This window comes from Helicobacter pylori SA37A, from assembly GCF_000476015.1.
Classification (GTDB): Bacteria; Campylobacterota; Campylobacteria; order Campylobacterales; family Helicobacteraceae; genus Helicobacter; species Helicobacter pylori_DB.
Genome location: NZ_CBOO010000001.1, coordinates 114,772 through 214,990 on the forward strand (window position 1 = coordinate 114,772; position 100,219 = coordinate 214,990).

General features: G+C 39.0%; 92 protein-coding genes, 1 tRNA gene and 5 pseudogenes (1 of these 98 cut by a window edge). 42 read left to right on the forward strand and 56 right to left on the reverse strand.

What is annotated here, in order from left to right; all coding sequences use genetic code 11:
* The 3 genes in view from fabX to QT76_RS00580 are tightly spaced (at most 18 nt apart) and all read left to right on the forward strand, a layout consistent with a single transcriptional unit that may run on beyond the window.
* Window positions 1–453, forward strand: the 3' end of a protein-coding gene (gene fabX / locus QT76_RS00570) for a decanoate oxidase/trans-2-decenoyl-[acyl-carrier protein] isomerase FabX (RefSeq protein WP_000255243.1). Its footprint begins 639 nt before the window's first position; only the last 453 of its 1,092 coding nucleotides appear in the window; its start codon lies off the left edge, out of view; its stop codon occupies window positions 451–453.
* A 6-nt stretch (window positions 454–459) separates the two neighbouring features.
* Window positions 460–1,776 carry an N-acetylmuramoyl-L-alanine amidase family protein gene (locus QT76_RS00575; protein ID WP_033616125.1) on the forward strand — a complete coding sequence of 439 codons (1,317 nt, stop codon included), beginning with the start codon at window positions 460–462 and terminating at the stop codon, window positions 1,774–1,776.
* 18 nt (window positions 1,777–1,794) lie between these two features.
* Window positions 1,795–2,532 (forward strand): hypothetical protein, encoded by a 738-nt coding sequence (locus QT76_RS00580; protein ID WP_033616126.1) that lies wholly within the window; start codon window positions 1,795–1,797, stop codon window positions 2,530–2,532.
* 86 nt (window positions 2,533–2,618) lie between these two features.
* Here QT76_RS00580 and flhB read toward each other — a convergent pair whose 3' ends face one another.
* The gene (gene flhB, locus QT76_RS00585) at window positions 2,619–3,695 is read right to left on the reverse strand and encodes a flagellar biosynthesis protein FlhB (RefSeq protein ID WP_033616127.1); all 1,077 of its coding nucleotides are present in this window, start codon (window positions 3,693–3,695) and stop codon (window positions 2,619–2,621) included.
* Complete coding sequence (gene mobA / locus QT76_RS00590) at window positions 3,688–4,293, reverse strand: molybdenum cofactor guanylyltransferase MobA (protein WP_033616128.1); 606 nt, start codon at window positions 4,291–4,293, stop codon at window positions 3,688–3,690. Before mobA ends, flhB begins: the two co-directional genes overlap by 8 nt.
* Window positions 4,294–4,380: 87 nt before the next feature.
* Here mobA and moaA point away from each other — a divergent pair, with 87 nt between their 5' ends.
* The 5 genes and pseudogenes from moaA to QT76_RS00620 all read left to right on the forward strand — a co-directional run bounded on the left by moaA (window position 4,381) and on the right by QT76_RS00620 (window position 7,729).
* Complete coding sequence (gene moaA / locus QT76_RS00595) at window positions 4,381–5,346, forward strand: GTP 3',8-cyclase MoaA (RefSeq protein ID WP_033616129.1); 966 nt, start codon at window positions 4,381–4,383, stop codon at window positions 5,344–5,346.
* A 466-nt stretch (window positions 5,347–5,812) separates the two neighbouring features.
* Window positions 5,813–6,058 (forward strand): annotated as a pseudogene (locus tag QT76_RS08695) (hypothetical protein); the annotation flags it as partial.
* Between the two features lie 10 nt (window positions 6,059–6,068).
* Entirely contained in the window at window positions 6,069–6,377 is a 309-nt protein-coding gene (locus QT76_RS00605) for a hypothetical protein (RefSeq protein ID WP_033616131.1), read from the forward strand.
* Window positions 6,378–6,521: 144 nt separating this feature from the next.
* Window positions 6,522–7,348 (forward strand): annotated as a pseudogene (locus QT76_RS07870) (sortase).
* A gap of 60 nt (window positions 7,349–7,408) precedes the next feature.
* Window positions 7,409–7,729: a YkgJ family cysteine cluster protein gene (locus QT76_RS00620; RefSeq protein ID WP_033616134.1), complete on the forward strand. Its 321-nt coding sequence runs from the start codon at window positions 7,409–7,411 to the stop codon at window positions 7,727–7,729.
* 8 nt (window positions 7,730–7,737) lie between these two features.
* On the opposite strand, the gene ftsY is transcribed toward QT76_RS00620, so the two are convergent.
* The gene (gene ftsY, locus QT76_RS00625) at window positions 7,738–8,619 is read right to left on the reverse strand and encodes a signal recognition particle-docking protein FtsY (protein ID WP_033616135.1); all 882 of its coding nucleotides are present in this window, start codon (window positions 8,617–8,619) and stop codon (window positions 7,738–7,740) included.
* 5 nt (window positions 8,620–8,624) lie between these two features.
* Window positions 8,625–9,182: a hypothetical protein gene (locus QT76_RS00630; protein WP_033616136.1), complete on the reverse strand. Its 558-nt coding sequence runs from the start codon at window positions 9,180–9,182 to the stop codon at window positions 8,625–8,627.
* Between the two features lie 97 nt (window positions 9,183–9,279).
* On the opposite strand from QT76_RS00630, the gene QT76_RS00635 reads away from it, so the two are divergent.
* Window positions 9,280–9,948, forward strand: coding sequence for a 5-formyltetrahydrofolate cyclo-ligase (locus QT76_RS00635; RefSeq protein WP_080242429.1), 669 nt, complete (start codon window positions 9,280–9,282; stop codon window positions 9,946–9,948).
* Window positions 9,926–11,437, forward strand: a complete 1,512-nt coding sequence (gene rny, locus QT76_RS00640) for a ribonuclease Y (protein WP_033616220.1) — start codon at window positions 9,926–9,928, stop codon at window positions 11,435–11,437. Before QT76_RS00635 ends, rny begins: the two co-directional genes overlap by 23 nt.
* Here rny and QT76_RS00645 read toward each other — a convergent pair whose 3' ends face one another.
* From QT76_RS00645 to QT76_RS00715, 15 genes are all read right to left on the reverse strand, one after another.
* Window positions 11,438–12,754 carry an MATE family efflux transporter gene (locus QT76_RS00645; protein ID WP_267864696.1) on the reverse strand — a complete coding sequence of 439 codons (1,317 nt, stop codon included), beginning with the start codon at window positions 12,752–12,754 and terminating at the stop codon, window positions 11,438–11,440.
* A complete protein-coding gene (locus tag QT76_RS00650) occupies window positions 12,754–14,067 on the reverse strand; it encodes a Na+/H+ antiporter family protein (protein WP_033616139.1) in 1,314 nt (437 codons plus the stop codon). The genes QT76_RS00645 and QT76_RS00650 overlap by 1 nt, the downstream gene beginning before the upstream one ends.
* Window positions 14,068–14,193: 126 nt before the next feature.
* On the reverse strand, window positions 14,194–15,072 hold the full coding sequence (locus QT76_RS00655) for a carbon-nitrogen hydrolase (protein WP_033616140.1): 879 nt from the start codon (window positions 15,070–15,072) through the stop codon (window positions 14,194–14,196).
* 3 nt (window positions 15,073–15,075) lie between these two features.
* Window positions 15,076–15,222, reverse strand: a complete 147-nt coding sequence (locus QT76_RS00660) for a hypothetical protein (RefSeq protein ID WP_033616142.1) — start codon at window positions 15,220–15,222, stop codon at window positions 15,076–15,078.
* Between the two features lies 1 nt (window position 15,223).
* Window positions 15,224–15,895, reverse strand: coding sequence for a tRNA threonylcarbamoyladenosine dehydratase (locus QT76_RS00665; RefSeq protein WP_001294054.1), 672 nt, complete (start codon window positions 15,893–15,895; stop codon window positions 15,224–15,226).
* Between the two features lie 52 nt (window positions 15,896–15,947).
* Complete coding sequence (locus tag QT76_RS00670; RefSeq protein WP_033616144.1) at window positions 15,948–16,187, reverse strand: hypothetical protein; 240 nt, start codon at window positions 16,185–16,187, stop codon at window positions 15,948–15,950.
* Window positions 16,174–16,554, reverse strand: a complete 381-nt coding sequence (fliS, locus tag QT76_RS00675; protein WP_001199081.1) for a flagellar export chaperone FliS — start codon at window positions 16,552–16,554, stop codon at window positions 16,174–16,176. The genes QT76_RS00670 and fliS overlap by 14 nt, the downstream gene beginning before the upstream one ends.
* Window positions 16,555–16,595: 41 nt before the next feature.
* Window positions 16,596–18,653, reverse strand: coding sequence for a flagellar filament capping protein FliD (fliD, locus tag QT76_RS00680; protein WP_033616145.1), 2,058 nt, complete (start codon window positions 18,651–18,653; stop codon window positions 16,596–16,598).
* A 16-nt stretch (window positions 18,654–18,669) separates the two neighbouring features.
* On the reverse strand, window positions 18,670–19,029 hold the full coding sequence (locus QT76_RS00685; protein WP_000245925.1) for a FlaG family protein: 360 nt from the start codon (window positions 19,027–19,029) through the stop codon (window positions 18,670–18,672).
* A 96-nt stretch (window positions 19,030–19,125) separates the two neighbouring features.
* Window positions 19,126–20,328, reverse strand: a complete 1,203-nt coding sequence (locus QT76_RS00690; RefSeq protein WP_033616147.1) for a murein hydrolase activator EnvC family protein — start codon at window positions 20,326–20,328, stop codon at window positions 19,126–19,128.
* Window positions 20,321–21,127 (reverse strand): cell division FtsX domain-containing protein, encoded by an 807-nt coding sequence (locus tag QT76_RS00695; RefSeq protein ID WP_033616148.1) that lies wholly within the window; start codon window positions 21,125–21,127, stop codon window positions 20,321–20,323. Before QT76_RS00695 ends, QT76_RS00690 begins: the two co-directional genes overlap by 8 nt.
* Window positions 21,114–21,785, reverse strand: coding sequence for an ABC transporter ATP-binding protein (locus tag QT76_RS00700; protein WP_000111096.1), 672 nt, complete (start codon window positions 21,783–21,785; stop codon window positions 21,114–21,116). The genes QT76_RS00695 and QT76_RS00700 overlap by 14 nt, the downstream gene beginning before the upstream one ends.
* Entirely contained in the window at window positions 21,785–22,963 is a 1,179-nt protein-coding gene (gene trmB, locus QT76_RS00705; protein ID WP_033616149.1) for a tRNA (guanosine(46)-N7)-methyltransferase TrmB, read from the reverse strand. Before trmB ends, QT76_RS00700 begins: the two co-directional genes overlap by 1 nt.
* A gap of 10 nt (window positions 22,964–22,973) precedes the next feature.
* Window positions 22,974–24,221, reverse strand: a complete 1,248-nt coding sequence (locus QT76_RS00710) for a fibronectin type III domain-containing protein (protein WP_033616151.1) — start codon at window positions 24,219–24,221, stop codon at window positions 22,974–22,976.
* Entirely contained in the window at window positions 24,184–25,167 is a 984-nt protein-coding gene (locus QT76_RS00715) for an RluA family pseudouridine synthase (protein WP_033616152.1), read from the reverse strand. Before QT76_RS00715 ends, QT76_RS00710 begins: the two co-directional genes overlap by 38 nt.
* Before the next feature lie 133 nt (window positions 25,168–25,300).
* Between QT76_RS00715 and QT76_RS00720 the strand changes: the two genes are divergently transcribed.
* From QT76_RS00720 to QT76_RS00730, 4 genes and pseudogenes are all read left to right on the forward strand, one after another.
* Window positions 25,301–25,717 carry a GTPase gene (locus QT76_RS00720; RefSeq protein WP_050578736.1) on the forward strand — a complete coding sequence of 139 codons (417 nt, stop codon included), beginning with the start codon at window positions 25,301–25,303 and terminating at the stop codon, window positions 25,715–25,717.
* Window positions 25,692–26,509, forward strand: a pseudogene (locus tag QT76_RS00725) (hypothetical protein). Before QT76_RS00720 ends, QT76_RS00725 begins: the two are co-directional and overlap by 26 nt.
* 22 nt (window positions 26,510–26,531) lie before the next feature.
* Window positions 26,532–27,677: an FtsW/RodA/SpoVE family cell cycle protein gene (locus QT76_RS07875; RefSeq protein ID WP_080242434.1), complete on the forward strand. Its 1,146-nt coding sequence runs from the start codon at window positions 26,532–26,534 to the stop codon at window positions 27,675–27,677.
* Window positions 27,639–27,715: transfer RNA gene (locus QT76_RS00730), tRNA-Ile, on the forward strand. The genes QT76_RS07875 and QT76_RS00730 overlap by 39 nt, the downstream gene beginning before the upstream one ends.
* Before the next feature lie 26 nt (window positions 27,716–27,741).
* On the opposite strand, the gene QT76_RS00735 is transcribed toward QT76_RS00730, so the two are convergent.
* From QT76_RS00735 to QT76_RS00760, 6 genes are all read right to left on the reverse strand, one after another.
* Window positions 27,742–28,698, reverse strand: coding sequence for a ribose-phosphate pyrophosphokinase (locus QT76_RS00735; protein WP_000647424.1), 957 nt, complete (start codon window positions 28,696–28,698; stop codon window positions 27,742–27,744).
* A gap of 64 nt (window positions 28,699–28,762) precedes the next feature.
* Window positions 28,763–29,248: an HIT family protein gene (locus QT76_RS00740; protein ID WP_033616154.1), complete on the reverse strand. Its 486-nt coding sequence runs from the start codon at window positions 29,246–29,248 to the stop codon at window positions 28,763–28,765.
* Window positions 29,249–29,257: 9 nt separating this feature from the next.
* Window positions 29,258–30,739: a Mur ligase family protein gene (locus QT76_RS00745; RefSeq protein ID WP_033616155.1), complete on the reverse strand. Its 1,482-nt coding sequence runs from the start codon at window positions 30,737–30,739 to the stop codon at window positions 29,258–29,260.
* On the reverse strand, window positions 30,726–31,451 hold the full coding sequence (gene estV / locus QT76_RS00750) for a lipase EstV (protein WP_033616156.1): 726 nt from the start codon (window positions 31,449–31,451) through the stop codon (window positions 30,726–30,728). The genes QT76_RS00745 and estV overlap by 14 nt, the downstream gene beginning before the upstream one ends.
* A complete protein-coding gene (locus QT76_RS00755) occupies window positions 31,451–32,494 on the reverse strand; it encodes a D-alanine--D-alanine ligase (RefSeq protein WP_033616157.1) in 1,044 nt (347 codons plus the stop codon). Before QT76_RS00755 ends, estV begins: the two co-directional genes overlap by 1 nt.
* Before the next feature lie 77 nt (window positions 32,495–32,571).
* Complete coding sequence (locus tag QT76_RS00760; RefSeq protein ID WP_033612966.1) at window positions 32,572–33,048, reverse strand: phosphatidylglycerophosphatase A family protein; 477 nt, start codon at window positions 33,046–33,048, stop codon at window positions 32,572–32,574.
* 146 nt (window positions 33,049–33,194) lie between these two features.
* Between QT76_RS00760 and QT76_RS00765 the strand changes: the two genes are divergently transcribed.
* The 11 genes and pseudogenes from QT76_RS00765 to sabA all read left to right on the forward strand — a co-directional run bounded on the left by QT76_RS00765 (window position 33,195) and on the right by sabA (window position 46,470).
* On the forward strand, window positions 33,195–34,304 hold the full coding sequence (locus tag QT76_RS00765) for a pyridoxal-phosphate-dependent aminotransferase family protein (protein WP_033616158.1): 1,110 nt from the start codon (window positions 33,195–33,197) through the stop codon (window positions 34,302–34,304).
* Between the two features lie 8 nt (window positions 34,305–34,312).
* Window positions 34,313–34,774, forward strand: coding sequence for a phosphoribosyltransferase (locus tag QT76_RS00770; RefSeq protein ID WP_033616160.1), 462 nt, complete (start codon window positions 34,313–34,315; stop codon window positions 34,772–34,774).
* Window position 34,775: 1 nt separating this feature from the next.
* The gene (rimO, locus tag QT76_RS00775) at window positions 34,776–36,095 is read left to right on the forward strand and encodes a 30S ribosomal protein S12 methylthiotransferase RimO (RefSeq protein ID WP_033616161.1); all 1,320 of its coding nucleotides are present in this window, start codon (window positions 34,776–34,778) and stop codon (window positions 36,093–36,095) included.
* Window positions 36,096–36,202: 107 nt separating this feature from the next.
* A complete protein-coding gene (locus QT76_RS00780) occupies window positions 36,203–38,074 on the forward strand; it encodes a GTPase (RefSeq protein ID WP_033616222.1) in 1,872 nt (623 codons plus the stop codon).
* Window positions 38,064–39,784: pseudogene (locus QT76_RS00785) on the forward strand (LeoA/HP0731 family dynamin-like GTPase). Before QT76_RS00780 ends, QT76_RS00785 begins: the two are co-directional and overlap by 11 nt.
* 104 nt (window positions 39,785–39,888) lie before the next feature.
* On the forward strand, window positions 39,889–40,194 hold the full coding sequence (locus QT76_RS00790; protein ID WP_000491660.1) for a hypothetical protein: 306 nt from the start codon (window positions 39,889–39,891) through the stop codon (window positions 40,192–40,194).
* A gap of 8 nt (window positions 40,195–40,202) precedes the next feature.
* A complete protein-coding gene (locus QT76_RS00795) occupies window positions 40,203–41,270 on the forward strand; it encodes an HP0729 family protein (RefSeq protein ID WP_033616162.1) in 1,068 nt (355 codons plus the stop codon).
* A 35-nt stretch (window positions 41,271–41,305) separates the two neighbouring features.
* Window positions 41,306–42,322 (forward strand): tRNA lysidine(34) synthetase TilS, encoded by a 1,017-nt coding sequence (gene tilS, locus QT76_RS00800; RefSeq protein ID WP_033616164.1) that lies wholly within the window; start codon window positions 41,306–41,308, stop codon window positions 42,320–42,322.
* Between the two features lie 90 nt (window positions 42,323–42,412).
* Window positions 42,413–43,399, forward strand: coding sequence for a tRNA dihydrouridine synthase (locus tag QT76_RS00805; RefSeq protein ID WP_033616166.1), 987 nt, complete (start codon window positions 42,413–42,415; stop codon window positions 43,397–43,399).
* Window positions 43,369–44,286: an outer membrane beta-barrel protein gene (locus QT76_RS00810; protein WP_033616167.1), complete on the forward strand. Its 918-nt coding sequence runs from the start codon at window positions 43,369–43,371 to the stop codon at window positions 44,284–44,286. Before QT76_RS00805 ends, QT76_RS00810 begins: the two co-directional genes overlap by 31 nt.
* Before the next feature lie 222 nt (window positions 44,287–44,508).
* The gene (gene sabA, locus QT76_RS00815) at window positions 44,509–46,470 is read left to right on the forward strand and encodes a Hop family adhesin SabA/HopD (RefSeq protein WP_033616168.1); all 1,962 of its coding nucleotides are present in this window, start codon (window positions 44,509–44,511) and stop codon (window positions 46,468–46,470) included.
* A 74-nt stretch (window positions 46,471–46,544) separates the two neighbouring features.
* On the opposite strand, the gene QT76_RS00820 is transcribed toward sabA, so the two are convergent.
* Window positions 46,545–47,876, reverse strand: a complete 1,332-nt coding sequence (locus QT76_RS00820) for an anaerobic C4-dicarboxylate transporter (protein ID WP_080242393.1) — start codon at window positions 47,874–47,876, stop codon at window positions 46,545–46,547.
* A gap of 74 nt (window positions 47,877–47,950) precedes the next feature.
* Between QT76_RS00820 and QT76_RS00825 the strand changes: the two genes are divergently transcribed.
* The gene (locus QT76_RS00825; RefSeq protein WP_033616170.1) at window positions 47,951–49,003 is read left to right on the forward strand and encodes a type II asparaginase; all 1,053 of its coding nucleotides are present in this window, start codon (window positions 47,951–47,953) and stop codon (window positions 49,001–49,003) included.
* A 64-nt stretch (window positions 49,004–49,067) separates the two neighbouring features.
* On the opposite strand, the gene QT76_RS00830 is transcribed toward QT76_RS00825, so the two are convergent.
* The 3 genes from QT76_RS00830 to QT76_RS00840 form a co-directional block, all read right to left on the reverse strand.
* Window positions 49,068–49,499, reverse strand: a complete 432-nt coding sequence (locus QT76_RS00830; RefSeq protein WP_033616172.1) for a hypothetical protein — start codon at window positions 49,497–49,499, stop codon at window positions 49,068–49,070.
* Window positions 49,500–49,690: 191 nt separating this feature from the next.
* Window positions 49,691–50,149, reverse strand: coding sequence for a sialic acid-binding protein (locus QT76_RS00835; protein WP_033616173.1), 459 nt, complete (start codon window positions 50,147–50,149; stop codon window positions 49,691–49,693).
* A 28-nt stretch (window positions 50,150–50,177) separates the two neighbouring features.
* A complete protein-coding gene (locus QT76_RS00840; RefSeq protein ID WP_033616174.1) occupies window positions 50,178–50,600 on the reverse strand; it encodes a DUF1104 domain-containing protein in 423 nt (140 codons plus the stop codon).
* Window positions 50,601–50,849: 249 nt separating this feature from the next.
* On the opposite strand from QT76_RS00840, the gene QT76_RS00845 reads away from it, so the two are divergent.
* The 5 genes from QT76_RS00845 to QT76_RS00865 all read left to right on the forward strand — a co-directional run bounded on the left by QT76_RS00845 (window position 50,850) and on the right by QT76_RS00865 (window position 55,688).
* Window positions 50,850–51,482 (forward strand): LysE family transporter, encoded by a 633-nt coding sequence (locus QT76_RS00845; protein ID WP_033616175.1) that lies wholly within the window; start codon window positions 50,850–50,852, stop codon window positions 51,480–51,482.
* 68 nt (window positions 51,483–51,550) lie between these two features.
* Window positions 51,551–53,308: a DNA polymerase III subunit gamma/tau gene (locus QT76_RS00850; protein WP_033616176.1), complete on the forward strand. Its 1,758-nt coding sequence runs from the start codon at window positions 51,551–51,553 to the stop codon at window positions 53,306–53,308.
* Entirely contained in the window at window positions 53,305–53,706 is a 402-nt protein-coding gene (tsaE, locus tag QT76_RS00855) for a tRNA (adenosine(37)-N6)-threonylcarbamoyltransferase complex ATPase subunit type 1 TsaE (RefSeq protein ID WP_033616177.1), read from the forward strand. Before QT76_RS00850 ends, tsaE begins: the two co-directional genes overlap by 4 nt.
* A gap of 12 nt (window positions 53,707–53,718) precedes the next feature.
* The gene (lptB, locus tag QT76_RS00860) at window positions 53,719–54,441 is read left to right on the forward strand and encodes an LPS export ABC transporter ATP-binding protein (protein ID WP_000353238.1); all 723 of its coding nucleotides are present in this window, start codon (window positions 53,719–53,721) and stop codon (window positions 54,439–54,441) included.
* A 2-nt stretch (window positions 54,442–54,443) separates the two neighbouring features.
* Window positions 54,444–55,688: an RNA polymerase factor sigma-54 gene (locus QT76_RS00865; RefSeq protein ID WP_033616179.1), complete on the forward strand. Its 1,245-nt coding sequence runs from the start codon at window positions 54,444–54,446 to the stop codon at window positions 55,686–55,688.
* 111 nt (window positions 55,689–55,799) lie between these two features.
* Here the strand turns inward: QT76_RS00865 and QT76_RS00870 are convergent, their stop codons facing one another.
* The 6 genes from QT76_RS00870 to hopE all read right to left on the reverse strand — a co-directional run bounded on the left by QT76_RS00870 (window position 55,800) and on the right by hopE (window position 62,866).
* Window positions 55,800–57,020, reverse strand: a complete 1,221-nt coding sequence (locus QT76_RS00870; RefSeq protein ID WP_033616180.1) for an HD domain-containing protein — start codon at window positions 57,018–57,020, stop codon at window positions 55,800–55,802.
* 204 nt (window positions 57,021–57,224) lie between these two features.
* Entirely contained in the window at window positions 57,225–59,210 is a 1,986-nt protein-coding gene (locus QT76_RS00875) for a porin family protein (protein ID WP_033616181.1), read from the reverse strand.
* A gap of 271 nt (window positions 59,211–59,481) precedes the next feature.
* A complete protein-coding gene (locus tag QT76_RS00880) occupies window positions 59,482–60,384 on the reverse strand; it encodes an SAM hydrolase/SAM-dependent halogenase family protein (RefSeq protein ID WP_033616182.1) in 903 nt (300 codons plus the stop codon).
* Between the two features lie 203 nt (window positions 60,385–60,587).
* Entirely contained in the window at window positions 60,588–60,932 is a 345-nt protein-coding gene (locus tag QT76_RS00885) for a hypothetical protein (protein ID WP_033616183.1), read from the reverse strand.
* A 7-nt stretch (window positions 60,933–60,939) separates the two neighbouring features.
* Window positions 60,940–61,866, reverse strand: a complete 927-nt coding sequence (rsmH, locus tag QT76_RS00890; protein ID WP_033616185.1) for a 16S rRNA (cytosine(1402)-N(4))-methyltransferase RsmH — start codon at window positions 61,864–61,866, stop codon at window positions 60,940–60,942.
* A 178-nt stretch (window positions 61,867–62,044) separates the two neighbouring features.
* A complete protein-coding gene (gene hopE, locus QT76_RS00895; RefSeq protein WP_033616187.1) occupies window positions 62,045–62,866 on the reverse strand; it encodes a Hop family outer membrane protein HopE in 822 nt (273 codons plus the stop codon).
* A gap of 164 nt (window positions 62,867–63,030) precedes the next feature.
* Between hopE and uvrA the strand changes: the two genes are divergently transcribed.
* Together uvrA and QT76_RS08480 are read left to right on the forward strand one after the other, a co-directional pair.
* Window positions 63,031–65,856, forward strand: a complete 2,826-nt coding sequence (gene uvrA / locus QT76_RS00900) for an excinuclease ABC subunit UvrA (RefSeq protein WP_195741855.1) — start codon at window positions 63,031–63,033, stop codon at window positions 65,854–65,856.
* A gap of 130 nt (window positions 65,857–65,986) precedes the next feature.
* Window positions 65,987–66,214: a hypothetical protein gene (locus QT76_RS08480; protein ID WP_033616188.1), complete on the forward strand. Its 228-nt coding sequence runs from the start codon at window positions 65,987–65,989 to the stop codon at window positions 66,212–66,214.
* A 333-nt stretch (window positions 66,215–66,547) separates the two neighbouring features.
* Here the strand turns inward: QT76_RS08480 and QT76_RS08485 are convergent, their stop codons facing one another.
* The 18 genes and pseudogenes from QT76_RS08485 to QT76_RS00990 all read right to left on the reverse strand — a co-directional run bounded on the left by QT76_RS08485 (window position 66,548) and on the right by QT76_RS00990 (window position 84,728).
* Window positions 66,548–66,700, reverse strand: coding sequence for a hypothetical protein (locus QT76_RS08485; RefSeq protein WP_229306560.1), 153 nt, complete (start codon window positions 66,698–66,700; stop codon window positions 66,548–66,550).
* Window positions 66,701–66,745: 45 nt separating this feature from the next.
* Window positions 66,746–67,177, reverse strand: coding sequence for a hypothetical protein (locus QT76_RS08490; RefSeq protein ID WP_033616189.1), 432 nt, complete (start codon window positions 67,175–67,177; stop codon window positions 66,746–66,748).
* Between the two features lie 11 nt (window positions 67,178–67,188).
* Window positions 67,189–67,341, reverse strand: a complete 153-nt coding sequence (locus QT76_RS08315) for a hypothetical protein (protein WP_001891480.1) — start codon at window positions 67,339–67,341, stop codon at window positions 67,189–67,191.
* Between the two features lie 125 nt (window positions 67,342–67,466).
* Window positions 67,467–68,610: pseudogene (flgR, locus tag QT76_RS00920) on the reverse strand (transcriptional activator FlgR).
* Complete coding sequence (locus tag QT76_RS00925; protein WP_033616190.1) at window positions 68,607–69,080, reverse strand: hypothetical protein; 474 nt, start codon at window positions 69,078–69,080, stop codon at window positions 68,607–68,609. Before QT76_RS00925 ends, flgR begins: the two are co-directional and overlap by 4 nt.
* The gene (gene gyrA, locus QT76_RS00930) at window positions 69,080–71,575 is read right to left on the reverse strand and encodes a DNA topoisomerase (ATP-hydrolyzing) subunit A (protein WP_033616192.1); all 2,496 of its coding nucleotides are present in this window, start codon (window positions 71,573–71,575) and stop codon (window positions 69,080–69,082) included. Before gyrA ends, QT76_RS00925 begins: the two co-directional genes overlap by 1 nt.
* Window positions 71,576–71,590: 15 nt before the next feature.
* Window positions 71,591–71,977, reverse strand: a complete 387-nt coding sequence (locus QT76_RS00935; protein ID WP_033616193.1) for a diacylglycerol kinase — start codon at window positions 71,975–71,977, stop codon at window positions 71,591–71,593.
* Window positions 71,970–72,983, reverse strand: a complete 1,014-nt coding sequence (locus QT76_RS00940) for a hypothetical protein (RefSeq protein ID WP_050578738.1) — start codon at window positions 72,981–72,983, stop codon at window positions 71,970–71,972. Before QT76_RS00940 ends, QT76_RS00935 begins: the two co-directional genes overlap by 8 nt.
* A gap of 24 nt (window positions 72,984–73,007) precedes the next feature.
* A complete protein-coding gene (locus QT76_RS00945; protein ID WP_033616195.1) occupies window positions 73,008–73,199 on the reverse strand; it encodes a hypothetical protein in 192 nt (63 codons plus the stop codon).
* Between the two features lie 202 nt (window positions 73,200–73,401).
* Window positions 73,402–73,902 carry an acetone carboxylase subunit gamma gene (locus tag QT76_RS00950; RefSeq protein WP_033593078.1) on the reverse strand — a complete coding sequence of 167 codons (501 nt, stop codon included), beginning with the start codon at window positions 73,900–73,902 and terminating at the stop codon, window positions 73,402–73,404.
* A 16-nt stretch (window positions 73,903–73,918) separates the two neighbouring features.
* Window positions 73,919–76,216, reverse strand: a complete 2,298-nt coding sequence (locus QT76_RS00955; RefSeq protein ID WP_033616196.1) for a hydantoinase B/oxoprolinase family protein — start codon at window positions 76,214–76,216, stop codon at window positions 73,919–73,921.
* 11 nt (window positions 76,217–76,227) lie between these two features.
* Window positions 76,228–78,369 (reverse strand): hydantoinase/oxoprolinase family protein, encoded by a 2,142-nt coding sequence (locus QT76_RS00960; protein WP_033616197.1) that lies wholly within the window; start codon window positions 78,367–78,369, stop codon window positions 76,228–76,230.
* Between the two features lie 246 nt (window positions 78,370–78,615).
* Entirely contained in the window at window positions 78,616–79,617 is a 1,002-nt protein-coding gene (locus tag QT76_RS00965; RefSeq protein ID WP_033616198.1) for a lipid A deacylase LpxR family protein, read from the reverse strand.
* A 128-nt stretch (window positions 79,618–79,745) separates the two neighbouring features.
* Window positions 79,746–81,110, reverse strand: a complete 1,365-nt coding sequence (locus tag QT76_RS00970; RefSeq protein WP_033616199.1) for a TIGR00366 family protein — start codon at window positions 81,108–81,110, stop codon at window positions 79,746–79,748.
* 19 nt (window positions 81,111–81,129) lie between these two features.
* The gene (locus tag QT76_RS00975; protein WP_001206265.1) at window positions 81,130–81,753 is read right to left on the reverse strand and encodes a 3-oxoacid CoA-transferase subunit B; all 624 of its coding nucleotides are present in this window, start codon (window positions 81,751–81,753) and stop codon (window positions 81,130–81,132) included.
* Window positions 81,750–82,448: a CoA transferase subunit A gene (locus QT76_RS00980; RefSeq protein WP_033616200.1), complete on the reverse strand. Its 699-nt coding sequence runs from the start codon at window positions 82,446–82,448 to the stop codon at window positions 81,750–81,752. Before QT76_RS00980 ends, QT76_RS00975 begins: the two co-directional genes overlap by 4 nt.
* A 10-nt stretch (window positions 82,449–82,458) precedes the next feature.
* Window positions 82,459–83,634, reverse strand: coding sequence for an acetyl-CoA C-acetyltransferase (locus QT76_RS00985; protein ID WP_033616202.1), 1,176 nt, complete (start codon window positions 83,632–83,634; stop codon window positions 82,459–82,461).
* A gap of 281 nt (window positions 83,635–83,915) precedes the next feature.
* Window positions 83,916–84,728: a 3'-5' exonuclease gene (locus QT76_RS00990; RefSeq protein ID WP_033616203.1), complete on the reverse strand. Its 813-nt coding sequence runs from the start codon at window positions 84,726–84,728 to the stop codon at window positions 83,916–83,918.
* 137 nt (window positions 84,729–84,865) lie between these two features.
* On the opposite strand from QT76_RS00990, the gene feoB reads away from it, so the two are divergent.
* Window positions 84,866–86,794 carry a ferrous iron transport protein B gene (gene feoB, locus QT76_RS00995; protein ID WP_033616224.1) on the forward strand — a complete coding sequence of 643 codons (1,929 nt, stop codon included), beginning with the start codon at window positions 84,866–84,868 and terminating at the stop codon, window positions 86,792–86,794.
* Window positions 86,795–87,048: 254 nt separating this feature from the next.
* Window positions 87,049–89,352, forward strand: coding sequence for a TonB-dependent receptor family protein (locus tag QT76_RS01000; protein ID WP_033616204.1), 2,304 nt, complete (start codon window positions 87,049–87,051; stop codon window positions 89,350–89,352).
* 38 nt (window positions 89,353–89,390) lie between these two features.
* On the opposite strand, the gene fliP is transcribed toward QT76_RS01000, so the two are convergent.
* Window positions 89,391–90,137, reverse strand: a complete 747-nt coding sequence (fliP, locus tag QT76_RS01005; protein WP_001210289.1) for a flagellar type III secretion system pore protein FliP — start codon at window positions 90,135–90,137, stop codon at window positions 89,391–89,393.
* A gap of 96 nt (window positions 90,138–90,233) precedes the next feature.
* Here fliP and glmU point away from each other — a divergent pair, with 96 nt between their 5' ends.
* From glmU to QT76_RS01040, 7 genes are all read left to right on the forward strand, one after another.
* Window positions 90,234–91,535 carry a bifunctional UDP-N-acetylglucosamine diphosphorylase/glucosamine-1-phosphate N-acetyltransferase GlmU gene (glmU, locus tag QT76_RS01010; protein WP_033616205.1) on the forward strand — a complete coding sequence of 434 codons (1,302 nt, stop codon included), beginning with the start codon at window positions 90,234–90,236 and terminating at the stop codon, window positions 91,533–91,535.
* 215 nt (window positions 91,536–91,750) lie between these two features.
* Window positions 91,751–92,086 (forward strand): hypothetical protein, encoded by a 336-nt coding sequence (locus tag QT76_RS01015; RefSeq protein WP_033616206.1) that lies wholly within the window; start codon window positions 91,751–91,753, stop codon window positions 92,084–92,086.
* Between the two features lie 39 nt (window positions 92,087–92,125).
* Window positions 92,126–92,632, forward strand: coding sequence for a hypothetical protein (locus QT76_RS01020; RefSeq protein WP_033616207.1), 507 nt, complete (start codon window positions 92,126–92,128; stop codon window positions 92,630–92,632).
* A gap of 170 nt (window positions 92,633–92,802) precedes the next feature.
* Complete coding sequence (locus QT76_RS01025) at window positions 92,803–95,169, forward strand: ribonucleoside-diphosphate reductase subunit alpha (protein ID WP_033616208.1); 2,367 nt, start codon at window positions 92,803–92,805, stop codon at window positions 95,167–95,169.
* Window positions 95,170–95,230: 61 nt separating this feature from the next.
* Entirely contained in the window at window positions 95,231–96,178 is a 948-nt protein-coding gene (locus QT76_RS01030; RefSeq protein ID WP_033616209.1) for a Gfo/Idh/MocA family protein, read from the forward strand.
* 111 nt (window positions 96,179–96,289) lie between these two features.
* A complete protein-coding gene (locus QT76_RS01035) occupies window positions 96,290–97,057 on the forward strand; it encodes a sulfite exporter TauE/SafE family protein (protein WP_033616210.1) in 768 nt (255 codons plus the stop codon).
* A gap of 3 nt (window positions 97,058–97,060) precedes the next feature.
* Window positions 97,061–97,558, forward strand: coding sequence for a methylated-DNA--[protein]-cysteine S-methyltransferase (locus QT76_RS01040; RefSeq protein ID WP_033616225.1), 498 nt, complete (start codon window positions 97,061–97,063; stop codon window positions 97,556–97,558).
* Window positions 97,559–97,625: 67 nt separating this feature from the next.
* Here QT76_RS01040 and xerH read toward each other — a convergent pair whose 3' ends face one another.
* Window positions 97,626–98,693, reverse strand: a complete 1,068-nt coding sequence (gene xerH / locus QT76_RS01045; protein WP_033616211.1) for a tyrosine recombinase XerH — start codon at window positions 98,691–98,693, stop codon at window positions 97,626–97,628.
* A 14-nt stretch (window positions 98,694–98,707) separates the two neighbouring features.
* The gene (locus tag QT76_RS01050; RefSeq protein ID WP_033616212.1) at window positions 98,708–99,985 is read right to left on the reverse strand and encodes a hypothetical protein; all 1,278 of its coding nucleotides are present in this window, start codon (window positions 99,983–99,985) and stop codon (window positions 98,708–98,710) included.
* Between the last annotated feature and the right edge of the window lie 234 nt (window positions 99,986–100,219).

Genomic DNA, 100,219 nt, shown 5'->3' on the forward strand with positions numbered 1-100,219 from the left:
ATCCCTATCATCGCCGCTGGGGGGATTTGGGACAGGAAAGATATAGACACCATGTTAAGCCTTGGAGCGAGTGGGGTGCAAATGGCGACTCGTTTTTTAGGCACGAAAGAATGCGACGCTAAAGCGTATGCCGATCTTTTGCCCACGCTCAAAAAAGAAGATATTTTACTCATTAAATCGCCTGTAGGCTATCCGGCTAGGGCTATTAACACGGGGGTGATCAAGCGCATTGAAGAGGGTAACGCGCCTAAAATCGCATGCGTGAGCAATTGTGTAGCGCCTTGTAACAGGGGTGAAGAGGCTAAAAAAGTGGGCTATTGTATCGCTGATGGCTTGGGGCGCAGTTATTTAGGAAACAGAGAAGAGGGGCTTTATTTTACCGGGGCTAATGGCTATAGAGTGGATAAGATTATCAGCGTGCATGAATTGATCAAAGAGCTTACAGAGGGTTAATTTGTAGTGCTTGTGAGGTTAGGGGTTGTTGCATGTCTTTTTTGGTTGCATTTTGCTTGTGCTACAACCCTTAAAATTACCAACATTGTGCCTTTTGGCTCTAGCAGTGTTAAAATTGTGTTCAATCAAGAAGTTAAAAAATTCAAAGAAGTTTCGCTCAAAAATTTTAAGAGTTATTTGGAATTAGAAGCGATTCTAACCATTCCTAAAAAGCATTACCAATTTTCCAAGCAATCTTTTATCACGATCGCGCAATTCAGCCCTAAATTGGCGCGAGTGGTTATCGGCTACGCTCCTAAGATGACTTATGAAGTCAAAATCCTTAAAGACAAGCTCTATGTTTCTATCGTGGAGAAAAAGCCCTTAATTAGGCATCAAATGGTGTTAAAACCACCCAAACACCATGCACTCAAACACACAACGCCAAAACCCGCCCCTAAGCCCATTAAAAAAGAGGCTAAAAAGTCTAAAGATACTAAAGAGAAAACGCCAACTAAGCATGCGCGCTCAAAACACGCACATTTTCCATTGAACGAAAGGAGCGCTAAAAAAGAAATTCTTAAAAAAGAAGCAGAAAATGAGAGCAAGAACCAAGTTTTTATAGCAGAAAAAAATGATGCTTTCATCAAAACCAAGCGCAAAAAACACAAAAAGATCGTTTTAGACGCCGGGCATGGGGGGAAAGATTGCGGGGCGATGAGCGCGAATTTAGTGTGTGAAAAAGACATTGTTTTAGAAGTGGTGAAGTTTTTATACAAAGAGCTTAAAAAAAGAGGCTATAGCGTTTTATTGACAAGGGATAAGGACGTTTATATTGATTTAGTGGGGCGCACGGAATTAGCCAATAGAAAAAGCGCGGATTTATTCATCTCAGTGCATGCCAATTCCGTCCCCAAGCGCTCCACTTCTAACGCCCATGGCATAGAGACTTATTTTTTATCCACCGCAAGGAGTGAAAGGGCTAGGAAAGTGGCTGAGCAAGAAAATAAAGACGATGTGAATTTGATGGATTATTTTTCTAAAAGTTTATTTTTAAATTCATTGAACACGCAGCGATTGATTGTCTCTAACAAACTGGCGATTGATGTGCAATACGGCATGCTCCAAAGTGTTCGCAAAAATTACCCTGATGTGGTGGATGGGGGTGTTAGGGAGGGGCCTTTTTGGGTGTTAGCCGGGGCTTTAATGCCTTCAATTTTAATAGAAATTGGTTATAATTCCCATGCGATAGAATCTAAACGCATCCAAAGCAAACCGTATCAAAAGATCTTGGCTAAGGGCATTGCTGATGGCATTGATAGTTTCTTCAGCAAGAATGATTAGGCAATGATTAGGTTGTAGATGAATTTTTATCAAAAAATATACACGCATAAAGTCGTTTTTTCTTCATTATTTTTTTTGTTGTTTTTGTTCAATGTGGAAACTTTGTTGTTTTCGCATTTTAGCAATGATTTTTCGCAATTGTTTTTTTTGTTTGAAAACCATGTTTATGATTTCATTGTCAAATTAGATTACTTGGGGTTAATAGGCGTTTCTTTAATTTATCTGCTTGTGCTTATTCTAAAGCCTTTCACCCTCACGCGCCAAAAATGCGCTTGCGTAGGGATATTATGCCTTTCTTTCTACGCTTGGAATTTTCCTGTTAAACATTCTTTAATCGTGCTTTATCTTTTCTATTTTGCGCTGTTAGCGACTTTATTGTGGCGTTTTTTAGGGGCTAGCATGAAGCAATCTTTCTTGCCCTCTATGAATATTTGCATCGTGTGGATTTTTGCTTCTTCTTTACAGAGTTTTAGGTTTTTAAGTGTGTCTGATTGCGTGGATTTTTCCCTTTTTACACTCGCTCTTATTTTATTGATACTGGTTTTAATCTATCATAAACGCCTTTTTGGGTTGTATGAATACGCTAACACGCTTATTTTGATTGTGGGGCTTAGCGTGGTGGTGCTATGCTCTAGCATGTTCATTCAAACTAAAGAATACTATGGCATGCGATTGGGTTTTTACTTTTTAGGCTTGTTAGGGTGGCTTTTAGAATACATCCATAACACTTTAAGGCGTTTGGAGCATCAAATTTAAAGCTCAAGTAGGGATAGCTAAAGTTTTTTGGTTGAGTGTCTTTGATTGAGTGTCTTTTTGGGGCTTAAAAGCGGGTTTAAAAAATCTTAAAGAGGTTTAATGATCTTTTGTTTTTGGCGTTCTTGCTCTAATTTAGCCACTTGAGCAAAGACTATCGCCACCGCTTCAAACAATTCTTCTGGTATGGCAGCGTTTAATTTCACATCCCTATAAAGCTCTCTAGCGAGCGTTTTATTTTCTATAATTTCTATATCATGCTCTCTGGCGATGCCCTTAATCCTAATAGCTAAATAATCCGTGCCTTTAGCCACCACCACAGGCACAGGGTGTTCTTCATCAAATTTGAGAGCGACGGCATAATGGGTGGGGTTAGTAACCACGACATTGGCTTTAGGGATTTCTTGCATCATTTTATTCGTGGCGTTTTTTACCATCATTTGGCGGATTTTGGCTTTGATTTCTGGGTTCCCTTCTTGCTGTTTGTATTCGTCTTTAACTTCTTGTTTAGTCATTTTTAAAGAGTTAGTGTATTGGCGGCGCTTGATCACTAAATCCACAAAAGCCAAGACAAAAAATAAAAATAAAAGCGAAGAAATGAGCCATAACGCCTTGCTTTTAAACCACAACAACTGGCCTTGCAGATTCAAAAGAGCCGCATGGTTTAATTCCCCTAAAAATAAGGAAAAAATGAAAAACCCCAGGAAAAAAGCTAAAAAAACTTTTAAAGTGATCAAGCTCCCATCAAGGAGCTTTTTTAAAGAAAAAAGGTTTTTGACGCCATTGATAGGGTTGATTTTAGAAAATTTAGGCTCAATGACTTTAGGGGCAAAGAGCCAGCCAAATTGCAAGACATTAGATAAAAACGCCACCACCATTAGAATGATTAAAATCGGTAAAAGCAATAAAAAAGTGTCTTTAGCCAGTTGGTTAAACAGCTCTTGAACGCTTTCTTTGCTAAAATCTAGGGAAAAATCTTTCAACACATGGCGATACATCTCGCTAAAGCCATCCACCCACCAGATAAAAAAAACAAAAATACTCATTAGCCCGGCTAATAACCCCAAAACCCCCACCACTTCCATGCTCTTAGGCACATTGCCTTCTTCTCTGGCTTTTTGGATTTTTTTCGCGCTAGGGAGTTCGGTTTTTTCTTCTTCAGCCATTTGATTTCTCTTTTAAAATTTGAACGGCTAATTCATAGTCTTTTAAGGTGTTGAGGTTTAAAAATTCTTCTTCTTTATCAAAATGGATAGCGGTTGAAGAGGTATTTTTCACAAGATCGCTCAAGCGATAATTTTGCGTTTTAAGAGCGTAAAAAAGAGCGTTAAGGGTATTTTGATGCCACAAAGAAATCAAATAATGTTCTTTTGTGGGGCTTTTAGCATAGACTACGCTAAAGTTTTGAATCCCACAAAGGGTTTTAATGCTTTCAAAGGACACTAAAGGTGCATCTATAGGGATAAAAAAAATATAAGGGGTTTGTAGCGTTAAAAAAGCGTTATAAATGCCAAAAAGGGGTGAAAAAAGACCGCTCTCTTTTTCTAAAAGATAGGGAGCGTTTAATTCATACGATTTCTTAGCGCTGATAATGACTTTTTTGAAAAGTTTTAAAAGGCGCGAGTATTGGTATTCTAAAAGGCTAGAATACGATTTTAAAGGCATGAGAGCCTTATTGATTGGAACGTTATTGATGATGAAACGAGAGCTTTTGCCCCCAGCCAGTAAAACGCAAGGAATGTTATCAATGATAGGGTTTTTCAAAAGATTTGTCCTTGTTTAATGTTGTTAAGTTATGGTTTATTATGTTACACTAAAAGCTTAAATAAAAGGGCATAAGGGATAAAGGGAGTGTTAGTAGATAGTTTTAATAGGGTTATTGACTATATTAGGGTTTCTGTAACCAAACAATGCAATTTCAGGTGTCAGTATTGCATGCCTGCTACGCCATTAGATTTTTTTGATGATGAAGAATTATTGCCTTTGGATAATGTTTTAGAATTTCTTAAAATCGCCATTGATGAGGGCGTTAAAAAAATTAGAATCACGGGTGGGGAGCCGCTATTACGCAAGGGTTTAGACGAATTTATCGCTAAACTGCACGCCTACAATAAGGAAGTAGCGTTAGTTTTAAGCACTAATGGTTTTTTACTCAAAAAAATGGCTAAGGATTTAAAGAATGCCGGGTTATCCCGAGTGAATGTTTCATTGGATTCTTTAAAAAGCGATAGGGTTTTAAAAATCTCTCAAAAAGACGCTCTTAAAAACACGCTAGAAGGGATTGAAGAGTCCTTAAAAGTGGGTTTAAAACTCAAATTAAACACGGTTGTGATAAAAAGCGTTAATGATGATGAAATCTTAGAACTTTTAGAATACGCAAAAAACAAGCATATACAAATCCGCTACATTGAATTTATGGAAAATACGCATGCTAAAAGTTTGGTTAAAGGCTTGAAAGAGGAAGAAATTTTAGATTTGATCGCTCAAAAATACAAAATCATTGAAACAGAAAAACCCAAACAAGGGTCTTCTAAAATCTACACGCTAGAAAATGGCTATCAATTTGGCATTATCGCTCCGCATAGCGATGATTTTTGCCAATCTTGCAATCGTATCCGCTTGGCTTCTGATGGCAAGATCTGCCCATGCTTATACTATCAAGACGCCATAAACGCTAAAGAGGCGATCATCAATAAAGATACAAAAATGATGAAAAGGCTTTTAAAACAATCCATCATCAATAAACCAGAAAAAAACATGTGGAATGATAAAAACAGCGAAACTCCCACAAGGGCGTTTTACTACACAGGGGGGTAGGGGCGTAAAATATTTATTATTTTAAACCTTTTTATAAAAATAAGGCGGTTTGTTTAGGATTTTTGGTTATAGTGGCTAGGATCAAACAATAAGGAGTGCCTTATGGAAAAAGTCCTAGCGTTTTTTATCCCTAGCATTTTTAGTCCTAGTCTTTTTATTTCTAGCTTTTCTGGGGGGGGGGGGGGTTACTTATAAGCCTACCCTAAACCTTTTAAAATCCCCCAAATTTCTCGCTTTTTTTAAATCTCACCTATTAACACCGCTAAAGAGAGGGTAATTCATGTTAGAAAACATGCAAAATATTTCGTTACAAAGCTCTCATGAAGCAGGGGTGGATATTACAGAGAGCAAAATGCTTATAAAATTTGCACCATTATTATTGATGAATTTATATGAATATGTTGGAAATGGCAAGGATTCCAAAGAAGCGTTCGATCAAGCCATGAAGGATGCAAAGGATGTGGTGCTTATCAAGCTGTTAGAGGTGTATCAAAATCAATTTAAGGAGGTGTTTGAGCGATATTTTCATGAAACTACCAAGTTTTTCAATCAGAGTTTTGACGAGCTTTGGAGAGCAAGTTATACAGGGGATGCGGATTTGGCCATAGGAGTCAATAATAAGATTCAAGAAAGACTAGGTCAAAAGCCCTTGTTTAATAATACCCAAGAATTTTTGGAACTCATGAATAATGGTGGAAAAATAGAAATTTAAAGGAGAAATCATGGAAGAACAAAAAGATATGGGTCAAAGTGTGATCTTAACCAAAGTGCTGAAGTCGTTAGAAAGTGGTGGTTCTTTCAGTCAAAGAGATCGTGAGAAATTCGCACAAGCCGCTAGAACGCATGGGATTGAAGATGGCGTTATTGAAGAAATTATTGATATTGGTCAAACGCTCAGCCTTATCTACCGCCATGAAGATCTTATTGATGCAAGCGATTTATCAAGAGAACAAAAGAAAGCCGTGTTATCTGAGCTTCAAAAAAGCATTGATGAAAATCTAGAAGCTTTAAGAAATATCATAAACACATAAAGGATAAAACATGCCATTGCCATTTATTATAGCAGCTGGAGTGGCCCTAGCGGCAGCAGGATACGGAGTTAAAAAAAAGTTGATGCAGACATTCTCAGCGAAGAGACCAATGAATATATTAAGTATATCAATGAAGGCAATGATTTGCTAGAGGAAGCAGAAGAAGTTATTAAAGCTGTGGCTTCTGATTGCGAGTTTGCTCTTGCGAGATTTGAAGAGAAAAAGTGCTATATTAGAAATCAAGTAATTTCAGAATTTTCGCATCATTTTAATCAATTAAAAGGATTTGAACTTAGCAACAAAAAAGATAGCATGGAAAATATCCAACTCTCTGTGTGTCAGATACACTAAAAATTATTGATAAAAATCTCAAGATGAGTTCTTTTGATACCTTTGGTGTTGTTGGAAATGCTGTGGGAAATTTCTCTGTGGGATTTGGTTTGGCTACTGGAGGTATAGTTGGAAGTATGGGGCTTTTAGCCGGACCCGCACTCGCTATTTTTGGAGCTTTGAGAGCCGCTGAAATGGAAAAAAAGCTAGAAAATGCTAAGGCTCGCTACGAAGAGATCAGAGTGAGATTTGAGGAAGCGGTTGTGATGATTGATCAGTTTCAAGCTATTGAAAAAATGGCGATGTATTTCACTAGGCAGATCACAAAATTTGACGCACTGTTTTTCTCGCTTTCTCAAGAAGCAATCGCTACGATGAAAAAGCATAACTATGATGTTTCACATTACAATCAAAAAGAAAAAGATCAACTCAGCGTTACCGTTTCAACCCTTATGACTTTGAGCGCTTTTTTGAAAGTGCCTATCATGGACGAACACCAAAAGCTTAACGAAAAAGCAAAAAACGCACTCATTCTCATGCGAGATCAGACGGATAGCTTAGAAAATGGGCATTATAGCTTGCGTGATATTAGTTTTAGGCAGGCACAGCTTGAAATTCTAAGAGACGATAAGACTTCTTAAGACTGCGGGGCTTTAAAAGAGGAAAAAAGGGCGTGAAAGAGAGGGTATAAAGAAGCGAGCATGGAAGAATCAAAAAAGCAAACAACCCTTAATCGTTTCCCTTGCACCTCTTGCGGGCTGTGCTGTAAAAATATCGCTGGGATTATTGAGCTTATTGGGTTTGATGCTGGCAATGGGGTGTGCAAGTTTTTGGATTCAGAAACCAATCTGTGCAAGATTTATGAATCGCACCCGTTAATTTGCAGGGTTGATGAAGCGTGCAAAAAGCTTTATTCCCACATTCCGCTTAAGGAGTTTTATGCCAAAAACGCAGAGATTTGTAACGCTTTGCAAGAAGCAAACCATATAAATAAGAGCTTCAGGGTTATTCTTAAGAAATAATTTAGAATTTATTGCTCCACAAACACCGCATCAACCAAGTCTGCTATAAAGCGTTCTTCATCAAAAGCGATCAAATCGTCTTCTTTTTCGCCCATTCCTAAATAAAGAATGGGTAATTTCAACTCATACAGCACGCTTAAAATCGCTCCACCCTTAGAAGTGCCATCAAGCTTAGTCATGATCACGCCGTCTAACGCCAAAGTCTCATGGAAAATTTTCGCTTGCGTGAGCCCAGAACTCCCTTGCGTGCCGTCTAAAATAAGGAATTTATAAAAGGGGGCGTCTTTTAAAACTTTAGAGCAGGTGCGCGCGATTTTAGAAAGCTCGTTTTTAAGGTTGGTTTGGTTGTGCAGCCTCCCGGCGGTGTCTATAAAAACTTCATCTATATTTTTAGCGATCGCGCTTTCTATGGTGTTATAAGCTAGAGAGCTTGGATCGCTCCCTTCTTTAGCGCTAATGACTTGAATGTTAAGTTTTTCGCCCCATAACTGCAGCTGTTTGACTGCGGCCGCTCTAAAAGTATCGCCTGCCCCTAAAAGCGCTTTTTTATGCTGTTTTAAAGAGAGCTTGGCTAATTTAGCGATCGTTGTGGTTTTACCCGCCCCATTAACCCCCACGATCAAATGCACTAAGGGTTTTGTGGTGATAGTCTTTAGGCGGGTTTTATCATAATAGCTTTCCCCACGCACAAAACGCAATAAAGCGACTTCTAATTGCTTGGGCGTAACTAAATCGCCTAAATGCTTTAACAAGCTTTCTATCAAATCGTATTGGATGTCAAAGCCAATCAAAATTTCTTCTAATTCCTCCTTAGAAACGCTTTGGCGCTTTTTTTCTTTAGCCTCTTCACCTTTAATTTTATTGACAATTTTTTTGAAAAAATTAAACATAATTTTTAATCCTTTAAGTGGGAAATATCAAATTGGAGCATTTCTATTGGCACGATCCCCTGATACATTTTAATCAATTGGTGTTTGTGATATAAGAGCATGTTAAAAGAATGGTTTAAAGCGTCATACTTTAAATGATCAAAAAGAGCGGTATCTTTAGGGTTTAAAATCATCAAATCAGCTTGAGAACGCGCGCTAAAGTCTTTGATTGCATCGCTTGAATAGGGTTTATTGAGTAAAATAAGCACCCTCAAACGATCTTTAAAAGTTTTTTTTAAGATGTTAAAGCTGGGGGCGTAATCTTTTAAAGAATTATCTAAAGCGCTTAAAACTAATAGGGTAGGGGTGTTGGAATCCGGGCTGATGTTTAGGGAATCTAAATCGCCCATAATCGTGTATTCTTGGTTATTCAAATCCATAGCGGTGTAGATTTTAGGGCTATTTTCTTGTGGGGTATTGTTTTGAGAATCTTGAGATTTTTGGGAATTTTTACAAGCGCTAAAACCCAACAAAACAATCAAAACCAGCGCGATAAAACGCAAAAAATAAGCCTTAATTCTCATTATAGACACATCCTTAAGAATAATAAAATGGTAACTAATAACCTAAAATTATACTATAATGTAAGTCTAAAATTTAAGGATTATAACCATTAAAACGATTTTTAGAGATTTTTGTAAAGAACGCTTGAAAAGGGCTAAAGCAAAAAATAAAGTCAGGGATAAGTTGGCTTGCAAGCTTTTGTTTTGGAAACTCAAAGATTATCAAAATATTTTATTGTATAGCCCGTTAGGGCATGAGCTTGACATCAGGTCTTTGATTTTGAAGTTAAGACAAAAAAATAAGCATGTGTGGTTGCCTAAAAGCATCAAAAAAGGCGCTAATTTTTCTAAAGAGGGCTTTACTATCGCACCCTTTAGGTTGCCCTTAAGGCGTTTGGGGTGGTTTGATGAGCCGAGTTTATCGCGCTGTTATAAGCGAGAATTGGATTGTATTGTCGTGCCGATTTTAGGAATGGATACAAGCTTTAGGCGCGTGGGTTTTGGGCTAGGCATGTATGATAGGAGTTTGCCAAAATTGCTCAAAAAGCAACTAAAACGCCCCTTAATCGTGTTTGTGAGTAGGGAGTTAGCGATCGCTAATGGTATCCTTACAGACGCTTATGACATTGAAGCGAATCTTTACATGAATGCTCGTATCGTTATGAAGAATGATAAAAGGAAACATTATGAGCAGCGGGTTAATTTACATCTCATTAGAAGTTTTGGTAGCGTGTTTGATCACCGCTCTAATCATGTATTATGTGATGAAAAAGATCTATTATGCTAGAGGGCAAGCCATTTTAAAAAGTGCTTCCGCTAAAGCTAAGCTAATGGAATTTCAAGCGAAATCTTTCGTGGATGCTGAAGAAATGCGCATGAAAAGCCAAGAATGCAAGTTGCAACAGCAATATGAAAACAAGAATTTGCAACTCCAAACCCATTTTGATAAAAAAGAAGCGCATTTGAAGCATTTAGAAGTGCAGCACAAAGAATTTGTAAGAGATGAAAAACGCTATTTGGAAAAGGAAAAAAAAGAGCTTGAAAAAGAACGCCAAATTTTAGAACAAGAGAGGGAAAATTTTAAAAAACAGTGTGCTATTTGTAAAGAAGCTCAAGCCAAAGCGCTAGACGCAATGCTCAATTACATGGCTTATACCAAAGATGAAATTAAAAGCATGATCTTGGAGCAATTAGAAGAAGAATTAGAAGTGCAAAAAAGTGCCTTAATCAGGCGTTATGAAAAAGAAGCCAAAGAAGAGGGTAAGAAAAAATCGTATGCCATTTTAGCGGAAGCGACAGCCCGTTTTGCGGGCGATTATGCGACAGAGAATTTAACAAGCCGTATCGCTTTGCCTTGCTCAGATTATATTGGCCGTGTGATAGGCAAAGATGGGAAGAATATTGAAGCGTTTAAAAAGATCAGTGGGGTGGATATAGAATTTAGCGAAGACAGCAGCGAATTGTGTTTGTCCAGTTTCAATCTTTATCGGCGTGAAGTGGCGAGTGAGACGCTTAAGATTTTAATAGAAGACGGCCGTATCCAGCCTAACAGGATTGAAGAGGTTTATCATAGAGTCGCGCACAACTTGGAAAAAGAATTGCTTTCTGAAGGGGAGAGTGTGGTGTTAGAATTGGAGCTTGGGGTCATGGAAGATGAGCTTAAAATTTTAATAGGCAAAATGCGTTACCGCTCCAGTTTTGGGCAAAACGCCTTACAGCATTCTAAGGAAGTCGCCCTTTTAGCCGGCTTGATTGCAGAACAGCTTGGAGGGGATAAAAAGCTCGCCAGAAGAGCCGGTATTTTGCATGATATTGGTAAAGCACTCACTCAAGAGCTTGGGAGAGACCATGTGAATTTAGGCGTTGAGGTGTGCAAGCGCCATAAAGAAGACCCGGTTGTGATCAATGCGATTTATGCCCACCATGGGCATGAAGAGATTTTGAGCGTGGAGTGTGCGAGCGTGTGCGCGGCTGATGCGCTTTCAGCAGGGCGTCCTGGGGCTAGGAGAAAGAGCGATGAAGAATACGCTAAACGCATGCAAGCTTTAGAAGAGATCGCACTAGAATTTGATGGGGTGGAAAAGGCGTATGCGATGGAGAGCGGGCGAGAACTAAGAGTGATTGTCAAATCCAACCAAGTCAGGGACAATCAAGTGCCTATTATTGCCAGAAAGATCGCTAAAAGGATAGAAGAGAGCGCTCAGTATGTGGGCGAAGTGGGCGTGCAAGTGGTGCGAGAAAATCGTTTCAAAACGACCGCTACGCTCAAGCAATGATTAAGCCTTTTTCCCGCACCTTTTCCATATGCCTTTAGAAAAAACCTTATAGTAGATGAATGAGCGCAAAAAAGTTTCTGATGCGATCACTACAAAAATAAATTCCACCTTAAAATGATAGATTAAAAGCAAGTAAATAGGCATGATCCTTAACCCCCATAAGCTTAAGGTGTTAATGTATAGTGAGACTTTAGAAATGCCAGCCCCCCTAAAAACTCCATCTAGCACAAAATACCCAATTAAGGGGGCTTGAGAGAGACCCACAGCGATCAAATAAGATCGCGCCACTTCCAAAACTTCTTCATCTTGAGAAAAAAGGCTCGCAAATTCTTTAGCGAATAAGACTAAAATAACCCCTAAAACCCCCATTAAACCCATAGAGATTTTTAAAATCAAATGCGCGTATTCTGTGGCGATCTTTGGCTTGTTCGCCCCTAAATTTTGCCCTGTTAAAACCATCGCTGCGATCATAAATCCAAATCCGGGCATGAACGAAAAGGTTTCCACCCTGATGCCTATTTGCATGCCCGCTAACACCTTATCCCCATAGCTCGCTACAAATTTAGACAAGAGTATTAAAGAAAATAAGCTCAATAAACGCTCAAACCCGGCCGGCCAACCCACTCTAAACATGGTTTTTAAAAAAGAAAAATGAAAGGTTATTTTGAATTTTAAAGGGATTTTTTTGATTTGTATCCAAACGCCAAGCGCGAGTAATTCCCAATAAGAGACAACCACATTCGCTAAAGCAGAGCCTACAATCCCCATTTCTTTAAAACCAAAATCCCCAAAAATCAAGGCTTGATTCAAAAAAATGCATGCGATGACCATGATGATTTTGACAATAAAGGGGGTTAGGGTGTCTGAAAAACTAGCGAGCGCTGAAACTAAAACATTTTTTAAAAAAATACTCGGTAGCGCGATAACTAAGACTTCTAAATAATCTTGCGTCAATTGGCGTGAAGGATCTTGTAATTGCATCCAATTTAAAAAAGGCTCAATCAAAAAATAAGAAGCAAACAGCACGCCTAAACAAATCACAAACGCCCCAATGAAAATACTAGAAAAAGCGTTGTTGATTTGAGCAAAATCCCTAGCCCCCACAAGTCTAGAAAGAATGGCGTTAGTGCCGGTGTATAAAATCGTATTGATCCCATAAAAAAGCATCAAAAATTGCAAGCCCACCCCTAAAGCCACGATATGATGGTGCGAAATTTTGCCCACAAAAAAAACCGAGAGCGCGACTACTAGCACATCTAAAAAGGCATTGACCCCAGAGGGTAAGGCTAAAGAAAAGATTTTCTTAACTTGATAGATTAGCCTAATAGTAACGCTCCAACCACCCCAAAAACAATCAAAGGAAGGTTATAGACTAAAAAAGTCGGCACGCATGTGTCATAGATATGATTGTGTTGGTTGTCTGCGTTAAGCCCGCAAGTAGGCCCCATGGTGCTATCGCTAGCCGGCGAGCCTGCATCGCCTAAAGCTGCAGCTATGCCAATGAGTAAAATCATAGATTCCGTGCTAAAACCTAATTTCGCGCATAAAGGGACATAAAACACAGCAATGATAGGGATAGTGCCAAAAGAAGTCCCTATCCCCATAGTGATAAAAAGCCCTACAACAAGCATTAAAAAAGCCCCTAAAAGCTTCCCTTGGATTATGCTTGTGATCGCATTCACTAAGCCCTCTATCGCATGCACTTTTTGCAACACTTCTCCAAACCCGCTAGCCACTAACATCACAAAAGCGATAAACGCCATCATTTTCACGCTATCATCCATAAGCGAGTCTGTTTCTTTAAATTTAATGCCACGACCTAGTAAGATGATCGCTAACGCTAAAAAGGCGGCTAAGGGCATCGAATCGGTGGCTAATTGGATCACAAACGCTACGACAATCCCTATAAAAGTCAAGTAGTCATGGTAGTTTAATTGAAGCGAGGCGTAATTTTCTATATCAAAAGATTTTTTTTTGTAGTGCCTGGGTTTTTTGTATAGCGTTAATACCGCTAAAAGTAGCCCAACAACCATCGCTAACCCCGCTATCCACATCACTCCTGTGATTTGCGCTATGGTGGTGCTAACGCCATTAGCTTTTAATTGCTCTAAAATGGTGGTTTGAAAAATCAAGCCAAACCCTACAGGAAGCACCAAGTAGGGGGCTTGCAAGCCAAAGGTTAAAGCGCAAGCGACCGCTCTTCTATCCAATTCTAGCCGGTTCATTAAATGCAAAAGAGGGGGGATTAAAATAGGGATAAAAGCGATATGCACCGGCACTAAATTTTGCGAAAAACATGCGATGAAAGCGATCAAAAAGCAAAAAGTGGATCGCTTGTAATCCATTAAGCCTATTAATTTATTCAAAGCGACTTTAATGAGGTTGCTTTTAGCGATCGCTACCGCTAAAGCCCCTAAAAGGATGTAGCTTAAAGCGATGTTTAAATTGCCTTTCATGCCGTCTATCATTACATTAAAACTCTCTGTCAATCCAAGCCCTCCCATAAGCCCTGCTATGAGAGTCGCGCTAATCATAGAAAGCATGACATTGAGCCTTAAAAGGCTAAGAACGCACATGCAAATGATAGCCACAAAAGCGGGATTGCTCCATACAGAGCTATTTTCTAGCATTTTTGCTCCTTGTTAAAATGAAAATACCGCGCAAAAATGATAGAATTTTTGCGCTTGTTTAGCGCAAAAAATTACACCTACCATGTTTAATCCTTTCTAACCTTAAATCTTAAATTGATTGACTGATTAAATATAGCGTTTTAACAAATCGTTATAAAAATCAATGCGTCTGTCTCTTAGAAACGGCCACATTCGGCGCACTTCTTCGGTGCGTTCTAAATCAATTTCCGCATACAAAATCTCTTCTTTATCGCTCGCTTTAGCTAAAAATTCGCCCAAAGCCCCCACCACAAAACTAGAGCCAAAAAAAGTGATACCCCCCTTAATCGCGCCGCTAGGATCTAATTCTACGCCCACTCTGTTAGTCGCAATCAAAGGCAAGCCATTAGCGATCGCATGCCCTCTTTGAATGGTCTCCCATGCGTTTTGCTGACGCTTTTTTTCTTCATTAGAATCTTCTTCTAAAAACCCGATCGCGCTAGGATAGATTAAAATTTCTGCCCCTTTTAAAGCCATAATCCTTGCCGCTTCAGGATACCATTGATCCCAACACACCATAAGCCCTAATTTCCCCACGCTTGTAGTAATAGGCTCAAAGCCCAAATCCCCTGGCGTGAAATAAAATTTTTCATAAAACCCCGGATCATCAGGAATGTGCATTTTGCGATACACTCCAGCGATTGAGCCGTCTTTTTCAAACACAACTGCGCTGTTGTGATACAACCCTTTAGCGCGCTTTTCAAATAAAGAAGTAACAAGCACCACCTTGAATTTTTGAGCTAGAGTGCTAAAAAAGGCCTTATCTTCTTCAAAATACTCGCCCAAATCAAAAAATTTAGGGTTTTCGCTTTGGCAAAAATAACTATAAGGGTTTAATTCTTGCAACACCACTAAATTGGTTTTAGGGTGTTTTTTGAGCGCTTGTTCAAGCAAATGCGCTGTATGCTCTATGGTCTTTTTTCTAGAGCCGCAATAAGCGTGCTGGAGAATGCTCGCATAAATCATTTTTCACTCTTCTTCATAATCAGAGCTATAATCTTCATAATCGTCATCATCATAGACATTCTTATAATCATCATACCCCTCATCATCTTCTTCAAAGCTCTCTAATTCTTCTTCTTCAAAATCGTCCAATTCGTCTTCGTAATCTTTCATTTCACTGCCTTTCATGTTTGATAATATCTTGCACGACTTCACTCGCTATTTGCAAACCAAAACTCGCCGTAACCGCATTAAAACTCCCAAGCTCTATGCAATGCGGAGTTTCAGGGCTAAAAACCACTTTAAAATCCCCCTTAAAACGGCGTTTTTTTAAAAAATCCCTAAATTTACGCCCGAATTTATCGCCGTAACTTTCCCACACGCTCCCTACTTGGATGTGTTTAGGGTTCAAGCGTTTCGCGCTCCCCATAGAGCTAATAAACTTCCCGTAAGCGAAATTTTGACATTTTATCGCCAAACTCGTTTTAATAGGCAAATCGTCCATGCAATCTAAAATGTAATCATAATCTCTAAAATTAAATGAATTTAAAAATGCCTCATCTATGCGGTAATTTAAAGCTTGTATACCTTTATAGAGATCTTGTAACACCAACACTTTAGATTCTCCTATCCTTTCTGATCCGATCTGGCGGTTTTGATTGGTTACATCAAACATATCTTTATCTATGATAGTGATTTGCCCTATCCCCACACGATACAAAGAATCCAACGCAAAGCCCCCAACGCCCCCCACGCCACAGATTAAAACCTTTTGTTGGCGGATTTTTTCAAAATCGTTTTTAAACAACCACCTTATGCGCGTGAATCTGTCTATGGGTTCGGACAATCTTTAGCCTTCAATAAAAATAGTGTTTTTATTGTATCGTAGTTTAAAAAATCTAAGACAAAAATTTTTGAATCTTCTTAGCCTTATGCATTTGTAATTGCAGTTCTTCTTTTTCTTTTTCTAATAATTCAATGCTTTGGGCTATCATTTCCTTAAGGCTTAAAAGCGTGTCTAAATCTAAATTTTTTATTTGCTCTAAAGAAAGGCGTTCTATCAATGAAAAGGCGAGTTTAGAATCTTTTTTAACAAGAGCGATTTTAAAGGAATCTAATAACGCATTAGGCGAGTTCATCTGAATGGATTTCCCTCCATGCCTCTAACAACCCCCTAGCCACATTCAACACCAAATCAATCTTACTCGCGTCATTTTCCACATTGGCTTGCGTTAAAACTTTGATTTGATGGGTGTATAAGCCTGTAAGATACACCGCCACTTCCCCCCCTTTTTCATAATCTAAGATATTCAACAATTCCGTGAAAATATCCGTAACCCTGTTAATATAATAAATCTTTTTTTCAATGTCTTCATTTTCAATACAGCGTTTGGCTTGCGAAGAAAATCTCAAAATCCCTTCATAAAGCATTTCAATGAGTTTTGCCGGGGATTCCACACTCACTCGGTTATGCTGGTAGGCTTGATAAGCGTTAGCGTATTGCATAATGTTCCTTTATCCTTTAAAATTGATAACTCTCTGTTTTTTTAATTCTTTTTAGCCGCCGCTTGATCGATCATCATTTGCACGGAATTGAATTTTTGATTGGCTTTAGAGATTTGGCTATCATAAGCCGCAAAGCGCTCCGCCATGATGTTGTAGCGGGTTTTTAGAAGCTCTTGAGCGTTTTCTTTGTCTTTGGTTAAGCTTTTAGCGTCTCTGTCTAGGGAATCTTCATAAATCTTTAATTTAGCGTTCCCTCCGTCTATGAGATTGGCGATGACTTGATTGAATTTAGAAAAAATGCCCTCTTGGTGGATTTCTCTGCCCCCCATATCCTTGCTATCGCTCCCATAGAAAAAATCTTGAGTCGCTTTAGGGTTAGAATTTAAGGCGCTACTCAATTTAGCCTCATCTAAACTCATCACGCCTTTATCGTCTAAACTAAGCCCGTATTTCATCAAGCTTTCTACCCCATTATCCGTATGCACGCTGTAAGAAAACACATTATTAAGAGAAGAGCGGATCGCACGAATATCGCCCACGCCGTTAAAAATCCCAGCGATTTTAGTGTCAGCGTCATAACGAGTGTCTTCATCTAGTTTAGGGATAAGCTCATTATAGGCTTTGACAAATTCTTTAAGGCTGTCTATAATGGCTTGATTGTCCCTGCTCACGCTGATAATGGCAGGTTTATTAGGCTCTGTGGTTTGCTCTAAAGTGATATTAACCCCGCTGATCACATCATTGACCTCATTAGTGGGGCGTGTGATGCTCACCCCATTATAAGTGAATTCTGAATCGCTCGCTTTTTGTAAATTTTTAGACATAAAAAGCGTGTTTTGTGAAGCTTCATAAGATTGCACCATGCCAGCACTCAAACCCAAATCCTTCAAACTGGCCTTGCCTAAAGCGTCTTCGCCCTTAATGGTGAGCATTCCGGTTTTAGAATTGATCACAAGCTTGCCTTCGGCGTTTTTAAACGCACTCAAGCCTTCTTTAGCGTTGATCGCTTGAATGATAGCGTCTGTGTTTTCTTCGCTGGTGTTGCCCTCTTTGGTTAAGGCTTTTAAATCCAGTTTTTGGCCATTCAAGCTAATCACCCCTTCTAATTTGCCCTCTTTTATCGTGCGAGCGCTTTTTAACAAATCGCTTTCTTGGGTGGTGGTTTGCAAAAACCCAAGTTCTTTAGCCTTACTCCCTTTAATTTCAATGTTTCCCCCACGCCTGTCATTAATGATTAAAGATTCCCCCCCATGAAGAGTGTCTATGGAAATATCCCCATTAGCGATCAAATCTTTAAAATTAGGGTCATTTTCTAAAGCCTGTTCTATCGCTTTTTGGATCGCTGTGTTTTTTTGTTTGATAGAAGCGCTTTCAGGGAGCTCTAGCATGATAGGGACTTCATGCATGTTCCCATCAGCTCCCTTTAAATTCAAACTCAATTCGTTTTTTCCGCTTCCATCAACCCCCAAAGAAAGGGCGTTTTTGTTAGTGAGCGTGGATTGGAGGTGTGAGCCAAAATAGATGCGGTTGTCTTCGCCGGTGTTTTTGGTATTCACCATTAATTGGTAGGGGTCATTCCCTCCTGTTTTCATCACAATGCCCATCACTTCGCCATTGGTAGCGTCTGTGATGCTTTGAGCCACATCGCCTAAAGTCATTCCTGCTTTAATATCAACGGCGTAGTCCTTGTTTTGCGTGTAGAATTTGAGCGTGGTATCCACTTGGCTAAAAATATCATCTCTTGAAGAAAATTTCGCCCCTAGTTCGTTAATATCGCCTTGCGCTAAATTTTGCACATCCACTTTAATATCCTGAATAGGCACGCCAGCCCCCACGCTCGCGCTCAACGCATCGCCTGTAACATTGCTTTTTCGGCTGATATAAGTGGAATAATCTGAAAGCGTTTTAACCGGGCCTTTTAGAGCTGAAAGGAGCGTTTTAATTTCTACAAGGGCTTTTTGTTTTTCAACATTTTGCTCCATTTTCTTGTCTAAGGGGGCGATTAACGCTTTTTCATCAGCGTCCTTAAGCTTGTCAATCACATCGTAATTCAAAACCTTACTGCCAAGCCCTAATGAGCTTAATGAACCTATTGCCATGTTTTACCTCTAATGTTTAGCCTCTTTTATCAAAGATAATGCCTATCACATCGCGCATTCTTTGCATAAGCTCCACGGCTTCTTTAGAGGGTATTTCTCTTATCACCTTATCCCCATTAGCGTCTTTGACTGAAACCACTAACCCTTTGATCGTATCGTTATAACTAAAATTAATATCCGTGCCAATGCGTTTCATTTCTTCATTCAGACGCTCGCTCAATAATTCTAGCTTGGGTTTGTATTGATCAGGGTCTATCGTTGTCTTAGATTCATCAACAGTGTTTATAGTGTTTGTGCGACTGATCTCTTTTGTAGGGGTTGTTTGAACGCTTGCATGAGATGCGGGAATCCCAATCCCTTGAACTTCATTGACCATAAAAACCTCCAAATTTTTCCATACCTATAAATGTAACTATTTCTTTGTTTGTTAAATTCTTTAGCTAATATCGGCAAAAAGACGATTTGTTAAATCTTAATTGCGCGCGATGAGTTCTAAGGGGTTAATGTGCTTTTCTCTCATGGTTACTTCAAAGCCCAAGCGTTGCTCAATGCGCCCTAAAACATAGCCTTTTTGGATCCGCATGCCGCTTTTAATGGTGGGGGCGATTTTATCCAGTTGAGAATAAATCGTGCGGATGCCGTTTTTATGCTCAATGATAACGACTTTTTTAAGCATGTTGATTTCTTTAGCGAACACGATTTTCCCGTCTAAAACGTTACGCACCAAAGCGTTTGGGGTTTTTGACACTAGCGTGATAGACTCGCTAAAAATTTTTAAATTATAAACCGGGTCAATATAGGGGCCAAATTTTTGCACCACTTCATAATCGTTCAAGGGAGCGATCGTTTTTGGCCCGTTATAGCTCGTGGTGTTGATATTTTGATAAGAGCTAGCCACTTGTTTGACTTCTAAGGCTTGAGAAGATTTTTTCAAACTGACCCTCTCTTCATTTTCTCTATTTTGTTTGATGATATTCAAGCGTTTTAAAAGAGCGTTTAAATTCTGGCGCTCTTTTTCTAAAAGGGTTAGCCGTTGGTTATAGATCGCATAGTCTTTTTGCATGCTTAAAATGAGTTTATTTTGTTCGGTTTGCAAGGATTTTAAGGTTACTTCACGATTTTTTTGCTCATCTATGACAGAGGAGATTTTTTGAATGCTGCTTTTGACTTTTAAAGCTTGCGTATTGAGATCTTTTTCTTCTTGGCTTAGTTGCGACATTTTAGACAGGGTGCTTTGGTGCAAGTTTTCAAACGCTACTTGTAAAATAACATCATTAGAAGAGGCTAAATTCTGCCCCTTTAAGGCTTGTGAGAAAAGAAAATCCTCTAAAAGCGTATCAAACACCCTCTTTTGTAAAGATGATCGCTGTTTTTGCAAATGATCTAAAGACTTGCGGTAGTTGGTTAGGACTTTTTCTTGCGCCAAACTTTCGTTACGATTTTTTTCAAGACTCTTTTTTAAGGCAACCATTTGGCGCTCAATTTCCGCTTTTTGAAGCTCTTTAGAGCGGATCGCTTCGCCTAAAGAACTCAAACGGCTGTTCAGTTGGTTTTTTTCTTCATGGGTTTTTTTCAAAAGGGTTTCTTTATGTTGGATATCTTTAGCAATATCGCTCACTTTTTGCGTGTTAGCTGATAGTAAGGTGGCTAATAAAAATATTCCTAATTTATACATGTCTAGTCCTCCAAGCTACAAGTAAAACAGAAACAAATGAGACCACAAGGCTAAAAAGCAGTCCCCATAAAAAATGGTTTAAAACAAACGCGCCTCCTATAATACCCAAAGTATCCATCGTTTTTTCAAAACCTTTTTGCGAAGTGGTATAAAGCATGAGCATGGGGGCTAAAAAGCTAGCGATTAGAGAATCCATTAAAGCTATTTTATACAAAAACCCGTTTTTAAAAGACACCGAAGCCCCTAATAAATCCATGATCTCTAATCTCTCATGGTATTGATAGATCCAGATGCGGACTTGCTTAAACATCAATAAAACCGATAAGACAAAAACCACTAACGCAAAGATATAGACCGCTGCTTTAATAAAACTCAAGAGATCATACACTTGCATGTAAGTTTTGGCAAAGACTTCAACTTTTTGAACGCCAGGGATTTTGAGCAATTTTTCTTTGATGTTTTCTAAACGCTCTTGAGTGGGGAATGTGGAAAGTTGTAAAGAATAAAAAAAGGGTAAATTCTTTCTTAATTCCTTAAGCCCGTCTGCACCTAAAGTTTTTTGAAGAGGCTCTAAAGAATAATTAGGATCAATCTCTTTTAACGCCGTGATTTCGCTAAAATTTTGACGCAACAATTCCAAGCCTAATTTTTGCGTGCTGGCCAACACGACTGAATAATCTTCAATCAATTTTTTTTCTTTTTGTTCTATCGCTTGATTGATAAACAACACACACTCTAAGCTAAACAATAACGCTACTAGGGGAATGATAAAGGCTAAATGCTTTTTAAGAGTATTCATAAACTTCCCCATCTTCTATATAAAATTTTCGGTGATAAGCGCTAAAATTTTTAGGGAATTTGTGCGTAACCACCACGATCGTAGCGTTTAATTGCGTGTTCATGCCCCTTAATAGACTCCAGATTTTATCGCTAGAATAATCGTCTAAATTCCCGGTAGGTTCATCGGCTAAAATGAGTTCAGGGCAGTTTGCCATAGCCCTAGCCATAGCCACTCGCTGTTGTTCGCCCCCACTGAGCTCTTTAGGGTAGCGGTTAGCCTTATGGCGTAAATCAATATGCCCTAAAAGTTTTTCTAGCTGCAAGTGGCATTCTTCTTTTTTGATTCCGCAAATAATCATCGGCAGTTTGATGTTTTGCTCAATCGTGTAATCTTGGATCAATTTATAATCTTGGAAAACCACGCCAATATTTTTACGCAAATCTAAAATCGTTGATTTTGAAGCGTTGTTCATGTTGATATTGCAAACTTCTAATTTACCGCTAAAAACCTTCAAATCCCCATAAAACGAGCGCAAAAGCGTGCTTTTACCGCTCCCGCTAGGCCCTGAAATGAATACGAAGTCTTTTCGTTTGATGCGTAAATTGGCATGTTTAATGACCGGCTCGTTTTGCTGGTATTGTAAGCATAAATTATTCGCTGCGATGATCACGCTCATCAAACTCCCTTTTGGCTTAGGATATTTTGAAGCAAGAGGTGCGCTTTGTGGTTGTTTAAGGTTTTTAAGGGGCTTTTATTGAGGTAAAAAAGCTTATTTTCTGCCAATAAAACAAACAAACGCACAGGCCAATCAAAATCCCCCATACTCAATTCCACTAAAAAATCCCCCTTATTCTCATAAATATTACAAACATGCGCAAAATACCCTTCTTTGATGATTTTTGGGGTTTTTAAAATCGCTCCAACGCTTTCTTTATTAATCGTTATTGTATCAAAAGAAAAATCCAATGCATGGTTATCAAAAGGGGTTTCATCCAATTCTAAAGAATAAATTCTTAAATCATAAATATCTTTTTTGAGTTTATTCCAACGCGCCTCATACTTGCTGACAACCGGTATTTGAGCGTTTTTTTTGATTTCTATCTCGCATTGAAAGTTTTTTAGGGCTAATTTTAGGCTGTCTTCAAAATAAAGGCTATCATCGGTGCGTAATTCCAAAAACCCTTTAGGCTTTAAAACCCTTAAAGCTTCGTTTAAAAACTTTTCGCTTAGCACCCGGCGGTGTTTTTTCTCATTCCATGGCACAGGGAAATGCACAAAAATCTTTTCGCACCTGTGATTTGGCATGCTCTCTAAAATTAAACGGCCATCGCCTTGCAAGATGTGCAGGTTTTTTAAATCCAATAATTCAATTTGCTTTAAGGCTTGCGCGATAGAGGGGGTGTGAATCTCTATGCCTAAGCATGTTTTAGTGGGGTTGTTTTTGGCTAATTCTATCAAATGCCTACCGCTCCCAAAACCAATTTCGGCTAAAATAGGGGCTTGATTGTTGTGGATAAAGTCTTCAAAAGTTCCTAAATCAAGGGCTTTTTTTTGGCTCGCATGTTTAGAATTTTCTTGCAAATTGTGCGAAATGACTTCAAAAGATTGCGAATAAATCCTTAAAGCTTGTTTTAAAATCTCTCGTTTTAAGGGCGTCGCTTTTTCGCTTTTGATCAAAAAATCATCCGCTCGCCGGATTTTTTGCAATAAAAAAATATGATCCTTAAAACTCGCATACACACAGCTTTTAGTGGGGTGTTTTAAGCTTAAAAATTCCTTATGAAAACAAAAATCCCCCTCAATTAAGGGGTATTCTAAAGGCTTGGAATCTAGCTTGGCTAAAAAATGGGGCATTAAAACCCTTTTAGCGCTCTAAAAACAAACGCACTTCTTTGCTTGGGTGCGACTCTAATCCATCTTTATCCACGCTCACCACTTGATAGCGGTAAGCCACGCCCACTTTCATGTCCTTATCCACGAATTGGTTTTTGGTGATATTCCCAAAACGCAAAGGGGTTTTAGAATTGGCTTCAAAACGATACACCGCATAGGTGGCTATTTTAGCGCTTGGGTTATTTTCCCATTGAATGAAAGCTGAAGAATCTTGAATAGTCCCTTTAGTGATGATAGGGGCTTCGGGCCTGTCAGCGGTCTCACCCATGGCAGGCTCTTTGGGTAACGCCCCTTCAAGATGCGTTTTATCAAGGGCGACGACTTTATAATAACGAGTGAGGTTGTCTTTTTCTATTTTATCCACATAGGAAGTGTTAGTGGTTTGAGCGATGAATTTGTATTTGTCGTTGCGGTTATTGGAAGCGTAAATGCGATAAGCTATCACATCTTCTTGGGTGGATTTATCCCAACTCAATTCAATGTGTCGTGTGAGGTTTTGGCTCACTCTAACATTAGTGATTTCTTTGGGTAAGTCTTTGGTTTTCCCCTCCACTATGACGCTAGGCCTGGATTTATCCCCCATGAAATTTTCAGCAATGACTTGGTAGCGGTATTTTTGCCCATCCTCTAAATCTTTATCAAAAAACTCCACGAATAAGCGGTTTTTTACAGCCCCTACATTTAAAAATTTGCCGTCTTTATTCTGCCTTTGAATGATGTATTTAGAAACGCTGGGATTTGGGTGCGGACTCCAAAAGACTTTCACGCTTTTAGGGTATTCAAGGCTTGCGAACACGCTTTCTACAGGATTGATAAAAGAGGTTTTTACTAGAATGGGGTCTGAAAGATTAGAAATTTTATCGCCCTTGTAAGTAGCGAGTTGGTAAGTGTAAGAACTCTCTGTTTCTAGCCCCTCATCATAATAGTGGGTCGCATAAGGGTTTTTAATCGTAGCGATTCTTTTAAGTTTGGAGTCTTTTTTCAAACGATACAAAATAAACCCATCAATGTCATAAGTATCAGCGATTTTAGGCCATTCAAAACCCACTGAACTCACATCGTTAATGGTTTTAATAGAATGGACTACCGGAAGCTTAGTATCTATATTTTCTTGATTATTAAGGGCTGAAAAAGTATGATTCCTGGTAGAAGAGCACCCTATAAAAACCGCTAATACCACACTACTTTGCAATAAAAGCGTGAAGTATTTTTTCTTCATCCAAGACCTCATCTAAATTCTCCTTGTCAAAAACTTTTTTAAGGTATTCTAACATATCCTTTAATAGGGGAACTTTAAAGCGCAGTTTTTGCTCGCTTCTAGGGTGTTTGAACTCTATCAAATAGGCATGCAGCATGATTCTTATTTCTTCTTTAGGAAGCACCCCATTAAGCCCGTAAAGATTATCGCCTATGATGTGTCTGTTTAAATATTCTAAATGCGCTCTGATCTGGTGCGTGCGCCCGGTGAATAGTTTAGCCCCTATCAAATCCATGCCATTTTGAGAAGTCAGCAAGCTGATAAATTCGCTTTTAGAATAGCGGCTTTTTTCTTTTTTAGCCGCTTTGAGCGCTATCATTTTTAAGCGGTTATTGGGGTTTCTTGTCAAATAGCATTCCACGCTCATTTTTTCTTCTTTTAAGGGCGTTGAAAGCAAGGCGATATAATAGCGCCCCATTGTTTTAGTTTTGAGTTGCTCGCTCAAACAAACATGGGTAAAATTGTTTTTAGCGATGACAATCCCTCCGCTTGTGTCCTTATCCAAACGATGCACAATCCCGTAGCGCTCTTTTAAGCCAAGATTGGAAAGCTCGTAATTTTGAGATTTTAACCAATCCACTAAAGTAGGCTCTTTCACGCTTGGGGCTTTATGGACGACTAGATTAGGGGGCTTATTCAATACCAACAAGTCTTCATCTTCAAAAATGACTTCTATTTCTAAATCAAGATCTTTTTTTAAGGGTTTGGGTGCGATTTTGGGCGTTAAAAGCGTGATTTCATCGCCCTCTTTTAAGGCTAACCCCCCTTTTTTGACCTCCTTTTTTTGACAAAACACCAGCCCCTCTTTAATCAAATTCAACACTTGGTTTTTAGAAATTTGCAATTCTTTGGCTAAAAATTCATCAAGGCGTTTGTAATGGGTAGGGGCGATGAAAACTTTTTGCATTCAAACTCTTTTTTGCATTTTTAAAAACCATTATTCTACTCAAAACCTTAAAAAAATCCTATTTCATTATTTGAATACGCTATAATCGGTGCGACAACATTTTGTGGCTCAAATCATTTTTAAAGGGGTTCTAATGGAACATAACGGGCATGATAAACTGAACGGCATTTTGCGTGGTTTTTTGGGCGACGCATTCACGCTTGATGGGAAAGAGGGAGGATTGAACATGAGCAAGATGCTTGAACACATCAAAAAAGAAAAACCAAAGATGAATATTTTGCTTATGGGAGCTACTGGGGTGGGTAAAAGCTCGCTCATTAACGCTCTCTTTGGTAAAGAAATCGCTAAAGCAGGCGTAGGAAAGCCTATCACTCAGCACCTTGAAAAATACGTTGATGAACAGAAGGGCTTGATTTTGTGGGACACTAAAGGCATTGAAGATAAAGATTACCACGACACCATGCAAAGCATTAAAAAAGAAATGGAAGATTCTTTTAAAACGCTTGATGAAAAAGAAGCCATTGATGTGGCGTATTTGTGCGTTAAATAGACTTCTGGTAGGGTTGAAGAGAGAGAGTTATTAAGCTTCGCTAAAAGTTGGAATATCCCAACGATTGTCGTTTTCACAAACACTCAAGCCGAAGCCGGCGATGCGTTTGTTAAAGAAACTAAAGAGATCATAGGCGAAGAATGGGGCTTTAAAGGTTTTGTCAAAGCTTATGTGAGAGTTAATTCCGTTGCCTTTTCATTTAGTGGGTTGAAAGTCCCTGTTGAAGGTTTAGAAGAATTGGTAGATGAAACGAAAAAATGCTTGATAGAAGCTAAGAAAAACAAACAAAACCATTTCTTGCTGATTCAAAAAGCTAATATCCAAGCGAGAAAACAGGCCATGATAGAGGAATGCAAAACCATTATCCATGTTGCATCCGGCGCTGCAGGAGCGGCTGGGCTTATCCCCATACCCTTTAGCGATGCACTCGCTATCGCGCCCATTCAAGCAGGAATGATCTATAAAATGAATGACGCTTTTGGAATGGATTTGGAAGAATCTGTAGCCGCATCATTAATCACAGGATTGTTAGGCGTAACCGCTGTCGCGCAAGTGGGGAGAACGCTCGTTAATAGTTTCCTTAAATTCATTCCTGTTGTGGGGAGTGTTGCAGGGTGCACAACCGCTGTAATTATCACAGAAGGCATTGGGTTTGCGTATTTGAAAGTGCTAGAAAAGTGCTTTAATGATGAGACGGGCGAAGTCAATTTACCTGATGAAGTTGGCATGATAACTTCTCTCTTTAAGGAGAATTATCTCAACTTGGATACAATCAAGAAATTAACACAATAAGATTAGGGGTTATGAAAAACGCATGGCATTAGACAAAAGGATTTGGATGCATTTTGATCTTTTGCCTTTTGTGTTTATTATCCCCTTGTTGGTGGTTTCTTTTTTATTGATTTTTGAGAGCAGCGCGGTTTTGAGCTTGAAGCAAGGGGTTTATTATGCGATAGGGTTTCTTCTCTTTTGGATCGTGTTTTTTATCCCTTTCAGGAAGCTCGATCGTTGGCTCTTTGTATTTTATTGGGCATGCGTTATTTTATTAGCGTTAGTGGATTTTATGGGGTCTAGCAAGCTTGGGGCGCAGCGATGGCTAGTCATTCCCTTTACTTCTATCACTCTACAGCCTAGCGAACCCGTGAAAATCGCTATCCTTTTGTTATTGGCGCATTTGATTAAAATCAACCCGCCTCCTTTTAAGGGCTATGATTGGGGCATGTTTTTAAAGCTCAGTTTTTACATTTGCTTACCGGCGGCTTTGATTTTAAAACAGCCTGATTTAGGAACAGCTCTTATTGTGTTGATCATGGGTTTTGGGATTTTACTTATCGTGGGTTTAAGGACTAGGGTGTGGCTCCCTCTTTTTATCGCTCTTTTAGTGGCTTCGCCTATCGCTTATCATTTTTTGCATGATTACCAAAAAAAGCGCATCGCAGACTTCCTTTCTGAAAAGCCTAATTACCATGTCATGCAATCCATTATCGCTATAGGATCGGGCGGGTTTTTAGGCAAATCTAAAGAAGCTTGCACACAAACCAAATTCAAATTCTTGCCTATCGCAACGAGCGATTTTATCTTTGCTTACTTCGTGGAGCGTTTCGGGTTTCTAGGGGCTATATTGCTTTTTGCGATTTATATAGGCTTGAGTTTGCATTTATTTTTTTATCTGTTTGAGAGCAACAGCGATTGGTTTTTAAAGATTGTAGCCCTTGGGATTTCTATTTTAATCTTTGTTTATTCCAGCGTGAATATCGCCATGACTTTAGGGTTAGCCCCTGTGGTGGGGATTCCCTTACCCTTATTCAGCTATGGGGGGAGCAGTTTTATCACTTTTATGATCCTATTTGGGATCTTAGAAAACCTGCTTGCTTTTCGCTATATTTTTGGATACAATAGCAAACCATCCTTTGGGAATTTTGGATTCTTAGCTCAGCTGGTCAGAGCGCTCGGCTCATAACCGATTGGTCGTAGGTTCAAGTCCTACAGAATCCACCACTCCCGCTTTTCTTTTATCCCCCTTTTTAAGTGAAAAGCGATTGGACGCTTTCGTTATGATAAATCCTTCTGATCACTTCCGCAAATAAGGACGCTACGCTTAAAGTGGTGATTTTATCGCATTTTTGAACTAAAGGGATAGAGTTAGTTACCACCACTTCATCTAACGCGCTTTCTTTAATGCGCTTGATCGCATTCCCGCTCAAAACCGCATGCGTGCCTAACGCCATCACAGAAGTTGCCCCTTGTTCTTTTAAGGCTAAAGCGGCTTTACAGATCGTGCCTGCAGTATCAATCATATCATCCACTAAAATCACATCGCGCTCCTTGGCTGAGCCGATAATATTCATCACTTCGCTTTCATTAGCTTTTTCACGGCGCTTATCCACGATGATTAAATCTAAGCCCATTTGATTGGCAAAATACCTGGCTCTTGTAACCCCACCCACATCAGGGCTAGCGATCACAGGGTTTTTTAACGCTTTAGAGCGGATATAGTCTCTAAAAACGATAGATCCGTATAAATTATCCACCGGCACATCAAAAAAGCCTTGGATTTGCCCGGCATGCAAATCCATCGTGATGATCCTTTCAATCCCCACTTCTTGCATCAAATTAGCGACCATTTTAGCCGTGATAGGCACTCGTGGAGCCGCTTTTCTGTCCTGTCTGGCATAGCCAAAATACGGCAACACCGCTGTGATAGAATTGGCCGAACTGCGCCTTAAAGCATCTACCATGACTAACAATTCCATTAAATTGTCATTGACCGGCACGCAAGTGGGCTGGATAATAAAAATATCTTTACCGCGCACCGATTCGCTGATTTGGATATTGATTTCGCCATCGCTGAATTTCCCAATCACCGCTTTGGATAAGGGAAAGCCTAAATGCTTTGACACTTCTTTGCCAAATGCAGGGTGAGCGCTCCCTGAAAAAATCTTAAACCCACGCATCTTTGCCTTAAACCCACGAGCCTTCATCGCTGACACTCCCTAAAATGAATTAAAATCAATTGTAGCGCACCCAAACTAAAAGCGTTTGTTTTCAATGAAGCTCCTTTTCTAATAAGTTTTTTAAGGTAAGATAGGTTTCATTAAGATCCATCCCGCACACCCTAGTTTGAGCGATAACGCTCATAAAATTGCTATCGCCTAAAAACCTAGGCACTAAATGCATGTGCAAATGCTCAGGAATCCCTGCTCCGGCGTTTCTGTGCAAATTCAAACCTAAATTAATCCCTTGAGCGCCATAAGCATACAACGCTTTTAAAATTTTAGGTGCTAATATATTCATGTTCAGCCAAGTATTCAGATCTAAAAGTTCCACGCTCGCTTGATGCGCATGAGGAATGATCAACAAATGCCCTGGGTTATAAGGGTAGGCGTTCATCACCACAAAGAGATCGCTATTTCTATAAAGCACTCTGTTTTCTGAATCTTTTGTAGGGTTTTGAGAAATTTCACAAAAGACACAACTTTTATTTTTCTCTTTCAAATAACTTTCGCGCCAAGGGGCGTATAAATGTTGCATGTTCATTTCCTAAATGTAATTAGGGGCGTCATTAGCGAATAAAATCAAATCGCCTTGAATCGTGGTGGCTTGTAAGATATTTTCCAATTGCGCCTTATCCTTGAGTAAGATTTTTTGGGGGTTTTTCAATTGTGAAGCAATCGTTTTGGAATTCAACTCCCCTGTGATGATAGCGACATCAAAAACCTCGTCTATTTTTTGCGCTAAAGCCTCATTACTTTCTGTATTGCTTTCCACTAATCCCGGTGTTACAATGACTTTACGCCCTTGATGCAAGCTCGCTAAACGAATGCCCTCTAACATGCCCTTTAAATTCCCATTAAAGCTATCGTCTATGATGATTTTTTGATTCACTTCCAAAAGTTGCAAACGATGGGCAATAGGGTTGAGTTCTAAAACAAGCCGTTTGATCCTTTCTTTCTCTAAGCCTAAATGCTTAGCGATTAAAATGGCTGAAGCGATATTATAAGCGCTAAACTCCCCTAGAACCTTTGTTTCAAATCTTTCCCAAACGCTATCTAAAAGCATTTCAAAAGAAGTGCCTTTTAAAGTGGATTGGATGTTTTTAACCAGGCTAGAAACATCTATTAAAGGGCTATCTTTAGGGGCATAGGGTTTGATTTTTTCCACAGAGTAACAAAAGGCTTTTTCTAAGCGTTTGGAATCCAATAATTCCGCTTTAGTCTCGCAAATATTTTCTAAAGTTTTAAAATATTCTAAATGCTGTTCGCCCACTTCTGCGACCACGGCAAGGTGCGGTTCAATAAGACGGGTGATTTCTTTAATATCGCCCTTATTCCTTGCCCCGGCTTCAGCGATATAGATTTCACTCTTATCGTCTAAATTCTGGTTAATATCATTCGCAAGCCCTAAAAGGGTGTTGACGCTTTTGGGGCTTGCATGCGCGTTGAATGTGGTTTGTAAGATTTGAAGCAAGAAATTTTTGGTGCTGGTTTTCCCAAAGCTTCCGGTAATGGCGATGACTTTTAAATTTTTTAAAGAGGCGATTTTATCTTTAGCGGTTTGCAAATACTGCTTGGATAGGACTTTTTCAAAGATTAAAGAAGCGCTTAAAACGAATATAAATAAACACAAATAAGCGAGTGCAAGTGAAATCCCATTCAAAGGGACTAGTTCTGCATTTAAGATTTCATGCAAGATTAAAAAGAGTAATAAGAAAATGAAAAAGCGCTTCACCCTTGGCGTGAAAACTAAAGGCTTGTCGTTGCGTTTGGCCCAGATAATGAGTATGGGCATTTGAATCACGCCGCAAAAGAAATCAAAAACAAACGGCATTTTGAAAGCATACGATAGGATAAACACCCCTAAAGGCAATAAAAAATAAATCCCATGCCAACGCATTTTGTGGTGCTTGGTTAAAATCCTAAACACGCTGTAATGATACCATTGCAATAAAGTCATTATATAATAGCCAAGCCCTGTTATAAAGAGCCAACGAAACGCTAAATTCAGCCAACTAAGACTTTGCATGATGATAATTCTCCACTAGTTTTTCAATCTCTTTTGCTTGGTTTAAAAAAAAGAAATGATCCCCTTCTAAAACGAATAACGCGCTTTTTTTCAATAGGGTTTGCATTTTTTGAGCGGAGCTTAAGGGGGTTGCTTTATCATCTTTACCCCAAAATAATAAAACTTCCTTCTCGCATCGTTTGAAATGCTCGCTAAAGTCTTCGCTAATCACTTTTTTAAAGGTTTCATACATGACTTGATTAAGCCCCATAGCGTCCTTACTCCTCAAAAACCCTAAATTCAAGCCTAATTTTTTAAGGATTTTAGCTAAAAGGATTTTACAACGCACTTTTAAGGGTTTTGGCTCTAAAATCCCGGCGCTGCTCAATAAAACCATCCGTTCGTTTTCACACAAGATCGCTACTTTCCCTCCAAAGCTATGCCCAAAAACGACATGCGCTTTTTTATCCACGCTTTTTAAAAACAGATTGATGATATTAGCATAATCTTTAGTCTCTAAAACTTTTTCATCGTTAGGGCTTTGATTGAAACCGGGCAAATCCACATACAAATGGTTGTAATTTAAAAAACAGCCTTGAAACGCTTGTTGCATGATTTCTTTAGAACTCCCCCAACCATGCAAAAACAAGGCGTTTAAAGGGCTATGGTGGTCTATAAAAGTGTAGGAAATGTCAAAAACGCTATCCAAATAAGCGATACTGCGTTTGGCCATTACTTATTCTTTTGGATTTGCAACAAATAAGAGTTTTTGATTTGGATTTTAGGGGTTTTGGGTAATGATTGCGCTAAATTTTCTAGCGTTGTTTTAAAATCATCAAACAAATAATGGGCCAAACTGCCAGGAATGGGGTTGATCTCATTAAGATACACTTCATTTTCTATGACAAAAAAATCGCAACGGATGATCGCGCCATCAAACAAATCGTTATAGAGTTTTTTAAAATTTTCTTTTAATTGTTCTTCTAGGGCGTTAGAAAGGTTCGCTTTAGGGGCTTTGGCGCGTGAAAAATCCAAATATTTTTGTTTGAAATCTAAAAATTCTTGTTTGTTAGGCTCTTCAATATAGGAAAAACAAAAATCCTTTTTGATCTTACAACCAGCCAAATTGTATTCTTTCACTCCCTGAATGAAAGGCTCTATTAAAACTTCTTTAGAATATTCAAACGCGCTGTCTAAAGCGTAATTTAATTCTTTTTCTTCTTTCACAACACTCACCCCTAAAGAGCTCCCAGCGCTATTGGGTTTGACAATGAAGGGAAAATTAAAGTTAATCAAATCTAGAGCGTTAGCGCGGTTTTTTTCGTTTAAAAGAATGTGATCTAAAGCCTTTATTCCTAAATTTTTAGCATAAAGTTTGGTTAAATGTTTGTTATAGCTCAACACGCTCGCTTCAACTCTAGGGCCTATAAAAGCGATACGATAAAATTCTAACAAGCTCGCTAATTTCCCGTCTTCGCCATCGCCCCCATGCACAAGGTTAATCATTAAAGGCAATTCTATCGTTTTAGACCCTAAAAACGAGTTTTTAAGCAAGCCATTGTGTGTGAGGATTAGGGGGGGTAATTTTTTTTCTTTGATTTGAGCGAAATATTTTGAATGCATGTTGGATTCTTCAATCAAATAAAAATGATGGTTTTCATCTAAAAAAATAAAATATTTAATCCTATCTTTTAACACTCCTTTAAGCGCGATCGCGCTCACAATGCTGATTTCATGCTCAAAACTCGCCCCACCAAATAAAACGCAAAACTCCACGATCAAACTCCCTGAAAACGATTACAATCAAGTCTATCTATATTTACCTAAAAAAAGGCTTTTGAATTTTCTTAAAATCAAAACTTAATGTTAAAAAATCCTAAAACATTGATGACTAATAACGCGCTCAATCCGGCTAAAACCCCGGCCAAAGCGTCATCAGCCACAACCCCTAAACCCCCTTTAACTTTTTTGTCTATTGTGCCAATGAGTGAGGGCTTAGTAATATCATAGATCCTAAAAAAGATAAAACTCAAGATCACACCCGCTAACGATAAGCCGCTAATCGCCATCGCAAGCCACATGCCCACTAATTCGTCTATCACAATGTAAGAGCTGTCATGAATCTTACTCTCTTCTTCTTCCTTGTCTATTTGAGTAATAGCGATAAGCCCAACAAAAATCGCCCCTAAAAACAAAGTGTTAGCCGAAAAAATTAAAACGGGCAAGCCTAGTAACAACGCCACCAAACTCCCTATCGTTCCTGGAGCTTTTTTAGAATACCCGCTAAAAAAAAGGGTTAAAAAACATGCGCGGAGATTAAATTTATCCAATCATTGCCTTAAATTCTTTCTAAATCATGGCATTTTAGCATTTTATTTGCATTAAAAAGCGATTTTCTTAAATAATAAGGCTTAATTTTAAGCGCGTTTTAGTATGATAACTTTTAAATTCTCTCAAAAATTAAAGGTTAATTTTAATGTTGCTTTTCACTCCAGGCCCTGTAGCCATTAATGAAGAGATGCGTTCAAGCTTTTCTCAGCCAATGCCCCACCACCGCACCAAAGATTTTGAAAAGATTTTCCAAAGCGTGCGAGAAAATTTGAAAAAAATGACCGGTTTAGAAGAAGTTTTGCTTTTAAGCAGCAGCGGGACAGGGGCTATGGAAGCGAGCGTGATTTCCTTATGTCAAAAAGAGTTGCTTTTTGTTAATGCGGGTAAGTTTGGCGAAAGGTTTGGCAAGATCGCTAAAGCCCATTCCATCAAAGCCCATGAATTAGTCTATGAATGGGACACATCCGCCAAAGTGGATGGAATATTAAACGCGCTTAAAGCCAACCCCAACATTGATGCGTTTTGCATTCAAGCATGCGAGTCTAGTGGGGGGTTACGACACCCTGTAGAAAAAATCGCTCAAGCGATCAAAGAAACTAACCCAAATGTTTTTGTGATAGTAGATGCGATCACCGCTTTAGGGGTTGAACCTTTAGAAATAACGCATGTTGATGCGCTCATTGGAGGGAGTCAAAAAGCGTTCATGCTGCCTCCTGCGATGAGCCTAATTGCATTGAGCCAAAAGGCGATTGATCGCATAGAAGAACGCAATGCGGGGTTTTATTTCAATTTGAAGAGCGAATTGAAAAACCAAAGGAATAACACCACAAGCTACACCGCTCCTATTTTGCACACTTTAGGGTTGCAACGCTATTTTGAATTGGTGCAGAATTTAGGGGGCTTTGAAGCGCTCTATAGAGAGACTAAACGAGTCGCTCTAGCCACCCAAAAAGCCGTTTTAGCGCTGGGTTTAAAGATTTTCCCTAAAAGCCCGAGCTTGAGCATGACAACGATTGTTAATGAGCATGCCAAAGCATTGCGAAATCTTTTAAAAGAAAAATACCAGGTGCAATTTGCGGGCGGTCAAGAGCCTTATAAAGATATACTCATTCGCATCAACCACATGGGGATCATTCCTGTTTACAAAAGCGCTTACGCCTTAAACGCCCTAGAGTTAGCCCTAAACGATTTGGATTTAAGGGAATTTGACGGCGCGGCGAACGCAACCTTTTTGAAGCAATATTACGAAATTTAAGGATCACAATGCATTATTCTTATGAAACCTTTTTGAAAGACAGCCTGGAATTAGTCAAACAAGTAGAGCAAATTTGCAATGTCCCAGAAGCCCTTGTGTGCGTGATGCGAGGGGGCATGACTTTAGCGCATTTTTTGAGTTTGCACTGGAATTTAAGGGAAGTTTATGGCATCAATGCGATTTCTTATGACACCACCCACCGACAAAACGCCCTAAAAATTGAAAATATCCCCACGATCAAAGATCATCTAAAAACCATTCTTGTGGTAGATGAGATCGTAGATAGCGGTAATTCTTTAGAGGCGGTGCTTAAAGTGTTGCAAGACAAACACCCTGATAAAAAGTTTTATAGCGCGAGTTTGTTCCAAAAAACAAGCGCGAAATACAAAGCCGACGCGTTTTTAAAAGACGCTCCTGAATGGATTGATTTCTTTTGGGAAGTGGATTTGAAAAACTTAAAAAGCCATTAACATGCAAATTAAAGAAAACAAACAACTTTGCTTAATTTCATTAGGTTGCTCTAAAAACCTGGTGGATTCAGAAGTGATGCTAGGCAAGCTTTATAATTACACGCTCACTGATGACGCTAAGAGCGCTGATGTGATTTTGATCAACACTTGCGGTTTTATTGAAAGCGCTAAACAAGAGAGCATCCAAACCATTCTCAACGCCGCTAAAGACAAAAAAGAGGGAGCGATTTTGATTGCGAGCGGGTGCTTGAGCGAACGCTATAAAGATGAAATCAAAGAGTTGATCCCTGAAGTGGATATTTTTACCGGCGTGGGGGATTATGACAAGATTGATATTTTGATCGCTAAAAAACAAAACCAGTTCAGCGAGCAAGTGTTTTTAAGCGAGCATTATAACGCGCGCATCATCACCGGATCGAGCGTGCATGCTTATGTTAAGATTTCTGAGGGCTGTAACCAAAAATGCTCTTTTTGCGCTATCCCTAGCTTTAAGGGGAAATTGCAAAGCAGGGAATTAGATTCCATTTTAAAAGAAGTGGAGGATCTAGCCCTTAAAGGCTATAAGGATATGACTTTTATCGCTCAAGATTCTAGCTCATTTTTATACGATAAGGGGCAAAAAGACGGCTTGATCCAGCTTATTAAGGCGATTGACAAACAACAAGCCTTAAAGAGCGCGCGTATTTTATACCTCTACCCCTCTAGCACCACTTTAGAGCTTATTGGCGCGATTGAAGACTCGCCCATTTTTCAAAATTATTTTGACATGCCCATCCAGCATATCAGCGACTCCATGCTTAAAAAAATGCGGCGCAACTCCAGCCAAGCGCACCATTTAAAGCTTTTAGATGCCATGAAGCAGGTTAAAGAAAGCTTTATAAGAAGCACGATTATTGTAGGGCATCCAGAAGAAAATGAGGGCGAATTTGAAGAATTGAGCGCGTTTTTAGACGAGTTCCAGTTTGATAGATTGAATATTTTTGCTTTCAGCGCGGAAGAAAACACGCATGCCTATTCTTTAGAGAAAGTGCCTAAAAAAATCATCAACGCCCGCATTAAAGCCTTGAATAAAATCGCTTTAAAACACCAAAACCATTCCTTTAAGGCTTTGTTAAATAAGCCCATTAAGGCGTTAGTGGAAAATAAAGAGGGCGAGTATTTTTACAAAGCAAGGGATCTCAGGTGGGCGCCTGAAGTGGATGGGGAAATTTTAATCAATGACAGTGCCTTAACCACCCCTTTAAAACCCGGGCATTACACGATTATGCCTAGTGTGTTTAAAGACAATATCTTACTCGCTAAGGTTTTAAGCCCTTTTTAAAAGCTAGCTATAAGGCTAAAAGCACGGCTAGAGCGCAGTTAGAGCGTGGGGGTTTGCGTTTTTTTTTGTTAGAATGCACGAGAAAAATCCGCTTGAGGCAGACAAAAATGAAAAACATTTATCTTGATGTGAAAGCCAGCATTGAAAATCTCCAAAATATTTTTAAGAACACTGATAATGAAAATGAAAGACTAAAAGAATCCAACCAAGAAGCGTTGGAGGTGTTTCAAAAATTAGAGCGTGAAAGTTTAAAAGAACTTGAAAGCTTGAAAAATAATGAAGAATGGGAAAATTTTACCATTGCTTTTTATGGGGAAACCAATACGGGGAAATCAACCCTCATTGAATGCTTGAGAATGTTTTTTAAAGAACGAAGTAAAGTGGTTCAACAAGAACGATTCAAGCGGCTTTATTCCAATTACCAAAACAACTATCAAAATGATGAACGCAAAAAACAAGCTATTTTAAACGAACTTCATTCATTGCAAGATGGAGCGATTATAGGCGATGGGAGAAGCGATTTCACTTTAAAAACACGATCTTATCCTTTCCAATACAACCATCAAAACTTTATTTTGCTGGATGTGCCAGGGATAGAAGGCAGCGAACAAAAAGTGGTTTCGCAAATTTCTAACGCAACGCAAAAGGCCCATGCTATTTTTTATGTTACCAAAACGCCTAATCCTCCGCAAAAAGGAGAAGAAGGGAAAAGGGGAACGATTGAAAAAATCCAAAAACAGCTTGATTCGCAAACAGAGGTATGGGCGATTTTCAACAAACCGATTACTAGCCCAAGAGCCTTAAAAGATAAGCTTATTAATGAAAACGAAAAAGAAAGCTTAAAAATTTTAAATAAAGAAATGAAAAACATTTTAGGCAAACACTACATGGGCTATAAAGCATTGAGCGCCCAAGCGGCTTTTTATGGCCTTGCGCAAGCTTTGATCCCAGAGACTGATTTTTATGAAAAGAAACAAAAATTTTTAAAAGATTTTAAAGCAGAAGAATTATTGTATCAATCCCATTTCAAACCATTAGCAGAATTTATAGCCGAAGAGCTTCTTAAAAACTCGCGCACCAAAATCATTCAATCAAACTGCAATAAAGCCTTAAAAGTGATAGAAAAACTACAAAAAACGATCACAACCACGATTGAAAAACGGATCGATCCAATGATTAAAGAAGCACAAGAACACCACCAAGAAGCTCGCTTTAATCTAGATCGTTCTACAGAAAAATTTATATTAAATTTAACCAATTCAGCGTTCTACGAAATCGATCAATTCAAATCTGACTTGAGAGAAAAAATGTATGCGCATATTAACAAAAATATTGAAGATGAGGAATGTAAAGAAATTTTTAAAAATGAACTCATTCAAGGAATTGAAACATTGCATGAAGACATAAAATGGCGGTTTAGAGAATGTGAGAAACGATTTGATGGAGAGATAAAAGAAGCTATTAAACAACTTGAATACAGAATTAAAGATTCTCTAGCAATGTTAGAGCACATCAGTATTGATAGAGGCTTTAATCTTAATTTTGATACTGATAGCGGTATTGATGGAACAAAATTAGCCACTTCAATAGGAGGTTTGGGTTTGCTTGGGATATTTAACGCTTGGAATCCTATGGGTTGGCTTGCTCTGACCGCAGGGATTATTGCAGGATTAGTTGGAATAGCCAGATCAATCTGGAGCTTTTTTAGTTCAAGATATCAAAGATCCCAACAAAAAAAAGAAGTGGATAAGAATTTACATCAAATTTGTGAAAAAATTGTGCAGGATGTGAAAAGCCGACTTGAAAGTCGCAAAAAAGACATACGGGAAAAGATTGAAAAACTCAAAGCCAATCTTAGACCTGTTGATAATTACGAACGCATGAAAGGACAATTGAAAGAAGCCCATGAAAAATTAGGATACATCTCTCATAGTATCCATCTAACAATATCAAAGCAAGGAGCATGCAATGAAGAATGAAACGCTAGGACAATTTAAAAAAGATCAAAAGAGGAATCAAGAAAATCTTAAAAAATTGCTTGATTTTATCCATACTGGAGAGAAATACGGCATCAAGATTGAAGAGTCTCTCAAAGACAAGATCCGTAATGCGATTAAAAATGTTGCCGGTCAAAAACTTAAAGTGGCTTTAGTGGGAGGTTTTTCTTGCGGGAAAACATCCATAGCGGCAGCTTGGATCGAGCGGTTAGACAAGAGCATGAAGATAGACCACAAAGAATCCAGCGATGAAGTTAAAATCTATAACATAGATAATGAAATTGAGCTGGTTGACACCCCGGGACTATTCGGGTTTAAAGAAAAATAACCGATAGCGGCACAATAGAACGCTATAAAGATATTACGAAAAAATATGTCAGCGAAGCCCATCTCATTTTATACGCGCTCAACCCATCAAACCCCATCAAAGAAAGCCATAAGGACGATTTGAACTGGTTGTTTAGGACGCTCAATCTTTTATCCAGGACGGTATTTGTCATCAGCCGTTTTGATGAAGAAGCGGATATTGAAGATGAAGAAGATTACAACAAAAGATTTAAAATCAAAAAAGAAAACATTCAAAACCGACTGAATGATCTCATTTCTTTAAGCGAAGAAGAAAAAGAAAGTTTGATTATTGTCGCTGTTGCGGCAAACCCTTTTGATTTGGGGGTGGAACACTGGCTAAAGCATAAAGAAGAGTTTCAAAAGCTCTCACATATCAAAGCCTTGCAAGACGCGACTCAAAAAAAGATTAAAGAAAATGGCGGGAAATTAACCATCATAGAAGAAGCCAAAAAAAGCGTCATTCAAGATGTTATCTATAGGCAAATGCCGCCTGCAAAACAAGCGTTGCAAGATATTAATAGAGAAATGGAATATTTGAATAAAACGCTTGAAAAAAGGCGAAAGGATATTCAAGATTTAAATAAAGAAATTTCTCAAGCCCGTATTCATTTAAAAGAATTTATAATAAGGTATTTTAGCGATCTCATCCTTCAAGTTTCTGGCACCAGCCTAGAAACCTTTAGTGATTTTGTTATTAGAGAAATAGGCGATAAAGGTATCAATATTGACACAAGAGTCCAAAATGAATTTGAAAAACAAACGCAAGGGATTTCAAATGAAATCGCTAAAATTGAAACCGATTTTAATGCCGATATGAGTTCTTTTGAAAAACATGCCGGAGCATTTGGAAGGATTGGAATCGATCTTTTAAAACAAAGCGGTTTTATCAATGCAACTAACATCAAAGTGGCTAGAGACGGGATAGTGGCTGTGGCAAAATTTGTGGGCGTAGATTTGGCTTTAAAATTCAAACCTTGGGGTGCTGTAAAATTGGCAGGCAACTTGAACAAAGCTTTACCGCTTATCGGTCTTGCTTTTGAAGTGTGGGATTCTTGGAAAGAAAGCCAAAAAATAGAAAAACTTGAAAAAGCTAAAGAAGAAATGAAATCCAGTTTTGACGGACAAAAACAAGAAATCTTAGATCTCATCAACGATGAAACCAGATTCAAACAAACATGTTTCCCAGAAATATTTAAACTAGAAAGATCGTTTCAAGAATTAGAAGAAAGCATTAAAAAAACGCAAGAGTTTAGTGAAGGACTGGAAAAATGGATTCAAGCTGGCGAAGATTTTATCAAGGGCGAAGATATTATAGATGTTGAGCCTAAAAGAAGAATGAACTGAATTTGTGTTAGAATTTCAAAAACGCATTAAAAAGGCTTTTTGGCTGAGCTTGAAACGGGCTAAGCCAACAACCGGTATTTTAAATGTTTTAATAAGGAAAGGCGATGTTTTCTAAAATTTGCCCAACTCTTAAGCTTTTAAACGCGTTTAAAAGCTCTTTATTCAAACGCATTTCAAGCCCTGTGCAAACCACTCGCATTGCCAATATGATTTGGGATATAAAAAACGCTCTTGAGGGCGAAAACGATCCATCAAACAAGGCGGGCAAGACTTTGGATTTGGTAGTGAAGTTTAAGAAAGAACACCCGCAGGATTTTGACGAATTGTTTGAAATTTTAAAAGAACTCATCCAAGAATACGAGCAAAATCCTGATGAGATCAAGCAAAACCTTAAAGAAATCTTAAAGTAAGGCAAGGCATGAACCACCTTTTAATTCTTTATAACCCTTACTACCAACAAGATGTCATCCAACAACATTTAAGCGTTTTACAGGAAAAATCCCAAGTGGGCTTTGGTAAAATCCGATCAAAGCTCAACGATCAAGAAAAGCACGACTCTTTAGAAGAGATTTACAAAGTCACCAACGAAAAAAATTTTTTGCAGCTTTTTTTGACCGATTACGCTAATTTATTTGCTGCTAAGGTGATAAAGGTTTCTAAAGAGATTGATGAGAGTTTGATCCCTAGCTATTATAAAGAAAAAAATTTGGAAGTGGAAGACTTTTTTATTATCAGCGATTTAAGGGAATTAGTCAGGGAATATTTTAGCCTTTTAAGGGATCAATTTTTAGCCAATTTCATCGCGCCCAACAACCACACTTACGCCATTTATGGGAATAATTATGTCTATCCTTTGCCGGTGAGGCTAAAAGAAGAGCGTTCTTATTTTTTAGACGATGAAAAGCATTATCTGAGCGTGTATAAAAGCAAAGAATATTTAACCATGCAAGAGAATTTCATGCGTTTTGTTTTTGGCAAAAGGCTTTTTTACCTCTTACACCCTGACAGCATCAATAACATCATCCATGCCGAATTAGAGCTTTTACAAAGCGAAAACGATCTTTTGAATGATTTTACCAGCATCATCGTCAAATACTCCAAAACCTTAGAATACGAAATTTATCTTTTCGCTAAACAAGTTCTTTTAAAGGCTTGCGCAAAAGATCCCAACCTTTATGATTTAGCTTACAAAGTCCAGGGAAAATCTTTGATACTTGAAGATTTTTTCACTCAAAAGCCTAATCTTGGGAGCGTTAAATTTTTACTCAGACACGAAAAAATCCAATGCCATCTAGAAGAAAACTTAAAAAGATTCATCAATTATCCTTTTTCAAAAAGCCTAAGTCTCATTCAAAACATCCGCAACGAAGCCGTCCACAAAAAAGCTCCAGGTTTGAATGAAGTGGAAAAAATAAGGAATGAAATTTTAGGCATAGAAGGCGCAAGCTTACTCAAAGGCGTTTTAACCCACAAGGAAACTTCATAAAAGCGCAACCCATTCAGCATGCGTTTAACACCGATTTGACAGCGCGAGATTTTAAAAATTATTTAGAGCCTTTAAGAGAGGGGAAAAATTTATTGGGTTTTTCAGGTGGGTTGGATTCTGTTTGCTTGTTCCATCTTTTAGTTGGAGAAAACATCGCTTTTGACATCGCTTTAGTGGATTATAACACGCAAAAACAGCGCCTTGAAATCATCCAACACGCTCAAAAACTCGCAAAAACACACCATAAAAAATGCTACATCCATTACGCCCCAAAAATCGCGTGCAATTTTGAAATGCAAGCGAGAAAGATCCGTTATGATTTTTTTGAAACCCTAATCAAAGAGCATTCTTACAAGCATTTGATTTTAGCGCACCATTTGAATGACAGACTGGAATGGTTTTTGATGCAATTAAGCAAAGGAGCCGGATTAAACACGCTTTTAGGCTTTCAAGCCTATGAAAAAAGAGAATCTTATGCGATTGTTCGCCCCTTGCTCTACACCCCTAAAGACACCCTTAAAACGCTCGCTAAAGATTTGAAATTTTTTGAAGATGATTCTAATTCTTCTTTAAAATTCAAACGCAATTTTTTCAGGAAAAATTACGCTAACGCCTTGATGCAACATTATTCTAAGGGCATTATCCAAAGCTTTAAATTTTTGGATCAAGAAAAAGAGCGGCTTTATCCTTTAACGCCCGTTTCACAAATGCATGGGATCACTTTTTTTAAGCATTCGCAAAACGCGCTTTTTATGGTGGATAAAATCTTAAAACAAAAGGGGTATGTGTTGAGCTTTTCTCAAAAAGAAGAAATCAAACGCCATTTTTTTAGCTTAGAAATCGCTCAAAAATTCATCATTGAAAGCGATAAAAAGCATGCGTTTATCGCCCTTAAACCCCCAAAAACTTTAAGCATGCCAAAGGATTTTAAAGACAGAGCCAGGAGGTTGGATATCCCTAAACGCTTAAGGCCTGTTTTATATGCAGAGTTTTTAAAACAACCAACGCATGGTTTTTTAACCCGTTTTAAACAGAGTTTAATCAATCTGTAAAAGTTAATTTTAATCAAGCGATAAGTTTTTAAAGCACTTTTTAACCTTGATTGTGTCAAAATACAGCAAAAAACTTTGATATGAGAGCGGATGGACTTTAAGAATAAAAAATGGCTTTTTCTAGCCCCTCTAGCAGGCTATACGGACTTGCCTTTTAGGAGCGTGGTGAAAAAATTTGGCGTGGACGTTACCACAAGCGAAATGGTGAGCTCACATTCGTTGGTGTATGCGTTTGATAAAACTTCTAAAATGTTGGAAAAATCCCCTTTAGAAGATCATTTCATGGCGCAAATTTCAGGCTCTAAAGAAAGCGTAGTCAAGGAAGCGGTGGAGAAAATCAACGCTTTAGATCATGTGAATGGGATTGATTTTAATTGCGGTTGTCCTGCTCCTAAAGTGGCTAATCATGGTAACGGGAGCGGGCTATTAAAGGATTTAAACCACTTGGTGAAGCTTTTAAAAATCATCAGAGAAAACACCAATAAAAAAATCACAAGCGTGAAAGTGCGTTTAGGCTTTGAAAAAAAAATCCCTAAAGAAATCGCTCATGCCTTAAACGACGCGCCGGTGGATTATGTGGTGGTGCATGGGAGGACACGAAGCGACAAATACCAAAAAGACAAAATAGATTATGAAAGCATCGCTTTAATGAAAAAGATTTTAAAAAAGCCGGTGATAGCCAATGGCGAAATTGACAGCGTGAAAAAGGCCTTTGAAGTTTTGCAAATCACGCAAGCTGATGGGCTAATGATAGGGCGAGCGGCCTTAAGAGCCCCATGGATATTTTGGCAAATCAGAAACAACACCACAAAATTACCCGCAGTCGTAAAAAAAGACCTGGTTTTAGAACATTTTGATAAAATGGTGGAGTTTTATGGGGATAGGGGGGTGATCATGTTCAGGAAAAACTTGCATGCTTACGCTAAGGGTGAGATGCAAGCGAGCGCGTTTCGTAATTGCGTCAATACCCTTATAGAGGTAAAGAGTATGCGAGAGAGCATAGAGGAATTTTTTAATCAAGAAACGTTACAAAGTGAAGTGCCATTATGGGTAGAATTGAATCAAAAAAGCGTTTGAAAGCGTTCATTTTTTTAGCGAGTTTGGGGGTTTTGTGGGGCAATGCCGCTGAAAAAACGCCTTTTTTTAAAACGAAAAACCACATTTATTTGGGTTTTAGGCTAGGCACAGGGGCTAATACGCGCACAAGCATGTGGCAACAAGCCTATAAAGACAACCCCACTTGCCCTAGCAGCGTGTGTTATGGCGAGAAATTAGAAGCCCATTATAAGGGGGGTAAAAATTTGTCTTATACCGGGCAAATAGGCGATGAAATAGCTTTTGATAAATACCATATTTTAGGCTTAAGGGTGTGGGGGGATATAGAATACGCTAAAGCGCAATTGGGTCAAAAAGTGGGGGGTAACACCCTTTTATCCCAAGCCAATTATGACCCAAGCGCGATTAAAACCTACGATCCTACTTCAAACACTCAAGGCTCTTTAGTTTTGCAAAAAACCCCAAGCCCTCAAGATTTTCTCTTCAATAACGGGCATTTCATGGCGTTTGGTTTGAATGTGAATGTGTTTGTTAATCTCCCTATAGACACCCTTTTAAAACTCGCTTTAAAAACGGAAAAAATGCTGTTTCTTAAAATAGGCGTGTTTGGTGGGGGTGGGGTGGAATACGCCATATTGTGGAGTTCTCAATATAAAAATCAAAACACGAAACAAGATGATAAATTTTTTGCAGCGGGTGGGGGGTTTTTTGTGAATTTTGGGGGTTCTTTGTATATAGGCAAGCGCAACCGCTTTAATGTGGGGCTAAAAATCCCTTATTATAGCTTGAGCGCGCAAAGTTGGAAAAATTTTGGCTCTAGCAATGTGTGGCAGCAACAAACGATCCGACAAAACTTCAGCGTTTTTAGGAATAAAGAAGTTTTTGTCAGCTACGCGTTTTTGTTTTAGTGTGGCTTTCGTTCTTATTAAACACTGATGATAAAATTCAAAAAATCATTTTATCGTTACAAAAATTAACACTTCAAAGATAAATAAGTTAAAAACACCCCAAAATCTTTTTTTTTTTTTTTTGGAAATCCAATAAGTTTATTATAAAATTAAACTCATTGTAAATCTATTATCATTTTAGAATATTTTTGCAACAAAAAAATTACTTTAAGGAACACTTTTATGAAAAAACGATTTTTACTTTCTCTATCCCTTGCAGCGTCATTACTTTATGCTGAAGACAACGGCTTTTTTGTGAGCGCGGGCTATCAAATCGGCGAAGCGGTGCAAATGGTCAAAAACACCGGTGAATTGAAAAACTTAAACGAAAAATACGAGCAATTAAACCAGTATTTAAATCAAGTGGCTTCGTTGAAGCAAAGCATTCAAAACGCCAACAACATTGAGCTGGTCAATAGCTCTTTAAACTATTTAAAAAGCTTTACCAACAACAACTACAACAGCACCACCCAATCGCCCATCTTCAACGCCGTGCAAGCCGTTATCACTTCGGTATTGGGTTTTTGGAGTCTTTATGCGGGGAACTACTTCACTTTTCTTGTGGGTAGTGGTGACAAACCCGCTGATGTCTATGGTAACCCTCCTCCTTCAACGATTATAAACAACTGCTCATCAAAAGAAGTCGGAAATTTATATTGCGGTATGGATACAACCACTTACGACAAGATGAAAAAACTCGCTGAAAGCCTCCAAGCAGCTCAAACAAACTCTGCCACTAAAGCGAACAATCTTTGCGCTTTATCCGGATGTGCTGCAACAGACTCAACATCAAACCAACCAAGCTCAACCGTAAGCAACGCTCTTAACTTGGCGCAACAGCTTATGGATTTAATCGCAAACACCAAGACGGGTATGGTGTGGAAAAATATCGTCATCAGTGGTGTTTCAAACGAGCCCGGCGCTATCACATCCGCTGGTTATCCAACGCAATACGCGGTGTTTAACAACATTAAGGCGATGATACCTATCTTGCAACAAGCGGTTACGCTTTCTCAAAATAACCACACATTATCTGCTAGTTTGCAAGCTCAAGCTACAGGATCTCAAACAAACCCCAAATTCGCTAAAGACATTTACGCTTTCGCTCAAAACCAAAAGCAAGTCATCTCTTACGCTCAAGACATTTTCAACCTCTTTGATTCCATTCCTAAAGATCAATATCGTTATTTGGAGAAAGCCTACTTGAAAATAGCCAATGCGGGTTCAACGCCTACTAACCCCTATATGGCAGTTGTGAATTTGAATAAAGAAGTTCAGACGATCCAAAACAACGTGAGTTATTATGGTAACCGGGTGGATGCGGCTTTAAGCGTGGCCAAAGATGTTTATAACCTAAAATCCAATCAAGCAGAGATTGTAACCACTTATAACGACGCTAAGAATTTGAGCGAAGAGATTTCTAAACTCCCGCACAATCAAGTCAATACAAAAGACATTGTTACACTACCTTACGATAAAAACGCCCCAGCAGCGGGCCAATACAACTACCAAATCAACCCAGAGCAGCAATCCAATCTTTCTCAAGCTTTAGCAGCGATGAGCAATAACCCCTTTAAAAAGATAGGAATGATCAGCTCTCAAAACAATAACGGTGCTTTGAACGGGCTTGGCGTGCAAGTGGGTTATAAGCAATTCTTTGGCGAAAGCAAAAGATGGGGGTTAAGGTATTACGGCTTCTTTGATTACAACCACGGCTATATCAAATCCAGCTTTTTTAATTCTTCTTCTGATATATGGACTTATGGCGGTGGGAGCGATTTGTTAGTGAATATCATCAACGATAGCATTACAAGAAAGAATAACAAGCTCTCTGTGGGTCTTTTTGGAGGTATCCAACTAGCAGGGACGACATGGCTTAATTCCCAATACATGAATTTAACCGCGTTCAATAACCCTTACAGCGCGAAAGTTAACGCTTCCAATTTCCAATTTTTGTTCAATCTCGGTTTGAGGACGAATCTCGCTATGAAAAAGAAAGAAGACAGCGAACATTCCGCGCAACATGGCATAGAACTAGGCATTAAAATCCCCACCATTAACACGAATTACTATTCTTTTCTAGGCACTCAATTGCAATACAGAAGGCTCTATAGCGTGTATCTCAACTATGTGTTCGCTTACTGAGTGATTCAAACTCTCTTTTTTAAGAGGGTTTAGACAAACCGCAACACCAAGCTTTTTATCGTTGGTGATAAAATCTACAAAACTAACGGCGCGGCAACAAACCCTAACGCTACGCTCAAAGACACGACTAAAACCCCAGGGATCAAAAACGCATGATCAAACACATAACGGCCCATTTTAGTGGTGCCGGTGTTATCCATAGCGATCGCTCCTAATAAAGTGGGGTAAGTGGGTAACACAAACAACGCCGAAACGCTCGCAAAAGAAGCCACGATAATATACAAATGCTCCGTGTGGTTAGCGCTAACGCCTAAGGCTGTGATCACGCTTGGGATGAGCGCTTTAGAGGTGGCGGCCTGCGAATACAAAAGCATGGAAGCCAAAAAGAGCGCTACGGCTAATAAAAACGGATAATCAGCGATCAAAAAAGAAGCGTATCGCTTGATTTCATCTATATGATTGCTCACAAAAGTATCGCCCAACCACGCCACGCCTAACACGCACACGCATGCTTGCATGCCGGATTTAAACACGCTTGAATGAGCGATTTCATTAGCGTTGATCTTACAAAAAATCACAATTAAAGTCGCCACGCTTAGCATGAAAGACACAATCGCGTAATCTCTGCCTAAAATCACCGGGCTAATTAAAGCGATATTTTTAGAAATCGCGCTCGCATAAAAAACGATCGCTACAACCCCACCGATAAAAATCCATAGCGATAATTTCGCGCTTTTTGAGGTTTCTTTTTCTTCTTTGATTTTAGGGGGCGAAATTTTGCCCGCTTTCAAACGCTCTAAATAATGCGGATCGCTGTCTAACTTTAAATCAGTAAAACCTATAATAAACGCCGTGAGCATGCATGCTAAAAAAGTCGTAGGGATCCAAACCATTAAAAGGGTCAAATAATCCGCTCCTAAAGGCTCTAAAATGCCGCTCATAAACACCACCGCCGCGCTCACCGGGCTTGCGGTAATAGCGACTTGACTGGAAACTACCGCTAAGCTTAAGGGCGCTTTGGGTTTGATGTTTTGGCTCTGGCTCACTTCCACAATCACCGGGATCAAGGAAAAAACCGTATGCCCAGTGCCGGCTAGTATCGTTAAACAATACGCCACGCTTGGCGCGAGGTAATTGATTTGCTTAGGGTGTTTCCTTAAAATTCTTTCAGCGATTTTGACCAAATAATCCAAGCCCCCCGCTTTTTGCATCGCGCTAATAGCGCTAATGACTGCCATGATGATTAAAATCACATCAAAAGGGATTTTGCCCGGATTTAGCCCCAAAAATAAGCATAAAACAAGCACGCCCAAGCCCCCCGCATAGCCCACTCCCAAGCCCCCTAGCCTTGCCCCTAAAAAAAGCGAAAAAAGTAACACTACAATTTGAAAAAAGGCATCCACTATTAACCCTTTTTAAATTTATTTTAATGATGTTTTACTATACTATAAAATCTTTTAATTTCAAAAGGTGGTCCATAATGAGAATATTTTTGAAATTGTTGATTCTTTTATTTTGTTTGAAGGGGCAGGTTATGGCTCAAAATTTACCCACCATTGCTTTACTGGCGACAGGGGGGACGATTGCAGGGAGTGGCACAAGCGCGAATTTAGGTAGTTATAAAAGCGGTGAGTTGGGCGTCAAAGAGCTTCTTAAAGCTATCCCTAGTCTCAACAAGATCGCTCGCATTCAAGGGGAGCAGATTTCTAACATCGGCTCACAAGACATGACTGAAGAGGTGTGGTTCAAGCTCGCCAAACGCACCCAAGAATTGCTAGATGATAGCCGCATTCAAGGCGTGGTCATCACGCATGGCACGGACACTTTAGAAGAGAGCGCGTATTTTTTGAATTTAGTTTTACATTCCACAAAACCGGTCGTGCTGGTGGGAGCGATGCGTAATGCTGCTTCTTTGAGCGCGGATGGGGCTTTGAATTTGTATAACGCACTGAGCGTAGCGTTTAATGAAAAAAGCGCGAATAAAGGCGTGTTGGTGGTGATGGATGATAATATTTTTAGCGCTAGGGAAGTGGCTAAAACGCACACCACCCACACTTCCACCTTTAAAGCCTTAAATAGCGGTGCGATAGGGAGCGTGTATTATGGCAAAACGCGCTATTACATGCAGCCTTTGAGGAAACACACCACAGAGAGCGAATTTTCCCTTTCACAACTCAAAACCCCCCTGCCTAAAGTGGATATTATTTACACGCATGCCGGCATGACCCCTGATTTATTCCAAGCGAGTCTAAACTCGCATGCAAAAGGCGTTGTGATAGCCGGGGTGGGTAATGGGAATGTGAGCGCTGGGTTTTTAAAAGCGATGCAAGAAGCGAGCCAAATGGGGGTTTTAATCGTTCGTTCTAGCAGGGTAGGCAGCGGTGGAGTTACTTCAGGCGAGATTGATGACAAGGCTTATGGTTTCATCACAAGCGACAATTTAAACCCCCAAAAAGCCAGGGTGCTTTTACAACTCGCTCTAACTAAAACGAATGATAAGGCAAAAATCCAAGAAATGTTTGAAGAGTATTAAAACGCTCTTTAGAATGGTTTGAAACGCTGAAGCGGTTTTAGGTTTTTATTTTTTGATTGGTATTTTAATCTGGTTGGGGGTAGAAGTCGCCTTTAATGGTAAATCCCACGCTTGGCTGATTACCATTCATGTTGGGTAAGCCTTTAAAACTCAAGCTGACTTGTTTTATCACACACTGAAACCCTGTGTCGTCTTTTAAAGTGCATCCGCCTAAAATAGGATTTCGCATCCTTGCGTTAAGCCATGTTTTATACGCTGGGCTTGTTTTAAGAATGGGGATTTTAATTGTGATTGGTAAGAAAATATTCACGCTTGCTACGGTTTGCATGGCGGTTGGTAACCTTTTGACTACCTCATCTTCCATTTCCACGCTCATCTGTTCCTCGCCTAAATCAAAAGGCGTTATATCAAAGGCTGGGTTGTTACTAAACACTGCAGTGTTAAACACTCGCCCTAAAATATTCATTTCATTATTTGGGTTATATGTATAAGCCATATAATATCCTTTATTAAAAATTTAAATGGCTAAAATTATACAATACTCTACTTAAAAAACCAACAGATACAAATTACTAATAATATTTTATACAATAACTAACAGCACACACCCCAAACGCTTAAAAAGCGTATAGGATTTTTATTTAAAGGGTTTGAAGCTTTGATGGAGAAAGGGGAGCGTTTTAAGCTTTATTTTTTATCTTCGCCATGATCATCATGATCGTGGTCTTTTTTGTCTTGTTCTTTGTCATGCCCTTTTGCTTTATCATGATCGCCATGTTTGTGGTGTTTATGCATTTTTCCATGATGGCATGATCTCAATCCCAAATCATCATCCATGCCTTTCATGTTGCTTTTTTTAAGCGCTTCTTTAACGGCTTTTTGATGGGCTTCAAAATCCGCCACGGTCATGTTGTCTGTGTTTTTAATCGCATAATCATGCAACTGCTTATGGAACGCTTCTCTTTTGTCTTCAGGCATTTTTTTCATGCGCATTCTCAACTCTTTTTTATAATCCACAATATCCTGCGGAGCGACAATTCCAGCCATTTTAGCCAAATCTTCATCGCTCGTTTTACTGAAATCTTTGGCGTTTAGAGCCACAAACAATAACGCGCTCATAGAAAGTATTTTCAACGCTTTTTTCATGTTTTATCCTTTTAAATTAAATTTTATCTCACTTAGGAGAACAATGTTCGTCTTTTTTCTTAACAGCCCTACACCAAACTTTTCTCGTATCGCCGCTGCAAACGCTCACATTAAGCCCTTTTGCCTTAATTTCTTCTTCGCTTAGACCCTTGGTTTTTTCTTCTAATTCCTTACGCACTTCTTCGCGCATTTTTTTGAAATCCTCTTCACTCATTTGCGAAAGATTCTTTTTAGCGATCCGACTGAAATTCGCGCGGAATTTCTTGGCCTCTTCAGCGTTTAAGGCTTTAAGGCGTTTGGACACTTCCATGCGATAATCAATCGCTTCGCTAGAAGGCAGAGTGCCTGCTAATTCTAAAAGCTCCTTATCTTTGAGTTGCGAAAAATCCCTAGCGCCTAAAACCTGTAATCCAAGCAAAGCTACTAGGCAAAAAGCCAAACTCTTTCTCATTCCCAATTCCTTTGTCTAAATTTTTGCTACTTTAGCAAATTTTTGCATTTTAGCATGTTAATCTAAACCCACTATTAAACTCCGCTAAGAGTAGTAAAAATGGGGTTTTTAAATTTTGTGCAATCATCATTTAACTTTTATTTATAAAGGTCGTTTTAAACCCTAAAATTTTAAAATACCCTTTTGAATGATTGGTTTGCATGGCGTTGGTAGTTTTTGGCTTATTTTGAGTGAAAGGATTTAAGCAAGATGTTTGTGGTTTTTATAGAAGGTTTTGGTTTAGCGATTTCTTTGTGCGCGGCGGTGGGGGCGCAATCCTTGTTTATTGTGGAAAGGGGGATGGCTAGGAATTATGTGTTTTTGATTTGCGCTCTGTGTTTTATGTGCGATATAGTGTTGATGAGCATGGGCGTGTTTGGCGTGGGGGCTTATTTTGCGAAAAACCTTTATTTGAGCTTATTCTTAAATCTATTTGGGGCGGTTTTTACCGGATTTTACGCTTTTTTGGCTTTAAAAACCCTTTTTCAAACCTTTAAAAAGAAGCAAGTCCAAACCCCTAAAAAATTATCCTTAAAAAAGACCTTATTATTCACTTTAGGCGTTACCTTACTCAACCCTCAAGTGTATTTGGAAATGGTGTTTTTAATTGGCGCGAGCGCTTTATCTTTTAACCTAGCTCAAAAATTTGTCTTTCTAGCTGGCACTTTATCGGCGGCTCTTTCTTGGCTTTTATTGTTATGCACTTTATCGTTGCGTTATGGCCCTAAACTTTTAAACAACCAAAAAATCTTTATGGGGGTGAATCTCTTTGTAACCGCTATCATGGGAACGCTTAGCGTTACCTTATTTAGGGATTTTTTAGCACTATTGAGTAAAACCTAAAAAGGGGCTAGTTTTAAGTCATTTTGCATTACAATACTCCTAAATGAGTTTTAAGGATTACAATCAATATGCAAGTTTTAGCGTTAAAATACCGCCCCAAACATTTTAGCGAGCTAGTCGGTCAAGAGAGCGTGGCCAAAACGCTTTCTTTAGCCCTAGACAACCAGCGTTTGGCTAACGCTTATTTATTCAGCGGGTTAAGAGGTTCGGGTAAAACCAGCTCTTCTAGGATTTTTGCTAGGGCTTTAATGTGCGAAACAGGGCCAAAGGCTGTGCCTTGCGATACTTGCATCCAATGCCAGAGCGCTTTAAACAACCACCACATAGATATTATAGAAATGGATGGGGCGTCTAATAGGGGGATTGATGATGTCCGTAACCTCATAGAGCAAACGCGCTACAAACCAAGCTTTGGGCGTTATAAAATCTTTATCATTGATGAAGTGCATATGTTCACCACCGAAGCGTTTAACGCGCTTTTAAAGACATTAGAAGAGCCTCCTAGCCATGTGAAATTCCTTTTAGCGACAACAGACGCTTTGAAATTGCCTGCTACCATACTCAGCCGCACCCAGCATTTCAGGTTTAAAAAAATCCCTGAAAATTCCGTTATTTCTCATTTAAAAACCATTTTAGAAAAAGAACAGGTGAGTTATGAAAGTAGCGCGTTAGAAAAACTGGCTCACAGCGGGCAAGGGAGCCTAAGGGATACGATCACTCTTTTAGAACAAGCCATCAATTATTGCGATAACGCTATCACAGAAAGCAAGGTGGCTGCAATGTTAGGGGCGATTGACCGAAGCGTTTTAGAAGATTTTTTTCAAAGTTTAATCAACCAAGATGAAGCGCGATTAAAGGAGCGTTATGCCATTTTAGAAAATTATGAAACCGAGAGCGTTTTAGAAGAAATGATGCTTTTTTTGAAAGCGAAATTGTTAAGCCCTGATTCGTATTCCATTCTTTTAATAGAGCGCTTTTTTAAAATCATTATGAGTAGTCTCAGCCTTTTAAAAGAAGGGGCAAATGCCAGTTTTGTGCTGTTGTTATTGAAAATGAAATTCAAAGAAGCTTTGAAACTCAAAGCCCTAGACGATGCGATTTTGGAATTAGAGCAAACCCCTTTCAATCAAAACCCTAGCATAAGCTATAACGCCTCTAAACAAGAACCTAAAAGCACAGAAAAAATAGAACAAGCAGAAAGAATAGAGGGAACAGAAAAAAAAGAAAGTGCAGAAAAAAAAGAGAACGCAGAAACCCCGCAAACTCCCATGCTTTCAGCCAAAGATCGCATTTTTCACAACCTTTTCAAGCAAGTTCAAACATTGGTTTATGAGCGCAACTACGAATTGGGGGCGGTGTTTGAAAAAAATATCCGTTTCATTGATTTTGACAGCCAGACTAAAACCTTGACTTGGGAGTCTTTAGCCACCAATAAAGATAAGGAGCTTTTAAGAGAACGATTTAAAATCGTGAAAAGTATCGTTGATGGGGTTTTTGGCAAGGGCGAAAGTATCAAAATCGCTTTAAAAAATCATTCAGAAAATAAAAGCGCTCCAAAAGAAACTAAAGAGGTTAAAGATTTTAAAATCTCTTCTTTAAAGGAAAAAATCTTACCCAAACCAACCACCGAAACCACGGCTGAAATGCAAGAAAAAGAAACTAAAGAAGCGGTTAAAAAAGAGATTAAAGAAAACGACACTAAAGAGGTTCAAGAAACCCAACCCAAAGAAACCCCTACAGCCTTGCAAGAATTCATGGCTAACCACTCTGAGCTGATTGAAGAAATTAAGAGCGAGTTTGAAATCAAAAGCGTGGAATTGTTATGAGGGCGAATTTAGACGAGTTGGACAAAGTGGCGGCCGCAATTTTAAAAGATAATTTTAAGGGGGTGGTGCTTTTAAAAGGCGTTGTGGGGAGCGGTAAAACGACTTTAGTTCAAGCGTGCTTGAAACACTTGGGTTTAGACATTCAAGCGACTTCGCCAACCTTTAGCTTGATGCATGCTTATAGCGAGAGCGTGTTCCATTACGATTTTTACATGCGCGATTTAGAGGCTTGCTTGGAGCTTGGCATGTTGGAGTGCTTGTTAGAAAAGGGGATCCATTTTGTGGAATGGAGCGATGAAAAATTAGAAAAAATTTTAAAAAAATACGATTTAGCTATTAAGGTTGTAGAAATCAAAACCGAATTAACCAGCCGTTTTTATACAATAAAGATCGCTTAAAGGGCCGCTTGAATGGATATTTTAAAAGCAGAGCATTTAAACAAACAGATTAAAAAAACCAAAATCGTTTCAGATGTTTCTTTAGAAGTGAAAAGCGGCGAAGTGGTGGGGCTTTTAGGGCCTAATGGGGCGGGTAAAACCACCACCTTTTATATGATTTGCGGGCTTTTAGAGCCTAGTGGGGGGAGCGTTTATTTAAACGATGTGAATTTAGCTAAATACCCCTTACACAAGCGTTCTAACTTAGGCATAGGCTACTTGCCCCAAGAATCCAGCATTTTTAAAGAATTGAGCGTGGAAGAGAATCTAGCCCTAGCGGGGGAAAGCACTTTTAAAAACTCTAAAGAGAGCGAAGAAAAAATGGAAAACTTGTTAGACGCTTTTAATATCCAAGCCATAAGAGAGCGCAAGGGCATGAGCTTGAGTGGGGGAGAAAGAAGGCGCGTAGAAATCGCTAGGGCTTTAATGAAAAACCCTAAATTCGTGCTATTAGATGAGCCTTTTGCGGGCGTGGATCCGATCGCAGTGATTGACATTCAAAAAATCATTGAAAGCTTGATAGAATTAAACATTGGTGTGTTGATCACTGATCACAATGTGCGAGAGACTTTGAGCGTGTGCCACAGGGCGTATGTGATTAAAAGCGGCACGCTTTTAGCGAGCGGGAACGCTAATGAAATTTATGAAAACGCTTTGGTGCGCAAGTATTATTTAGGGGAAAATTTTAAGGTATAAACATGGCGATCTTACGCGCAAACCTTAGCCCTAAAAACAAATTAAACGCTACCTTAAAAGGGTGGCTCCCCATTTTACAAAGCGAGCTTGAAGATTTAGAAGAAGTGTTGAAACAAAACGCTTTAGATAACCCCTTAATCAAAATTGAAAACAAACGCATCAAAAATTTTAGCGATCGCTTTAACGCTAAAAAGAGCAGCGATCATTTAGAAAATTTCGCAATCGCATCTAAAAGCCTTTTTGAAACCTTAGAAGCTCAAATCATTCCCCCTCTCTTTCCTACTGAAACCTCTCAAAAAATCGCTATGGATATTATCAGCGGGCTGGATAGTGAAGGGTATTTTGAAGAAAACATTGAAGAAAGGGCTAGAATTTTAGGGGTAGAGAGCGAAGTTTATGAAAAAGTGCGCAAGCGTTTTAGTTACCTTAATCCCGCTGGCATTGGCGCTAAAGATGTGAAAGAGAGCTTTTTATTCCAGTTAGAGGGTAGGGAATTGGACAATAACGAGCTTTATGAAGAAACGCGAAAAATCATTTTAAATTTAGAAAAACACCATGAATTTTCTAAAGATTTTTATTACGAAAAGGCTTTAAAGATTTTAAAATCCTTTAAAAACCCCCCAGCCATTGAGTTTTTAGAAAAAGAAATAGAAGTCATTCCTGAACTTTTTATTGTAGAAGTGGATAATGAAATCATCGTGCGTTTGAACGATGAGAGCTACCCGACGATCAGTTTAGAAGAAAATCGCTTTAAGGATAGCGATTATTTAAAAGACAAATTAAAAGAGGCTAAAGATTTGATTGACGCGTTAAATTTAAGAAAGGCCACGATTTATAAAATCGGTCTGATGCTTTTGGAGTATCAATACGATTTTTTTAAGGGTAAGGAATTACGCCCTTTAAAGCTATTAGATTTAGCCAATGAGTTTAACCACTCTGTAAGCACGATTTCAAGGGCCATTTCTAATAAATATTTGGCATGCGAAAGGGGGGTTTTCCCTATTAAACATTTCTTTAGCATTGCCTTAGACAATAGCGAGACTTCAAACGCTGTGATTAAAGACTATCTTTTAGAATTGATTAAAAACGAGGACAAAAAAGAGCCTTTGAGCGACGCTAAGATTTTAGAACTCATTGAAGAAAAATTCCATTTGAAAATGGTAAGAAGAACGATCACCAAATACCGCCAACTGCTCAACATCGCTTCTTCAAGTGAAAGGAAAAAGCTTTATTTGATGCGTGCTTGAAAATAACCAATCAAATGATTTTGCTCTCATTGAGCGTAAATGATCAAATTAAAATACTTTTGAGTATTTTTTAGATTTTATAACCAATACGCTATTAAATAGATATATGAATCACTTAAAATCCCTAAACAATTTCCCTAAATCCAAATCAAGCAGTTCCGTTTGGGATCGCAATTCTAAAAGGTTTTGAGCCCCTTTAATCAAATCGTTACTGGAAATGCCATGAGAAAGAGAGATTTGGGCTTCTAAAAACGCGCTCAAATGATCGCACACCTTTAAAAGCTCCCCACAAACCCCAAGATATTCATCGCTGTTATAAAGCGTGAACAATTCTTCAGCGTCTTTAGTGAAAATGATTTTGTGAGACTTGTCTTTGTAGCGGTTTTTAAACTCGTTTTCGGTGAAATATTTCAAATCTTCTTGAACGCCCAAAGACACAAAGGAATAGACTTTGTTTTGCATTTCCTTTTTTTCAATTTCTTTAATGCAGTTATCAAGCCCTGCAACGCTTTGTTTGATAGGTGTGATAATGTCTCGGGTTAAAATCTCGGGTAAATCATGGAAAAGCCCGCCCAAAAAATGATTGATCCGCATGCTTTTACAAGCTTTTAAATCAAAGCTCAACAAATACCCCATAATCGCCACGCATAAAGTATGCCCTAAAACACTAGTTTGCGGCACTCTTGGGGTTTGGCTCCAGCGCTTTTGGAAACGCAACTGCCCAAACATGCTCACCAATTTTTTCAGATCTTCTTTTTCCCCAAAAAGCCCTTCAAACAAATGCTCGTTATTGTGGAGTTGCTTGTCAATTTTATCTTTAATCTCTTTCACGCCATACATGTTGGGGTTAAAATGATAAATAATATCAAACTCCCACTTAGACGCATAAAAATGCGCGCTCTCTAAAATTTGAGTTTCTAAAATTTGGGGCCTGTGGCTTAAATACTCTTTGAGTTCCTCTAAAGAAAAATACGCGCTGATTTCATCTTGCAAACTTTGTGCGACATAGGAGGCTAATTCTTGGCTGTGCGTTTGTTGGAGGGCGTAAAAAATAGGGGGTTTAATATCGGTTAAAACCAAGCGTTCCAAAAACTCAAAGCAAAAGAACTTGATTAAAAGATCCAAATCTAAGTCATTACCCCTGTCTTTTAAATCTTTAGCGAGCAGATACGCAATCATCGCTTTATGGGCTTGCTTGTCTAATTCCACAAATTCTAAAGGGCATGCTTGGTCATTCCAACGCCTAATAGACGCACCCGCAAACACACGCCTTAAAAATTTAGTTTTGAGTTTGGGGGCTTTTAGGGGTTTAATAGGATGAGCCGCATACATAACTTTCCTTTTTATACTATTTTGAATATTAAAGCTATGATCTTATTAAGAAATATTGATTGGATCACGCAAGTTTGAAAAACCTTAACGCACCACTATCAATACTAACTTAAATCTTATTATACGAAAAAAAGACAAAAATAAGGCTTTTATTTAAAAAAATATTATTTCTGTCATGGATTTCGCGCTTAATAGATTTTATACTTAAAACACCCACCCATAATTGAAAAACACCTTAAAATGGCTAGCCCCTTCATTAAAAACAAAAGAATTGGTGTAATCGCCACCGCTAGAAACGACGCTAGCTTTTCTTTGGATCAAAGGGATGCTAATCCCTACAGAATATTTAGAATGCTTATAGCGGTAGTTCAACCCAGTAGCCACATCCAAATTACCGCTCCCTTTGACTTTGTTCAACACATAATAGCTGTTATACAAGCCCCTTAACCCCCCAAAGATACCAAAAGAGGAAGAAAAATTCCTTTTGGTTTGAATGCCTGTAGGGCTATTTTTATTGGAGTAAGTGGTGATGAAATCCACCAACAAATCTATCCCCCCACCATAGCTCAATTGCTGGAATTTTTGATTAAGGGCTTTAGAATAGTTGTATTTGATAATGCCATAATAAGCCAACCCTATGAAATCATTAAAGTAATTTTGATAGCCTATCTTAGCGTTAACCCCTAAAATAGGGCTTCTAAAACTCTGTGAAGCGCTTGAAAAATAGTGGTTGGTAACGCTAGAAGTGACAAAGGTTTTTTGAATGGTGCCAAGCATGGAATTGGCTAAATCTTGCGTGTTCAAACTGGCGTTTAGATTGTAGTTTGTTTGAGCGTTCAAATTAGCGTAATCTATGGGTAAAGCGTTTTGATTAATAAGCTGCTGCCAAACCGCTGCTGTTACCCCCAAAAAGCCAGCTGGGACATCCGCGCAATTGTGGTAGATGGAATTAGGGTAGTTGCTAGGGAAAGCGGGCTGATTAGAACCCCCATAAAGCGAACACACATTATAGGGGAGACCATCAGAATCTTTTGGCTTGCCATTTTCATTTTGACCGGTTGGCACTCTTTGATAGGTCATATTCCCGTTATGCCCATAGCCTTTGGTGTGGCTGAATTCATGCAAGATGGTCCTTAAATCAGCCAAATTGATGGTTTTAAGGTCATTGCCAAAGAGTTTTTGGGGTTCTAAGGCATAGGCTTCTACTCCTAATGTGCCATATTCACCATCATTGCCATATCCATTGGCTAACCCTACAACCCCTGAATTTTTTAAAACAACCGCATCAATTTCTATTTTTTTTCTAAAATTATTAATAATACCTTGTTTGTTGAGTATATATTGTTGATCGACTTTAGTATCAACACGCCCGTTTACTCCGGGATTTACGCATTTTGAAGGATCATTATCGCAATCTGTTGAGCTGTTAGTGAATTCAAAAGGAGCGTTTAAGATCGCATCGCCCCAAGATTGGGAGTCTAAGACAGCGATCATGTTCAACATTAAATTAGTGAATTCTTCTGCGGTTTGTGGGGTGAAATTTTGCCAACAATCATTTTTTGTATTACCATTATTATTGTAAGGACAAGTGTTGAAATTGTTTGGATTTTCATTACTATATTTCATTATAAGATTTGTCTTAATCTTATTGAGCGTTTCAAACACCCTCTGCGTGTTAGTATCAGAAATAGAAGTGCTAGTGGCTTCAAATTTTGGAAGAAAGAAAGTATAGGGGTCAATTTTATCAAACGCCTCTTTTAGACTATCAAACGCCTCCCCGGGCAAAATAATCTTAGAGTGTTTGGGGATAGTCTCTATCACGCCTAGATCGATCACATTGCCTTGAGCGTCTGTAAAACTAAGCTTCACGTTGCTTAAATTATAAGGTAGGAAGTTTTCTATAGTTAATTTACCACCAATATACAACACTTTAACAGGGGATAAGGATGAGAATTTCAATTTTGAAATCGCTTCAGCATTGGTAAATAAATTAGCCGCTCTTTTTAAAATCGTGTCTGTGGGTAAATAATCATAAGTCCCATAAGTGTTTTTTGTGGTGGTGTGTCTTTTTTCTTGCGTTTGTGTGCCTTCTAATAGCCCGGTTTCAAACCCGGCTTCTATGAAAAAGCCATTTTTCTCGTTCGCTTCTAAAGCGCTGAATAATAAAAGTGGGATGAATAGTTTTTTCATGGTTATCCCTTTGTTAGCTTATAGTGTTTTCATTATACAATTTAAGGGAATGGTTTGTTTATTTTATTGAAATTTAAAGCTTTTACAAGGGATTAGTGTTTCGTATTGAAACAAAATTCTAAAAACAAGCGTTTGTTTAGGGTTTATTTATCATTAATTAGGTTATTTTAATAAAAACTTGACACTCAAAACCCTTAAAATCCCCTAGCAAAAACTTGCACATCTTTAGCGGTTAGGGCGTTTCACGCCCCTTAATTTTCTAAAAAACGCTTTACTTAGTGCACTTCTTTATATCAATATTCCAGTCAGCACCGGATTTAATTTGATGTTTTTGCGCGAAATTATCCCTATTCAGCGCCACAGAAACATTCAACAAGCTGTTTAAATAGACCAACGGCTGGCCTTCTAAAACATCGCCAAAGCTCGCAACATACGGCATTTTCCCTTCGTATTTTTTCTTGGAACCTTTAAAAATCGTTACACACAGCGTGTCATTGAGTTTGATTTTTGCTTGATTGAGTAATTTATCGCTGATATTGCTCCAAACATTGCCATATTGAATATCCAAAATCGGGATATTGCCTTTCACTTCCCCTTTTGTGGCTTTCGCTTTTTGGTAAGGAATTTCAACAACTTTTGGGGGAAGCTCTGGCCCGACCTGCTCGAATGTGATCGCCCCAGAAGCCAAACGCGCCCCAGTGTAAGCATACACATCACGGCCATGGAAAGTATAGGATTTTTCAGAACCTTTCAAGCGGTTAGCTTTTTCATCAATTTCACGCACGCTATCAATCCCCAAAGTTTGCGCCACCAAAGTCAGCGTGCCATTATCCGGCGAGACGAAATACTGGCCGTTTTTAGTTTTCAATACCACCGATTTACGCTTAGTGCCTACGCCCGGATCAACTACGCTCACAAATACCGAGCCTTTTGGCCAATAACTAGCGGTCTGATACAAGCGGTAAGCGCCTTCCCAAATGTTATACGGGGGGATTTCGTGCGTTAAATCAAAGATTTTAAGATTAGAATCAACGCTGAAAGCGACGCCTTTCATCGCTGAGACGGCCCCATCTTTTAAGCTAAAGTCGGTTTGTAAAATCAAAGCGTTATCTGCATGAACAGACGATAACCCTATACACGCTGATAAAAACAACGCTGAAATCGTTTTTTTCATCTATATTATTTCCTGAATAATAAAAGTGGAATGAATCGTTTTCTCATGGTTATCTCTTTTTAGTTTATAGTGTCTTTATTATACAATTTAAGGGGGTTGTTTGTTTGTTTTTTGAAATTTAAAGTTTTTACAAGGGATTAAAATTTCGTATTGAAACAAAATTTTAACGCTAATTAGGCTCTCTTAAGGATAGGGGGTTTTATTTAAAACGCAATATCGCCAATATTTTCACTATTCTCTATGTAGTATTTAAAGCGCTCTTTTTCTAATTCGTTTTTTAGGATTTGTTGTTCTTCTAAAAGCAGGCGTTTCTGGTCTTCTAGGGCGTTGATTTTACGGCTGATGTAATAAATATTGTTGCTCAAATAGATTTTTGGCGCTAACAAGGCTAAAAACGCGCCCCCAAAAACCAGCACCCCTATTAAAGCCATTAAAGAAAGGCTATGCGAATTTTCATTTGCAGTCCCATCAAATAATTCTTTCTTTTCACTCTCTTCTATACGCACAAAGCGTTCTTTTTCATTCAAAAGATGGTTTTTTGCACTCATGGCTTACTCATGGCTTGAATTGAAACGCCCTCATTTTAGCGCTTCGTGAACGCCTGTTGCGTTTGATTTCTTCTGGGCTTGGAGTGATGGGCTTTTTGGTTAAAATTTCGCCTAGAGCGTGGTTGTTGGAGCAAGTGCATTTGAAACTTAAGGCATCGCAAATGCAATTTTTAGCGTAATCTTTAAAAGCGTTTTTCACTAAAGCGTCTTCTAAAGAATGGAAAGAAATCACGCACAAAATCGCCCCCTTAAGGTTTCTAGCGTCTTGTAAAAACTCTTTTAACTCTTCTAATTCGTGATTGACTTCTATGCGGATAGCTTGAAACACCAAAGTCGCTGGGTGGATTTTTTTATTTTTAGAAAGAGAGCTTAAAAAATTGCTCAAATCTTTAGCGTCTTTAAAGGGTTTTTTCGCGCGCCTTTCTGCAATTTTATGGGCGATTTTTTTGTATTCTTTGATTTCGCCATAGTCTCTAAAGATTTTTTCTAACGCCACTACAGGATAAGAGTTGATGACTTTTTGAGCGTTTAAATCGCTTTCCAAATCCATGCGCATATCCAAAGCGTGCGAGTGGAAATTAAACCCTCTATTGTCATCATCAAGCTGCAAAGAACTCACCCCTAAATCCACTAAAACCCCCTTGATTCGCTCGCCATGAATCTCTAGGGCTTCTTTAAAGCGTTTGGCAAAACCTCCGCTTAAGAGATTGTAACGCCCTTCAAATTCTTTCAATCGTTCTTTAGCGATTTCTTGAGCGAACTTATCCTTATCAATGCCAATGAGTTTTAAGTGCGGTTTTTGGGATAAAAGGGCTTTAGAATGCCCCCCTAACCCTAAAGTGCAATCAATCAAAACCCCTTCTTCTAAAGGCGTGAACGCTTGCAAAACTTCTTGCAACAAAACGCTTTGATGCAAACTCTCTATTTCTTGCAAACAACCCCCTTAAAACCCCTAGATGAATTTTCCAAATGCCCACTCAATAGTATTGGTTTTGTTGGTTACACTCAAAAGTTTCTTTATAATTAATCTTAGCTTTTTAAGATGCGAAAACCCAAACTAAAACCCTTTTTATAAGGACTAAAAAGGGCTTAAAGACACCCTTTTAAAGGGTTTAAAAAGTGTAGTTATACCCTAAATAAAGCGAATAATCCCGTTTCAAATGGTAATAAAGATTAGTAGCGTTAGGACCCGCGCTCAAAAACTTGTTGATGAGTAGGGGTACTCTCACGCCAAACTCTACGCCATTATGCTTGTAGATATTGGCTCTCACGCCAAAATTCAACCATACTTGAAAGGCGACGGTTGAAGTTTTGGTGCTATAAGGAGCGTTAGGGTTACAATAAGTAGGGGTACAAACATCAGGACCTTTAGCTTCAATGATTTGCTCTTTCCAATAGTTTGCCGCTGAGCTTTTCCAAGTGTTACCGCCGATAGCGACCCCACCAAAAATACCGAAAGAAGCGTTATCGTTATCAATAATATCAGCTAACAAATCGCTCCCCACACCCCAAGAGACCATATCCAACTGGATTTTATTGGGTGCATAAACTTGCTTGCCTAAAGTGGCATGCCCGTAATCAAAAAGCCCATACACCCTAAAACCAAACCACTTGCTTGTCATATCAAAAGACTTGAACTGGAAGAACTTCTTATAACCCACATTCAACCCAAGACCATTCAAAGCCCCATTAGCGTATTTAGCATGCCAGTTGATATTGGTGTGTCCTGGATTATACTTATTAGCGGTAAGACCTGGGGGGCAACCTACAACACTCCCTGTGCAATCCCCTGTGTTATAAATATTACTATTCAAACGGGCTTGTCCAAGCTGATAATTAGCCCCTATATAAACACCATCACCTTCGGCTAACAACGAAGAGCTTAAAACTGCGGATAGAAGCCCTAAAGCTACAAACTTTTTCATAAATTCCATTCCTTTACATTCCTATCTTTAAAATTGTCTCATAAAATAATAGCATGTTTATCCTTAATCAAGCAAATATTTTTAACTCTTATGAATAAGAAATGATAATAAAACCATTCTTTTTTGAAGTATAATAGCTCCTTTTAATCCATTTTCTTATTTTAAGGAAACTCTTGCAACATAAAACCATTATGGATAAGATCATTATTCAAGGGGCTAGGGAAAACAATCTCAAAAATATTTTTTTAGAAATCCCTAAAAACCAGTTTGTTGTTTTTACCGGATTAAGCGGTTCGGGTAAATCCACTCTAGCGTTTGACACTTTATACGCTGAAGGCCAAAGGCGTTATTTAGAGAGTTTGTCCAGCTATGCTAGGCAGTTTTTAGACAAAGTGGGTAAGCCTAATGTGGATAAAATTGAAGGCCTAACCCCAGCGATTGCTATTGATCAAAAAACCACTTCTAAAAACCCCAGATCCACTGTGGGGACGATCACTGAGATTTATGATTATTTAAGGTTATTGTTTGCAAGGGTTGGGGAGCAATTTTGCCCCACATGTTTAGAGCCTATTAGTTCTATGAGCGCGAGCGATATTATTTCTCAAATCTGTCATTTAGAAGAAAATTCTAAAATCATTATTCTAGCCCCCATTATTAAAGATAAAAAAGGTTCGTTTAACGATAAATTAGAGAGCTTGCGTTTAAAGGGGTATGTGAGGGCTTTTGTTGATGGGGTGATGGTGCGTTTAGATGAAGAAATCCATTTGCACAAAACCAAAAAACACACCATTGAAGCGGTGGTGGATAGGGTGGTTATCAATAGCGAAAATGCTTCACGGATCGCTAGCGCAGTAGAAAAAGCCCTTAAAGAAAGCTATGGGGAATTAGAAGTGGAAATCTTGCAAGACAACGTGCCAAGCATAAGAAAGCATTACAGCGAGCATAAAGCATGTTTTAAATGCAAGATGAGTTTTGAAGAATTAGAGCCTTTGAGTTTTTCTTTTAATTCGCCTAAAGGGGCGTGCGAGAGCTGTTTGGGTTTGGGGACAAAATTCAGTTTAGACATTAGTAAGATTTTAGATCCTAACACGCCTTTAAATCAAGGAGCGATTAAAGTGATTTTTGGGTATAACCGCAGTTATTACGCTCAAATGTTTGAAGGCTTTTGCGAATATAATGGCATTGATACCGTGCTTTGTTTCAATGAATTGAATAAAGAGCAGCAAGACGCTCTGTTATATGGGAATGGCACTGAAATCAGCTTTCATTTTAAAAATAGCCCTTTAAAACGCCCTTGGAAAGGCATCATTCAAATCGCTTATGACATGTTTAAAGAGCAAAAGGATTTGAGCGATTACATGAGCGAAAAAACCTGTTCTTCGTGCAATGGGCATCGTTTGAAAGCTTCCAGTTTGAGCGTCCAAGTCGCCGGCTTGAAAATGGCGGATTTTTTAACTAAGCCCATTGAAGAAGTCTATCATTTTTTTAATGATCCCACGCATTTTAGCTATCTTAACGAGCAAGAAAAAAAGATCGCTGAACCCATTTTAAAAGAGATTTTAGAAAGGGTGTTTTTTTTATATGATGTGGGGCTAGGGTATTTGACTTTAGGGAGGGATGCGCGAACGATTAGCGGAGGGGAGAGCCAAAGGATACGAATCGCTAGTCAAATCGGGAGTGGTTTGACAGGGGTTTTGTATGTTTTAGACGAGCCTAGCATTGGCTTGCATGAAAAAGACACGCTCAAACTTATCAACACCCTTAGGAATTTACAAAAAAAGGGGAACACGCTCATTGTCGTAGAGCATGATAAAGAGACGATTAAGCATGCGGATTTTGTTGTGGATATTGGGCCAAAGGCTGGAAGGCATGGGGGTGAAGTGGTCTTTAGCGGGAGCGTAAAAGAGTTATTGCAAAATAACCATTCTACCGCCTTGTATCTCAACGGCACTAAAAAGATTGAGCGCCCTAAATTTGAACTCCCTAAAGAAAAGCATTTTTTAGAAATTAAAAATGTCAATATCAATAACATTAAGAATTTGAGCGTTCAAATCCCTTTAAAACAATTGGTGTGCATTACTGGGGTGAGCGGGAGCGGTAAAAGCTCGCTGATCTTACAAACCCTTTTACCCACCGCTCAAACCCTTTTAAACCATGCTAAAAAAACTCAAAGCTTGAATGGGGTGGAGATTGTAGGGTTGGAGCATTTGGATAAAGTGATTTATTTAGATCAAGCCCCCATAGGCAAAACCCCACGAAGCAACCCCGCCACTTACACGGGAGTGATGGATGAAATCAGGATTTTATTTGCCGAGCAAAAAGAAGCTAAAATTTTAGGCTATAGCGCGAGCCGTTTTAGCTTTAATGTTAAAGGAGGGCGGTGCGAGAAATGCCAAGGCGATGGGGACATTAAAATAGAAATGCACTTTTTGCCTGATGTGTTAGTCCAATGCGATAGCTGTAAGGGCGCTAAATACAACCCTCAAACTCTAGAAATCAAGGTGAAAGGCAAATCCATTGCTGATGTGTTGAACATGAGCGTAGAAGAGGCTTATGAATTTTTTGCTAAATTCCCTAAAATCGCTGTGAAGTTAAAAACGCTTATAGATGTGGGCTTAGGCTATATCACTTTAGGGCAAAACGCTACGACTTTAAGCGGGGGGGAGGCTCAAAGGATCAAATTGGCTAAAGAATTGAGTAAAAAAGACACAGGCAAAACCCTTTATATTTTAGATGAGCCTACTACCGGTTTGCATTTTGAAGACGTGAATCACCTTTTACAGGTTTTGCACTCTTTAGTGGTGTTAGGCAATTCCATGCTAGTGATTGAGCATAATTTAGACATTATCAAAAACGCTGACTACATTATAGACATGGGGCCTGATGGGGGGGATAAGGGCGGGAAAGTCATTGCGAGCGGCACGCCTTTAGAGGTGGCACAAAATTGCGAAAAAACCCAAAGCTATACGGGAAAATTTTTAGCTTTAGAATTGAAATAGCTTGCATGGGGTTTGTTTGTTAAAGTAGGGCTGAATAAAATAACAGACAGCCAAATATGAGAGAGCAGAAAAATTACAAGGCTAGAGGCAATAATAGCCGCTTGATCATGCAAGAGTTAGCAAAGAAGCCATGCCTTTAAAATCCTCGCATGAAAGTTTGAAAAATGAGAAAGCATTAAGGAAAATAGAGGCTATTGGGACACTATTTAATCATTACAGAAACGGCAATAGCGTTTCAAACCTTAATCGGAATAATCCTACCACAAACGAGTTTAAAACACAAGAGCCACAACGAATGAAGCAAAAAAAATGCGCCATAGTTAAATCCATGCTAGAGATTATAAAAAGCTTGAAATAAGCAGGTTATCAGCCATTAAAAATCGTGAGAGCGGGCGCTATTATTTTCGTCATGTAGCCCAAATTACAAGGGGTAGGGTTAAAAACCCCCTAAACCCACTATTTTTAGTCCCACACAAAAACTACTAATAAGGTTTTATTGCCATTAAATGTTAATCATAAATTATAAAAAATGCTAAAAAAACATTTTTTATAATCAATAGTAAAGATCTTGATTTTAATCGCACGATAATTTTTGTAGCGTGGTCTTAGGGGTTAAAAAATGACTTTTAATTTAAAAAATAAGAAGATTAAGATCCAACAAGATTTTATTTATTATTGTTTTCTTTCCGCATTATAATCGCTTAATGGGATCTTTGCCAAGGAAGTTGCCAAACAAAGGCCCCCTCAACAACTCGTAAAACACCTTGCTTGTCATTTTAACGGCTGTCCTCTTTGAGTCTTTAAGGTATTTGGGGAATTGCATTTTAACTTCTCTATCAATCATAGATCCCCACTTTTTATAGCGGAATTTGATCACAAATTCCGTTCCTTATATCCGCTCTACCTTACAACTCCTAAATCCAACCCCCAAATACTTCCTCACCAACCACTCAATGTTGTAAGGCTCTCTGTCCAAAAAACGCCTGATATTTGCAGAATTAGCTTCATAATATATTGCAGGCTCGCCATTTTCAAGCAAATCAGCAAGAGTGGTGTTGTTATTATCAATCATAGGGGGTGCATAAAACCCTAAACACTCATCAACCCCTAATTTTTTAACGATAAACAATCTGCAACTGATAAAATCACCATCCTTATCGTTAAGAACATCAATGATTTTATAAGAGTTGCCATACCCGTAATAGATCGAGTGAGATTTTTGTGGTTCTTTATTAGCCTTTAATCCATTAAATTCATCAAAAATACCCGCCATGAGATCATCATCATTTGCTAAAGCGGTCTTGCCATTCAATCTAACCATCGTTTCCTTATTCAATTGAACAATAACTTCGTTATCTCTTTATCCGCTCCAACACCAATCACTCTATAGCCAAATCTATCCACTCTTTTACTCAATTTGTTACACAACAAACCATGCAACTCCTTGTTTTTTAATTTCTTAACCATAAAATCATCCGCTAACATAAAAACTCCCCATTAATTGAACCCCAATCTTTAAATCCCTTTTAAGCAAAAATCCCAAATTAAGCGTTTCTAATAGATGCTTTTTCTAATAACTCCATGAAATGATTATAAAGAAGTTTTGCAAACTACCTTTCCAAAAACAAATCTTTTTCTTGGATTTCCGTTTCTTCGCTTAAAATCGCCGCTCTTTCCACGACGCCTAAAAGCTCTCGCACATTCCCATGCCAAGAGTATTCTAAAAGGCGTTTTGCGGCGTTTTTTGAAAAAGATTTTGACCCCAAATGATACGCATCGCACACTTCTTTAAGCTTGATTTCAGCAATGGGTAAAATCTCTTCTACTCTCTCTCTTAAAGGCGCGATAGTTATAGGCACGATTTGCAAGCGGAAAAATAAATCTTCTCTGAATTCTTTTGAAGCGATTTTTTCTTTCATGTTGGCGTTGGTAGCGGAAATGAAACGAACATCAATTTTAACGCTCTTATTATCCCCAAGGCGCGTGATTTCTTTTTCTTGAACCACTCTTAAAAGTTTGCTTTGCAATTGAAAGGACATTTCAGCGATTTCATCTAAAAAGATCGTGCCTTTATTAGCACTCTCAAAAAGCCCCATTTTAGGAGCTGTGGCGTCCGTGAACGCCCCTTTTTGATACCCAAAAAGCTCGCTTTCTAATAAATGCTCTGGGATTGCGGACATGTTGATTGCAATAAAAGGGTGTTTAGAGCGTTGCGAATGCTGGTGGATGAAATGAGCAAAAACCTCCTTACCCACCCCGCTTTCGCCTAATAGCATGACATTAGCGTCCGTGCTTGCGACTTTTAAGGCCTGCCGTTTGCTCTCTTCTAACGCTTTTGAAGCGGCTAAAAAGCTGTGTTTGTGTGGTTTTTTAAAGGTTTTTCTAAAGGGTGTTTTTTTGAAATTCTAAAACTTTTTTAGTGCGATAGATGGACTCTAAAAGCAATTCTGGTTTAAAAGGTTTTTGGAAAAAGTCTTTCACGCCCAAACGAATGGAATCAATGGCTTTATTCAAGGTCGCATTACCGGTAATCACAATGGATTCATATTTGCCCTCTAAAAGGCGTAAAAATTCCAAGCCGTCCATATGGGGCATGTTAATATCCGTGATGACTAAATCAAAGCTTTCATCTAACTTGGCTAAAGCGTCTTTAGGGTTTTTAAAACTCACAATCTCTAAATCGTCTTGAAGCTCAAAAAAAAGCTCCAGACTTTTACGCATGTTAATATCATCTTCTACAATGGCGATTTTCATTCTTCTTCCTTTCTAAAAATATCTAAAAACAGCGCATCTCCCACTAAACTCGCTCTAACTCTTAAGGCTTTGAGATCAAGTATGCTTGTGGTAGTGGTGCCGTTTTTATAGCTGTGATCATAATGCGTGATAGCGACTTGACTTTTTAAAATGCAGTCTATGACTCGCTCTTTTTCTTTTTTTAACGCTATTTCTAAAAGGAAGCGTTCTAATTTTATTGGGAGCAAGGGGTCTTTCAAATTGGGTAAGTTGCGAGTGATGATGGAGCAACGATAGTCTAAAACATAGGGGGCTGTTTTGATGCGGCTAACGATAGGTTTAGAGACAGAATACTCTTCGCCCATCACTCTAGAATCAACGATTTTTAAGCGATACGAAATTAAAAATTCTTGATCTTCTAGGGGGTTTAGAGCATGCAAAGAAACCCCTAAAAAATACAATAAAAAATAAAAGAATGAAAAGAAACGCATCACTCAAATAATTGTGCAGGAGGGTTTTCTAAATTTTCTGGCTCTTCTTCTTTAGGGCAAGAATTGACATACATGACTTTATCGGCGGTGTTTATGAGCTTTACCCCACTAGCGTTTCTTCCGGTTTCTCTAATATCTTTAATAGAAACTCTAATCATTTTTGCGCTTGCAGTAAGGATCATCAAATCCAAATTTTCATCATCCACGCTGATAACGCCCACTAGATTGCCGGTTTTTTGAGTGAGCTTCATGCCAATGATCCCCTTACCTCCACGAGATTGCCCTCTATACGCTTCGGCTAAAGTTTGCTTGCCAAGCCCGTTTTCACTCACGCTCAAAAGCTTGTTGCCATCATCGCTAATGACGACCGCGCCGACAACAAAATCGTTTTCATTCAGCTTGATGCCTATAACCCCACGAGTCGTTCTTCCGATCTCGCGCACATCTTCTAAAGGGAATTTAATGAAAATGCCCAAATGCGATGCGATGAGCAAATGCTTAGCGTTTTTATCCACAACTTTTGCACTCACTAATTCATCGCCTTCATCTAAAACAATCGCTCTGATACCACAACTCCTGTTGCTTTCAAATTCGCTCAAATTGGTGCGCTTCACCACGCCATTTTTCGTGAAGAAAGCTAAAGAGCGTTCATCGCTAAAGTCTTTGGTGCTTAGAGTCGCCATGATTTTTTCATCCGGAGCGAGCGAGATTAAATTCACAACGGCTTTACCCATAGCGATCCGGCTCGCTTCTGGGATTTTATAGACTTTTAAATGATACAATTGCCCCTTATTGGTGATAAAGAGCAAAATATCATGCGTGTTAGCCACAAAAAAGTTTTCAATGAAATCGTCTTCATAAGTGCTGCCTGAAAGCTTGCCCTTACCGCCACGATTTTGCTTTTCATAAGCTTTTAAATCCACTCTTTTCACATAGCCCTTATAGCTCATGCTCACCACCATAGGCTCATTAGCGATCAAATCTTCTATGTCAATATTTTCATAAGATTCTTGAATTTCAGTGCGCCTTGGAGAAGAAAATTGCTCTTTGACTTCTAAAAGCTCTGTTTTGACGACCTCATTCAAGCGATCTTCGCTCTTTAAAATGCCATTGAGATCATCAATAAGCTCTAATAAGTTTTGGTATTCTTCTTTGATCTTATCCCTTTCAAGACCTGTTAAGCGCTGCAAACGCATTTCTAAAATGGCTTTGCTTTGGATCTCACTCAAAGTAAAACGCTCCATTAAGGCGTTTTTAGCCGCTTCTGGGCTTGGGCTTGTTTTAATGAGCTGCACGATTTCATCAATATTGTCCAAGGCGATCAAATAGCCTTCTAAAATATGCGCTCTAGCCTTAGCCTTTTCCAATTCAAAAATCGTGCGCCTTATGATAATGGTTTTTCTGTGGTTTAAGAAAAGGTGCAACAACTCTAAAAGCGTGAAAATCTTAGGCTCTTTATTGTAAATAGCGAGTAAAATAATGCTAAAAGTGGTTTCCATGGTGGTGAGTTTGTAAAGGTGGTTTAAGACAATTTCACTCATCGCGTCTCTTTTTAATTCAATCACCACTCTAATGCCCTCTCTATCGCTTTCATCGCGCACTTCGCTAATGCCTTCAATTTGTTTTTCTCGCGCTAAATCGCTGATTTGTTCCACTAATTTGGCTTTATTGGTTTGAAAAGGCATTTCATCTAAAACGATGATTTCTTTATTTTTTGTTTTTTCCACATGCACTTTGGCCCGCACTTTCACGCGCCCTCGCCCCGTTTTATAGGCTTCAATAATCCCTGCTTTACCATAAATGATCCCACCGGTGGGAAAATCAGGCCCTTTGACAAATTCCAAAATTTCATCTAATTCAGCGTTAGGGTTTTCTAAAACATGCACTAAAGCGTCTATGATTTCATCAATCCTATGAGGGGGGATAGAAGTCGCCATCCCTACGGCGATCCCATTAGCCCCATTGACTAAAAGGTTGGGCAGACGGCTTGGTAGAATATCTGGCTCTTTTAAGGTGTCATCATAATTAGGCACAAAATCAATGGTGTCTTTATCAATATCCCTTAAAATTTCTTCACTCGCCTTAGTCATTCTGGCTTCAGTGTAACGCATCGCCGCAGCGTTATCGCCATCAATAGAGCCAAAGTTGCCCTGCCCATCCACTAATTCCAAACGCATAGAAAAATCTTGCGCCATTCTCACTAGCGCATCATAAACCGCGTTATCGCCATGGGGGTGGTATTTACCAATCACATCACCCACGATCCTAGCGCTTTTTTTGTAAGCGACTTTGGAAGTAAGGCCTAATTCATGCATCGCATACAAAATACGCCTATGCACTGGCTTTAAGCCATCTCTAGCGTCCGGTAAAGCGCGCCCTATGATCACGCTCATGGAATAGGCTAGATAGCTCTCTTCAATAGAAGAATCAATCCCCACTTCTACAATATTTTTTGTTTCATTGACTGAATTATCTTGGACTGAATTATCTTGCATGTGTCTCCCTAAAATTTAATTAAAATAAAGCGTTATAAGATAGCGCCCCCAAATCAAAGCCCAAAAAATAAGCCCTATCAGTTGGGCTGAACTGGCCATGTCTTTAGCCTTTTTGGCTAAAGGGTGGAACTCTGTGCTGGTAAAATCCACAGCCTTTTCAATAGAGCTATTGATGAGTTCAACCACCACCGATAAAAAACAAGGCGCAATCAATAGCCCCCATTCTAAAAAATCTTTAGCTAGATAGCTCGCTAGAGCGATACAAAAAAGAGCCAAGACGATGATTTGCCTGAACGCACTCTCTTCAACCCATGCGCATTTAAGCCCGTCTTTAGAATAAAAAAGGGCTTTAAAAAGGCGTTTAAACCCTTTAGCTTTGGGGGGGACTTTGAAATCACTCATGGCTTATTTTGTAAGATTGAAAGAAATTCACGCTAAGGCTTTCTAACAAGGCGTTAAAAGTCAGCTTGGTGTTGTCTTTAGCTTGGGCGTTAAGAGCGATCTGGGATCGTTTGTCTTTAGCCATAGAAACAAAGGCTTGCAACAATCCTTTAAAATTTTGTTGGAGCTCTGCATTATCTTTAAAACGGGATTGGAACAAGGCTATAAAATAGTTTTCTAAAGAAGCCAACGCGCTTTCATAAGAAACGCTAGGGGTTTGAGATCGCAAGCTAAAATAAGGGGAAAAAAAGCCCAAACTCTCTTTATTTTGGTGGTAAAAGGCTTCCAAAAGGTTTTTAAGATGGTGCGCTTGGATAGAAACACTCAACTTTGGCGCTAAAAAACGCAGTTTGTCTTGCAACTCTTCTATGGCTTTAGCGTCTTTAGAACTCAAGGTTTTAAAAATATTTTTAAGGGAGAGATTTTCTTGAGTCTCCATTAAACCCTCTTGAAAAAAAGTGTAAGCAAGGATATTTTCCGCATTAGTCAAATCGCATTTTAAATTATCGTTTAAGGTTTTTTCATCTAAAGCGTTGAATTTTAAAGAGCAATTCAAACGCGTGGGTTTGAATTTTTCCAATAAGGCATTCAAGTTTTTTAAGGGGATTTGATGGATTTTTTGCTGAATATCTTGTTCTAAAATAGGGGATTGGATTTGAGAATGGACAGAAAGGATAAGGGAGCTTTTATCTAAAGAAAGGAGCTTAATACTCAAATTTTTAAAATCCATAATAGGGGAGTTTTGAGAGTCCAAAAAACGAAGCTCCTTAGAAACGCATGCGATTTTAAAAAACCCTTCGCATTCAAAAGGAGCGCCTGCAATCCCCATGCCCTTAATGTGGGGGCGTTGATCCAAATAAGCGTTAAGATAAGCGGTTAAAGATTTTTTAACCGACATGCTAGTGAAGAAGATAAACACCCCTAAAAGCACGCAAATTAAAGCCCCAATAACCACCATCCAAGACATGAATTTTTTAGTCAAAAACACCCTTTATTTTATTGAAAGTATAGTGATAGAACTCATAAAATGCGTTTTCTTATTTTGAGAAATACTGACAATATCCTGCAGTAATTTTCCACAATTTTCATCTTCCCAAGTGTGGTTTCGCTGGTGTACAAGGATAGAAAATATCGTGTTTGTTAGGGCAAAAAAGTCGTTAGCAACGCCTTGTGTTACTTTCATAGCTTTCCTTTTAGGTGGAATTAAAATTATACCTAGTATTAAATCAAAAAAAAGAAAAAGAGCTTAAAATTTTGAAAAAGTCCTAATTTGTGGCTGAATTTGTTGGGATTGAAAGAATTCGCTTGAGTTGAATTAACCCAAGCTTTTTATAAGTGTGTCAAAGAGGCATAAAGCCTCTTCATAAAAAAAGGATTGAGCGATTTTAGCGTCTTTCTGGGGGCTGTATGCCTAGCCAATCTTTATAGAATGTCTCTATATCAGGCTCAAAATCATGGATCACAGGATACCAAGGAGTCGGAGCTTCAACATCCAAAAGGATGCCGCAATCCGGGCAAATATACTCCCGATACACTTGCCAGTTAGTATCACTGGCTAAGAGTTTAGGATACACCTCTTCCATTTTTTCTGCTGTATCGCGCACATAGATGTTTGCATGCAATTTCCAGTTTTCTTCCGGGGCGCAGAACGCATGACCGCATGAACACTTAATGACCCATTTCTTTTGAGAATCTTGCACCACAAACAAATGCGGCCCCAAGGGTAAGACGATTTTGTCATCAAAATCTACCTTATCTTGCAATACCTTCAAATACATTTGAAACCTCTCATGATCTTTAGGCATGCTCAGCATCTTTAAGACAGTGTTCCAATCCAAGTTCCCCTCTACCAAATTTTTAATTTGTTCTTGTGTGTATTTTGACATGACCATTCTCCTTTCTTTATTTCTCATCAACCAACAGAACTGTGCGCACATCGGGCAATTTGCTCAAATCCATCCTGTATTTAGATCCATAGGTGAATACGCCAAGCTCATCTTCTTCCACAGTCCAATTCTTTGGCAAGTTCCAGAATGTTTTAAAATCATTCAAGAACCTAGGCGATAAATCAAAGCTAGTGGCATACATGTGCTTAACCTGTTTGGAAGCCTCTTTTTCAAGAATAGCGTTTCTTTCTTGCTCCATCCATTCTTTTACAGGGATGGATCTAGCCTTTCTGTTTTCAAGAATTTCTTTTCTTTTGGCTTTCGTTTTAGCTTCATCACCCACCCACACGCCGTCTTTATTCTGGCTCACAATCGCGCCATAAACCTTGTAAGCGTATTCTGGCAATAGCTGTTTGCTGTTTAGATCCTCTAAAATCGCATTCAAATCCCTTTCAATCGGATCGCCAAATCCAGGACCGCCTTTGATGTAATTCAAATACAAGTCGTAATTGTCAAAACAGTTCTCAGTGGTGATGCATTGCTTATCCCTTTTGACTTGAGATGAATGGGAAATGTGTTTTTCATAACCTCGATCAGTTGGGTTGAAATCGCCCCCTAAAGGCAAACTCGCATTATCTTTAATCCTATTTTCTAAGTTGGTGTTATGCGCTTCAAACCTATAACCACTGGCCGCTGGATAACCCCCCATCATACCCCAATCGCTATTCATATAGCCATTACCCATAAAGAACATGGTCCAATCATGCGCACCCCACACCATTCTTAAAGTTTCAAACCCGTTACCGCCTCGATATTTCCCATACCCACCGGTATTGGCTTTGACATTCCTACCCAAATAGAGGAGAGGTTCTGCCATTTCCCAGATTTCAATATCGCCCATATCGCCCTCTGGATTCCAAATAGCTGCTGCGTGATTCAAACCGTCTTTTATCGCACAAGCTCCAGTCCCACAAGAGCTCGTCTCAAAGCTATTCACCGCATGGATTTCCCCATCTTGGTTGATACCGCCACCTTGCAACCAGTTAGAAGTGTTAGCGTTCCCGGAATTAACTTCTTCTAAATACCCTCGGCTGTAATACGCTTGAGACAAGCCTCTCCACAAAGCACTCCAGCCTGATACCAAGAAATGCCACGCATAAGCATGCCCGGTGCGCCTGTCATCTGGATTCATCCAAGTCCCTTTTTTGAGTCTGAATTGAGTCGCGAAATAAGCGCCATCGTTGATGCGAGAAGTGGGTATTAAGGTTTGAGTCATCATCACCCAAATACCGCTAGTAAAGGACACTTGGTTGCAATTAAAAGAGTGCCATCCCCACCTGGACGCGCCATCAAAATCCAATTTCCATGTAGCGTCTTTATTGATAGTGATTTCCACTGGAGAGTGCATGATCGTGTCTAGCTTAGCAAATTCAGAGCACACGCCAATATCCTTATGTGCATAAGGCACATCCACAAAAGCGACCTTTCTATACTTGCCGGGTATGGTCATGGATTTGATCCTAGAGATAAGGCCTCTCCTCCCTTCTTCAATCACTTCATCAATAAATCGCATGTAAGAATCAATGCCGTCTTCTTTAATGACTTCCATCACTAAATCCCTAATCATATGGCATCCTGCAATCCTAGTCCTTTCATCTAGAATCCAATATTTAGGCGTGCGAACCGATCTTTGAGATTCATGCAACCAATCTTTAAAGCTCTCATCATTCGCCCCTGTCTTACGGCAAGTGATCATGTATCCATCCCCAAATCTTTGAACCTGCCCGGTACTCATCGATCCTGGAGTAACCGACCCAGTATCAATCACATGCGTAACACCGCCTACCCACCCAATCAATTTTTCATCGTGGAAAATAGGCACAAGAGTCATAATATCGCATGGGTGCACATTCCCAATCGCGCAGTCATTATTGGTGAAAATATCCTTATCATTGATGCCTGGGTTATCTTCCCAATTATTCTCTACCATGTATTTAATAGCCGATCCCATAGTGCCTACATGGATAATGATACCCGTAGAAGTCAGCACGCTATCGCCCACAGCGTTATAAAGCGTGAAGCACAATTCCCCCTCTTGCTCAACAATAGGGCTTGCCGCAATCCTTTTAGCCGTTTCTCTGGCATGCACGATACCGCCTCTTAATTTAGAGAACATTTTCTCATAACCGATCGGATCTCTTTCTTTAAACTCTAGTTTTTTGAGGCCATTATAATGCCCTGTTTTTTCTGTCCTGGCTAGGATTTCATCTCTAGCTTGTTTTAAAGTTTTGCCGTTTTTCAATAAATTTGCCATTTTGAACTCCTTTATTTAATTTCTTTCAAGTGGAACAATCGGTGTTTGTCTAGTCTTGTCGCAAAGCCCTTGGGTATCACGAAAGTGGTCGCATCTGATTCCACGATCGCAGGCCCTATAACTTCATTTCCAGGCAGTAACTTTTCCATGTGCCACACATCTGCATCCACCCATTTCTTATGACGATAGAATTTTCTAACGCCTATTTTGGCTTCTTTTGGAGGCGTAGCGCCATGCTCTTTTTCAACCGGAATCACAGGTTTTTGCGTAGCCACAACACCACGCATGATCACGCCGGTCACGCTAAAACCAAGCTCTGGAGAACACGCTGATTCAGAATAAACGCGAGCGTAGGTTTTTTCATATTCTTTGACAATCTCTTCCCAATCAGCCACGCTTGCAGCTTTTGACACAGGAGAAGTGATCTCTAAATCATTCAATTGCCCCATATACTGCATCCTGTATCCAGGTCTTAAGATCACATCTTTTTCAGAGAATCCATTGATCTTGAACTCTTCAATCACTTTAAGGGTCAATTCATCCCATGCGTCTTGAATGATCTTGCATGCCTCTATTTTGGACTCATCTGAAGAATACTGCGGAATGGCAATATCCACGCTCTTGTCGTACCTGTATTCAAAATCAGCGCAAGCGCAACCAAAAGCGCTAAATCCAGCCGCCCACGCAGGCACTACCACATCCTTAAACCCTAATCCTTCTGTATAGCCATAGGTATGCACAGGCCCCGCACCACCATACGAAAAGCACACAAAATCAGACGGGCTATACCCTTTAGCGCTAATATTGGATCGCAAGTATTCTTTAAGATCCAAATCAAGCAACTCAATCACACCTGCAGCCGCATCCTCTACGCTAATGCCTAGCGGATCAGCGATTTGCTCTTTAATGTGTTTTTTAGCCCTATCCACATCTAATTTGATCAAACCACCTAAGAAATTATCCGGGTTCAAATAGCCTAAAACAATGTGGCAATCGGTTACTGAAACCGTGTCTAAACCGCTGTCTTTCCAGCAAGTGCCAACTCTATACCCCGCGCTGTCAGGCCCTAGTTTGACCGATTGGCTGTGCGGATCAATGCGCACAAAACTCCCAGCACCCGCGCCAACAGAATCCATAGCCACAAGCGGTAGAGATAAAACAAGGCGCGCCATATCAGGGTCAGAAGCGATGTTAAAATTGCTCTTAACGATAAGCGCCATATCAAAGCTCGTGCCGCCAATATCGCTGCATGCAATATTGTCATAACCAAGCGTTTCGCCTAGCAATTTAGATCCAATCACGCCTCCAATAGGGCCGCTCACAATAGTCCTAGCGAGCTCTTTAGCTTTCCAACTAATGGTGCCTCCATGCGTTGCCATCACACGAAGATCGAATTTAGCGCCATGCTCTTTGAAGCGGTTACTGACTTTAGAGAGCGTTTGTCTGCTTGGCTCAGCCGCATAAGCTTCTAAGATAGTGGTGTTCATTCTGTGGCTTTCTTTTCTTTGAGGGTAGTAATCCACAGAAGCAAATACAGGAATATTTTTACCCAATTTTTCAATTTCTTTTAACGCTATGTCTCTAACAATCCGCTCGCTTTCAGCGTTTTTATGAGATTGCAACAAGCAAATCACAATGGCCTTTGCACCTGCTTCTAAAAGCTCTTTAACAGCGATTTTAACCTCTTCTTGACGCACTGGGATAACCACTTGCCCCTTGACATCGGTTCTTTCTGTAACGCCTCTAATCCTTTTTAAAGGAATCAGCGGATCATCATATTTGTGCGTGTTGATATGCAACCTTTCTTCTAGCGCATACCCCAAGTAAGATTGCAACGCCCTGCCCATAGAATGCATTTGCTCAAAACCCTTATTGCAAATCAGGCCCACTTCCATCCCGCGCCTTTGGACGACCCGATTGAGCATCGCCGTGCCTGAATACACGCAAGTGACCAACTCTGGATAAACCTTACTGACATCTGATTTCCAGTGCGATAAAGCGTCTTGTGAGCTATTATAAATAGCTAAGCTCTCATCTTCTGGGTTGCTTTGGGCTTTACCAACCACGAAACTGCCATTTTCTTTCACAAAAAACGTGTCCGTCATGGTGCCACCGGCATCAATACCCATCACCTGAACTTTTGCGTCTTTCATTTTTTAGACTCCTTGTATTAAAGTGTTGCTCGAGGTAACCTATCAAGGCAACCTATTCAAATTGTAGGACAAATTTAAAAATGGAAATCGTTTATTTCAAAGTTGTTTGTAACAAGGGAAAATTTGGTGTAATAAAGTGAAAAGTAGTAACAAGTTCATTCAAAACGCTACCGATATTCATCTTAAATTACCCAAAAATATCATATAAATATCATATAGGCAGAAAAACATTAAACTTATATTAAATCAAAAGGCGAAATTCAATTCTAATGTGCCGATCTGATGGTGCTTAGGCTGGGATTGAAAGGTTTTACTAATATCAGTGATCGTAAAAGCCACCCTGAGGCTACGCCACATCATAGCCGCTCCTATTTCACTGGCATAAACAAAGTATTCCAAATTAGCAATGCCCCTAGTTTCAGGGCTATTGCCCTGAATGAAGATGTTAAGAGGTTGGAAGCGCCCAAAAGCCCCTACAAAAAAATAGATGGAAAATTTATCGCTATAAGGCATGCCCCCATCAAAAGCGGTATTGACCTTATTGACACCATAATCAGCGTCCAAGTTATACCCAGCCCTAAAGAGCGAGCCGAGTTGGAAATAATCCCTCGCATTACCCAATTCCACATTAAACCCAGGCATTAACTCCATAGAAAAAAAACGAGTCTTTAAAAGAGGGACTTTTTTAAGCAATTGGTAGTGCAATTCAAAGATAAATTCGTTTTTGAGCTGCGTGTTCCAGCCATAAAATTGGGGGTCATGGCCCCATTTATGAATGAGACGCTGCGTTTGAGCGGCCAAAGAATCTTGCCCTGTCGTGCCTAAAGAAAGCGTGAATAACTCCATGAAAGTTTGATGGCGGTTATACACATTCAAATTCACCCGTAAATACCCCCCATAAGGGTGGTTATCATGCAAATGCACCAGTTTTCTGTTTTTAAGTGAGGGGGTATACATGTCTTGGGCGAGAGAAATACCAAAACGAGTAACCCTAGGGCTTTTATTGAAAAACCCTAAATACGAAGACCATTTCATCGCTTTATTTTTAGAAAAGTCAAATTCTTTAGTAGAAAAGCCTATTTGATTGCCTGCCGTGTAATACTCATCAATGTAAGGGTTGATATAACCATCATTTTCAGTCATCAAATTGATAGAATAGCGTTTAGAGGGCGTTAATGGGGTAGGAATATCCTCTTTTGCCCATGCAAACATTCCTAATGATAAACATAAAATAAATTTGAAAAACAAAACACTTCCTTAGGTTATTGTGGGGTTGGTTATTGTAACGAAATAAGACTTAATTACAAGGGCGTTTAAGAGATAAAAAGAGAAAACTTTACCCCATTGAAAAGAGCGTGGTTTTAGGCATAAAAAACTCACACTAAAAAATAAAACACCCCACACACGACTAAGCCTACAAAAATTAAAGTCAAAACGCAATAACCCATAATATCTTTAGCACCCAAACCGGCAATGGCTAAAGCGGGCAAAGCCCAAAAAGGCTGTATCATATTCGTCCAAGCGTCTCCCCAAGCGATAGCCATAGAAACCACGCCCGGATCCACCCCCAAGCTTTGGCCAGCTGGGAGCATGATAGGAGCTTGAATCGCCCATTGCCCTCCGCCTGATGGAATAAAAATATTGACAATCCCTGCGCTCAAAAAAGTCATGAGCGCGAAAGTTTTTTCATTAGCGATGTGCGTGAAAGCTAAAGAAAGCATTTGCGCTAAAGAATGACCTCCCACGCTATGGCTTGCCATCATCCCCATAATCCCGGCATAAAAAGGGAATTGCAATAAAATCCCAGCCACGCTCCTAGCGGAATAATTGATCGCTTTCACATAAGCCAAAGGGGTTTTATGCAACAAAATCCCTAAAAAAAGGAAAATCGTATTGACAATGTTTAAACCAAGCCCTCCTCCTTTAAAAAAATAAATACCCAAATACCCAAAACCCAAAAAAACCAAAAGATAAGAAAGCAAAGCGCTGTTTTCTAAAAAATGTGCGATCGTTTTGTCTTGTTGGTGGTCAATGAGTTCAATCTCTTTGTATTCGTCTTTTAAAAGCTTTGAATCAATCTCAACGATTTCTTCTTTTTTAGGGTGGATCATTGCCATTAAAAAGGGTAACCCTACAAGAATGATCCCTATAATGATTAAATTATAAGTAGAAAAAATCGTCTGACTGATAGGAATAGCTTTTTCAATCACCCCAGCACTCATTTTGGACAGATTTTCATTTTGGGTGGCAACGCTTAAAGGGATAGAGCCTGATAAACCCCCATGCCAGATGACAAAACCCGAATAAGCGCTAGCAATAAGCAGCCTGTAATCCACCCCTTTAACATTTTTGGCGATCTCTTTTGCAAAAATCGCACTGATCACTAATCCAAAACCCCAGTTGATCCAATTAGCGATTAACGATAAAAAAGTAACCAACCATAAAGCCGTGTAATACCCCTTAGGCAAAGACGCTAAGTATTTTAAAAGTTTTTGGACTAATTGAGCGCTAGCTAGAGCCTGACCCAACACCAAAATAAGGGCCATTTGCATAGAAAAACCTAAAAGCGTCCAAGCACCATTCCCCCAACTAGAAATGACAGACGAAGCGTCTTGCCCTGTCAAGCAATAAACAAGAACAAACACGATAAACGATAAAAGAGCGACCAAGACAAAGGAGTCCGGCAAACATTTAGACGCTAAAAACACGCACGCTGAAGTTAAATGCCTTAATAAAAACATAAACACCCCCTTTTATAAGCTATAAGTGCACTTCAAATTCAGCTTCTGTTTTTTCTTTCACTTGATCAAGGCTGACCCCCTCTTGCAATTCCACTAATTTCATGGCGTTATTGGAAAATTCAAACACCGCTAAATCCGTTATCAATTGATGCACCACGCCCTTTCCTGTTAAGGGTAAGGAGCATTCTTTTTTCACTTTAGACTCCCCATACTTGTTGCAATGTTCCATGATGACAATCACTTTTTTAGCGCCATGCACCAGATCCATAGCCCCTCCCATGCCCTTTATGAGCTTTTTAGGGATCATCCAATTAGCCAAATCCCCATTTTGTGAGACTTCCATCCCCCCTAAAATCGCTAAATCAATATGCCCCCCACGAATCATCGCAAACGAATCCGCGCTATTGAAAAACGAAGCGCCCGGCACCACGGTTACGGTTTCCTTTCCTGCGTTGATAAGATCCGCATCAACGCTCCCCTCTAAAGGGTAAGCGCCAATCCCTAATAACCCGTTCTCGCTTTGGAAAACGATATTCATCCCACTCACTTCATTAGCCACAAGCGTGGGCAATCCTATCCCTAAATTCACATACATGCCCTCTTTTAATTCCTTTGCCGCTCTTTTAATGATAGCCTCTCTCATTTCGCGCTCCTTGTCGTGATTTTTTCTATCCGTTTTTCAAATTTCTCGCCTTTATAGATGTGTTGCACATAGATTCCTGGCAAGTGTATTTCATCTGGGTCTAATTCCCCGGCCGGGACAATTTCTTCCACTTCAGCGACGCATATTTTTGCCGCTATCGCGCACAAGGGATTAAAATTCCTGGCTGTCTTTCTGAACACCAAATTCCCAAGAGTGTCGCTTTTATAAGCTTTGATAAGCCCATAATCGCCCGTTATGGCTCTTTCTAAAATATACTCCTTGCCGTTAAATTCCCTTGATTCCTTGCCTTGAGCGATCAAAGTCCCAACACCGGTTGGGGTGTAGTAAGCGGGTATCCCAGCCCCTCCAGCGCGCAAGTTTTCAGCTAGCGTGCCTTGTGGTGTCAAAACGACTTCAATTTCTCCATTCAACATTTGCGATTCAAAAATCTTATTCTCCCCCACATACGAAGCGATAATCTTTTTAATCTGTTTTTTTTCTAAAAGAATGCCAAGCCCAAAGTCATCAACGCCGCAATTATTGCTCACGACAACCAAATCCTTAATGCCTTTCTTATAAATGTAATCAATGGCGTATTCGGGTATCCCGCACAGCCCAAAACCGCCCACTAAAATAGTATCCCCATCTTTTAATGCACTCAATGCTTTGTCTAAATCGGTTATAACCTTGTTCATCTCATTCTCCTTATTTTTGTTCAACTACCACTGATAGCCCTTGACCGCCACCCACGCACAATGACGCGCAACCCACGCCATGCCCGCTCCTTTTCATTTCATGCAATAAAGTTACCAAGATCCTAGCGCCGCTCGCGCCAATAGGGTGGCCAATGGCTATCGCACCTCCATTCACATTCACGATATTGGGGTTTAATTCAAGCTCTTTTAACACGGCTAGGCTTTGCGCGGCAAAGGCTTCATTGAGTTCAAAAAGATTGATGTTATTGAGATTCATTTTGACATTTTTAAGGTTGTTTTTAATCGCAATACTAGGGCATATACCCATTATATCCGGACTGCAACCACCCAAACCAAACCCCTTAATAGTCGCCATGGTTTTTAACCCCAATGTTTGCGCTTTTTTAGCGCTGCATAAAATGATAATACTCGCGCCATCATTGATCCCTGATGAATTCCCCGCCGTTACCGATCCGTCTTTTTTGAAAGCGGGTTTGAGCTTTGCAAGGGATTCTAGCGTCGTGTCTCTAGGGTATTCATCTTCTTTAAAAACCACCACGCCTTTTTTATTCGCTATTTCAATAGGCGTGATTTCTTCTTGGAATTTCTTTGCATTAATGGCGGCTCTTGCTTTGAGTTGCGATTGGAGTGCGAAATTATCTTGATCTTCTCGGCTTATGTGGTATGCTTGAGCGACATTATCAGCGGTGATCCCCATGTGGTAATCATTGAACGCATCCCATAGCCCGTCATGTATCATGGAATCTATCATGTTCGCATTCCCCATTCTTTTCCCCTCTCGCATATCAAACGACAAATAGGGTGCTTTGCTCATGTTCTCCACGCCACCACACACCACCACCTCATCGCGCCCAAGCATGATGGCATCATGCGCTAATTGAATGGCTTTCATTGACGATCCACAAACCATATTGACGCTAAAAGCGTTTTTGTCATTAGGGATGCCAGCGTCCAGTTGGATCTGCCTGGCGATATTTTGACCCAAACCGGCACCTAAAACATTGCCTAAAATGACAGAATCCACATCGCTAGGCTTAAGGCCGCTCGCATTCAAAGCGTCTTTAAGCACATAAACACCCATTTCTCTAGCGCCCACGCTCTTTAAAGAGCCTAGAAAACTCCCCACCGCACTCCGCTTTGCCGCCACTATAACCACTTCATTCATGTCTTTGCCTTTAAGTTGATTTATCAGTCATAGTATCACTTTTAGGTGATTGACACCCTAACAGGTTTGATTTTATTTTAGGTTTTGTTTTGGATTGAGGGAGATCCGTTTATTTTTTTCTCAAAAATATTATTCTTATCGTTCAATGATTATTGCACAATACAGCTTCAAGTGTGGACCTAAAATCAAGCAGATATGCACTTTAGGCTCATGTTTCTCTAACACTTTAAAAAATTTCTTTCTAAGCAGTCTTTGCCTAGTTTCAGGGTTTTAATAGAATTTTAAGCAAACTCCCTAATCTCTTTCTCTAAAGCGTTAATAAAAACGCTTGAATAGGATTTTTCTTTAGGGAATTTGGCTAAAAAATCATTCAATAGTCCAAGGTATTGCTCCTTATTTAAAGCCCCTTTCAGCACTTCGTATTTTAAAAAAAGCCAGTAAGTGTTAAGCACATCGCTTTGGCAATAGCCATCAATAATGCCTTTTTTCTCCTTTTGGCTTAAATGGGGGTTGTAATAAATCGCATGCACTAAATCCCCGCTCACATCAAATTTACCAGGAATATTCATCATAGAGCAAACACCATTTAGATTCAACCCCCTAACGGATCCATAATGGCTCAAGCTATCCATTAGATCCAAATGAAACTGCTCGCTATAACGCGCGCGGTAATTCTCCCATTTGTTTTCTTGGCTATAAAAGGCGTCTAAAGTTAAATTGTATTTAAGGGCTTTGAGCGTGAGTAGGGGCATATCAAAACCTCTGCCATTGAAGCTTATTAAGCGCGGTTGCTTTTCGTTAAAGTATCTAAAAAAGTCTTCTAAAAGCTCTTTTTCGCTTGTAAAACCCTCTTTATTCTCGTGTTTTTGCCCAAAATTCCCCACTTTGATAAACTGCCCGTAATCATCGCCAATGACTGCTGCAATAGAGATGATTTCATGCAAATAAAGAGGCAAAAACTCGCTCCCGCTTTTTTCTTTTTGCTTTTCAAAACTCCATTCACAGATTTTTAGCGCATCATTTTCTTCTAATTGGAAATGCTCTTTACACAAGCTCACGCTAGGAATGGTTTCTATATCAAACACGCACAACATCACACGCTCCTTTCACATTTTGACATTCTTGTCTCGCTTTTATTATATAACAATTAGTCTTATAGCGCTATAGTGCCAACTTTTAATATCAAAACGATATAACCAAAAATTAAAAAAACTTATTTGGAGAATTGGAAGTGAAAGAAATCACTATCGCCCTTGTGGGCCAGCCTAATGTGGGGAAATCATCCCTCATCAACGCTTTGAGTAACGCCCATTTGAAAGTGGGGAATTTTGCCGGGGTTACCGTGGATAAAATGGAAGTGGGTTTGATCCACAAAGAGCATCAAATCACTATCATTGATTTACCTGGCACTTACGCGCTCAATGATTTCACCACTGAAGAAAAGGTTACTAAAGATTTTTTAGAAAAAGGGCAATACGATCTCATTCTTAATGTGGTGGATTCCACCAATTTAGAGCGTAATTTAGCCTTAAGCACACAGCTATTAGACACGAATAAAAAAATGCTACTCGCGCTCAACATGTGGGATGAGGCGCAAAAAGAAGGCATTAAAATTGATACAGGAAAGCTCTCGAAAGAATTAGGGGTTGTGTGCGTGCCAACAAGCGCAAGATCCAAAGAAGATCGCTTGAACACCGAGCTTTTATTAGACGAAATTGTCAGGCTTTATTCTCAAAACACTGCAAATAATGAAAGCATCAAAGTCCCGTCTCAAAGCTTTAAGGAGTCTTTAAAATACAGCCAGAGCGCTCAAAGAATCGCTAAATTAGTAATCAGTGAAAACAAACAAAATGCGAGTTTTGAACACACTTATAAGATTGATAAGATTTTAATGCACCCGCGTTATGGGATTTTCATTTTTTTAGGGTTCATGTTTATCATTTTTTCCTTGAGCTTTTTAATAGGAGGGGGAGTGCAAAAAGCGCTTGAAGCAGGGTTTAAATTTTTGAGCGATAGTATTAAAGAAAATGTGGCTAATGAAGATTTAGCGTCTTTGGTGGGCGATGGCATTATTGGGGGAGTGGGAGCGACAGTTTCATTCTTGCCTTTAATTGTGGTGTTGTATTTTGGGATTTCTTTACTAGAGACGACAGGCTATATGAGTAGGGTAGCGTTTTTGTTAGATGGGATCTTGCATAAGTTTGGTTTGCATGGGAAGAGTTTTATCCCTTTAATCACCGGTTTTGGCTGCTCAGTGCCTGCTTACATGGCGACAAGAACCTTACAAAACTATAACGAACGATTGATCACGCTTTTTGTGATCGGGTTTATGAGCTGCTCGGCAAGGCTGCCTATTTATGTGCTGTTTGTAGGGTCGTTTTTCCCTTCTTCAAGCGCGGGGTTTGTGCTGTTTTGCATTTATATTTTGGGGGCGGTTGTGGCGTTAGTGATGGCAAAATTACTCAAATTAAGCGTGTTTAAAGGACAAACCGAATCTTTTATCATGGAAATGCCCAAATACCGCTTTCCCAGTTGGAGAATGGTCTATTTCAGTATCTACACCAAATCGCTTTCTTACCTTAAAAAGGCCGGGACTTATATTTTAGTGGGAGCGATTTTAATCTGGTTTATGTCTCAATACCCTAAAAGCGATGCGGCCATGAAAACTTATAAACAAGAAAGCTTATTAGTGGATAAAAACACCGCTCTTTCAAGCGAAGCTAAAGAAGAAAAATTAAAAGAATTAAAAGCAGAATTGGATAAAAAGAATTTAAAAAACAGCATTGTAGGAAGAGGCGGGGCGTATTTAGAAAAAGTCTTTAGCCCTATGGATTTTGATTGGCGTTTGAGTGTGTCGCTTGTAACCGGATTTATGGCTAAAGAGGTGGTGGTTTCTACTTTGGGCGTGTTGTTTTCTTTAGGGGATCAAAATGAAAAATCTGACGCTTTTAGAGAAATTTTAAGAAAAGAAGTCAGCGTGCCTAGCGGGATCGCTTTTATCGTGTTTGTGATGTTTTATATCCCTTGTTTTGCAGCGACCATTACTTTTGGTAGGGAAGCTGGGGGGATAAAGTTTGTAGCGTATTTATTCATCTTCACAACCGTTGTAGCGTATGCGTTTTCCTTGATAGCTTTTTATGTAACCCAAATTTTGGTTTAAAGGCTAGCTATAAAGGGTTAAAAACCCTTTATTTGTTTAAAATTCACCCTATTAGAAATATTAAAAAATTTTTATTTTTCTTTATATCCCAATCCTTTCTATCAACATTCGCATTAATCGGCATTTTTGATAAAAAAGTCATTAATATTATCTAAATAATAATTTTTTAAAAATTTAAGCTAAAACTAATAATGGTTATTATAAATTACACCTTGTTGTAAAAAAGAACATTTTTCATAAAAGGTGGTAGGTAAATGAAAAGAGTTTTAGTCTCTTTGGTTGTTTTGAGTCATAGCGCGCATGCTGTCAAAACTCATAATTTGGAAAGGGTAGAAGCTTCAGGGGTGGCTAACGATAAAGAAGCGCCTTTAAGCTGGAGGAGCAAGGAAGTTAGAAATTATATGGGTTCTCGCACGGTGATTTCTAACAAGCAACTCACTAAAAGCGCCAATCAAAGCATTGAAGAAGCTTTGCAAAATGTGCCGGGCGTGCATATTAGAAACTCTACAGGTATTGGAGCTGTGCCTAGCATTTCCATTAGGGGGTTTGGTGCGGGAGGCCCAGGGCATTCTAATACGGGAATGATTCTAGTCAATGGGATTCCTATTTATGTCGCGCCCTATGTTGAAATTGGCACGGTTATTTTTCCTGTAACCTTTCAATCTGTGGATAGAATCAGCGTAACTAAGGGTGGGGAGAGCGTGCGTTATGGCCCTAACGCTTTTGGCGGTGTGATCAACATTATCACCAAAGGCATTCCTACCAAGTGGGAAAGTCAAGTGAGCGAGAGGACCACTTTTTGGGGCAAATCTGAAAATGGGGGGTTTTTCAATCAAAATTCTAAAAACATTGATAAAAGCTTAGTTAATAACATGCTTTTTAACACCTATTTAAGAACGGGGGGTATGATGAATAAGCATTTTGGAATCCAAGCTCAAGTCAATTGGCTCAAAGGGCAAGGGTTTAGATACAACAGCCCTACCAACATTCAAAACTACTTGCTAGATTCGTTGTATCAAATCAATGATAGCAATAAAATCACTGCTTTTTTTCAATATTACAGCTATTTTTTAACAGACCCTGGGTCTTTAGGTATAGCTGCCTATAATGAAAATCGTTTTCAAAATAACCGCCCTAATAACGATAAAAGCGGGAGAGCGAAGCGATGGGGAGCTGTGTATCAAAACTTTTTTGGGGATACCGATAAAATAGGGGGGGATTTCACTTTCAGTTACTATGGGCATGACATGTCAAGGGATTTTAAATTTGATTCTAACTATTTAAATGTCAATACCAATCCTAAATTAGGCCCTGTTTATACCAATCAAAATTATCCAGGATTTTTTATTTTTGATCATTTAAGGCGTTATGTGATGAACGCTTTTGAGCCTAATTTGAACTTAGTCGTCAATACCAATAAAGTTAAGCAAACTTTTAATGTGGGCATGCGCTTTATGACGATGGACATGTTCATTAGATCCGATCAAAGCACATGCGAAAAATCAGATATTATTGATGGGGTGTGCCACATGCCCCCATATGTTCTTTCTAAAAAGCCTAGTAACAATCAAGAAATGTTTAACAACTATACAGCGGTATGGTTGAGCGATAAAATAGAACTTTTTGATTCTAAATTGGTGATAACTCCAGGGCTTAGATACACCTTTTTAAACTACGATAACAAAGAGCCAGAAAAGAACGATTTTTCCGTATGGACTAGTAAAAAACAGCGTCAAAACGAATGGAGTCCCGCCCTTAACATTGGCTATAAACCTATGGAAAATTGGATATGGTATGCGAACTACCGCCGCAGTTTTATCCCCCCACAACACACAATGGTAGGCATTACTAGGACTAATTACAACCAAATTTTTAATGAAATTGAAGTGGGGCAACGCTATAGTTATAAAAATCTATTGAGCTTTAATACCAATTATTTTGTGATTTTTGCCAATCGTTACTATGCGGGAGGCTATAGCCCACAGCCTGTGAATGCTAGGAGTCAAGGGGTGGAATTGGAATTGTATTACGCGCCGATTAGGGGTTTGCAATTTCATGTGGCTTACACTTACATTGATGCGCGCATTACTTCTAACGCTGATGATATTGCTTATTATTTTACAGGCATTGTCAATAAACCCTTTGATATTAAAGGGAAGCGTTTGCCTTATGTGAGCCCTAACCAATTCATATTTGACATGATGTATACTTACAAGCACACGACTTTTGGAATTAGTAGTTATTTTTATAGCCGCGCTTATAGTTCTATGCTCAATCAGGCCAAAAGCCAAACCGTGTGCTTGCCCTTAAACCCAGAATACACGGGGGGGTTAGAGTATGGTTGTAATTCAGTGGGGTTATTGCCCTTGTATTTTGTGTTGAACGTTCAAGTAAGCTCAGTCTTATGGCAAAGCGGTAGGCATAAAATCACAGGGAGTTTGCAAATCAATAACCTTTTTAACATGAAGTATTATTTTAGGGGGATTGGCACAAGCCCTACAGGAAGAGAACCCGCGCCAGGGCGATCCATTACAGCGTATTTGAATTATGAGTTTTAAACTGGTTTCAAGCTTTTATAGCTTGAATGTTTTTAATATTAAACCATTTTAAAACTCGCTACTAAATTTTCGGTCAATAAATTAAACCCATCCACCAGAATAAACACTAAAATTTTAAAAGGCAGAGAAATCATTACAGGCGGGAGCATCATCATACCCATCGCCATTAAAATAGAGCTGATAACCATATCAATCACCAAAAAAGGCAAGTAGAGTAAAAAGCCGATTTGAAACGCTGTTTTCAATTCGCTTATCATAAACGCCGGGATTAAAACGCTCAAGCTCACATCATTAGGGGTTTTAGGGTTAGGCAAATTCCTAATCCTAAAAAAAAGCGCTAGATCCTTTTCTCGTGTGTTTTTAAGCATGAATTCCTTGAAAGGCAGAGCACTTTTTTCAAACGCTTCGGTGTAAGAAATCTTTTTATCCATATAAGGCTTAATCCCTGTATCATAAGCCTTTTTCAAACTAGGTTCCATGATAAAAAAAGTCAATATCAAAGAGAGCGAGACTAGAATTTGGGTGGGGGGGGTTTGTTGCGTGCCTAAAGCGGTCCTTAAAAAAGAAAACACCACGATCAAACGGGTGAAACTCGTCATCACTAAAATCAACGATGGGGCTAAAACTAAAAGCGTGAGCAGGGCGATGACATTAAGGGTGGTTACAAGCTGTTTAGGATCATTAGGAGCGTTTAAAGAGAGATTGACGCTAGGCAAAGCGCTATCAGCGCTCATTAAAGGGCATATTAAAGGGCAAATGAGAATTAAAAAAATAAAAAAACGCAAATTCTAGCCTTAAATCTTTAATAAAAAACAAAGTCAAATTATAAGATAAGGCATGTTAAAATTCCCTAAAATAACCCCATAAATTGAAGGATTTTAATGCTTTCTGTAATCATACTGGCCGCTGGTAAAGGCACTCGCATGCATTCTAGCCTGCCTAAAACTTTGCACACCCTTTGCGGAGAGCCTATGTTGTTTTACATTTTAGAAGTGGCTTTTTCAATCAGCGATGATGTGCATCTTGTCTTACACCACCAACGAGAACGCATTAAAGAAGCGGTGTTGGAGCGTTTTAAGGGCGTAATCTTTCACGCTCAAATCGTGGAAAAATATTCAGGGACAGGTGGGGCTATCATGCAAGAAGATAAAACGCCTATCCCTACAAAACATGAGCGGGTTTTGATTTTGAATGCGGACATGCCCTTAATCACTAAAGACGCTCTCGCCCCCTTATTAGAAAGCAAGAATAACGCCATAGGTTTACTGCATTTAGCTGACCCTAAAGGTTATGGGCACGTTATTTTAGAAAACCATCAGGTTAAAAAGATTGTAGAAGAAAAGGACGCTAATGATGAAGAAAAAGAAATTAAAAGCGTGAATGCTGGCGTGTATTTTTTTGAAAGAAAGTTTTTAGAAAGATACTTGCCCAAGCTTAATGACCAAAACGCCCAAAAAGAATACTACCTCACGGATTTAATCGCTCTAGGAATCAATGAAAACGAAACAATTGACGCTATTTTCTTAGAAGAAGAGTGTTTTTTAGGGGTGAATAGCCAAACAGAAAGGGCGAAAGCTGAAGAAATCATGCTAGAAAGGTTGCGAAAAAACGCCATGGACTTGGGGGTAGTGATGCAATTACCTAGTAGTATTTATTTAGAAAAAGGCGTGAGTTTTAAGGGGGAGTGCGTTTTAGAGCAAGGGGTGCGTTTGATTGGGAATTGTTTGATAGAAAACGCACGCATTAAGGCTTATAGCGTGATAGAAGAGAGTCAAATTGTTAATAGCAGCGTGGGGCCGTTTGCCCATGCGCGCCCTAAAAGCGTGATTTGTGATAGCCATGTGGGGAATTTTGTAGAGACTAAAAACGCCAAACTTCAAGGCGCTAAAGCAGGGCATTTGAGCTATTTAGGGGATTGTGAGATAGGGAAAAACACAAATGTAGGGGCTGGCGTGATCACTTGCAATTATGATGGTAAAAAGAAACACCAAACGATTATCGGTGAAAATGTCTTTATAGGGAGCGATAGCCAGTTAGTCGCCCCCATAAATATCGGCTCTAATGTCTTAATCGGCAGCGGCACCACCATCACTAAAGACATTCCTAGCGGTTCGTTAAGCCTTTCACGCGCCCCTCAAACCAACATTGAAAACGGGTATTTTAAGTTTTTTAAGAAGCCTTAATTTGTTTGAATAATGAAAAATCCTAAAATATTATAATCATTTACTTTAATCCTGTAATTTGTGAATAAACAAAACACTTATTGAGCTTCTTGTGATCTTTTGCCGATCTGTAACAATTCTCTTAATGCGATTGTGGTATAAATATTCTTATCAAGGTGTGCCAAACATGCCTTGAATCTCAATTTTTGAATCTCAATTTTATGAAAGGATTTGTTATGAGTGGATTAAGAACATTTAGTTGTGTAGTGGTTTTATGCGGTGCAATGGCTAATGTGGCTATAGCTAGTCCTAAAATAGAGGCAAGGGGTGAATTAGGCAAATTTTTAGGAGGAGCTGTTGGAAATTTTGTTGGTGATAAAATGGGCGGATTTGTTGGTGGTGCAATAGGAGGATATATTGGGTCTGAAGTAGGCGATAGGGTAGAAGATTATATCCGTGGCGTTGATAGAGAGCCTCAAACTAGAGAGCCTCAGACTAGAGAACCACAAACCCCAAGAGAACCTATCCGTGATCTTTATGATTACGGCTATAGTTTTGGGCATGCTTGGTGATCTTAAATGAGCCAAGGTGATGGGGGGGAAGGAAATAACATGGATACTACAAAAGAGAACTTGAATGGCTCAAAAGAGCGTTTGAGCGATTTGGAATATCGATGGGCAATGGCTCTAGTCTATGGAGGATGTATCTCCATAACCACTAGGATTTTTTATGACATAAATGGTTCAGCTAGCGATCCGCTTTTTGACCCTAAATACAGCTATTATGTGTGGTTAGTGGGTCTAATAGCGGCTTTGTTGTCTAATCTCTTGTTTAATCCTAAAGGCAGGTCGGTAGGTTATTTAATGATTGAAACTTGGCAAGGGTTCCCCAAGTTTTTTAAAGCCATTTTTAAGGCTAGGTTTTTTGGTGCGTTTTATGACGCTGTGTTAGGGGCAAGACTAAGGGATTTTTATTTGATGCTTTTAACGATACCCTTTATTATCGCTATGCATGAAATTTCGGCGTATTGTGGGCATCCTAGCAATCTCCTTGTAGAGGGTTTGGTCATTTTAGGGTTTCAAGGTTTTCTTAAGCTTTGCGCTAAATGGGGGTGGTGATTTAATCCAATGCAATTAAATGGAGGGGGTATAAAAAAATTAAAAAACCTTAAAACCCATTCTCATTAATAGAACAGATCCAACTTGAACTTTTCTTTTTCTTAAGTTTTTTATTGATACAATTCCAAATTTAAAAAACAAACGATTTAATTCAAATTTAAGGAAAAATTTTGATTACGGTGGTTAAACGAAACGGGCGCATTGAGCCTTTGGACATTACCAAAATCCAAAAATACACTAAGGACGCTACGGACAATTTAGAGGGCGTGAGCCAAAGTGAGCTGGAAGTGGATGCGAGATTGCAATTTAGGGACAAGATCACTACTGAAGAAATCCAACAAACTTTGATTAAAACCGCTGTGGATAAGATAGATATTGACACGCCTAATTGGAGTTTTGTCGCCTCAAGGCTTTTTTTGTATGATTTATACCATAAAGTGAGTGGTTTTACAGGATATAGGCATTTGAAAGAGTATTTTGAAAACGCTGAAGAAAAGGGCCGCATCCTTAAGGGCTTTAAGGAAAAATTTGATCTAGAGTTTTTAAATAGCCAGATCAAGCCTGAAAGGGATTTCCAATTCAATTATTTGGGGATTAAAACCTTGTATGATCGCTATTTGTTGAAAGACGCTAACAACAACCCTATTGAATTGCCCCAGCACATGTTTATGAGCATTGCGATGTTTTTAGCGCAAAACGAACAAGAACCCAATAAAATCGCTTTAGAATTTTATGAAGTTTTGAGCAAATTTGAAGCGATGTGCGCGACCCCCACTCTAGCGAACGCCCGCACCACCAAACACCAACTCAGCTCATGCTATATTGGTAGCACGCCGGATAATATTGAGGGGATTTTTGACAGCTATAAGGAAATGGCGCTATTGTCCAAATACGGCGGAGGGATTGGCTGGGATTTTTCTTTAGTGCGCTCTATTGGGAGTTATATTGATGGGCATAAAAATGCGAGCGCTGGCACGATCCCGTTTTTAAAGATCGCTAACGATGTGGCGATTGCGGTGGATCAATTAGGCACACGAAAGGGCGCGATTGCGGTGTATTTGGAAATCTGGCACATTGATGTGATGGAGTTCATTGATTTAAGGAAAAATAGCGGCGATGAAAGGCGAAGAGCGCATGATTTGTTCCCGGCTCTTTGGGTGTGCGATCTGTTTATGAAGAGGGTTTTAGAAGACGCGATGTGGACTTTGTTTGACCCTTATGAGTGTAAGGATTTGACTGAGTTTTATGGGCAGGATTTTGAAAAACGCTATTTAGAGTATGAAAAAGATCCCAAAATCATTAAAGAATACATTAACGCTAAAGATTTATGGAAAAAAATCTTAATGAATTATTTTGAAGCCGGCTTGCCTTTCTTAGCCTTTAAAGATAACGCCAATCGGTGCAATCCAAACGCTCATGCAGGAATCATTCGATCCAGCAATCTGTGCACAGAGATTTTTCAAAATACCGCACCCAACCACTACTACATGCAAATAGAATACACCGATGGCACCATAGAGTTTTTTGAAGAAAAAGAGTTGGTAACGACAGATAGTAATATCACTAAATGCGCCAACAAGCTCACTAGCACCGATATTCTAAAAGGCAAGCCAATCTATATCGCTACTAAAGTCGCTAAAGACGGGCAAACGGCGGTGTGCAATCTAGCGAGCATTAATTTAAGCAAAATCAACACTGAAGAAGACATTAAAAGGGTTGTGCCGATCATGGTTAGGCTTTTAGACAATGTGATTGATTTGAATTTCTACCCTAACCGCAAAGTCAAAGCCACTAATTTACAAAATAGGGCCATAGGGTTAGGGGTTATGGGTGAAGCACAAATGCTCGCAGAACACCAAATCGCTTGGGGGTCTAAAGAGCATTTAGAAAAAATTGACGCTTTAATGGAGCAAATCAGCTACCATGCGATTGACACGAGCGCGAATCTAGCGAAAGAAAAAGGGGTTTATAAGGATTTTGAAAATTCAGAATGGAGTAAGGGGATTTTCCCCATTGATAAAGCCAATAATGAAGCCTTGAAGCTCACCGAAAAAGGGCTTTTTAATCATGCTTGCGATTGGCAAGGTTTGAGGGAAAAAGTCAAATCTAATGGCATGCGTAATGGCTATTTAATGGCGATCGCTCCTACAAGCTCCATTTCTATTTTAGTAGGCACAACCCAAACGATTGAACCCATTTATAAGAAAAAATGGTTCGAAGAAAATTTGAGCGGGCTAATTCCTGTGGTAGTGCCTAATTTGAGCGTAGAAACTTGGAATTTTTACACATCGGCTTATGATATTGACGCTAAAGATTTGATTAAAGTAGCGGCCGTGCGCCAAAAGTGGATCGATCAAGGCCAAAGCATTAATGTGTTTTTACGCATAGAAAACGCTAGCGGTAAAACCTTGCATGACATCTACACGCTCGCTTGGAAATTAGGGTTAAAATCCACTTATTATTTGCGCAGCGAAAGCCCTAGCATAGATGAAAAAAGCGTGTTGGATCGATCGGTGGAGTGTTTTAATTGCCAATAATATAAGCTTAAATAAGCTAATCTTTGCTAAAATGAGATTTAAAATTATTTAAGGAAGATGAATGCTTTTTGCGATGATTGGTTCAGGGGGGTTTATCGCTCCCAAGCACTTGCAAGCGATTAGAGATACAGGGCATTTTTTGGATTGCTCTTTTGATATTCATGATAGCGTGGGGGTTTTAGATGAGTATTTCCCACAATCAGAGTTTTTTACCAATATTGAAGATTTTGAAAAGCATTTAGAGCAATCTAAGGCTATGGGTAAAGAAATCAACTATTTGAGTGTTTGCACGCCCACGCACACGCATTTTGATCACATCCGTTTCGGGTTAAGAAACGGCATGCATGTGATTTGTGAAAAACCCTTAGTTTTAGACCCTGGCGAAATACAAGAATTGAAAGATTTAGAGGTGAAACACCAAAAAAGGGTGTTTAGTCTTTTACCCTTACGCTTGCATTGCGACACGCTGGCTTTAAAAGAAAAAATCAAGAGCGAATTAGAAAAAAACCCTAGCAAGGTGTTTGACATCACGCTCACTTATATCAGCGTTCAAGGGAAATGGTATTTTTCTTCATGGCGAGCGGATGTGAATAGGAGTGGGGGGTTAGCCACTCAAATGGGAGTGAATATTTTTGACACTTTATTGTATTTGTTTGGAGGCGTTAAAGAGAAGGTTATCAACAGAGAAGAGCCTGATTGCGTGTGCGGGATACTCTTTTTAGAGCATGCCAAAATAAGATGGTTTTTTTCCATCAATCCAGAACACATGGGAGTGGCTAAGGAAAAAGTTTATCATAAAATGATCCTAGAGGGCGAAGAAGTCAATCTCACGCAGAGCTTTGATAATCTGTATATAGAAAGCTACAAACAGATTTTAGCTCAAGGGGGGTTTGGCTTGGATGAAGCTACGGCGTCTATCAAACTGGCTTATGAATTAAGAAACCTTTCAGTCAGCGAACCCAATGAAGATTCGCATGTTTTGTGTTGCAAAAACAAAACAGACCAATAAAGGCACCACTTTTAAAAGCGTTGTTTAGGAGGGTTTGGTATTAGCGTTTGATTAGAATAGGGTTGTTTTTAATTTTCTTTTAAGAGGGTTTTTACTTTTTTAAGGGTTTTTATGGATATTTATGCGTTATACATAGCGATAGGGCTTTTTACTGGCATTCTATCAGGGATTTTTGGCATTGGTGGGGGGATGATCATTGTCCCTATCATGCTCGCAACCGGGCATTCTTTTGAAGAATCCATTGGGATTTCCATTTTGCAAATGGTGCTTTCATCGTTTGTGGGATCTGTTTTGAATTTCAAAAAAAAATCGCTTGATTTTTCTTTAGGCTTGTTGATAGGGGCAGGGGGGCTGATAGGGGCGAGTTTTAGCGGATTTGTTTTAAAAATCGTTTCCAGTAAAATTTTAATGGTTATTTTCGCGCTTTTAGTCGTGTATTCTATGATCCAATTTGTTTTGAAACCCAAAAAAAAAGATTTTATAGCGGGTGCTAAACGCTATCATTTGCAAGGTTTAAAATTATTCTTAATTGGCGCGCTCACAGGGTTTTTTGCCATCACTTTGGGGATTGGTGGGGGAATGCTCATGGTGCCTTTGATGCATTATTTTTTAGGGTATGATTCTAAAAAATGCGTGGCGTTAGGGCTATTTTTCATCTTGTTTTCTTCCATTTCAGGAGCTTTTTCTTTAATCTATCACCACATCATCAATAAAGAAGTGCTATTAGCAGGGGCGATTGTGGGCTTAGGCTCTGTTATGGGCGTGAGCATTGGGATTAAATGGATCATGGGGCTTTTGAATGAAAAAATGCATAAAATTTTGATTTTAGGGGTGTATGGTTTGTCGTTATTGATTATTTTATACAAACTCTTTTTTTAATTGATGGTTTTATACCACTACTATTTTAAGACCCCTAAGAGTTTCCCTTTAGAGTATTTGCATTTGTGCGCTAATGAGAGCCATTTATTGAGATTGGATTTTGATACGGCCAATTTTTCTCATAATACCCCTATGAATACCCCATTAAAACTCAGCGTTCAAGCCTTAGAGCGTTATTTCTTGGGACAACTTTTTGAATTTGATGCGCCTTTAGATTTGATAGGGACTTCTTTTCAAAAACAAGTTTGGTCTGCGTTAATGACTATCCCTTATGGCAAGACAAAAAGTTATGATGAAATCGCAAAGCTCATTAATAACCCTAAATCTTGCAGAGCGATTGGCAACGCTAATCATAATAACCCTATTTCTTTGATCGTGCCTTGTCATAGAGTGGTGCGTAAAAATGGCGCTTTAGGGGGGTATAACGGGGGCATAGAAGTCAAAAAGTGGCTGTTAGAATTTGAGCGTAAAAATTTAAACCACACGCTAAAAACTTTTTAATTTTTTAAAAATGGGGTTGTAGTTATTTTGTGGTAAAAATCATTTTGTTAAGGGAGTAGGGGGTTTTTCAACTTTCCTCCCAAATGCTCGCCGCTTCTTTTAAACGCTGTTTGTCAAAATGCGTGTAAATCCTGCTCGTATTCAAGCTCGCATGCCCTAGAGCTTCTTGAACTAAAATCAAATCATGGCGTTTTTGATAGAGCAAGGTTGCAAAAGAATGCCTTAACATGTGCGCCCCATTTTTCTCTCGCCTGAGTCCGGCAAAATTGATGATTCGCTCCACTTGCCTATACAAATACGCTTGCGTTAAAGCCATGCCTTTTTGATTGCAAAACAATAAATCATTTTTAACAGGATACAATTCCCTTTCTATGAGCCATTCTTTTAAAAGGCTTTCAATGTGAAAAGCTTTGAGCATCACCGCTCTGTATTTATCGCCCTTACCCTTAATCAAAATCGTATAACAGCCATTTTCTAAAGTAAAATCCTTTATTTTAAGCTGCAAGGCTTCATTAGAACGCATGCCTGTAAAAACAATGATTTTAATGAGTAGGCGGTTTCTCGCGCGCACTTTGGCGGACATTTCTATTTTATCAATGCTTTCTAAAAATTTTTCTAATTCTTCATTATTTAAATGAGTAGGGAGCTTATTACCTGCACTTTGATTCGCTCCGCTGATGTTTTTAAGCGTGATATTGTAGATATAAGATTTTTCATTTTCATCTTGATTTTGTTTGTCTATATAACTAAAAAGTCCTAGTAGGGCAATCCTATAATTTTTTTTAGTGGCTAAACTCAAACCTCCGGTATAAATACTCAAAAATTCAGCCAGCATGACTTCGTCTATATTTTTGAGCGATTTTAAAGAAAGCTTTTGAGCGTATTCGTAAAATTTGAGTAGGGGCAGTGCATAAGTGTTGATACCCAGTAATCCAGCACTGCGGGCTTTTTTGCAAACTTTTTCTAAACGCTCTAAATTGCACGCTTGATTCAATTCATTCAGGCATTCAAAAACCTTATTTTGGTCTTTCACTTGGGAATTAGACAAGCTTGTGCATTTGTAACGCAAAAAGCGCCCAATCCACAGCAAAAGATTTTCTACAGGATCTTTTAATTCTTCTAGGGGGTGTTTCATTTAGGGTTTTTAAATTAATCTAAATCATCATCATGTGGCGTATCACTAGGCGCTTTTTGCGTTATAAGCGCGTTCGCAATAAGTTTATTGCTAACTATCTCACCTTGTTTTAAATCATCAGCAATTTGATTGATTTTAAGGTTCTGTGCCGAACCTATTTTATGTTGTTCTCTCTTTTCAATAACTTCTCTTTCTATGCTCTCTATTTTTTCAATATCAAAAACTTTAGGATAACCGCGCCACTGATTATGATTGATAGATAATTTTATTTCGTCTTCAAATGCCCCAGTAACAATATTAGGCATGCATGTCGCTTTTATTTGAACCTTATCAATTTCCTTAAAACTCATACCACAATTGCCACCAGGCTGTTTTGAAAAGAATGTAGCTACCTTATTTTTTAAGTGTGTGAGAGATTGCGGTAATTGACTAGGCACTGAGAATGTAATATCTGAGAATTTAGCCCACACCTCATTAAAATCACTAGATAAAGCACTCACCAATTCTACCTTATAAATGTTTTCTTTATCATGAATAGCGTTTTTACAATAACAGATCACCTCTTGATCAAACAATCTTGCCAATAACAACAAATAATTTCTTAAATTGAATGTCTTGCTTGGCTCGTTTTGAAATACAAAAAAACTTATTTCTTTGTTAGGCAAAATATCGTTTTCTACCTTTTCTTTCCAATAACCAATCGCTTGAATATAACCAAGAAAATCACGCTTTCCATCTAAAAAAGATTTTAGGCGTTGTGTTTCTTTTATGTAGTCGCTGTAGGAGTATTTGTATTTAGTGATAAATCCTTGAGTAGACATGAAGTCTTTCATTGTTGCTTTGCTCTTATCTGTTGTGAATTTATCCACAAAAGTTTTATTAAATGTTTTACAATTACAGAGTTTTCTATAAATGCCATCATTCTCTCTAAGGAAATCCTTAGTTAAAAAATCGCTTTTAGCTGCTTTTATAAGTTTTTTCTGTTCTTCATCAGTAAAATCCTTTGTAAAAGCTCCTTTAAAAGGTCTAAACGCTGAGATAATCCCAAAAGGTAGTCCGCTCCTAATTTTCTCATACACTCTATTAAGCTTAGCGCCCTCAATTGCATAAATTTCAGCAATATAAGCCTCAGTAGGGTTGTCCTTAATACTAGAGATTGCATCGCCAAGAAAAATCTTATCGTCTTTGTCGCCAATGCCAAAAAAATCTAAAATATTTACATGCAACTTATCGTCTATCACTCTAACTTTTTTAACTTTTTCAAATTTTAAAAAATCATAATTCAATAACATTCAACACCTCTTTTAATTTATTTGCAAAAACAAAAATGATCCTTACAGGCTAATTTTAGCACCAAAACTAAAACCATTCCCAAAGTTTAATCCCTTCAATAATATAAGATCCATTATTGATAGACTGTATCAATATATTTCTAAAAATGTCTATATACCATTGATTAACACATATTTCTTTCATGTCAGGTAACTTAATATTTTCTAATGCCATTCTAGGCACTTCAATAGTTA

Coding starts and splice junctions, on each gene's coding strand:
- QT76_RS00580 (WP_033616126.1), top strand. CDS start 1,795: ATGAATTTTTATCAAAAAATATACACGCATAAAGTCGTTTTTTCTTCA.
- flhB (WP_033616127.1), bottom strand. CDS start 3,695: ATGGCTGAAGAAGAAAAAACCGAACTCCCTAGCGCGAAAAAAATCCAA.
- QT76_RS00605 (WP_033616131.1), top strand. CDS start 6,069: ATGGAAGAACAAAAAGATATGGGTCAAAGTGTGATCTTAACCAAAGTG.
- QT76_RS00620 (WP_033616134.1), top strand. CDS start 7,409: ATGGAAGAATCAAAAAAGCAAACAACCCTTAATCGTTTCCCTTGCACC.
- ftsY (WP_033616135.1), bottom strand. CDS start 8,619: ATGTTTAATTTTTTCAAAAAAATTGTCAATAAAATTAAAGGTGAAGAG.
- QT76_RS00630 (WP_033616136.1), bottom strand. CDS start 9,182: ATGAGAATTAAGGCTTATTTTTTGCGTTTTATCGCGCTGGTTTTGATT.
- rny (WP_033616220.1), top strand. CDS start 9,926: ATGAAAAAGATCTATTATGCTAGAGGGCAAGCCATTTTAAAAAGTGCT.
- QT76_RS00650 (WP_033616139.1), bottom strand. CDS start 14,067: ATGCTAGAAAATAGCTCTGTATGGAGCAATCCCGCTTTTGTGGCTATC.
- QT76_RS00655 (WP_033616140.1), bottom strand. CDS start 15,072: ATGATTTATGCGAGCATTCTCCAGCACGCTTATTGCGGCTCTAGAAAA.
- QT76_RS00660 (WP_033616142.1), bottom strand. CDS start 15,222: ATGAAAGATTACGAAGACGAATTGGACGATTTTGAAGAAGAAGAATTA.
- QT76_RS00670 (WP_033616144.1), bottom strand. CDS start 16,187: ATGAACTCGCCTAATGCGTTATTAGATTCCTTTAAAATCGCTCTTGTT.
- fliS (WP_001199081.1), bottom strand. CDS start 16,554: ATGCAATACGCTAACGCTTATCAAGCCTACCAGCATAACCGAGTGAGT.
- fliD (WP_033616145.1), bottom strand. CDS start 18,653: ATGGCAATAGGTTCATTAAGCTCATTAGGGCTTGGCAGTAAGGTTTTG.
- QT76_RS00685 (WP_000245925.1), bottom strand. CDS start 19,029: ATGGTCAATGAAGTTCAAGGGATTGGGATTCCCGCATCTCATGCAAGC.
- QT76_RS00690 (WP_033616147.1), bottom strand. CDS start 20,328: ATGTATAAATTAGGAATATTTTTATTAGCCACCTTACTATCAGCTAAC.
- QT76_RS00695 (WP_033616148.1), bottom strand. CDS start 21,127: ATGAATACTCTTAAAAAGCATTTAGCCTTTATCATTCCCCTAGTAGCG.
- QT76_RS00700 (WP_000111096.1), bottom strand. CDS start 21,785: ATGAGCGTGATCATCGCAGCGAATAATTTATGCTTACAATACCAGCAA.
- trmB (WP_033616149.1), bottom strand. CDS start 22,963: ATGCCCCATTTTTTAGCCAAGCTAGATTCCAAGCCTTTAGAATACCCC.
- QT76_RS00710 (WP_033616151.1), bottom strand. CDS start 24,221: ATGAAGAAAAAATACTTCACGCTTTTATTGCAAAGTAGTGTGGTATTA.
- QT76_RS00715 (WP_033616152.1), bottom strand. CDS start 25,167: ATGCAAAAAGTTTTCATCGCCCCTACCCATTACAAACGCCTTGATGAA.
- QT76_RS00720 (WP_050578736.1), top strand. CDS start 25,301: ATGGAACATAACGGGCATGATAAACTGAACGGCATTTTGCGTGGTTTT.
- QT76_RS07875 (WP_080242434.1), top strand. CDS start 26,532: ATGGCATTAGACAAAAGGATTTGGATGCATTTTGATCTTTTGCCTTTT.
- QT76_RS00735 (WP_000647424.1), bottom strand. CDS start 28,698: ATGAAGGCTCGTGGGTTTAAGGCAAAGATGCGTGGGTTTAAGATTTTT.
- QT76_RS00740 (WP_033616154.1), bottom strand. CDS start 29,248: ATGCAACATTTATACGCCCCTTGGCGCGAAAGTTATTTGAAAGAGAAA.
- QT76_RS00745 (WP_033616155.1), bottom strand. CDS start 30,739: ATGCAAAGTCTTAGTTGGCTGAATTTAGCGTTTCGTTGGCTCTTTATA.
- estV (WP_033616156.1), bottom strand. CDS start 31,451: ATGGCCAAACGCAGTATCGCTTATTTGGATAGCGTTTTTGACATTTCC.
- QT76_RS00765 (WP_033616158.1), top strand. CDS start 33,195: ATGTTGCTTTTCACTCCAGGCCCTGTAGCCATTAATGAAGAGATGCGT.
- QT76_RS00770 (WP_033616160.1), top strand. CDS start 34,313: ATGCATTATTCTTATGAAACCTTTTTGAAAGACAGCCTGGAATTAGTC.
- rimO (WP_033616161.1), top strand. CDS start 34,776: ATGCAAATTAAAGAAAACAAACAACTTTGCTTAATTTCATTAGGTTGC.
- QT76_RS00780 (WP_033616222.1), top strand. CDS start 36,203: ATGAAAAACATTTATCTTGATGTGAAAGCCAGCATTGAAAATCTCCAA.
- QT76_RS00790 (WP_000491660.1), top strand. CDS start 39,889: ATGTTTTCTAAAATTTGCCCAACTCTTAAGCTTTTAAACGCGTTTAAA.
- QT76_RS00795 (WP_033616162.1), top strand. CDS start 40,203: ATGAACCACCTTTTAATTCTTTATAACCCTTACTACCAACAAGATGTC.
- QT76_RS00805 (WP_033616166.1), top strand. CDS start 42,413: ATGGACTTTAAGAATAAAAAATGGCTTTTTCTAGCCCCTCTAGCAGGC.
- QT76_RS00810 (WP_033616167.1), top strand. CDS start 43,369: ATGGGTAGAATTGAATCAAAAAAGCGTTTGAAAGCGTTCATTTTTTTA.
- sabA (WP_033616168.1), top strand. CDS start 44,509: ATGAAAAAACGATTTTTACTTTCTCTATCCCTTGCAGCGTCATTACTT.
- QT76_RS00825 (WP_033616170.1), top strand. CDS start 47,951: ATGAGAATATTTTTGAAATTGTTGATTCTTTTATTTTGTTTGAAGGGG.
- QT76_RS00830 (WP_033616172.1), bottom strand. CDS start 49,499: ATGGCTTATACATATAACCCAAATAATGAAATGAATATTTTAGGGCGA.
- QT76_RS00835 (WP_033616173.1), bottom strand. CDS start 50,149: ATGAAAAAAGCGTTGAAAATACTTTCTATGAGCGCGTTATTGTTTGTG.
- QT76_RS00840 (WP_033616174.1), bottom strand. CDS start 50,600: ATGAGAAAGAGTTTGGCTTTTTGCCTAGTAGCTTTGCTTGGATTACAG.
- QT76_RS00845 (WP_033616175.1), top strand. CDS start 50,850: ATGTTTGTGGTTTTTATAGAAGGTTTTGGTTTAGCGATTTCTTTGTGC.
- QT76_RS00850 (WP_033616176.1), top strand. CDS start 51,551: ATGCAAGTTTTAGCGTTAAAATACCGCCCCAAACATTTTAGCGAGCTA.
- tsaE (WP_033616177.1), top strand. CDS start 53,305: ATGAGGGCGAATTTAGACGAGTTGGACAAAGTGGCGGCCGCAATTTTA.
- lptB (WP_000353238.1), top strand. CDS start 53,719: ATGGATATTTTAAAAGCAGAGCATTTAAACAAACAGATTAAAAAAACC.
- QT76_RS00865 (WP_033616179.1), top strand. CDS start 54,444: ATGGCGATCTTACGCGCAAACCTTAGCCCTAAAAACAAATTAAACGCT.
- QT76_RS00870 (WP_033616180.1), bottom strand. CDS start 57,020: ATGTATGCGGCTCATCCTATTAAACCCCTAAAAGCCCCCAAACTCAAA.
- QT76_RS00875 (WP_033616181.1), bottom strand. CDS start 59,210: ATGAAAAAACTATTCATCCCACTTTTATTATTCAGCGCTTTAGAAGCG.
- QT76_RS00880 (WP_033616182.1), bottom strand. CDS start 60,384: ATGAAAAAAACGATTTCAGCGTTGTTTTTATCAGCGTGTATAGGGTTA.
- QT76_RS00885 (WP_033616183.1), bottom strand. CDS start 60,932: ATGAGTGCAAAAAACCATCTTTTGAATGAAAAAGAACGCTTTGTGCGT.
- hopE (WP_033616187.1), bottom strand. CDS start 62,866: ATGGAATTTATGAAAAAGTTTGTAGCTTTAGGGCTTCTATCCGCAGTT.
- QT76_RS08480 (WP_033616188.1), top strand. CDS start 65,987: ATGCCTTTAAAATCCTCGCATGAAAGTTTGAAAAATGAGAAAGCATTA.
- QT76_RS08485 (WP_229306560.1), bottom strand. CDS start 66,700: ATGATTGATAGAGAAGTTAAAATGCAATTCCCCAAATACCTTAAAGAC.
- QT76_RS08490 (WP_033616189.1), bottom strand. CDS start 67,177: ATGGTTAGATTGAATGGCAAGACCGCTTTAGCAAATGATGATGATCTC.
- QT76_RS08315 (WP_001891480.1), bottom strand. CDS start 67,341: ATGTTAGCGGATGATTTTATGGTTAAGAAATTAAAAAACAAGGAGTTG.
- QT76_RS00925 (WP_033616190.1), bottom strand. CDS start 69,080: ATGCGTTTCTTTTCATTCTTTTATTTTTTATTGTATTTTTTAGGGGTT.
- gyrA (WP_033616192.1), bottom strand. CDS start 71,575: ATGCAAGATAATTCAGTCCAAGATAATTCAGTCAATGAAACAAAAAAT.
- QT76_RS00935 (WP_033616193.1), bottom strand. CDS start 71,977: ATGAGTGATTTCAAAGTCCCCCCCAAAGCTAAAGGGTTTAAACGCCTT.
- QT76_RS00940 (WP_050578738.1), bottom strand. CDS start 72,983: ATGTCTTGGATGGTGGTTATTGGGGCTTTAATTTGCGTGCTTTTAGGG.
- QT76_RS00945 (WP_033616195.1), bottom strand. CDS start 73,199: ATGAAAGTAACACAAGGCGTTGCTAACGACTTTTTTGCCCTAACAAAC.
- QT76_RS00950 (WP_033593078.1), bottom strand. CDS start 73,902: ATGTCAAAATACACACAAGAACAAATTAAAAATTTGGTAGAGGGGAAC.
- QT76_RS00955 (WP_033616196.1), bottom strand. CDS start 76,216: ATGGCAAATTTATTGAAAAACGGCAAAACTTTAAAACAAGCTAGAGAT.
- QT76_RS00960 (WP_033616197.1), bottom strand. CDS start 78,369: ATGAAAGACGCAAAAGTTCAGGTGATGGGTATTGATGCCGGTGGCACC.
- QT76_RS00970 (WP_033616199.1), bottom strand. CDS start 81,110: ATGTTTTTATTAAGGCATTTAACTTCAGCGTGCGTGTTTTTAGCGTCT.
- QT76_RS00975 (WP_001206265.1), bottom strand. CDS start 81,753: ATGAGAGAGGCTATCATTAAAAGAGCGGCAAAGGAATTAAAAGAGGGC.
- QT76_RS00980 (WP_033616200.1), bottom strand. CDS start 82,448: ATGAACAAGGTTATAACCGATTTAGACAAAGCATTGAGTGCATTAAAA.
- QT76_RS00985 (WP_033616202.1), bottom strand. CDS start 83,634: ATGAATGAAGTGGTTATAGTGGCGGCAAAGCGGAGTGCGGTGGGGAGT.
- QT76_RS00990 (WP_033616203.1), bottom strand. CDS start 84,728: ATGTTGTGCGTGTTTGATATAGAAACCATTCCTAGCGTGAGCTTGTGT.
- QT76_RS01000 (WP_033616204.1), top strand. CDS start 87,049: ATGAAAAGAGTTTTAGTCTCTTTGGTTGTTTTGAGTCATAGCGCGCAT.
- glmU (WP_033616205.1), top strand. CDS start 90,234: ATGCTTTCTGTAATCATACTGGCCGCTGGTAAAGGCACTCGCATGCAT.
- QT76_RS01015 (WP_033616206.1), top strand. CDS start 91,751: ATGAGTGGATTAAGAACATTTAGTTGTGTAGTGGTTTTATGCGGTGCA.
- QT76_RS01020 (WP_033616207.1), top strand. CDS start 92,126: ATGGATACTACAAAAGAGAACTTGAATGGCTCAAAAGAGCGTTTGAGC.
- QT76_RS01030 (WP_033616209.1), top strand. CDS start 95,231: ATGCTTTTTGCGATGATTGGTTCAGGGGGGTTTATCGCTCCCAAGCAC.
- QT76_RS01035 (WP_033616210.1), top strand. CDS start 96,290: ATGGATATTTATGCGTTATACATAGCGATAGGGCTTTTTACTGGCATT.
- QT76_RS01040 (WP_033616225.1), top strand. CDS start 97,061: ATGGTTTTATACCACTACTATTTTAAGACCCCTAAGAGTTTCCCTTTA.
- xerH (WP_033616211.1), bottom strand. CDS start 98,693: ATGAAACACCCCCTAGAAGAATTAAAAGATCCTGTAGAAAATCTTTTG.
- QT76_RS01050 (WP_033616212.1), bottom strand. CDS start 99,985: ATGTTATTGAATTATGATTTTTTAAAATTTGAAAAAGTTAAAAAAGTT.